Annotated in this window: 82 protein-coding genes and 1 pseudogene; 42 read left to right on the top strand and 41 right to left on the bottom strand. The window is 64.3% G+C overall.

Features of this window, described 5'->3' with window-relative positions:
• Window positions 1-37: 37 nt before the first annotated feature.
• The 4 genes from Q0844_RS20550 to Q0844_RS20535 all read right to left on the bottom strand — a co-directional run bounded on the left by Q0844_RS20550 (window position 38) and on the right by Q0844_RS20535 (window position 4,104).
• A complete protein-coding gene (locus tag Q0844_RS20550; protein ID WP_299049061.1) occupies window positions 38-1,039 on the bottom strand; it encodes a chlorophyllide a reductase iron protein subunit X in 1,002 nt (333 codons plus the stop codon).
• A gap of 3 nt (window positions 1,040-1,042) precedes the next feature.
• Complete coding sequence (gene bchC, locus Q0844_RS20545; protein ID WP_299049070.1) at window positions 1,043-1,978, bottom strand: chlorophyll synthesis pathway protein BchC; 936 nt, start codon at window positions 1,976-1,978, stop codon at window positions 1,043-1,045.
• A 132-nt stretch (window positions 1,979-2,110) separates the two neighbouring features.
• Window positions 2,111-3,226: a methyltransferase gene (locus Q0844_RS20540; protein ID WP_299049058.1), complete on the bottom strand. Its 1,116-nt coding sequence runs from the start codon at window positions 3,224-3,226 to the stop codon at window positions 2,111-2,113.
• Window positions 3,223-4,104: a polyprenyl synthetase family protein gene (locus tag Q0844_RS20535; protein WP_299049056.1), complete on the bottom strand. Its 882-nt coding sequence runs from the start codon at window positions 4,102-4,104 to the stop codon at window positions 3,223-3,225. Before Q0844_RS20535 ends, Q0844_RS20540 begins: the two co-directional genes overlap by 4 nt.
• Before the next feature lie 97 nt (window positions 4,105-4,201).
• Between Q0844_RS20535 and crtD the strand changes: the two genes are divergently transcribed.
• The 3 genes from crtD to Q0844_RS20520 all read left to right on the top strand — a co-directional run bounded on the left by crtD (window position 4,202) and on the right by Q0844_RS20520 (window position 8,530).
• Entirely contained in the window at window positions 4,202-5,740 is a 1,539-nt protein-coding gene (gene crtD / locus Q0844_RS20530) for a 1-hydroxycarotenoid 3,4-desaturase CrtD (RefSeq protein WP_299049054.1), read from the top strand.
• A complete protein-coding gene (crtC, locus tag Q0844_RS20525; RefSeq protein ID WP_299049069.1) occupies window positions 5,737-6,609 on the top strand; it encodes a carotenoid 1,2-hydratase in 873 nt (290 codons plus the stop codon). Before crtD ends, crtC begins: the two co-directional genes overlap by 4 nt.
• A 244-nt stretch (window positions 6,610-6,853) precedes the next feature.
• On the top strand, window positions 6,854-8,530 hold the full coding sequence (locus tag Q0844_RS20520; protein WP_299049051.1) for an adenylate/guanylate cyclase domain-containing protein: 1,677 nt from the start codon (window positions 6,854-6,856) through the stop codon (window positions 8,528-8,530).
• A 168-nt stretch (window positions 8,531-8,698) separates the two neighbouring features.
• Here the strand turns inward: Q0844_RS20520 and Q0844_RS20515 are convergent, their stop codons facing one another.
• Both Q0844_RS20515 and Q0844_RS20510 read right to left on the bottom strand, forming a co-directional pair.
• Window positions 8,699-9,211 (bottom strand): DinB family protein, encoded by a 513-nt coding sequence (locus Q0844_RS20515; protein ID WP_299049049.1) that lies wholly within the window; start codon window positions 9,209-9,211, stop codon window positions 8,699-8,701.
• 15 nt (window positions 9,212-9,226) lie between these two features.
• Window positions 9,227-9,910 carry a hypothetical protein gene (locus Q0844_RS20510; protein ID WP_299049048.1) on the bottom strand — a complete coding sequence of 228 codons (684 nt, stop codon included), beginning with the start codon at window positions 9,908-9,910 and terminating at the stop codon, window positions 9,227-9,229.
• A 514-nt stretch (window positions 9,911-10,424) separates the two neighbouring features.
• Here Q0844_RS20510 and Q0844_RS20505 point away from each other — a divergent pair.
• Together Q0844_RS20505 and Q0844_RS20500 are read left to right on the top strand one after the other, a co-directional pair.
• Window positions 10,425-11,729 carry an AAA family ATPase gene (locus tag Q0844_RS20505; RefSeq protein ID WP_299049046.1) on the top strand — a complete coding sequence of 435 codons (1,305 nt, stop codon included), beginning with the start codon at window positions 10,425-10,427 and terminating at the stop codon, window positions 11,727-11,729.
• Window positions 11,726-12,778, top strand: a complete 1,053-nt coding sequence (locus Q0844_RS20500) for a ParB/RepB/Spo0J family partition protein (protein WP_299049044.1) — start codon at window positions 11,726-11,728, stop codon at window positions 12,776-12,778. Before Q0844_RS20505 ends, Q0844_RS20500 begins: the two co-directional genes overlap by 4 nt.
• Window positions 12,779-12,867: 89 nt before the next feature.
• Here Q0844_RS20500 and bchO read toward each other — a convergent pair whose 3' ends face one another.
• The 4 genes from bchO to crtA form a co-directional block, all read right to left on the bottom strand.
• Window positions 12,868-13,740: an alpha/beta fold hydrolase BchO gene (gene bchO, locus Q0844_RS20495; RefSeq protein WP_299049041.1), complete on the bottom strand. Its 873-nt coding sequence runs from the start codon at window positions 13,738-13,740 to the stop codon at window positions 12,868-12,870.
• 3 nt (window positions 13,741-13,743) lie between these two features.
• Complete coding sequence (locus Q0844_RS20490; protein WP_299049038.1) at window positions 13,744-15,387, bottom strand: magnesium chelatase subunit D; 1,644 nt, start codon at window positions 15,385-15,387, stop codon at window positions 13,744-13,746.
• 177 nt (window positions 15,388-15,564) lie between these two features.
• Entirely contained in the window at window positions 15,565-16,572 is a 1,008-nt protein-coding gene (gene bchI, locus Q0844_RS20485; protein WP_299049035.1) for a magnesium chelatase ATPase subunit I, read from the bottom strand.
• On the bottom strand, window positions 16,569-17,288 hold the full coding sequence (gene crtA / locus Q0844_RS20480; RefSeq protein ID WP_299049032.1) for a spheroidene monooxygenase: 720 nt from the start codon (window positions 17,286-17,288) through the stop codon (window positions 16,569-16,571). The genes bchI and crtA overlap by 4 nt, the downstream gene beginning before the upstream one ends.
• A gap of 98 nt (window positions 17,289-17,386) precedes the next feature.
• Here crtA and Q0844_RS20475 point away from each other — a divergent pair, with 98 nt between their 5' ends.
• The 3 genes from Q0844_RS20475 to Q0844_RS20465 all read left to right on the top strand — a co-directional run bounded on the left by Q0844_RS20475 (window position 17,387) and on the right by Q0844_RS20465 (window position 20,559).
• Entirely contained in the window at window positions 17,387-18,913 is a 1,527-nt protein-coding gene (locus tag Q0844_RS20475) for a phytoene desaturase (protein WP_299049030.1), read from the top strand.
• Window positions 18,914-19,036: 123 nt separating this feature from the next.
• On the top strand, window positions 19,037-20,071 hold the full coding sequence (gene crtB / locus Q0844_RS20470; RefSeq protein ID WP_299049029.1) for a 15-cis-phytoene synthase: 1,035 nt from the start codon (window positions 19,037-19,039) through the stop codon (window positions 20,069-20,071).
• Between the two features lie 5 nt (window positions 20,072-20,076).
• Window positions 20,077-20,559, top strand: coding sequence for a TspO/MBR family protein (locus tag Q0844_RS20465; protein ID WP_299049026.1), 483 nt, complete (start codon window positions 20,077-20,079; stop codon window positions 20,557-20,559).
• A 232-nt stretch (window positions 20,560-20,791) separates the two neighbouring features.
• Here Q0844_RS20465 and Q0844_RS20460 read toward each other — a convergent pair whose 3' ends face one another.
• The 17 genes from Q0844_RS20460 to bchF form a co-directional block, all read right to left on the bottom strand.
• Window positions 20,792-21,400 carry a LysE family translocator gene (locus Q0844_RS20460; RefSeq protein ID WP_299049024.1) on the bottom strand — a complete coding sequence of 203 codons (609 nt, stop codon included), beginning with the start codon at window positions 21,398-21,400 and terminating at the stop codon, window positions 20,792-20,794.
• 187 nt (window positions 21,401-21,587) lie between these two features.
• Window positions 21,588-23,156 carry a glucan biosynthesis protein G gene (locus Q0844_RS20455; protein WP_299049022.1) on the bottom strand — a complete coding sequence of 523 codons (1,569 nt, stop codon included), beginning with the start codon at window positions 23,154-23,156 and terminating at the stop codon, window positions 21,588-21,590.
• A gap of 177 nt (window positions 23,157-23,333) precedes the next feature.
• The gene (locus Q0844_RS20450) at window positions 23,334-23,783 is read right to left on the bottom strand and encodes a cytochrome C (protein ID WP_299049019.1); all 450 of its coding nucleotides are present in this window, start codon (window positions 23,781-23,783) and stop codon (window positions 23,334-23,336) included.
• A 111-nt stretch (window positions 23,784-23,894) separates the two neighbouring features.
• A complete protein-coding gene (gene hemA / locus Q0844_RS20445) occupies window positions 23,895-25,109 on the bottom strand; it encodes a 5-aminolevulinate synthase (RefSeq protein WP_299049017.1) in 1,215 nt (404 codons plus the stop codon).
• Complete coding sequence (puhE, locus tag Q0844_RS20440; protein ID WP_299049014.1) at window positions 25,099-25,908, bottom strand: putative photosynthetic complex assembly protein PuhE; 810 nt, start codon at window positions 25,906-25,908, stop codon at window positions 25,099-25,101. Before puhE ends, hemA begins: the two co-directional genes overlap by 11 nt.
• Before the next feature lie 112 nt (window positions 25,909-26,020).
• Window positions 26,021-27,133, bottom strand: coding sequence for a magnesium-protoporphyrin IX monomethyl ester (oxidative) cyclase (gene acsF, locus Q0844_RS20435; protein WP_299049011.1), 1,113 nt, complete (start codon window positions 27,131-27,133; stop codon window positions 26,021-26,023).
• Window positions 27,130-27,426, bottom strand: a complete 297-nt coding sequence (locus Q0844_RS20430) for a hypothetical protein (RefSeq protein ID WP_299049008.1) — start codon at window positions 27,424-27,426, stop codon at window positions 27,130-27,132. Before Q0844_RS20430 ends, acsF begins: the two co-directional genes overlap by 4 nt.
• On the bottom strand, window positions 27,410-27,913 hold the full coding sequence (puhC, locus tag Q0844_RS20425) for a photosynthetic complex assembly protein PuhC (RefSeq protein ID WP_299049005.1): 504 nt from the start codon (window positions 27,911-27,913) through the stop codon (window positions 27,410-27,412). Before puhC ends, Q0844_RS20430 begins: the two co-directional genes overlap by 17 nt.
• A 4-nt stretch (window positions 27,914-27,917) precedes the next feature.
• On the bottom strand, window positions 27,918-28,550 hold the full coding sequence (gene puhB, locus Q0844_RS20420) for a photosynthetic complex putative assembly protein PuhB (RefSeq protein WP_299049002.1): 633 nt from the start codon (window positions 28,548-28,550) through the stop codon (window positions 27,918-27,920).
• Window positions 28,551-28,652: 102 nt separating this feature from the next.
• A complete protein-coding gene (gene puhA, locus Q0844_RS20415; protein WP_299048999.1) occupies window positions 28,653-29,420 on the bottom strand; it encodes a photosynthetic reaction center subunit H in 768 nt (255 codons plus the stop codon).
• Between the two features lie 25 nt (window positions 29,421-29,445).
• Window positions 29,446-30,864: a PucC family protein gene (locus Q0844_RS20410; protein ID WP_299049068.1), complete on the bottom strand. Its 1,419-nt coding sequence runs from the start codon at window positions 30,862-30,864 to the stop codon at window positions 29,446-29,448.
• A gap of 2 nt (window positions 30,865-30,866) precedes the next feature.
• Window positions 30,867-31,544: a magnesium protoporphyrin IX methyltransferase gene (bchM, locus tag Q0844_RS20405; protein WP_299048996.1), complete on the bottom strand. Its 678-nt coding sequence runs from the start codon at window positions 31,542-31,544 to the stop codon at window positions 30,867-30,869.
• Between the two features lie 106 nt (window positions 31,545-31,650).
• Window positions 31,651-32,550: a ferredoxin:protochlorophyllide reductase (ATP-dependent) iron-sulfur ATP-binding protein gene (gene bchL, locus Q0844_RS20400; protein ID WP_299048993.1), complete on the bottom strand. Its 900-nt coding sequence runs from the start codon at window positions 32,548-32,550 to the stop codon at window positions 31,651-31,653.
• Window positions 32,551-32,674: 124 nt separating this feature from the next.
• Window positions 32,675-36,232, bottom strand: a complete 3,558-nt coding sequence (locus Q0844_RS20395; protein ID WP_299048991.1) for a magnesium chelatase subunit H — start codon at window positions 36,230-36,232, stop codon at window positions 32,675-32,677.
• Window positions 36,222-37,769, bottom strand: coding sequence for a ferredoxin:protochlorophyllide reductase (ATP-dependent) subunit B (gene bchB, locus Q0844_RS20390; protein WP_299048989.1), 1,548 nt, complete (start codon window positions 37,767-37,769; stop codon window positions 36,222-36,224). Before bchB ends, Q0844_RS20395 begins: the two co-directional genes overlap by 11 nt.
• A gap of 40 nt (window positions 37,770-37,809) precedes the next feature.
• The gene (locus tag Q0844_RS20385) at window positions 37,810-39,093 is read right to left on the bottom strand and encodes a ferredoxin:protochlorophyllide reductase (ATP-dependent) subunit N (RefSeq protein ID WP_299048987.1); all 1,284 of its coding nucleotides are present in this window, start codon (window positions 39,091-39,093) and stop codon (window positions 37,810-37,812) included.
• Window positions 39,090-39,590: a 2-vinyl bacteriochlorophyllide hydratase gene (bchF, locus tag Q0844_RS20380; RefSeq protein WP_299048984.1), complete on the bottom strand. Its 501-nt coding sequence runs from the start codon at window positions 39,588-39,590 to the stop codon at window positions 39,090-39,092. Before bchF ends, Q0844_RS20385 begins: the two co-directional genes overlap by 4 nt.
• Window positions 39,591-39,897: 307 nt before the next feature.
• On the opposite strand from bchF, the gene Q0844_RS20375 reads away from it, so the two are divergent.
• The 9 genes and pseudogenes from Q0844_RS20375 to glpK all read left to right on the top strand — a co-directional run bounded on the left by Q0844_RS20375 (window position 39,898) and on the right by glpK (window position 49,716).
• Complete coding sequence (locus Q0844_RS20375) at window positions 39,898-40,680, top strand: cobalamin B12-binding domain-containing protein (RefSeq protein ID WP_299048981.1); 783 nt, start codon at window positions 39,898-39,900, stop codon at window positions 40,678-40,680.
• Entirely contained in the window at window positions 40,677-42,095 is a 1,419-nt protein-coding gene (ppsR, locus tag Q0844_RS20370) for a transcriptional regulator PpsR (protein WP_299048979.1), read from the top strand. Before Q0844_RS20375 ends, ppsR begins: the two co-directional genes overlap by 4 nt.
• Window positions 42,096-42,144: 49 nt before the next feature.
• Window positions 42,145-43,044, top strand: a complete 900-nt coding sequence (chlG, locus tag Q0844_RS20365) for a chlorophyll synthase ChlG (protein ID WP_299048976.1) — start codon at window positions 42,145-42,147, stop codon at window positions 43,042-43,044.
• A 14-nt stretch (window positions 43,045-43,058) separates the two neighbouring features.
• A complete protein-coding gene (locus Q0844_RS20360) occupies window positions 43,059-44,297 on the top strand; it encodes a PucC family protein (protein WP_299048973.1) in 1,239 nt (412 codons plus the stop codon).
• A gap of 4 nt (window positions 44,298-44,301) precedes the next feature.
• Entirely contained in the window at window positions 44,302-45,480 is a 1,179-nt protein-coding gene (locus Q0844_RS20355; protein ID WP_299048970.1) for a geranylgeranyl diphosphate reductase, read from the top strand.
• Window positions 45,477-46,019, top strand: a complete 543-nt coding sequence (idi, locus tag Q0844_RS20350) for an isopentenyl-diphosphate Delta-isomerase (protein ID WP_299048967.1) — start codon at window positions 45,477-45,479, stop codon at window positions 46,017-46,019. The genes Q0844_RS20355 and idi overlap by 4 nt, the downstream gene beginning before the upstream one ends.
• Window positions 46,016-46,642, top strand: coding sequence for a LysE family translocator (locus Q0844_RS20345; protein ID WP_299048965.1), 627 nt, complete (start codon window positions 46,016-46,018; stop codon window positions 46,640-46,642). Before idi ends, Q0844_RS20345 begins: the two co-directional genes overlap by 4 nt.
• A 68-nt stretch (window positions 46,643-46,710) precedes the next feature.
• Window positions 46,711-48,246, top strand: coding sequence for a glycerol-3-phosphate dehydrogenase (gene glpD / locus Q0844_RS20340; RefSeq protein ID WP_299048962.1), 1,536 nt, complete (start codon window positions 46,711-46,713; stop codon window positions 48,244-48,246).
• Window positions 48,243-49,716: pseudogene (glpK, locus tag Q0844_RS20335) on the top strand (glycerol kinase GlpK). The gene glpD and the pseudogene glpK overlap by 4 nt, the downstream one beginning before the upstream one ends.
• On the opposite strand, the gene Q0844_RS20330 reads toward glpK, so the two are convergent.
• On the bottom strand, window positions 49,713-50,408 hold the full coding sequence (locus Q0844_RS20330) for a fumarylacetoacetate hydrolase family protein (RefSeq protein WP_299048959.1): 696 nt from the start codon (window positions 50,406-50,408) through the stop codon (window positions 49,713-49,715). The pseudogene glpK and the gene Q0844_RS20330 sit on opposite strands and share 4 nt — an antisense overlap.
• A 139-nt stretch (window positions 50,409-50,547) precedes the next feature.
• Between Q0844_RS20330 and Q0844_RS20325 the strand changes: the two genes are divergently transcribed.
• The 7 genes from Q0844_RS20325 (at window position 50,548) to Q0844_RS20295 (ending at window position 54,537) form a co-directional block, all read left to right on the top strand.
• Window positions 50,548-50,793: a type II toxin-antitoxin system prevent-host-death family antitoxin gene (locus Q0844_RS20325; protein WP_299048956.1), complete on the top strand. Its 246-nt coding sequence runs from the start codon at window positions 50,548-50,550 to the stop codon at window positions 50,791-50,793.
• Window positions 50,790-51,179, top strand: a complete 390-nt coding sequence (locus Q0844_RS20320; protein WP_299048955.1) for a type II toxin-antitoxin system VapC family toxin — start codon at window positions 50,790-50,792, stop codon at window positions 51,177-51,179. The genes Q0844_RS20325 and Q0844_RS20320 overlap by 4 nt, the downstream gene beginning before the upstream one ends.
• An 86-nt stretch (window positions 51,180-51,265) precedes the next feature.
• Window positions 51,266-51,664: a rhodanese-like domain-containing protein gene (locus Q0844_RS20315; RefSeq protein WP_299048952.1), complete on the top strand. Its 399-nt coding sequence runs from the start codon at window positions 51,266-51,268 to the stop codon at window positions 51,662-51,664.
• On the top strand, window positions 51,661-52,536 hold the full coding sequence (locus tag Q0844_RS20310) for an MBL fold metallo-hydrolase (RefSeq protein ID WP_299048950.1): 876 nt from the start codon (window positions 51,661-51,663) through the stop codon (window positions 52,534-52,536). Before Q0844_RS20315 ends, Q0844_RS20310 begins: the two co-directional genes overlap by 4 nt.
• A 93-nt stretch (window positions 52,537-52,629) precedes the next feature.
• Window positions 52,630-53,898, top strand: coding sequence for an acetylornithine deacetylase/succinyl-diaminopimelate desuccinylase family protein (locus Q0844_RS20305; protein WP_299048948.1), 1,269 nt, complete (start codon window positions 52,630-52,632; stop codon window positions 53,896-53,898).
• A gap of 83 nt (window positions 53,899-53,981) precedes the next feature.
• The gene (locus tag Q0844_RS20300; RefSeq protein WP_299049071.1) at window positions 53,982-54,155 is read left to right on the top strand and encodes a hypothetical protein; all 174 of its coding nucleotides are present in this window, start codon (window positions 53,982-53,984) and stop codon (window positions 54,153-54,155) included.
• Window positions 54,148-54,537 carry a Fic family protein gene (locus tag Q0844_RS20295; RefSeq protein ID WP_299049066.1) on the top strand — a complete coding sequence of 130 codons (390 nt, stop codon included), beginning with the start codon at window positions 54,148-54,150 and terminating at the stop codon, window positions 54,535-54,537. Before Q0844_RS20300 ends, Q0844_RS20295 begins: the two co-directional genes overlap by 8 nt.
• 16 nt (window positions 54,538-54,553) lie before the next feature.
• Here the strand turns inward: Q0844_RS20295 and panC are convergent, their stop codons facing one another.
• Both panC and panB read right to left on the bottom strand, forming a co-directional pair.
• A complete protein-coding gene (panC, locus tag Q0844_RS20290; RefSeq protein ID WP_299048946.1) occupies window positions 54,554-55,405 on the bottom strand; it encodes a pantoate--beta-alanine ligase in 852 nt (283 codons plus the stop codon).
• Window positions 55,402-56,235 (bottom strand): 3-methyl-2-oxobutanoate hydroxymethyltransferase, encoded by an 834-nt coding sequence (panB, locus tag Q0844_RS20285; protein ID WP_299048944.1) that lies wholly within the window; start codon window positions 56,233-56,235, stop codon window positions 55,402-55,404. The genes panC and panB overlap by 4 nt, the downstream gene beginning before the upstream one ends.
• Before the next feature lie 193 nt (window positions 56,236-56,428).
• On the opposite strand from panB, the gene Q0844_RS20280 reads away from it, so the two are divergent.
• Both Q0844_RS20280 and Q0844_RS20275 read left to right on the top strand, forming a co-directional pair.
• Window positions 56,429-57,901 (top strand): ABC transporter substrate-binding protein, encoded by a 1,473-nt coding sequence (locus tag Q0844_RS20280; RefSeq protein WP_299049065.1) that lies wholly within the window; start codon window positions 56,429-56,431, stop codon window positions 57,899-57,901.
• On the top strand, window positions 57,898-58,293 hold the full coding sequence (locus Q0844_RS20275; RefSeq protein WP_299048942.1) for a cupin domain-containing protein: 396 nt from the start codon (window positions 57,898-57,900) through the stop codon (window positions 58,291-58,293). The genes Q0844_RS20280 and Q0844_RS20275 overlap by 4 nt, the downstream gene beginning before the upstream one ends.
• A 43-nt stretch (window positions 58,294-58,336) precedes the next feature.
• Here Q0844_RS20275 and Q0844_RS20270 read toward each other — a convergent pair whose 3' ends face one another.
• Complete coding sequence (locus tag Q0844_RS20270; protein ID WP_299048939.1) at window positions 58,337-59,434, bottom strand: acetoin utilization protein AcuC; 1,098 nt, start codon at window positions 59,432-59,434, stop codon at window positions 58,337-58,339.
• Window positions 59,435-59,472: 38 nt separating this feature from the next.
• Window positions 59,473-60,042, bottom strand: a complete 570-nt coding sequence (locus Q0844_RS20265) for an NAD(P)H-dependent oxidoreductase (protein ID WP_299048936.1) — start codon at window positions 60,040-60,042, stop codon at window positions 59,473-59,475.
• A gap of 85 nt (window positions 60,043-60,127) precedes the next feature.
• Between Q0844_RS20265 and Q0844_RS20260 the strand changes: the two genes are divergently transcribed.
• From Q0844_RS20260 to Q0844_RS20185, 16 genes are all read left to right on the top strand, one after another.
• Complete coding sequence (locus tag Q0844_RS20260) at window positions 60,128-60,760, top strand: TetR/AcrR family transcriptional regulator (RefSeq protein WP_299048933.1); 633 nt, start codon at window positions 60,128-60,130, stop codon at window positions 60,758-60,760.
• Between the two features lie 12 nt (window positions 60,761-60,772).
• On the top strand, window positions 60,773-61,720 hold the full coding sequence (locus tag Q0844_RS20255; RefSeq protein WP_299048930.1) for an ABC transporter permease: 948 nt from the start codon (window positions 60,773-60,775) through the stop codon (window positions 61,718-61,720).
• A complete protein-coding gene (locus tag Q0844_RS20250; RefSeq protein ID WP_299048928.1) occupies window positions 61,717-62,532 on the top strand; it encodes an ABC transporter permease in 816 nt (271 codons plus the stop codon). The genes Q0844_RS20255 and Q0844_RS20250 overlap by 4 nt, the downstream gene beginning before the upstream one ends.
• Window positions 62,529-64,085 (top strand): dipeptide ABC transporter ATP-binding protein, encoded by a 1,557-nt coding sequence (locus tag Q0844_RS20245; protein ID WP_299048925.1) that lies wholly within the window; start codon window positions 62,529-62,531, stop codon window positions 64,083-64,085. The genes Q0844_RS20250 and Q0844_RS20245 overlap by 4 nt, the downstream gene beginning before the upstream one ends.
• Entirely contained in the window at window positions 64,082-64,552 is a 471-nt protein-coding gene (locus Q0844_RS20240; RefSeq protein WP_299048923.1) for a hypothetical protein, read from the top strand. The genes Q0844_RS20245 and Q0844_RS20240 overlap by 4 nt, the downstream gene beginning before the upstream one ends.
• A complete protein-coding gene (locus Q0844_RS20235) occupies window positions 64,553-65,995 on the top strand; it encodes an aldehyde dehydrogenase family protein (RefSeq protein WP_299048921.1) in 1,443 nt (480 codons plus the stop codon). It begins immediately after the preceding gene.
• Entirely contained in the window at window positions 65,988-66,485 is a 498-nt protein-coding gene (locus Q0844_RS20230) for a GNAT family N-acetyltransferase (RefSeq protein WP_299048919.1), read from the top strand. The genes Q0844_RS20235 and Q0844_RS20230 overlap by 8 nt, the downstream gene beginning before the upstream one ends.
• Window positions 66,482-67,198 carry an SDR family NAD(P)-dependent oxidoreductase gene (locus Q0844_RS20225; protein ID WP_299048916.1) on the top strand — a complete coding sequence of 239 codons (717 nt, stop codon included), beginning with the start codon at window positions 66,482-66,484 and terminating at the stop codon, window positions 67,196-67,198. The genes Q0844_RS20230 and Q0844_RS20225 overlap by 4 nt, the downstream gene beginning before the upstream one ends.
• Window positions 67,198-68,055, top strand: coding sequence for an alpha/beta hydrolase (locus Q0844_RS20220; protein WP_299048914.1), 858 nt, complete (start codon window positions 67,198-67,200; stop codon window positions 68,053-68,055). Before Q0844_RS20225 ends, Q0844_RS20220 begins: the two co-directional genes overlap by 1 nt.
• Complete coding sequence (locus Q0844_RS20215) at window positions 68,045-68,785, top strand: glucose 1-dehydrogenase (RefSeq protein ID WP_299048912.1); 741 nt, start codon at window positions 68,045-68,047, stop codon at window positions 68,783-68,785. Before Q0844_RS20220 ends, Q0844_RS20215 begins: the two co-directional genes overlap by 11 nt.
• 81 nt (window positions 68,786-68,866) lie before the next feature.
• A complete protein-coding gene (locus Q0844_RS20210) occupies window positions 68,867-69,208 on the top strand; it encodes a copper resistance CopC family protein (protein ID WP_299048911.1) in 342 nt (113 codons plus the stop codon).
• Between the two features lies 1 nt (window position 69,209).
• On the top strand, window positions 69,210-70,058 hold the full coding sequence (locus Q0844_RS20205; protein ID WP_299048908.1) for a CopD family protein: 849 nt from the start codon (window positions 69,210-69,212) through the stop codon (window positions 70,056-70,058).
• A 64-nt stretch (window positions 70,059-70,122) separates the two neighbouring features.
• Window positions 70,123-70,473 carry a cupin domain-containing protein gene (locus Q0844_RS20200; protein WP_299048906.1) on the top strand — a complete coding sequence of 117 codons (351 nt, stop codon included), beginning with the start codon at window positions 70,123-70,125 and terminating at the stop codon, window positions 70,471-70,473.
• 47 nt (window positions 70,474-70,520) lie between these two features.
• Complete coding sequence (locus Q0844_RS20195) at window positions 70,521-71,531, top strand: P1 family peptidase (RefSeq protein WP_299048903.1); 1,011 nt, start codon at window positions 70,521-70,523, stop codon at window positions 71,529-71,531.
• A complete protein-coding gene (locus tag Q0844_RS20190) occupies window positions 71,512-72,303 on the top strand; it encodes an alpha/beta fold hydrolase (RefSeq protein WP_299048900.1) in 792 nt (263 codons plus the stop codon). The genes Q0844_RS20195 and Q0844_RS20190 overlap by 20 nt, the downstream gene beginning before the upstream one ends.
• 11 nt (window positions 72,304-72,314) lie before the next feature.
• Complete coding sequence (locus Q0844_RS20185; RefSeq protein WP_299048898.1) at window positions 72,315-73,667, top strand: tetratricopeptide repeat protein; 1,353 nt, start codon at window positions 72,315-72,317, stop codon at window positions 73,665-73,667.
• Between the two features lie 73 nt (window positions 73,668-73,740).
• Here the strand turns inward: Q0844_RS20185 and dxs are convergent, their stop codons facing one another.
• From dxs to bchY, 9 genes are all read right to left on the bottom strand, one after another.
• Entirely contained in the window at window positions 73,741-75,669 is a 1,929-nt protein-coding gene (dxs, locus tag Q0844_RS20180) for a 1-deoxy-D-xylulose-5-phosphate synthase (protein ID WP_299048896.1), read from the bottom strand.
• Between the two features lie 272 nt (window positions 75,670-75,941).
• A complete protein-coding gene (gene pufC, locus Q0844_RS20175; protein ID WP_299048893.1) occupies window positions 75,942-77,063 on the bottom strand; it encodes a photosynthetic reaction center cytochrome PufC in 1,122 nt (373 codons plus the stop codon).
• A 1-nt stretch (window position 77,064) separates the two neighbouring features.
• A complete protein-coding gene (gene pufM, locus Q0844_RS20170) occupies window positions 77,065-78,057 on the bottom strand; it encodes a photosynthetic reaction center subunit M (protein ID WP_299048891.1) in 993 nt (330 codons plus the stop codon).
• A 4-nt stretch (window positions 78,058-78,061) separates the two neighbouring features.
• Window positions 78,062-78,925 (bottom strand): photosynthetic reaction center subunit L, encoded by an 864-nt coding sequence (pufL, locus tag Q0844_RS20165; RefSeq protein ID WP_299048889.1) that lies wholly within the window; start codon window positions 78,923-78,925, stop codon window positions 78,062-78,064.
• Window positions 78,926-79,062: 137 nt separating this feature from the next.
• Window positions 79,063-79,221, bottom strand: coding sequence for a light-harvesting antenna LH1, alpha subunit (pufA, locus tag Q0844_RS20160; protein WP_159975336.1), 159 nt, complete (start codon window positions 79,219-79,221; stop codon window positions 79,063-79,065).
• Window positions 79,222-79,230: 9 nt separating this feature from the next.
• Entirely contained in the window at window positions 79,231-79,386 is a 156-nt protein-coding gene (gene pufB, locus Q0844_RS20155; RefSeq protein ID WP_076630664.1) for a light-harvesting antenna LH1, beta subunit, read from the bottom strand.
• Window positions 79,387-79,575: 189 nt separating this feature from the next.
• The gene (gene pufQ / locus Q0844_RS20150) at window positions 79,576-79,803 is read right to left on the bottom strand and encodes a cytochrome PufQ (protein ID WP_299048883.1); all 228 of its coding nucleotides are present in this window, start codon (window positions 79,801-79,803) and stop codon (window positions 79,576-79,578) included.
• Entirely contained in the window at window positions 79,800-81,323 is a 1,524-nt protein-coding gene (gene bchZ, locus Q0844_RS20145; RefSeq protein ID WP_299048880.1) for a chlorophyllide a reductase subunit Z, read from the bottom strand. The genes pufQ and bchZ overlap by 4 nt, the downstream gene beginning before the upstream one ends.
• A 133-nt stretch (window positions 81,324-81,456) precedes the next feature.
• On the bottom strand, window positions 81,457-82,953 hold the full coding sequence (bchY, locus tag Q0844_RS20140) for a chlorophyllide a reductase subunit Y (RefSeq protein WP_299049062.1): 1,497 nt from the start codon (window positions 82,951-82,953) through the stop codon (window positions 81,457-81,459).
• Window positions 82,954-83,152: the final 199 nt, after the last annotated feature.

Here is an 83,152-nt window from a genome sequence, read left to right as displayed (position 1 = left end):
CCGGTCGGATCGCAGCAGCGATCCGAAACACGCATGCTCACGCCTCGTCATAGATCACCTCAAGGCTTTCCTTCGGCGCCGCGTTCTTGCCGCGCATGTCCATGTCGGTCGCAGGCTCCAGCGTGACACCGGCCCCGGTCTCGGACCCGTCGAACAGCTCCAGCAACCCGTCCTGGCTCAGCGGCGCGGGGCGCACGGGCGGGGCCACGGCGACGTTCTCACCCAACTCAGAAAACAACGCGCCCCATTGCGAGGCATCGGTGCCGACGATCTGGTAATTCGCGGATTTCTTGCGCAGGTCATCATCCTGCGGAATGCTCGCCAGCACGGGGATGTCCACCGCCTCGGCAAAGGCCTGCGCCTCGCCCGACCCGTCATCCTTGTTGATGACCAGCCCGGCCACGCCCACATTGCCACCCAGCTTGCGGAAGTATTCCACCGCCGAACAGACGTTGTTGGCCACGTACAGCGACTGCAAATCGTTCGACGCGACCAAAATCACTTTCTGAGCCATGTCCCGCGCGATGGGCAGGCCGAAACCGCCACAGACCACATCTCCGAGAAAATCCAGAAGGACATAGTCGAAATCCCAATCGTGGAAGCCAAGTTTTTCGAGGAGTTCAAAGCCATGGATAATCCCCCGGCCACCGCAGCCGCGACCCACTTCCGGCCCGCCCAGCTCCATTGCAAACACACCGCCGCGCTTGAAACAGACGTCGCCAATGGCAACCTCTTCGCCGGCCAGCTTCTTCTTCGTGGATGTCTCGATGATGGTGGGGCACGCCTTGCCGCCAAACAGCAGGCTGGTGGTGTCCGACTTCGGATCACAGCCGATCAGCAGCACGCGCTTGCCCTGCTCGGCCATCATGTGGCTCAGGTTGGCGAGGGTGAACGACTTGCCGATCCCGCCCTTGCCATAGATCGCGATGATCTGCGTCTTCTTCGTGGCCTCGGTCGGCAGCACATCGGCCAGATCCTCGTTGGCCTCGTCCTTCAGGCGCTGATCGAAATCCTTCAGATTAGGAACCTCGTCTTTCATGGTTCAGTTCTCCCAATCCAAAATCATTTTCAGGCAGGCGCCATCGGTGAACGCCTGTTCATACGCCGCGCGCGCGTCAGCGGCGGGGCGCGTATGTGTGATCAATCCGTCCAGCCGCAGCGCACCGCATTCCACCAGCGCGCGGGTCGCGGCCAGATCCTCGCGGGTCCACTCGGCCGCCACGCGGAACCGCGCCTCCTTCATGAAGGCGGGCGGAAAGGCGAAACTCAGCGGCGCCGAATAGAACCCGGCCAGCACAATCTCGCCGCCCTTGGCGATACGGCCCACCAGATCGTTCAGCAGGTCACCCTGCCCCGACGCGTCATAGATCGACCGGTAATCGCGGCGTTCATCATCTTCGGGGTGCAGAACCTCATAGCCCTGCGCGCCTGTCCGGCGGGCGGGGTCGATCTCCCACACCATTGGCGCGGGCGCACCGGATGCGATCGTCAACCGGGCCAGCAGCCGCCCCAGAACGCCGTGGCCCACGATCAGGTCGGGCACCGCCTTGTTCATTCCGGCCATGGCATGGCGCGCGGTGGCGGCCAGCGCCAACAGCGCACCTTCGGCCCCCAGACCCGCATCGATGCGGGTCACACGTTCACTGTCGGTCACCAGCGTCTTCGCGGCACCGCCAAACAGGCCAAAAGCATTTTCGAAGCAATTCGATCCGGGCACGAACACGCGGTCGCCCGGCTTGAAGCCCGTCAGCGGCCCGGCCTCGACCACCTCTCCGGCGGCCTCGTAGCCGGGCACCAGCGGATAGCCCATGCCGGGAAAGGGGGGCATCTCGCCCGACCAGAACAGCTTCTCCGTTCCGGTCGAAATCCCCGAATGCGTCACCTCGACAACCAGGTCACCCGCCCCCGGCGCAGTCAGCGCCAGCGTATCCACATCCAGATCCCTGGGACCTTTGAGAAGGACGGCGGAAGTGTCCAAGATCGTCTCCATGTTCATTTGCCGCGATTGCCCAAGATTCGATGAAAGAGACTCAGGGCAGCACTTTGTCGCTTACTGTCATTCTAGTTGGACAGTCTCATGTGTCAATTAGATTAGACACTTATCTGTCAATCAATCTGGACGCACCGCCGTCATCACGCGCGTGACATAGGCGCGGGCCGGGGCCGGACTGCGCACAGTGGCAAAGCCCGCTTGCGCCAGAAGCGCCCCGATCTCGGCCGCGGACCGGGCGCGGCCCGTCTGCATCGCCATGGTGTAGAATGCGAAATACACGTCGCCCGACCGCTCGGGCCGCGCCCCGCCGCCCATCGGCTCGGACACGATCAGGCGGCCACCGGGCGGCAGGGCGTCGTGCACTTTCGCCAGAAGGTCCCGCACCGTATCGTCCGAATGATCATACAGGACGCGGATCAGCGAAATCGCATCCGCGCCGTCCGGCAGGAAATCGTCCCGAAACGATCCCGGCGCGATCGTGACCCGGTCGGCCATGCCGGCCGCATCAAACCGCGCCTGCGCATCAGGCACCACGGGCGGCAGATCAAACAGGGTCATCCGCATCGCGCGGTTGGCCTGGCCCGCCGCTTCCAGAAACGCGCCCGTGCCACCGCCGATATCCAGCAGATGCCGCACACCCTTCAACGACACGGCGCGCAGCGTATCCTCGGCCACCAACCGCTGGCTTTGCGCCATCAGGTCGGAATAGATCGCGGCATCGCCCGCATCCACGTCACCGCCAAAGACATAGGGCCAGAACCGGCTCAGCTGTGTCTCGTCCGGACCCCGCAACAGGGCCACGGGATCCCGCAGATCATCATAGAATGCCCTGTGGTGCCGGATCATCGCCTCAAGGCCCGGCACGCCCATGCACGCCGCGCCCTTGCGGGCCAGCGCGAACCTGTCGCGCTTGCGCTTCAAAAGCCCCAGCGCAGCCCCGGCCTGCAACAGCACCTGCATCCGATCTTCGGGCACATCGCATGCGCGGCCCAACGCCCCGGCGCTTTGCGGCCCCGCACGCAACCGGCGGAACAGGTCCAATTCGACCAGCGCCATCAGCACCTGGCTTTGGACAAAGCCCTGCACGACATCGAACAACGCCGCGCCGTCGGCGCGCGCCCGCGCCCGTGTCAGGGGAAACTTGCTGGCCCAGCTTTGAAAGCCGGGCCTGGCCACCAGCCGGTTCAGCCAACCGCCCCGCCACGCGGGCAGATCATGCGCCTCGGCGCTCATTCACCCGGCACACGGCTTGGCGACACGACGGGCGTCAACCGCTCGGCATACATCCGCACCATCTCGGCCAGCTGCGCCTCACCCGGGCATGACGGGATCGAGGCGATGGCCCCGCCCAGAATATCCTTCAGGCGCGAAATCGCCCCCTGCACACCCAATTGGGTGACGGCATTGGGCCGCCCGTGCAGATCATCCTGACCCGCAGGCTTGCCCAGCGTCGCCTCGTCATAAAGGGCGTCGCGCAAATCGTCGGCCACCTGGAACGCCTCGCCGATGCGGTCGCCCAACTCGAACCACGGTTCGGCCTCCTGCCCCGCCGCGATGGCCCCCATCTGGGTTGCGGCAATGAACAGTGCCCCGGTCTTGGCCTGGTGGTAGGCGGACAGATCCACCTGATCCTCGCTCTCCCATCCCTGCCCGGCACAGATGCCACCGGGCATGCCGGTGCGCTGCGCCAGCGTGATGATCAGCTGCGCCACCCGGTCAGGGGCCAGACCCGACTGCCGTGCCAACGTCTCGAAGGCCAGCACGATCAGGCTGTCGCCCGCCAGTACCGCCAGGGGTTCGGAATAGGCCTTGTGCACAGACGGCTTGCCGCGCCGCATGTCAGCATCGTCAAAACAGGGCAGATCATCATGGACAAGGGATGCGCAGTGAATCATCTCGAGCGCAGAGGCCGCCGCGTTCGAGATGGTCGGGCGGTCGTCGCCACAGGCCATCGCGACGGACATCAGAATGGTGGGTCGGATGCGGGCACCGCCGGGGGCCGTTGCATAGTGCAGCGCGCTGGCCAGCTTGGGCGGCGTGGCCCGTCCGGCCCCCTGCCCTGCGGCCACAGCCTCGGCAATTGCCGCTTCGATCCGTGTGCTCAGGCCCATATGCGGCGCTCCCATTCGGTGTGCATGTCACTTTGGCGCGACACCAAAGTGTAAACCATACTGGACACATACCCTGTCACGAGTCAATATTCCCGGCATGGTCCATGTCATATCTCCCACCCCGCACCGCGCCGTGATCATCGGCGCAGGCATCGCCGGCCTGGCCTGCGCCGTCCGACTGCGGGCAGCGGGCTATGGCGTGACGCTGCTGGAACGGCACGGTCAGGTGGGGGGCAAAATCCGCACGCTCCCCTCGGCCGCAGGGCCCATAGATGCAGGGCCCACCGTGCTGACCATGCGCCACGTCTTCGACGACCTCTTTGCGCAATTGGGCACGCGGCTCGATGATCATGTCACGCTGATCAAGCAACACGAATTGGCGCGGCACTTCTGGCCCGACGGCAGCACACTCAGTCTCTATTCAGACGAAGACAGCAATTTGGACGCCCTGCGCGCCTTTGGCGGCACTGCGGCGGTGCAGGACTTCCTGACGTTCACGAAACGCACCCGCCAGCTCTTTGCCGCGTTCGACGCGCCGATGATGCAGGCGCCCGAACCGCGGCTGTCGGCGCTTGCCAAACACGTGCTGACACACCCGCACCTCATCCCCGCGATGGCCCCGCTCTCAACGCTCAAGGGCCTGTTGAAGCGCAGCTTCCGCGACCCCCGCCTCCGCCAGCTTTTTGGCCGCTACGCCACCTATGTGGGCGGCAGCCCGACCCACGCCCCCGCCCTCCTGTCCCTAATCTGGCAGGCCGAGGCGCAAGGCGTCTGGGTCGTGCAGGGCGGCATGCACAAGCTGACCGAGGCGCTGGCCCGCCTGCTGGACGCCAACGGCGTGGACACGATCACAGATGCCCACGTGGATTGCATCGACATCCGGAACGGCACGGCGCAGGCCGTCCAGCTTGCGGATGGCACCCGGATCCCCTGCGACGTGCTGGTCCACGCAGGCGACCCCCGCGCGCTCGCCATCGGTGCCCTTGGCGCAGGCACGGCCCACATCGCGCCCCAGACGGCACGCGCCAAACGCAGCTTCTCCGCCCGCGTGCTCAGCTTCGCGGCCACTCCCCACGGCCCCGACCTTGCCCATCACAACGTGGTCTTCGCCGCCGACGCGCAGGCCGAATTCCGCGACCTCATGGCAGGCCGCATCCCCGACCACCCCAGCTTCTACATCTGCGCCCTCGACCGCGGTCAGGGCACCGCGCCGCCCCCGCTCGAACGCTTCGAGATCATCACCAATGCCCCCGCCACGGCGGACACCAGACCCGAGGACCTCTCCCCATGGCTTCATCAGATCACGCACCAGATGGCGCAGCACGGGATCAGGTTCACGCCGACCCCGGATACGACAACGATAACGACGCCCCAAGCCTTCGCGCGGATGTTCCCGGCAACACTGGGCGCGCTTTACGGCCAGACACCCCACGGGCTGACAGCAGCGCTCCAGCGCCCCACCGCGCGCACGGCGGTCCCGAACCTCTACCTGGCCGGGGGCGGGACACATCCGGGGGCGGGCGTGCCGATGGCGACCCTCTCCGCCCGGCACGCGGCAGAGGCGATCTTGAGCGACCAAATTTCAACATCGAGGTTGGCCCCAACGGCTACGCATGGTGGTATGTCGACGGCCTGAGCGATTGCGGCACCCGCGCGGTGTCGGTGATCGGCTTCATCGGCTCCGTCTTCTCGCCCTGGTACCGCTGGTCAGGCCGCAGAAACCCGCAAAACCACGTCTGCATCAACGTCGCCACCTACGGGCGCGGCGGGCGGTTCACCATGACGGACCGGGGCGCATCAGCGCTGCGCCAGACCGCCTCCCGGCTCGAGGTCGGCCCGTCGATGATGCGCTGGGAAGACGACACGCTGATCATCGACATCGACGAGGTGTCCTCCCCACCGCTCATCTCGCGCCTCCGCGGCCAGATCCGCGTCATCCCCTCCGCGCTCACAAATGTCGAACTCGCGCTCACACCGGACGACAGCCACATCTGGCGCCCCTTCGCCCCGCGCAGCCGCATCGAGGTCGATATCGACCGCCCCGGCTGGCAATGGTCGGGCGAAGGGTACTTCGACGCCAATTTCGGCACCCGCGCGCTGGAAGAAGACTTTTCCTACTGGACCTGGGGCCGCTACCCGACAGGCGAGGGCGCAACCTGCTTCTACGACGCCACCCGCCTCGACGGCTCCGAACTCGCCGCGGGCTTCCAGTTCGACGCAGACGGCACTGCCCGCAACATCCCGCTGCCGCCCAAGGCCCCCATCCGCCGCTCGCTCTGGGCCGTCAAGCGCGAAACACGCGGCGATGCGGGGGCGCGGGCCAAACAGGTCCAGAACATGCTCGACGCGCCGTTCTATTCCCGCTCGGCGGTGGAAACGACCCTGAACGGCGAAGTCACCACAGGCGTGCACGAGGCGCTCGACCTGCGCCGCTTCCGCTCCCCCCTGCTCAAACCGATGCTGGCGGTGCGGGTGCCAAGACGGGCCAAGTGGACGTTTTCCTGAGGATCGGTGCGCGATAAACGCACACCCTACGGCACGCCACAACGCCCGTAGGGTGCGCATTCACTGCGCACCATCATGGGGCAACGATCAAAGAACGAATGTCCGGAGTGAGCCCGAAGCAGTCATCATTTGCTTCCGCAAAGTTTGGCATCTTAGGGCGAAAACGTCGCTTGGTTTGCAGGGGTTTTCGATCAAATCCCGACGTGCAATAATGCCGTCCTAGCATTGGTTTCCAAGGTTGCATATGGAACGTCGACTGGCCGCAATCCTTGCAGTAGACATCGCCGACTATTCCCGCTTAGTCGGAGAAAACGAAACCCTTGCGCTTGCGGCATTGCGCTCATTTCGCGCTGAAGTATTTGGCCCAACGGTGGCCGGGCATCATGGCAAAATCGTCAAATCTATGGGTGATGGCTGGCTGGTTGAATTTAGTTCAGCCGTGGAAGCAGTAAACTGCGCTATACAAATTCAGGACCGCGTTTCAGGACATGAATTGCTGGCATTGCGGATTGGCGTCCATATTGGTGACGTTGTCCACGAAGAAGATGATATTTTTGGTGATGGGGTCAATGTCGCTGCAAGATTGGAAGGATGGGCCGAACCCGGGGGCATAGCTATATCTGACCCGGCCTATTCAAGTCTTGACGGTACCCTGACCCCATCATTTGACGATGCTGGTCAGCAAGAGCTCAAAAACATCGCCAGACCCCTGCGAATCTGGACAAAGACGGCGACTTTGGGCAGGCCGCCCCTTCAATCTGTGCACGCGCGTTCATCCGGCTATTCACATCTTTCGATATTGCCTGTCACAACGTCTGACGAACGCGTCGACGTTCAGGAACTGGCAGAAGGCTTGACAGGCGATCTGGATGATAAATTGACAGCGGTGCGCTGGCTGGTCGTTGCCGTGCAGGAACAAGCCAATCCAGGCGACTACACCCTGAAGATTGCGCTGCGTTCCCGTGGTGACCGCCTTCGGCTGGAAGGCCGATTGTTCGAACCAATGGGCAAACAGATTTGGGCAAACAAGCTTGAAGGGAATTTGGCAGACAGTTTCGACTGGCAGGACACTACCGGTGAAACCATATCACTTGAGGTCATAACCAAGATGCTGGACGCAGAGAGTGACCGGCTTGCACGCATTCCAGTGGCAGAGCGAACGGCTCAGGAGTGTCTCGTGAGGGGATTCATGCAAATGCGCATGAGTGACGCGCAGTCATTTGCCGACTCATTGACGACCTATATGCTTGCGATGGAAAAGGACCCGAACCTCGCTGACGCTTTTGGCGAAGCGATTTGGACGGCATTTGCCGGTATGACGGTCGGACTGGAAATTGTGCGCCCTTTCTTTGAGGAGCATTTTCAAGATTGGGTAGAGCGTAGCCGTCACCTTACAGACCAAAGCACAATACTCAGCGTCGCAGTAGCACTTGCGGATTTTCAATCAAATCTCGATGCAGCACCACTACGGAATGCGATTGCCGGCGCTCTTCGGCGCAATCCTTCGGACGCGAATGTGCTTTCGGTATCGGCTTGGTCCGCGATTTGGTGTGGTGAAGCCGAAACTGCGTTGGATTGCTTCCGAAAATTCGAGCGCTTCGGTAACTTCCACCCATATTCGGTGCCGGCAAAAGGTGGCACAGCACTTGCAGCCCTCCAACTGGGCGACGACGCGCTTGCAATTTCGGTGGCTCAGGAAGGTCTGCAACTATCAAGCACATATCCCACTTTCCATTCAATCCTCGCCTCGGCTTACGCTCTTACCGACCAACCGGACCGCGCCGAAGCTGCGCTTACGAAGTATCGCGAACTGGTGCCTGACCGAACAATTTCGTCATGGAAAGCCATGAACGATTATGGCGGATCTGAGGGCGGTAAACGTTACTTTGAAGGATTGCGAATGGCGGGTCTTCCCGAATAATGGTCCGCGGTCAAAGTGAGAAATCGTTAATTCAGTCAGATGACCGCTTCGTCCCGCACTCCGGACCTTCGTGCATCCCGGTCGATCTCTTCAACAGCCACCCCCCCGGTTTCTTCCGACCAAAAATACGACGGGGTTTGGGGCAGCGCCCCAATCAACGGCTCCCCCCTACCCCAACATCGGCAAATCCGTCGGCCCCGGCACGGCCCCCGCCGCCGTTAACATCCCATGAACCTGCCCCCGGTGATGCGTCTGATGATTGAACAGATGCGCAAAGCACACCGCCGCAGGCTTCTCGACCCGCACATCCCCTCCCCCGGGATACCACGCGATCACACGCTGCAAATCTGCCGCGACCAAGCTCGCGGCCCAGGCCGACACCTCCGCATCCCGTGCCACCCGCAATGCCTTGAACGCCTCCCAGTCCCGCGGCGCCTCCAGCGACACCGGCACGCTCAACTCGGGCCACACATCCCCCGCAAAGCGCGCCAGCCACAACGCATCATCCCACAGCACATGATTGAATGTCCCCGCAACAGAGCCGAAAAACGCCCCCCGCGCCCGCCACCGGTCGTCGTCGCTCAGCGTATCGGCGGCCGCGACAAGCGATGCGTTCTGCCACGCATTGTACCGCGCCATCAGCCGCAGATGGTCCACGAACGCCGTAGGGTGCGCATTCATTGCGCACCTCCCCCGTTACACAACAATCCGCACCTCCGACACATCCCCATCCACCTCCCGGCACGCCGCCAGCACCCGCCGTTCCAGATGCGTCTGCACATAAGCCCCGTGAAACCGCGACGGCGCGCGCAGGGTCAACCGGCCGCCAGCGCGCTCCACCCGCTCCAGCCCCGCGATCCACGACGCATAAAGCCCCGCGTCCTCGCCGTGCAACACCGCCTGGGCCAGCGACCATTCCGTGCCCCCCGACACGTCCGGGGCGACCACGGACCCCTTCACCGGCAACGGCACCACCTTCGGCGCGGCATCCTCGGACGTTCCCATGCGCAGCTCGAAATCCGGCCCAACGGCCGCCCAATACGCTTCCGTATCGGCCAGCACGCGCTCCAGGTCCAGCCCATGCTCCGACACCCGCCCCCGCGCGCCCTGCCGTTTCACCACCAGCCAGCCGCGCGCGCGCAGCAGCGCCATCTCGCGTTTCACCGTGCGTTCATCCACCGACCACAACCGCGCAATCTCGCGCTGCCCCACGGCCAGCTCGTCCCGCGCCCAGTTGTAGCGCGCCGTCACCAGCGTCATCAGCCGCAGCACCCGCCGCTGCTCGTGCTTGCCCTGCGCCAGCGCGAACGCGCCCAGGGCCGTCAGTATGTCATATTTGCGCGCAGACGCGCCCCGGCCCACCAGCCTCAGCGTTTGCATTCCTGCCCTCATTTTCCTTGAATGGTCCGGGCTGCCCCGAACAACACCTGCCAACGGTGGGTTTCCCCGCGGTTCTGGCCGCTTTTCCGTCTCTGTCCCTGATTTGCGTCCTTGGCTGCGATTCTGTCAAGGGCGGATGTGGATACCCCGTCAGACCCAAACCCAAATCAAAAGAAAAACAGGTTGATATGGTATTGGGGGACATCCTGTTTGTCCCCTATTTCACGGCTTTTGTCACTCAATAGGTGGGGGCACCCGAAAAAGTGTCCCCCAAAATCTGGGCCCCTGCCCCAACGCACGCGGTGTTCAGAGAATCACCAGATACCTTGCCGTAACCTGAACGCCCCGCCCGATCTGTCCCCGCGGGGACAACACTATTCCCCTTTTGCTTTTTCCGCAAAATCGGCGTAAATCTGGAAACCAGCAGAAAAAGCGTCCCCGCGGGGACACACAAGATGCCCCCGCAGGGGCAAGACACCACCTGTCCCCGCGGGGACACATCAACAGGCAGCGCATGTTTACGCACACAGACCTCGCCCAGCTTCAGGCGCAATCCCTCAAGATGCAGGGGTTCATCCGCCAGCAAACCTACTCGCCCGAAAGCGAAAAGACCCTCCGCCGTTTCTCAAGCTGGGAAGTGGCGGAACTGATCTTCAAGGCCAACCAATCCACCCTGCGCGGCCGCCTCGCCGCCGACCCTTCCCTGCCCCAGGGCACGGTCGAGGAAGACGGCCGCCAACGCTGGTACTCCCTCGATGAAATCAACGAGTTGCGCCGCCGGATCAAGGTGAACCGCAAGTCGATGATGCCCTACCGCCCGGTGAACAAGCGCGCCATCCGCGCCGCCATCGCCAACTTCAAGGGGGGCGCCGGCAAATCCACCACGGCGCTGCACTTCGCCCACGCCGCCGCCCTCGACGGCTACCGCGTGCTCTGCGTCGATTTCGACCCGCAAGCCACGCTCAGCCACTCCATGGGCCTGTCGGACGTGGCCGAGGAATACACCGTCTGGGGCATCATGGCCCGCGATCTGGGGTTCGAGACGGACCGCATGAACTCCGCGCTGCGCGGCGCGGAATCAGGCACCGCCCTGCCCCAACGCAAGCTGCCTGCGGCAATCACCGACATGGGGCTCAATGACCTGCGCGCCAGCGACTTCATCAAGCCCACGAACTGGCCCACGATCGACATCGTGCCAAGCTGCGCCAACGCCGCCTTCGTCGAATTTGCCTCCGCGCAATACCGGCACATCAACCCCGAATGGTCCTTCTTCGCCGCCGTCTCGCGCTTCCTCGACCAGATCGCGGCCGACACCTATGACCTCATCCTGTTCGACTGCCCGCCCGCCATCGGCTACCAGTCCATGAACGCGGTCTTCGCCGCCGACGTGCTCTACATCCCCTCCGGCCCCGGCTACTGGGAATACGATTCCACCACGTCCTTCATCGGCCAATTGTCCGAAGCGCTCGAAGATCTGTCGCGCTTCAACGGGCTTGTCCCCGCGGGGACAATGACCTTGCCCAAGACCTTCCTCGACCTCCGCTTCCTGCTCACCCGGTTCGAGCCGGGCAACGAATTGCATCGCGCCATGCAGGGTGCCTTCCAAAAGGTGTTCGGCGACCGCGTCTGCGAACACCCGATCGAAATGACCCGCGCCGTCGAGCAGTCAGGGCGATTCCTCAGCAGTATCTACGAAATAGATTACCGGGACATGACCCGCGAAACCTGGCGCCGCGCCCGCGCGTCCTTTGACCGGGCTTATGAAGAATTCAAAACGAACCTGGGAACAGCCTGGGACCAACTGGAGGATGAGGCATGAGCAAACGCCGCGTATTCGACATTGATTTTGAACCGGGCGCAGGGCCCGAGGACGCAGCCGAGGCCCCTGCCCCCGAAACCCGCCGTGGCCCCATGGCTGCCGCCATCTCGGAAAACGCCACGGCTCTCAGCGAACGCCACTCGGCAGAGGCGGAGATTCGCGCCGAGAATGACCGGCTTGCCCACGAATATGTGTCTCTAAAAAGGGATGGCGCGATTGTGGCCCGCGTTCCCCTTGGGGACGTGGCGATGAAAAAGCTGACGCGCGACCGCAGCACCAATCGCGACCCGGACCTTGAAGAGTTGAAAACTTCGATCCGCGATCTGGGACTGTCGAACCCGATCCAGGTCGAGGACACCGGCGAAGGGTATGAGTTGATCCAGGGTTTCCGCCGTCTCAGCGCCTATAAATCGCTGTATGAAGAGACGGGCGACGAAAAATACGCCGCCATCCCGGCCGTGCTGGTGGCCAAGGGCGAAGCACTCGAAAAACTCTACCGCCGCATGGTCGACGAAAACATGGTCCGGCGCGATATCTCCTTCGCCGAGATGGGCCAGCTGGCGTCCAGCTACGCCCGTCAGATGGATCTTGAATTGAACGATGCCATCGCGGTTCTCTTTGCGTCTGCCGGACGGCAAAAGCGTCACTACATAGGCAGTTTCAGTCTCTTGATGGATCAATTGGGCCACCGGCTGCAATACCCCGAAGCGATCCCCCGCGCGCTTGGTCTCAAGCTGATCAAGGCGCTCGAAGAACAGCCGCGCACAGCCCAGCAGTTGAACGTGCTGCTGGAACATCAAAAGCCCAACGACGCCGTGGCCGAGCTGGCCGTGCTGAACAAGGTCGTGGCCCCCAAACCGGTGAGCGAACAGGCCGCGCCCTCAACCTCGTCCAAGACGACGATCAAGCTGAACCGCAAGGCCGGCGCGGTGAAGGTCATCGGCGCAAAGGGCAAAATCGAATTGCAGATGAACCGCGACTTCGGTTCCCTCGATCCGCGCAAGCTCGAAGCGGCGGTGCGCGCCCTGCTGGATCAGCTTGATCTGTGATCTGTCCCCGCGGGGACAAATGCAAAAGCCCGCCGATCTGGCGGGCTTTTTTGTGGACAAAAACTGGGTGTCCCCGCGGGGACAGATCGCTATCGCAGCGCGTCCCGGATGATATCGCGGATCATGCGCGCGGTCTCGAAGGGCTGTTCTTCATGGGCCAGATGCCCCAGGCCATCCAGCATGTGCACGGTGGCATCCCGCATGCGTGCCGCCGCATTTCGCGACACCGCCGGCGGCACGGTTGTGTCCTTGTCTCCAACCAGCAGATGCACCCGCGCAGGATGATCCGGCAGGCGGGCAAGCAACGGGTTCAACTTCCATTGCGCCATCATCAGCAGGGTTCCGTCCACATGGTTCCGGTCGCCCACCAGCCGCCGGTACAGGTCCAACCCTTCGGCATCCAGAACAGACCCTGTTGAACCGATCAGGGCCTTGATCCGGTCAGGGCTGGCGGACGCGCCCGAGAACAGCGAGGCCGTGAACGGGACGGCGGCCAGGGCCTTTGCCATGACGGGAAACAGCAGCCCTGCGATGCCCTTGAACTGCTCGGTCGCGGCGTTGATCCCGATCACCAGTGGCGTTTGTCCCCGCGGGGACAGATCGCTTTCCGCAAGGCGCAGCGCCACCGCACCGCCTGCCGAATGCCCGACAATCGCGTCCGGTGTCCAGCCTTCGTGGTCGCACAGCTTTTTCACATCCTCGGCCATCGCATCCAGGCCGCACCGGTGCCGGGCGCCCAACTGGGTGAACCCATGTCCGGGCAAGTCCAGCGCGATCACACGAAAGTCCTGGGCGAGCGTCGGGATCAGGCCGCGATAGGAATGCGTCGACCCGCCCGCGCCATGCAGCATGAGGACCGTCTTGCCTGCGCCTGCCTCCTGAATATGCCAGCGATGCACAGGTCCGTGTCCCCGCCGGGACAGGTTGGAATTGGGCCACGATTTGATCTGCGACCAGTCCATGGATCAGCCGTCCAGCGCGGATGCCACGGCGCCGCTCAGCCGCTGCGCATCAGCGCGGGGCATGGGCACGTAGGGCGCGTCCAGGGCGCGGCTGAGATCCTGCAGGGCGGGCTGGGGCCGGTTCGACATGTCGATCACCAGTGATGTCGTGCCGGTCGCGCGCAAGGCGGTTGCCATGGCCGTTGCGTCTGCGCCGGCCTGGGCCCGGTTGGCGGTGCCGTCCAGCGCAATGTTGGCGCGCCCGTCGGTGATCAGGATGACAGTGGGCGTGAGCCCCTTGCCCCTGGTGTGCTGGGCAAGCAGGAGCGCGTGTTGCAGGCCCGAGGCAAGCGGCGTGCCGCCGCCGCCGGGCAAGGCCGACAGGCGGCGTTTGGTCTGCACAAGCGACCGGGTGGGGGGCAGGAGGGTTTCTGCCTCTGTCCCCCGAAAGGCGATGAGGGCGACGTGGTCGCGGCTGGCATAGGCGTCGGCCAGCAGGAGTTCGATGGCGCCCTTGGCTTCGCCCAGCCGGGACACTGCGGCAGAGCCGGAGGCGTCCACGGTGAAGATCAGCAGGCGGTCGGACTGTTCGGCGAAGCGTTTCAGCCGGATGTCGGACGGACGGATGAGCAGGCCTGTCCGGTCCGGTTGCTGCTGGCGGCGCAGGGGTTGCCAGGGGGCGGCGGCGCGCAGGGTGGCGATCAGGTCGATCCGCGCGGTGCCGTCCAGGCGACCGGGGCGCGAGGGCAGGGGGCGCCCACGGCGGTTGCTGGTGCGCTTTTGACCGGCGCCCGCGCCACCAGATGTGCGGGTTGTCCCCGCGGGGACAAGTCCGTTCAGGAGGTCGGGGGGCAGCAGGGATTTGACGGCATCGACCAGCATGTCCGCGTCGGGGATGGCGTCGTTTTCTTCGCTGTCCCCGCGGGGACAGTCGTTGTTTTGGGGTGGGGGAGGTGGGCTATCCTCCGCCTCGATGTCTTCGGGGATGACCGTTGCACGGTGGGGGTAGACGAGGGTCGCGGCGACGTCGAGGTCGGCGTCCGTGAGATGGTCGCGGCCCATCAGCCGCGCGTGGGCGCGGGCAGTGCGCAGCGCAAGGGTCGGGGCGCGGAGGGACGCGATGCCGAAACGGGTGGCGAGCAAGGTCAGTTGCATGATGGCGTCGGCGGTATTGACCGTTGTCCCCGCGGGGACAGATTGAGGTGTCCCCGCGGGGACAGATGGTTTTCGACCCGTTGGTTCGAGGTGAAAGGCGCAGCGATCTGACAGGGGATCGGGGGCGCGTTCGTCAGGCTCGATCCCCTCGTCGAGGAGCAAAAAGCCCTGTGTTAGAGACTGATCTGCGAGCTGCGCAAGCTTGGCGGCGAGGGCCGGGGGGCAGCGTTCCGCCATGGGGATTTGAGCGATACAAGGCCTGTGAAAAAATGATTTATTTTCAATGACTTGAGCGGATGACAGCGTGGCGCTGAGGTCGATGCCGCCGAACAGTTGTTCGTCTGAGATGGAGATGGGCAATTTGCGAAGGGGCAGGGCAGGGGTGAAACCGGCCAGCAACGCGTCGCGGTCGGGGCTGGCGCGCATGCGGACAACCGCACCGCCGAGGCCTGCGGGGTCAAGGGCCAGCAGGCGCAGCGCGAGATGCGCGTTATGCCAGCTGTGGGCGGTCATGTCGTGGGGTTTGGTGCGGTTGGGACGGTAGGGGTGGTGGGCAGATTGCCCACCCTACGGGGGGTGAGGGATGTAGGGTGTTGCGCGCCCCTCTCCCCAGCCCTTTCCCCTTGGGGGAGAGGGGGCGGTGCGGGAGGAGTGGGATGGGGTGGGCATGTGTGCGCACCATGGCGGCGATCATGCCAGCACGGCGTCGACCGTGCGGGTGACGCGGGTGGTGCTGCCGGCCTCGTCCAGAGGGTCGCGGCGCAGGCGGTGGGACAGGGCGATGGGGGCGATGCGTTTGAGGTGGTCGCGGGTGAGCACCTTTTTGCGGTCAAAGGCGGCCAGCGCGCGGGCGCCGCGGAGCAAGGTCAATTCGCCGCGCAGGCCGTCGCTGCCCAACGCGATGCAGAGTTCCGCGCAGTCGTGCAGGATGGCGTCCGGCGTTTCGATCTGGGGCAGAAGCTTGCGCGCGGCAAGGATCTTGCGCCGGATCTTGGCGTCTTCCTTGGTGTAATGGGCCATGAACGCGTCGAAATCGGACTCGAACGCGTCGCGCCGCTTGATGACCTCGATCCGCTGGGCCACGTCGTTCGGGCTGCGCACTTCGACCGACAGGCCGAACCGGTCGAGGAGTTGGGGGCGCAATTCGCCCTCTTCGGGGTTGCCACTGCCCACCAGCACGAAGCGGGCGGGGTGGCGGATGCTGAGCCCCTCGCGTTCGACCACGTTTTCGCCGGATTGGGCCACGTCGAGCAGGAGGTCGACAATGTGGTCTTCGAGCAGGTTGACCTCGTCAATATAGAGGTAGCCGCGATTGGCGCGGGCCAGCAGGCCCGGTTCGAACGCCTTTTCGCCGCGGGTGAGGGCGCGTTCGATGTCCAAGGCGCCCACAACGCGGTCCTCGGTGGCGCCCAGCGGCAGGTCGATGACGGGGGTGGGGATTTTTCGGGTCTTTTTCGTCTCTACATTGGCCCATCCGGGGCATTGGTCATGGGATTCCGCGTTGATCGGGCAGCCTGTGACAGCCGTGATCGGGGGCAGGAGCGCCGCCAGCGCGCGCACCGCGGTAGATTTGCCGGTGCCCCGGTCGCCAAAGACCAGAACACCGCCGATGCCGGGATCAACTGCGGTGAGGATCATCGCTTGTTTCATGTCCTCCTGGCCCACGATGGCGGAGAAGGGAAAGGGCGTCTTGGTCATTTCAGTCGTAATCCTTCGAGCGGGCTGGTGCCGCCCCATGTGCCGCTGTCGCCAAGGATGGTGAAGCGGGCGTAGAGTTCTTCGCGGAACCACGCACCTGCGCGCACGGCGCGGATGGCGTCGGCATGGGGGCCGTTTGTGCGGGCGAATTGGGCCATTTCCCGTGCCCCCGGCCAGATGGAGAATGTGACCTGGTGCAGCATCGGCACCTCTCCGATGCCGATCTTGAACAGGACATTGGGGTCGCTGCCGATCATGGCCGAGATGTCGGGCACGCGGCCCCAGAACTTGGTCAGGATGCCGGGTTTGATCGTGGCGCGGGTGAGGGCGGCCAAGGGTTGATCATGCGGATCGGATGCAGGCTCTGATACGGGGGAAAAGGGGGTTTGCCCGCTCCATGCCCCGCGCGATGATGTGGGGGACAGGAACACCGTCCAATCTTCGGCCGCGCGGGCGCGGTAGCGTTGGAAGATGCGGGTGGTGTCGATCCGTGCGCGGGCCGTTTCGGGGTCGGGCCATGTGCAGAGGATCGCATAGACCGCCGTGTTGGGCACCGGTGTGAACCCTTCGCCCGTGCCTGAGCCACACAGCTTCCAGAACCCCAGATCGGGGATGCGCGCCATGGACAGCCGCGCGCCGCCCATCATGCCGAGCGCCCATGCCCGGTCGCGCCACCGCGGGAAGCGGAAGAAGGATATGGTGGTGGTTTGGCTCATCTTTTTCGCACTGGCAGCGTGCCACACGGCACCTGATTAGCCTGTGCGACAGAAAAGAAATTGTCAACTAAACTAGACACTCGTATTGTTTTGCACAGATGACACGCCTTGATCCCATCGAATCGGAGACCCGCACCGGGAACCGCGCCATTGTGATTGGTGCGGGGCTGGGTGGATTGGCGGCTGCCATGCGTCTGGGCGCCAAGGGCTACAAGGTCACCGTGATTGACAAGCTGGATGTGCCGGGCGGCCGTGGATCGGCCATTTGGCAGGACGGGCATCGCTTTGATCTGGGTCCGACCATCGTGACCGTGCCGCAGCTGTATCGTGAGTTGTGGGCCGCCTGTGGGCGGTCGTTCGAGGAGGACGTGGATTTGCGGTCCCTGGACCCGTTCTATGAAATCCGCTGGCCGGACGGCACCAGGTTTGTGGCCCAGCATGACACGGATGCGATGCGCGCAGAGGTTGCCAGGATCGAGCCGCGCGATGTCGCGGGCTTTGACAAGTTTCTGGAGGATTCGGCCAAGCGGTACTGGTTCGGCTTTGAGGATCTGGGCCGCCGGTCCATGCATCAGCTTTGGGACTTGATAAAGGTGTTGCCCACCTTCGGGATGTTGCGCGCGGACCGGTCCGTTTATGCCCACGCGGCGCGGCGGTTTCGCAATGACAAGCTGCGCATGGCGTTTTCCTTTCACCCCCTCTTTATCGGGGGCGACCCGACCCATGTGACCAGCATGTATATTCTGGTCAGCTATCTGGAGAAGGAATTCGGCGTGCATTACGCCATGGGCGGTCTGGCCGGGATGGCGCGCAAGATGGCCGATATCATCGAGGATCAGGGCGGCACGTTGTTGATGGACACCGTCGTGGACGAGATCGTGGTGGAGGGCCCCCGTGTGCGCGGCGTCCGTCTGGAGACCGGGCTGGAACTGGGCGCGGATGTTGTCGTGTCCAATGCCGATGCGGGCCATACCTATGACCGGCTGATGCGTCATGCCCCGAAGAAGCGGTGGACCCCTGCCAAGCTGAAGCGCACACGCTATTCCATGAGCCTGTTTGTCTGGTATTTCGGGACGAAGGGCACCCGTGGGGACTGGGCCGATGTGGGCCATCACACCATTCTGAACGCGCCGCGCTATACCGGGTTGCTGCACGACATCTTCATGAAGGGCAAGCTGGCCGACGACATGAGCCTCTATGTCCATCGCCCGTCCGTGACGGACCCGTCCGTTGCACCCGAGGGGGATGACACCTTCTATGTCCTGAGCCCCGTGCCCCATCTGGGGCATGGCGGTGTCGACTGGCAGGTGGAGGCCGACGCCTACAAGGCCAAGATGCTGGCGGTGCTGGAGGACCAGCTTTTGCCTGGGTTAGGGTCGAAAATCAGCACCGAACAGGTGTTCACGCCCGAGACCTTCCGCGATCGGTATCTGTCGCCCAATGGCTCCGGCTTTTCCATCGAGCCGCGGATTTTGCAATCGGCCTGGTTCCGTCCGCACAATGTGAGTGAAGAGGCGGAGGGCCTGTATCTGGTGGGCGCGGGGACGCATCCGGGCGCCGGTGTGCCCGGTGTGATTTCCACGGCCGAGGTGCTGGGTCAGCTTGTGCCGGATGCGGTGACATGACGGGTGGTGGGCATATTGCCCACCCTACGGGGGATGCGGTGATATGAGCGGTGTCATGACGTTTGGTGCGCGCAGAGCGCACACCCTACGGGCGATGCGGTGGCAGGACGGGCGGGGGATGCGATGATTGATCCACGCGATCTTGAGGCCTGCACGGAGGCCATTCGCCATGGGTCGCTGTCGTTTCATGCGGCGTCGAAGCTGTTGCCCCGGCGGGTGCGCGATCCGGCGCTGGCGCTGTATGCGTTTTGCCGCCTTGCCGATGACGAGGTGGATCTGAAGGCCGAGAAGGTCGAGGCGGTGTTGCGCCTGCGGGACCGGTTGGACCTTGTCTATGCCGGGACACCCAAGGATGCGGCGCCTGACCGGGCCTTTGCCGCGGTGGTGGAACAGTTCGACATGCCGCGCGCCTTGCCCGATGCCCTGTTGGAGGGGCTGGCCTGGGATGCGGAGGCGCGGACCTATGCGACGCTGGGCGGGGTCAAGGACTACTCGGCCCGCGTGGCGTCTGCCGTGGGCGCGATGATGTGCGTGTTGATGGGGGTGCGTGACGGCGATGCGCTGGCGCGGGCCTGCGATCTGGGCGTGGCGATGCAGTTGACGAACATTGCCCGCGACGTGGGCGAGGACGCGCTGGAGGGCCGCCTGTACCTGCCCACCGAATGGCTGGCAGAGGCCGACATGACGCCCGAGACGTTCTTTGCCGATCCGCGCCCGACCAAGGCGGTGCGGGGTATGGTCAAGCGCCTGGTGATGGAGGCGAACCGGCTCTACTACCGCTCCGAGGCGGGCATTGCGGCGCTGCCGCGCGGGTGCCGTCCCGGCATCTACGCGGCGCGCTACATCTATGCGGGGATCGGCGGGCGGCTGACGGGGATGGGGTATGACAGCATCTCGGCCCGGGCGCGGACGTCCAAGGCGCAAAAGCTGGGATGGCTGGCGCAATCGGTTGCCCTGAGCGGGACCAGCATGGTGATGCCGCAATCCGCCGTACTGTACGCCAAGCCGTTGCCGGAGGTGCAATTCCTTGTGGATGCGGCGGCCAAGGGCGCGCGGCCCAGCCGCAGCGACAGCCTGTTCGAGGCGCTGGCCGCACTGGAGGCAAAACGCCAGGCCGACCGTGCAAGCTTGATCGGGGGGCGAGTCCGGGCTACCTGACTGGCATGTTCTGGCTTTTATTCTGCGTTTTCTTCGCCGCCTGCCTTGGCGCAGGCGTGACCGGCGGGCTGTTCCCGCCGGGTCCCTGGTACCGGTCGCTGTCAAAGCCCGCCTGGACGCCGCCCGACTGGGTGTTCCCCGTGACATGGATGGTTCTTTACGTCTGCATGGCCGTTGCGGGGGCGCGCGCGGCGATGGCCGGGGACAACGGCATTGCCATGGCGTTCTGGGCCATGCAGATCGCGTTCAACGGGCTGTGGACGCCGGTGTTTTTCGGGCTGCGCAATATCCGGCTGGGCATGGCGATCATTGGCGTGTTGTGGGTCACGGTGCTGAGCGCGCTGCTGGCGCTGTGGCAGGTGGATACGCTCGCCGGGATGCTGTTTGTGCCGTATCTGGTCTGGGTGACGATTGCGGCGGCGCTGAATGCCGAGGTCTGGCGGTTGAACCCGGGTGAGGCGGCGAAGGGGTCTGTGGCGGCGGAGTGATTTTCCTGCGCGTTTTTCGGTTCGTTGACGGGACCGGACTCACGCCGAAGGCGCCGGTCCAACAGGGGGCCCGTTCCGGCGGGCTGGTGTTTCGGGTGCTGTGCCGAACGGAAGTTCTGTGGGATGTGTTTGGCTGCCATAAAGTGCGGCCGATTGTTTGGTGTGACACCAGCCCACGGGCTTGTGCTGGACCGGCGATGGGTGGCGGGTTTGCGGGACGTAGCCGACATCCCTATCTGGCAGCGATTGTTCCCGCTGCGCCGATCATTGCCCCCGCAGAACTACGGTTCAACCAAAGCTGTGCGCGTGGTGTCGAGATCATGCGGCTGGCGCGGTCAGCGGCTGCTGCATAGGCAATCAGCACGAGCGCCCAAACTCCGATGATGATCAGGCTAAGCTGAAACGCAGCGACCAGAGTGATGGCCGATACGTTCATCACCGCAGGAAGCAAGGCGATGTAGAACCCAATAGCCTTTGGGTTTCCGAGCGGAAGCAAAATCCCGAGGCCAAAAAGCTTCAAACCCTCGCCCTGTGGTGCAGCAGTGCACATCTTCACGGGTTTCGCAGTCCACATCTTGTAAGCAAGATAGAGAAGATAGGCGATACCGACCCATTTGATGACAGCAAAGAAGGGTCCCATCGCTGCCGCCAGGGCAGCAAGGCCCGCGACAGCGAGGGCGAACAATACCAGATCGCCAAGAACAAGGCCGCAGATGAAAGGCAGGGTACGTCGCAGTCCAGTAGTAGCCCCCTTAGCTACAACTGCCGCCGACGCAGGACCTGGCGAAATTGAGTCCACCAAAAAAATCAATGTGAACGCCATAACCAATTCGAACTGCAAAGCTTTGTCTCCTTATCCATAGGCCGAATGGTAGCATGCCTTTCTGCATCTGCGAGACCGATCCCGATTTGGTAGGTCTGGGTTCGAAATGGACATTCGTTCTTTGATCGTTGCCCCATGATGGTGCGCAGTGCATGCGCGGCCTAAGGGGGGAATGGTGGGCAGATTGCCCACCCTACGGTTGGCTTCAGGTCGGGGCGTCGTCGCGCAGCCATTGGAAGAGCCAGGTTTCGGAGAGTTTTTGTGTCTCGTCCGCGACATGGGCGGTGAGTTCGATCAGGTCCGCGTCCCCGCCGTCGATGTCGATGAAGAGCCGCCAGGTGGGTTTGGCGGCGTCCCGGACCTTGTGCAGGACCATGCCGGCGATCTCGCCCGCCGAATGGGTGACGATGGGCGTGACGTTTGCGTCTTCGTCCATCATGCCGAGTGCGCCGCCTTCGAAATCCACCACGAACTTGCGCAGGTTGGGGTTTTCGAGCGGCACGCCCGAGGGGCCGCCGATGCCTGCAAGGGTGCCCTGGACCCAGGCGAGCCCACCCGAGGGGGGCAGGTCGCCCCAGTGCATGCGCCAGGCGTAGGTGCGGCTTTCACCGGCCCCGGGGGCGCGTTCGGGCACCCAGAAGGCGACGATGTTGTCGTCGATTTCCAGGTCGGCCGGGATTTCGACCAGCCGCACGGTGCCGGGCCCCCAGTCGTTCAGCGGTTCGATCATCACCGACGGGCGGTCGTGGTAGCGGGCGCCCGCGTCCTGGTAGTCCTCGTAGCTGCGGTCGCGCTGGATCAGGCCGAACTGGGCCATGTCGGGTTCGTTGAAATAGGATGACGAGACGCGCGGCGGATTGTTCAGCGGGCGCAACAGGACGTCGCCGTTCCTGCGGACGATCTTGAGCGCTTCGCTGTCGTGGACCTGGCGGCGGAAGTCGTCGAATTTTCGCGTCGAGTGTTCGGCGAAGTAGAACATCGAGGTGAGCGGGCCGAGGCCCAGTTGCGGGACGCTATCGCGAAAGAAGAGCGTCGCCTCGACATCCATGGTGGTGTCGTCGCCGGGGGTGATGGTGATCCTGTAGGCCCCGGTGACGGACGCGCTGTCGAGGGCCGCGTAGAGCGTGAGGGACGTGTCGGTGGCGCGGGGTTTTTCGAGCCAGAATTCGGAGAAGCGGGGGAATTCCTCGGGTCCGTCGCGCCACGTATTGATGGCGAGGCCGCGGGCCGAGAGGCCGTAGGCGTTGCCGCGCCCCAGCGCCCGGAAGTAGCTGGCCCCGAGGAACGTCACGACCTCGTCGAACTTCGTGGCCTCGTTCAGCGGGTAGGTCAGCTTGAGGCCCGCGATGCCCGACAGGTCGGCGTGATCGGGCACGCGGGTGCCGACATCGTTGCGGTATTCGAAATCATCCGTGGTGAAGGTGAGCGGGCGGGCGGTGCCGTCCGTCACCTCGTGGATCTGCACCGGTGCGTTGAAGAGCCAGCCCGGGTGGAAGGAGGACACGTGGAAGGGCAGGGGGGTGTCCGACCAGCGCGCCGCCTCTGGCCGGAAGTAGATGTTGCGGTAGTCGTCATAGGTGAGGTTTTGCAGGAAGGTGTCGAGCGGGGCGGGGGGCGTGTCGGGCTGGGCCGCGCGGGCCTGCATGCGCGCCTTGAGCCAGTCGAAGGAAAAGGGCTGTCCTGTGTCCTGTGCCAGCGCGATCCGTGGCAGGGCGACACCGGCCAGAAGCGTGGCGAGGGCGCTGCGGCGCGTCAGGGGGGCGAGGCGGGCCATGGCGGGTCCTTCTTGCTGTCTGGGCATGCCATCAGAGATGCGCGGCCCGTGCGGGGGCGTCCAGCCCCTTGCCGTCACTTTTGCGGGCGTGTCTTTCACATCAGCGGCATTCTGCCGGCAACGCAAAAGGCCGCCGGAAGATCCGACGGCCCTGACATGTGTGACTGCGTGGCGTGCTTAGCTTTCGCCGTCGCCTTGCAGCGAGGCAAGGTAGGCGTAGATGTTGATCGCATCTTCTTCCTTGCGCACCTTGTAGGTCATCTTGGAGCGGCCGTTGTCGCCCGTTGCCTCGCGCAGGTAGCCGGTGGGGTCCTGAACGTAGGGTACAAACACCTCTTCAGTCACGATCAGGTCTTCCATGCTGGCGGCCAGCTGGTTGATGTCGGAATAGCGGAAGTCTTCGACCATGCCGAATTTGCCGCCGATGATCCCATAGAGGTTCGGGCCGGTCTTGGCGGCGCGGCCTGCGAGCGTTTCGCCTGCGTCGTCGACCACGACGTGGCACGAGATGCACTGGCGGAATGCGGCTTCGCCTGCTTCGGCGTCACCGGAGGCGGCATGGCCGTCGGCGAATGCGGGCACGGCCAGCGTGGCGGTTGTGGCTGCGATGGCGAGGGTGCGGAACATGTGTGTCTCCTTCCAAAGTTCTTGCCAATGAACGTAGCGGGTTCGTGATCAAGTCAACAGTAACTTTGACTTGATCCGAATTTCAGCGGGAAATGTCTGTCGATTTCCCCGTCAGGCGACCGCATGCGCAATAGCGCATTGTTTCCACAGGTCTTTGAGCGCCATGACCAGGTGTTCGATATCATCGGTGCTGTGCAGCGGTCCGGGGGTGAACCGCAGCCGTTCCGTGCCCTTGGGAACGGTCGGGTAATTGATGGGTTGCACGTAGATTCCGTATTGCTGCATCAGGTAATCCGACAGCATCCGGCATTTCACCGGGTCCTTGATCATCACCGGGATGATGTGGCTGGGGTTGTCGATATGCGGGATGCCTTCCTGGTCCAGCCGCTTGCGCAGGTAGGCGACGCGCTGGCGTTGCAGGATGCGTTCCTGGTCCGACTGCTTGAGGTGCCGGATCGAGGTGCGGGCCGCAGCGGCAATGGCCGGGGGCAGGGCGGTGGTGAAGATGAACCCGCTTGAGAACGAGCGGATGAAGTCGCACAGCGCCTCGGACCCGGTGATGTAGCCGCCGACGACGCCGTAGGCCTTGCCAAGCGTGCCTTCGATCAGGGTGATGCGGTCCATCAGCCCCTCGCGTTCGGCCACGCCGCCGCCGCGCGGGCCGTACATGCCCACGGCGTGCACCTCGTCGATATAGCTCATCGCGCCATGTTTTTCGCAGACGTCGAGGATTTCGGCGATCGGGGCGATGTCGCCGTCCATGGAGTAGACGGATTCGAAGGCCACGATCTTGGGCGCGTTGGCGGGCAGGGCGGCCAGCTTGCGGTCGAGGTCTTCGGGATCGTTGTGTTTCCAGATCACCTTGGACGCGCGGGAATGGCGGATGCCTTCGATCATGCTGGCGTGGTTCAGTTCGTCCGAGAGGATCACCGCGTCGGGCAGGCGGCTGCCCAGTGTCGAGAGCGCGGCCCAGTTGGAGACGTAGCCGGAGGTGAACAGCAGCGCGCTTTCCTTGCCGTGCAGGTCGGCCAGTTCCGCCTCGAGCTGCTTGTGGGCGTGGTTGGTGCCCGAAATGTTGCGCGTGCCCCCCGCGCCCGCGCCGTAAAGTTCAACCGCGTCCTTCATGGCCTTGATGACGCTGTCGTGCTGGCCCATGCCCAGATAATCGTTGGAACACCACACTGTCACCTCGTCGGGGGCGTCCGCGTCGTGGCACTTGGCGCGCGGGAAGGCGCCGGCCTTGCGTTCAAGTTCGGCGAAGATGCGGTAATTCCCCTCGTCCTTCAGTGCGTCGATTTGGCTTTGGAACAATACATCAAAGTCCATGATGTCCCCCTTGTGGTGTCGTGTTCTTGGTGGGTTTGGGCGCAGGCAGCATCCAGCGCCAGAGCCGTTCGTCGGGGATGGGAAGGACCATCACCCAGTGTTCGAGGGCCGCGAGGGCCGTGAGGGCGGTGAGCAGGGCAAAACCCGTGACAGCCCCCATCGTGTCGGCGGCATAGAGCCGTTCGAGCCAGCAGGCCGCGGCGAAGGTGAGCGCCGTGACCGAAATGGGGAAGAGCCAGTTCATGCCCGCCGTGCGGAAGTGGCTGGGCAGATGTGCCAGTGCTTGCGGCAAAAATTCCACATGGATGCGGGGGACGCCGAAGAACAGGTTCAGCTTGGCCGAGATGCGGGCGAAGAACAGCACCGCGAAGGTGTAGAAGGCGAACGGGTTGGGCGCGTACCAGAGGGCGAGCGCGAGGACGATGAGCGTGCCCGTCAGCAGCATCTCGTGATAGGCCACCGTGCCCCAGGCGCGGATGAACCGTTCCCATTCGGGGACGTGGGTGGGCAGTTTCATGCGGTTGGGGCCGGTGATGATGCCGGTGAGGAACGCCAGTTCGATCCAGCCCCAGAGGGCCAGTGCCGACAGGAACGCCACATAGGTGCCGAAGATGTCGGTCTGGGTCATGGACCACCAGGTGCCGTAGGCGCCGAGGCCCATCAGGGGCAGGGCCGCGATGGTCGTGGTGCGCCGTGCCCGTTCGCCGGCGCGGTCGGCGTATTTTACGGCCATCAGGATCGTGCCGGTGGAGAACCACCAGATGAAGAGCGCGATGAAAGCGGCGATCCAGGGGGTCATGTGTGTGCCCCCCGGACGTGTCGCCGGGGGCGCTGCCCCCACGCCTGCGGCGTTCCCCCGGCATATTGGGAGAACAATGAAGCCGCAGGGGCGTTATGCCGGATGGCGTGGTTCAATACGCGGGCTCCAGCCGGGTGCTTTGTGGCACCACGTGTTTCTTGGCCGGGATCGTGTAGAGCGACACGAAGGCCGCCGCCGCGCGGACTTGCGCGCCGAGTTTCTTCAGGCCTGTCGCCTGCGCCATGTCGGCATTGGCCTGTTGCAGCCGTTCCAGGCCGCGCTGCCAGCGGGGGTGGTCGATGTCGAGCGTGATCGGGAAGATCTGTTCCGAAAGTTTCGATGTCTTGGTGAACACCTCGTGCGCGTACCAGTCGGGGTCGACGCCTAGGGCCTTGTGAAAGGCGGGCCGCTGGTGGTCGCGCACATACATCGTGCCGTAGACCGCCGTCAGGAAGAACTTGATCCACAGCACGTTCAGGCCGGAGGTCAGTTTCGGGTCGGTCTTCATCAGCAGGGCGAAGGCCTCGCCATGGCTGAACTCGTCATTGCACCATTCCTCGAACCACTTGAAGATCGGGTGGAAGCGGTGTTCGGGATGCGCCTGCAGGTGCCGGAAGATGGTGATGTAGCGGGCGTAGCCGATTTTCTCGGAGAGGTAGGTGGCGTAGTAGATGAATTTGGGCCGGAAGTAGGTGTATTTCTTCTTCTGCGTCAGGAAGCCGAGGTTCACGCGCAGCCCGGCCTCGCGCAGGGCGTCGTTGATGAAGCCCGCGTGGCGTGCCTCGTCCCGGGCCATGAGCTGGAAGAGTTGCGTGATGTCCTTGTTGGCCCCGCGGCGTTTCATTTCCTTGTAGAGGACGCAGCCCGAGAACTCAGCGGTGCAGGAGGAGATCAGGAAGTCGATGAATTCCTTTTTCAGTTCCGGCTCCATCCCGTCCCAATCGACGTGATCCCAGTCTTCGTTTTTCTTGAAATGGCCCTTGTTCGGGTCCGCTTCCATCTGCGCGATCAGCTTGTCCCAATCGTCGCGGACCGATGTGACGTCGATGGCATCGAGTTCGTCGAAATCGGTGGTGTAGAAGCGCGGGGTGAGCAGGGTGTTCTGCATCGCCGTTTCGGTGGCGAATTCGGACGTGAACTGTTCGTCCTGGGCCTGGGCGATGGCCAGACCCTCTTCGACGGATGTGGCGTCGGCGGTGTGTTTGTCGGTGTTCTGGATATTCATAGCGTCACCTCTTCGGAGAAGGAGAATTCGCAGAGTTCCATGACTTCGAAATCGCCGGTGAGGCGGGTCCAGAGGCGTTCGAGGGCGGAGGCGCGCACGATCACGGCCTCGCGGTCTTCGGTGACGATTTCACCGAAGGGGGCCATGATTTCGGGCCCTTGTACCTGCACTTCGTCGCCCGGATAGACGACAGCGCCGTTGTTGAACCGCACATGCGCGTGCAGGCTTTCGAACTTGTGGCTGATTTCGACCGTGCAGGGGGCACGTTCGATGTCCTTAGTCAGTAGTCCCATGGTGGCTTCCTCCTTGGGATTGGGGTGGCTCCAGCAACCTGGCGAAGGTGCGGAGATTGTCGGCGCCAAAGCCCATCAACTCGGCGCTCCAGTCGGTGGTGGGGTCGTAGAGGGAAAGGCGGTTGCCCTCGCGCAGCCTGAGCAGGACGGGGGCTGTGGCGTCGGCGCCGGATTTGGCGCGTTCGCGGGCGATGACCCGTTCGATACCGGCGACAAAGCCGCCCTTGTCCGCGGGGAAATCGGCCAGCACCGCGCCGTTGGCGTCCAGCACCAGTGCCGCGCCCGAGGCATTGCCCGCGAGGTAGATCGCGCGTTCGGCGATGATGGGTGTCGCTGCCGGTGTGCTTTCGAGGGGGCGGTCCGTGAGTGTGGCGATGGTGACCAGCGACAGCACGATCAGCAGCAGGGCAAGGACCGCGCGGATCAGCACGCGGGGGACCAGTTCGTCCTCCTTGGCGCGGATGCGGGGGGTTGTGGCGTCGGACATGGGCCTACTCCGCCGCCACGGCGTCGTTCGGGACAACGCGGGTCACTTGCGGCGTGGTGATCCGCGCCTCGGCCGCGTCGGCGAGGATGCGGGCCACGTTTTCGGCGTCCGCGATGCAGCGCAGGGCCGGTTGCGTGTTGCCAAAGCGCCAGGGCCGGGCGTGGGGCCAGAGCACGAGATAGCTGATTTTCGTCTTGCCCGTGGTGTCGAGCGCGATGGTGCCGGTGCCGTTCTTGCGCAGATCAAGGGCCGCGTTGCCCAGTTCGCGGTAGGGCAGGTTGATGGTGAGCGTCAGCGCCGCCCCGATGCGCATGGCGATGCGCGACGAGGTGATGGTGTACATGGTCGACCGCGCCTGGATCAGGGCGACGACATAGAGCAGGGCGCACACCACCGCGCCCAGCAGCAGGAAGGGCACCGTTGCGCCGATGGCCTGGCCGATGGGCATCAGGTCGACGACCGAGATGAACCGCCACGCGGCCAGCAGCGCGAAATAGCCGATGACCCAGTTGAGGTTCAGCGCCTCGCGGGCAAGGGCGAGGGTGTCGGGCCTGCCTTGCCACAGGATCTGTTCGCCCGTCGGTGGGCGTTCCGGGAGACCCTCGATGGGCTCCACTTCGAAGTCGTCATGGGACATGGCGCACGTTCCCTTGTGGTTGATGTGGTGTATCTGGACGTGCACGCGCCACCCTCCGGATCGCTCCGGAGCTTTGCCGGGATATGGCGCGTGCACATGCCATCAGAGCTTGGGCTCTTGCCGTGTGCCCGTGTAGAGAACACCGCCGCCGTAATAGCCGCTGATCTTCTCTTCTTCGAGCATGGTGACCTGTGTTGCGCTTGCATGCTGCGGCACGGTGGCAAAGTGTTTGCCATAAAGCGTGCGCACCACGACCCGGTCGGATTTGATCCGGGCCAGCGTCAGCGGCACCAGGCGGTTGCCCGTGCCCCATTTGGCGTCCAGCGTGTATTCGAGGTAGCGCACCAGCTGTTCCGGTTCATCGATCCACATGTCGGTGACCATGCCCACGACCTCGCCGTCGCCAGACATCAGGGGCAGGCCGCGCGGGTCACGGCCCGTGGCAAAGCGAAAGCTTTCATTGGCGGACATCGGAATGATCTTGGGGTGACCATGCCCGTCGAGTTCCGGCACATCGCGGCGCGGTGCCCACGAGGCCGGGCCAACGCCGTCCAGCATCGGATCACCGGTGGGTTCCAGCGGGTAGCCATTGCCGGGCCCGGTCCGTTTCATCGGGATGTCTGCGCGTTCCGGTGTCTGGCCCGAGGGCACTGTGACCTCGCCCCGCCCATGGGGCAGCTTGAACGTCTTGTCCGCGGGCAGCGGCCACAGCGACGGGTTCGAGGAGGCGTTGCCCTCGTCATCCTCGAGCGGATAACCCTCGCGCATGTTTTCGCGCTGGATCCAGATGATCAGCCCGAAGAAGAAGATGTAGAACAACCAGAGCGTCAGCGACGCCAGGTCGAATTCGCCAAAGAATGTTGCGGTCATGACAGATGTCCTTTCCAACGGGCGGTCATGTGGGGAAATCCGCGAGGCCCAGCGGCGCCGCGTCCTTCCGTTCGGTAAGAGGAGCCGAAGTGCGCACAAGCGGTCCCAGGATGATGAGAGTGACGAAAAGCAGGCCAATCTCGATGTGATAGACGAAGGAATAGCCGGTGGTGGGGGTGACAAGCCCGTCGCCCCACGCGCCGGTCATGGCGATGCTGTGGATCCAGTCGCGCAGCGTGCCGCCAAGGGCGATGGCAACGCCCGCCGCCGTGGCCTGTGCCGCGCCCCAGGCCCCAAGGGCCAGACCGCGCCCGGCGACCCCCTTGGCGGGCATCGCCATGGCAGCGGTCAGCGTCGAGACGGCAAAGAGCCCGCCGCCAAAACCGATCAGCGTGGCCCCGGCATAGAACAGGATATTGGCCTGCATCGGGGCTGCGAAAATGACGAGGCTGAAGGCCCAGATCCCGGCCAGGATACCCCCGCCCGCGAGGCGATAGGAGTTCGACCCGGCGGCGAGGCGGCGACCGGCCCACAGGAACCCGGTCAGCGCCCCTGCGGCCCAGAGGGCGGTGAGGATCGTGGTGGCCGACACCGACAGGCCAAGGATTTCGCCGCCATAGGGTTCCAGCAGCACGTCCTGCATGTTGAACGCCATGGTGCCGACAAAGACGCAGGCCAGCAGCCGCCCGGCCTGACCGCCTGCGGCGTAGTCGTTCCAGGCGTCGCGGAAGAGGGGGCGGGGGGCCTCGCGTTCTGCGCGGCTCATCGGGTTCACGCTTTCCTGTTTCCAGAGCGCGATGAAGGTGAGGACGGCACCCACGACGGCCGATCCCTGCACCACGCGGATCAGCGTCAAGCTGCTGTAATTGCTGAGGATACCGCCGATGACCAGGGCCGAGATGCCCATGCCGACTAGGAACATGACGTAGAGCATCGCGACGACGCGGGGCCGCGTTTCGTCCGTGGCCCGGTCGCTGGCAAGTGCGAGGCCCGCCGTCTGTGTCATGTGGATGCCAAGCCCTGTCATCAGGAAGGCGAGCGCGGCAAGGACCTCGCCCGCGAAGGGCACCTTGATCACCGTATCGCCCGACAGGACCAGCAGGGCAAAGGGCATGATGGCGAGCCCGCCGAACTGCCACAGCGCGCCGAACCAGATATAGGGGATGCGCTTCCACCCGATGGCAGAGCGGTAGGTGTCGGACCGAAAGCCCAGAAGCGCGCGGAACGGGGCCGACAGCACCGGGAGCGCGATCATGATTGCAACGATCATGGCGGGGACCGACAGTTCCACGATCATCACGCGGTTGAGCGTGCCGAGAAGCATGACCGAGGCCATGCCGACCGACACCTGGAACAGCGACAGGCGCAGAAGCTGGCCCATCGGCAGGTCAGGCGACGCTGCATCTGCAAAGGGCAAAGCCTTGAGCGAGAGATGCTTGAGCATGCTCACGGGCGCAGCTCCATCGCTTCGGAAATGTAGAAACCGCTGGTGATGCGGTTCACCGGGCGCAGCATCCGGCGGACGCCTGCGGCCTTGGCGGCCTTGGCCAGTTTCGGATGCGCGTGCGGGATCATGACGGGGGAGCGGTCAGAGCGGGGGAACGCTTTTCCTGCGTACCACATCGCCATGAGGGCGGGCGTGCGGGGGGCCACGGTAAAGATGATGGGCCCGCTGACGCGCGGTTCGAGTGTGGCGAGGGCGTCGCCGATGTCGGGGGCGGTGTAATAGATCAGGCTGTCCATCGCGATCACGGCGTCAAAGCGGCCCAGTTTCGGGTCGAGCATGTCGCCCGCGTGGAAGATCACGCGGCTTTGCAGGTCATGGGGCAGGCGCAGTTGCGCGATGTCGATCAGTTGCGGCGAGATATCGGCGGCCACAACCGTCGCGCCACGTTTGGCAAGTTCGATGGTCGCCATGCCGGGGCCGCAGCCCGCGTCGAGGATCCGTGCCCCGCGCAGGTCGTCGGGCAGTCGGCTCAGCATCAGGTCGCGCATCCGGTCCCGCCCCGCGCGCACAGTTTCCCGAATGCGCGACACCGGCGCGTCTGATGTCAGACGCTCCCATGTCTTGGTCGCCGTGCGGTCGAAATAGGTTTCGACCCGGGCGCGGGTTTGGTCATACATCGTCACTTTCTGCACTCCTGCAAAAAGTGGGCAGTGCGCGGCAGTTGCTCTTGCTTGCAAGAGCAATGAGAGCGGCACCCGGTGCAGTATTGCGTCGCGGTTTTCATCAATCAAATCCGAGCAACTCGAAGATATCGCGGTCTTCCATGGGGGCGGGGGCCAGCCCCTCGGTCCCGTTCCAGAGGGTTTCGGCCAGGCGGATATACTCGGCGCGGCAGCGCACGATGTCTTCCTCGTCGTCCATCTCGAACAGGGTCTTTTTCTTCAGGCGCGAGCGGCGAATGGCGTCCACATCGGGCATATGCGCGATGCGGTTGAAGCCGACGGTGTCGCAATAGCGATCCACCTCGTTCGTGTCCTTCGACCGGTTGGCGACGCAGCCCGCAAGGCGCACCTTGTAGTTCTTCGACTTGGCCTGCACCGCCGCGATGATGCGGTTCATGGCATAGATGCTGTCGAAATCATTGGCCGTGACAATCAGCGCGCGGTCGGCGTGTTGCAAGGGTGCTGCAAAGCCACCGCAGACCACATCGCCCAGCACGTCAAAGATTACGACGTCGGTTTCTTCCAGCAGGTGGTGCTGTTTCAGCAGCTTCACGGTCTGGCCGACCACATAGCCGCCACAGCCCGTGCCCGCAGGCGGTCCGCCAGCCTCGACACATTTCACGCCGTTGTAGCCTTCGGACACGAAATCCTCGGGGCGCAGTTCTTCGGGGTGGAAATCGACCTCTTTGAGGATGTCGATGACGGTGGGTTGCAGATGGCCGGTCAGGGTGAACGTGCTGTCATGTTTCGGGTCGCACCCGATCTGCAGCACGCGCTTGCCCAGATTGGAAAAGGCCGCTGACAGGTTCGACGAGGTGGTCGACTTGCCGATCCCGCCCTTGCCGTAGACCGAGAACACCTTGGCCCCTTCGATCTTGGCGTCGGCATCCTGATGCACCTGCACCGATCCTTCGCCGTCCTGACCGCGCAAAACGGGTGGATTTCTGTCGAGTGGGCTCATGCGCCCCTCCTTTCCGAAAAGGCACCAGCCTCTTCATTGTTCCAAAAATATGCATGCCCCTCGCCCGATAGGCGGCTATGCCGCCGTAAGGGGAGGCTCCGACGGTTGATATGTGACTGCGGGATCATTCGGCTGCGATCCCTTCGAGCTTGTCCTCAAGCGCATCGGCCGCATCCTGCAACGCGGCCAGCGTTTCGGCGTCCGGTGCCCAATACTCGCGCTCGGACGCTTCCAGCAGGCGGTTGGCCATACGGCTTGATGCGGTTGGGTTCAGATCGGCAATGCGCTTGCGCATCTCTTCGTCCAGCACAAAGGTTTCCGAGATGCGCTGGTAGACCCAAGCATCGACCTGACCGGTGGTGGCGGACCAGCCGACGGTATTGGTCACATGCGCCTCGATCTGGCGCACACCTTCGGCCCCGTGTTTCAACAGCCCCTCGAAGAATTTGGGGTTCAGTGCGCGGCTGCGGGTTTCCAGCGCCACCTGATCCTTGAGCGTCCGCACCTTGGCGTTGCCGCGCGTCTGGTCGCCGATATAGACGGCGGCGTCCGACCCCCGGGCCCGTTTCACGGCGCGCGCAATGCCGCCCAGCGTGTCGAAATAGTGGTCGACGGTGGTGACGCCCAGTTCGACGGATTCGAGGTTCTGATAGGCGACTTCCACATCCGCCAGCGCCTTTTGCAGCAGCGCGGGGTTGGCGGCGGATTTGCCATCGACGCCATAGGCAAAGCTCTTGCGTGTCTCATAAGCGTCGGCCAATTCGTCCTCGTCCCCGAAGGCGGAACTGTCGACCAGCTGGTTCACGTTCGACCCATAGGCCCCTTCGGCGTTCGAGAAGACGCGCAGCGCTGCGGTGGCAAGGTCCACGCCCTGCGCCTCTGCATAGGCCAGCGCGTGGGCGCGGATATAGTTTTGCTCCAGCGGCTCGTCCGCTTGGGCACATTTCAGCGCGGCTTCGGCCAGCATGCGGGTTTGCAGCGGCAGCAGGTCACGGAAGATACCCGACAGGGTCATGATCACGTCGATGCGCGGGCGGCCAAGGTCGTCAAGTGGGATCAGGTCGGCCCCGGCAAGACGGCCAAAGCTGTCAAAACGCGGCGTGCAGCCCATCAGCGCCAACGCCTGCGCAATCGGCCCGCCATCGGATTTGATATTGTCCGATCCCCACAGCACCAGCGCGATGGACCGGGGCAGGGTGGGGTGTGTTTCAAGCAGCAGCTGCGCCTGTTTCATCCCGTCGCGGCAGGCAAAGGCCGTGGGCATGCGGAACGGGTCGAATGCGTGGATGTTGCGGCCCGTGGGCAGGATGTCGGTCGATCGGATCAAGTCGCCGCCCGGTACGGGCCGAATGTAGCGCGCGTCGAGGGCATTCATCAGCGCCCCGAGTTCGGTTTCGTTTTGCAGCAGCGCATCGACCCGTGCCCGCGCGTCATCGTCCGCGTGGGGCATCAGGTTCAGGTATTCCTCGCGCGCCGCATCGCTAAGCGGTTGGCCAACGATGTGCAGCCCGTCGGGGATCAGCGCGTCTTCGGTTTCCAGCAGCTTCAGCCACAGCGCGTCGGCCGGTGTGCCGCCCATGTCGACGGCGTCGGCCTGTTCCGAAATCAGCGCCTCCAATTCGGGCCGCGCCGGGTCATCACCCTGCATTTCGCGCCAGCGGCACAGCGAGTCCTTCAACTCCGCCAACCCCTTGTAGAGACCAGCGGTCGCCAGCGGCGGTGTCAGGTGCGTGATCGTCACGGCACCCGAGCGGCGCTTGGCCAGCGATGCTTCGGACGGGTTGTTGGCGGCGTAAAGGTAGATGTTGGGCATCTCGCCGATCAGCCGGTCGGGCCAGTCCTGCGCGCCAAGGCCCGCCTGCTTGCCGGGCATGAATTCCAGCGCGCCATGCATGCCGAAATGCAGCACCGCGTCGGCCTGGTAGGTGTTGCGCAGCCACAGGTAGAAGGTGGTGAACGCGTGCGTCGGCGCGAACCCCTTTTCAAAGAGCAGACGCATCGGGTCGCCCTCGTAGCCAAAGGCGGGCTGGACACCGATGAAGATGTTGCCCAGTTTCTTGCCCAGCACGAAGACACCCCGCCCGTCGGACTGGATGCGCCCGGGGGCAGGGCCCCAGACGGCTTCGATGGCGGCGAGCGGTGGCGTGGTGCGCACGATGGTGTCGGCATCCACATGGGCGGCGACGTTGGCCTCTTGACCATATTGCGCGGCATTGCCTTGCAGCACCTGGGCGCGCAGGGCGTCCACGCTGTCGGGCAGGTCAACGCGATAGCCGCGGGAATGCATCGCCTTCAACGTGTTGAACAGGCTCTCGAAAACAGACAGGTACGCGGCGGTGCCCACGGCCCCGGCATTGGGTGGGAAGCCGAAAAGGACCACGGCCACTTTCTTGTCCGCGTTCTCCTTCCGGCGCAGGCGTCCAAGGCGCAGGGCCTTTTCCGCCAGGCTGTCGATGCGTTCGGCGCACGGCACCATCGCCTTGGGCTCACCCGCCTGACAGCTGTGATTGCACCCGTTGCACCCCTCGGGGCCAAGCCGTCCGCCAAAGACGGTGGGGCAGGTGGCGCCATCCAGTTCGGGCAGGGCGACCAGCATGGTGGTTTCGATCGGGCCCAGGCCGCCGGAACTGGCCGCCCACTGTCCCAGCGTCTGGAATTCCAGCGCATGGGCCGCGAGATAGGGCACATCCAGATCGGCCAGCACGTCAATGGCGCCCACGTTGTCGTTGTAGGCGGGACCGCCGACAAGCGAGAACCCGGTCAGCGACACAAGCGCGTCCACGTGCCCCTTGAAATAGGCGTCAATGGCGGGGCGCGCATCAAGCCCCCCGGCAAAGGCGGGCAGGACGCGCATGCCGCGCACCTCGAACGCGCGGATGACGCCATCATAATGCGCGGTGTCGCCGGCCAGCACGTAGGACCGCAACATGACGATGCCCACGGTCATCTCGGCCCCGTCAGGTCCGGGGATGTCGGCGGCATCCGTGGTGATGCGGGCGGGCAGATCGGGGTGATAGAGGCCGGTGTCGGGGTAGTCGACGGGCAGCGCCGCTTCGGGCCGGTCCGCCCAGTCGGCAGAGGTCGCATAGCGGTTCAACAGGAACTGGATCATCGCCCGGACATTGTCGTCCGACCCGCCCAGCCAATACTGCATAACCAGGAACCAGGCGCGCAGGTCCTGCGCCTTGCCGGGAATGAACTTGAGGATCTTGGGCAGGCGGCGCAGCATCGCCATCTTCTTTGCGCCGTCCTCGGTCTTGGGCTTGGACGAGCCGCGCAGACGTTTCATCAGCTTGCCCATGGTGCTGGGCGGTGCCTGCATGTCAAGCGTGCCCATGCGGGTCAGCTTGACCACTTCGGCGTCGGCTATGATGCCGACCATGGCATCGCAGTGGTCTCGGCGGGCCTTGAGCGCGGGCAGGATGCGGGCCACGTGTTCCTCGAGGAACAGAAGATTCGAGATGATGATATCGCCGTGCATCACCGCCTCCTTGGCGGCTTCGAACGCGGCTTCGGATTCGCCCCATTCGGCGGCGGCGTGGATCTGCAGATCAAGGCCGGGGTAGTCTGCGGCGAGGGTATCCATTGCCCGGCGCGCCGGGCCCGCGGCATGGCTGTCCAGCGTGATGATGACCACGCGGTAGCCGGGCAGGCGCCCGTTTATGCCGATGTCATCGCGCATAATGGGCCTTTGCCTCATAGAGTGTATCGACGGAAATTTCGGCCACGCCACGCTCGGTGGCGAAGGTTTCGGTATTGCGACGGGCCTTGCCGCGCACGAAGAAGGGGATCTTTTTCAACTCCTTCTCTGCAGCTGGCAGCCAGATCACACCCACACCCTGCACATTCTCTTGGCCGGAAATATCCCGGGGGGTCTGGGGGGCTGGCCCCCCAGCGTCAGCCAGGGGCGCATGCCCACCGTGATGTGACGGCCCGGCGGCATCGTGGAATTCAAAATCCTCGCGGAACATGTGCAGAAGGTGCTCTTCCAGCCCCATCACCAGCGGGTGGACCCATGTGTCGAAGATCACATTCGCGCCTTCGATCCCCATCTGGGGCGAGTAGCGGGCCGGGAAATCCTGGACGTGCACGGGCGCAGAGATGACGGCGCAGGGGATGCCCAGGCGCTTGCCGATATGGCGTTCCATCTGCGTGCCGAGGATCATCTCGGGTTGCAGCGCCTCGATCACCCGTTCCACTTCCAGATAGTCGTCGGTGATCGTGGCCTCGATGCCGATCTCGCGCGCCCTGGCGCGGACGGGCCGGGCCATTTCGCGGTTGTAGCAGCCCATGCCGACCACCTCGAACCCCATCTCGTCCCGGGCAATCCGCGCGGCGGCCAGCACATGGGTGCCGTCGCCGAAGAGGAAGACGCGCTTGCCCGTGAGGTACGTGCTGTCGACGGATCTGGAGTACCAGGGCAGGCGGAGGCGGGAGGTGTCGAGATAGGCGTCCTTGCCCGTGATCTCGGCGACTTCGTTGATGAAGTCGCGGGTGGCACCAACGCCGATGGGCACGGTCCTGGTGTAGGGTTGGTCAAGCTCCCGTTCCATCCAGCGCGCGGCACTTTCGGCGGTTTCGGGATACATGAGCACGTTGAAATGCGCGGCCCCCATGCGGGCGATGTCGGCGGGCGACGATGTCATCGGGGCCACGACATTCACGCTGATGCCCATATCGGAGAGCAGCGCGGTCACCTCTTGAATGTCGTCGCGGTGACGGAAACCCAGTGCCGTGGGGCCGATCAGGTTGGCGGTGATCTGTTTGGTCCGCGCCATCGGGCGGGCCAGTGTTTTGACGATCTGGAAGAACGTCTCGTCGGCGCCGAAATTTTCCTTGCGCTGATAGCTGGGCAACTCAAGCGGAATGACGGGCACCGGCAGGCCCATCGTTTCGGCCATGCCGCCGGGATCGTCCTGGATCAATTCGGCGGTGCAGGATGCGCCGACGATGATCGCCTGCGGCTTGAACCGGTCATAAGCGTCCTGCGCCGCCGTCTTGAACAGGTTGGCGGTGTCGGCGCCAAGATCGCGGGCCTGGAATGTGGTGTAGGTGACGGGCGGGCGGTGGTCGCGCCGTTCGATCATCGTGAACAGGAGGTCCGCATATGTGTCGCCCTGCGGGGCGTGCAGGACGTAATGCAGGTCCGTCATGCCGGTTGCGACGCGCATGGCGCCGACATGGGGAGGGCCCTCATATGTCCAGACGGTGAGCTTCACGGGCGACCGTCCTTTTGCATATTTTTGGAACAATGAAACATCAGGAGGCCTCCAGCTTCAGAAGGCCCGCGCGGCGGATGGGGCGGGAGAAGAGGCCCGCGAGGTCGCCGGCCTGTTCGTAGAAGTGGACCGGGGTGAACACGAGTTCGATGGCCCATTTGGTGGCCAGCCCTTCGGCCTCGAGCGGGTTGGCGAGGCCGAGGCCACAGACGGTGAGGTCGGGCTTGGCGGCCTTGGCGCGGTCAAGCTGCAGATCGACATCCTGCCCTTCGGAGAGGGTGGGACCCTCGGCCAGCATGTCGAGGTCGGGGCCGACGATGCCCTTGTGGATGAAGGGTGCGCCCACTTCGATGGCGTCCATGCCGCATTCGCGGGTCAGGAAGCGGGCCAGCGGGATTTCCAGCTGGCTGTCGGGGAAGAAGAAGACGGATTTGCCGTTCAGCGCCTCGGCCGCCTGCGCGATGGCCTTGCGGGCGCGGGCGCGGGGGGCCGCCGTCACCTGTTCGAACAGGTCGGGCGAGACGCCAAATTCGGTTGCGATGGCGGCGAGCCATGCGGTTGTGCCCTCTTCGCCGAAGGGGAAGGGGGCGCGCAGGTGCCGTGCGCCGCGGCGCGTGAGCGCGTCGTGGGTGTCACCGAGGAAGGGTTGTGTCAGGGCGTAGACAGTGTTTTCGCCGACCCCGAGGTCATCAGTGGCGCGGGGGGCGGGCAGTACCTTGATCGGGCCGATGCCCATGGCTTCCAGAAGGCCGATCGCCTGTTCCTCGACCACATCGGGCAGGGCACCGACGAGCAGAAGCTGGCGGTCTGTCGTTTCGGGCAGGACCGGGACCATGGAGGCGAGGCAAGCGTCTTCGCCTTGGGTGAACGTGGTTTCGATGCCCGAGCCGGAGAAATTCAGGACGCGCACGTGCGGCGCGTGCGTCTGCGTCATCCGCTCGGCCGCCTTGGCCAGATCCAGCTTGATCACCTCAGACGGGCAGGAGCCCACGAGGAACAGTTGCTTGATGTCGGGGCGGCGGGCCAGCAATTCGCTGACCACCTTGTCCAGCTCGTCCTGGGCGTCGGCCAGACCGGCCAGGTCCGTTTCTTCCAGAATGGCGGTGCCGAAGCGGGGTTCGGCGAAGATCATGACGCCCGCCGCCGATTGCAGCAGGTGCGCGCAGGTGCGCGAGCCGATGACGAGGAAGAACGCGTCCTGCATCTTGCGGTGCAGCCAGATGATTCCGGTGAGGCCGCAGAACACCTCGCGTTGACCGCGCTGTTTGAGAATCGGTGTTTCCCGGCAGCCGCCGGAGGCTGGAAGGCGGGGAAGTTCGGTCATGCCGGGGCCTCCTGCGGGGTGGCGGCCTGCAATCTGGCGGCCCGGAGTTTGAGCACGAACTGGACCGCGTTGATGACGTAGGCCGCGTAGGCCGCGAGCGCGAGCCACATCAGCGGAACGGGGTCGAGCGCGCCGGAAAACAGGGCCCAGAGATAGGCGGTGTGCAGTCCGATCACGAGGAAGGAAAAGACATCTTCCCAGAAAAAGGCGGGCGCCAGAAGGTATTGACCAAAAACGACTTTTTCCCAGATCGCCCCGGTGATCATGATGACGTAAAGAACGCCGGTCTTGGCCACGATGGACCATGTGGCCGCCGCGTATCCGTCACCTGTCGCGAGGTAGCGGACCACCAGCGCGAGAGAGACCAGGAAGACCACGAATTGCAACGGCGCAAGCACGCCCTGAACCGGGGTCCAGATCGTTGCGTCGCGCCGCGCGCGTTCTTCGGGCGTGTAAAGCCCGAGTGCCGTGTCATGCCGGGGTGTCCGGGTGGACATTTGGGTGCGCCTCTCCCTTTGCGTCTTGGGTTCAGCGTATCGGGTGGGATGGAAAAGTGTCAATTAGAACTTACACTTTGCCTGTCATCTGTTTTGCCTGTCGTCGCGGTGTTCAGACAGCCGGCATTGGCCAAATTGTAAGTTTTGCGCGGTTTTTTTGGATTTTTACCCGTCAGACTTGCGATATGGTCCATAAATACTGTCAAATCCGGTTGACATAGTGCGCTGTCAGGCAGACACTTTGTCAACTTCCACGACTCTGACGCGCCAGAGTTGTTCAATGCGTTTGCACGGATCGAGGTAATCCATGACGCAGGACGACCCATATGGCACGACCCGTCGCCCGTCAGGGCGCTTTGATGAGCATGCTGCTCTGGCGAGTGAGGTCATTTCCATCCTGAAGGACCGGCAGGTCGTGGGCCCGTCGGGTGCGCGGCAGATTGCCGTCGACTATCTGGTGCGTGTCGTCACGACGCGCGTGGATTTCGACGCGGCCCTCGTTCTTGAAGAGATGAGCGCCTACCGGCTGACCCATGATGCGCTGATTGATCTGTATATTCCCAAGGCCGCCGAACATCTGGGCGACATGTGGATGACATCCGATCTGGATTTCGCATCCGTGACCGTCGGTGCCATGCGCCTGCAGGCGCTGCTGGGCGAGGCTGCCCATGGCCTGACGCGGGTCCACACGGATCACAGCGACACGCCGCATGCCCTTGTTGTCGTCCCCGAGGCCGAGCAGCATTTCCTGGGGGCCAGCGTGGTGGCAGCCCAGTTGCGGCGCCTGGGCTGTGATGTCGGCATTTCCATCAACGAGAGCAGCGCGCATCTTCTTGGTCGGGTTGAATATGACCGCCCGGACATGGTCCTGTTCTCGTGCGCGCGCGCCAGTGCCCTTGAAACCATACGTAGAAGCGTTAAAAAGATCAGACAACTTGGTGATGTACCGCCTGTTCTGGCCTTGGGGGGCCCATGCGCGGTGATTGCCGAAACAACAAGAGACCAAACAGGCGTCGATCTGGTGACCAATACGGCTAAGGATGTTGTCGGCTTCGTGACGAAGCGCAAAAAGGCATTGGGCCGTAGATGACAACAGATGGCAGCAATTTCTGGACAAGTGGCTCTGTCCCGCTCATCGAGCCGGAATTCCTGAGCAGCATCATTGCGGCGGCGTCCGACATTGCGTTGGTCGTCTCGGCAGAGGGCACGATCCTGTCCGTGTTGCTGAACAGGCAGGATGACAGCTTTGGCAATCTCAGCCATTGGGAGGGCCGCTCGGTCATCGATTTCCTGACTGACGAGAGTATCGAGAAGTTCCAGCACGCCCACGATGCCTATATGTCCGGTCAGCCGCCGCGCAAGCCGCTGGAGCTGAACCATTCCGACAATGCCGTCTGGCAGTATCCCGTGCGCTATACCTTCCACCGCTTTGGCCAGGAAAACGCCGTTTTGCTGTTGGGCCGCGATTTGCGCCCCATTGCCGAAACCCAGCAGCAGCTGGTTCAGGCGCAGATTGCCCTGGAACAGGGGTACGAGGCCCGGCGCGAATTTGACGCCCGGTACCGCGTTGTCATGTCCAATGTGGACGATGCCGTGGTGTTCGTATCCGTGCAGACCGGACGGATCGAGGATGCCAATGCGCAGGCCGCCGCCGTTCTGGGCCTGAAGCCCGAGGCGTTGATGGGTGCCACGTTTGCCAGCCTGTTTTCCGACAGGTCCGGTGCCGAGCTGACCGAAAGCCTGATGAATGCCACGTTGACCGATGATGGCACCCCCGTGGCCGTGCGCACCTCGCGCACCCGGCAGGCTGTTGATCTGTATCCCGTGCTGTTCCGTGCGTCGGGGCAGCGGGTGTTGATGTGCCGTTTGGCCGGCGAGGCCGTGGTTCAGGCGCCCGACAGTGCCGCCCGTCACGCCGCCTCTTTGTTCCGTGGCACCACGGATGCCATTGTCTTCATGGATCCGCGCGGCACCACATTGTCCGTCAACGATGCCTTCCTGGATCTGGTGGGGGCCGCCCATCTGTCGGATGTCGTGGGCCAGTCGCTGGCCGAGTATCTGTCGCGGGGTCAGATCGACCTTGGTGTCCTGCTTGAGAACGCGGCCCGGTCGGGGCAGATGCGCGTCTATGCCACCCGTCTTGTCAACGATCTGGGTGCGCGCGTTCCGGTCGAGGTGTCGGCCACCGCCCTTGAGGATGCCGAAAACCCCGCTGTCGCCCTGATCATCCGCGATGTCAGTCGTCTGGATGCGGTGCGCAAGCCCGAAGGCGGCGGATCGTCCAGCATGCCCGAACCCGGCCGCAACGTGATGGACCTGGTGGGATCGGCGTCGCTGAAGGAGATCGTGGCAGAAACCACCGATGTGGTCGAGAAGATGTGCATCGAAACAGCCGTGAACCTGACCCGCAACAACCGCGTCGCCGCGGCCGAGATGCTGGGCCTGTCGCGCCAGTCGCTTTATGTGAAGCTGCGCAAATACGGGCTGCTCAGCAAGGACGGCTAGCGCAACTGTCAACCTTGCGCCGACTCAAAGTGTCAGTCATAGTTGACACATGGATGTCAGCCCTTCCTTACCTACGCGCCGATTTCCCGAGCCTGCGGCGGCCCTGCGTCTGATCAAGCCGATCACGTGGTTCCCGCCGATGTGGGCCTATCTGTGTGGCGTGATCTCGTCCGGGGCATCGCCCGTGGGTCAGTGGTACCTGGTGTTGCTGGGTGTGTTGCTGGCGGGGCCCATCGTGTGTGGGATGTCTCAGGCCGCCAATGATTGGTGCGACCGTCATGTGGATGCCATCAATGAACCGGACCGTCCGATTCCATCGGGGCGCATTCCGGGCCGGTGGGGGCTGTGGATTGCGCTGGCCATGTCCGCCTTGTCCCTGTTTGTTGGCTGGCAGTTGGGTCCATGGGGCTTTGCCGCGACCATTGCGGGCGTGCTGGCGGCGTGGGCCTATTCCGCTGAACCTGTCCGCCTGAAGCGGTCGGGCTGGTGGGGTCCGGGGCTGGTTGGGCTGAGTTACGAGACATTGCCATGGATCACCGGGGCCGCCGTGCTGAGTGCGGGTGCGCCGCGCGCCGAGGTGCTGATCGTCGCGCTGCTGTACGGTCTGGGCGCGCATGGCATCATGACGTTGAACGATTTCAAGGCGCTTGAGGGCGACCGTCAGATGGGTGTGAATTCACTGCCTGTCACCCTTGGCCCGCGCCGCGCCGCGCAAGTCGCCTGTGCCGTGATGGCGGTGCCGCAGGCTGTGGTGATTGCGTTGCTGGCCCTGTGGGACCGTCCGGCCCATGCCGCCGGTGTCGCCCTGGTGCTGCTGGTGCAGTTCTGGGCCATGCGGATCATGTTCCGCGATCCCAAGGCCAAGGCCCCGTGGTACAATGGCACGGGTGTGCTGCTGTATGTCTCTGGCATGATGATTGCCGCCTTTGCGCTGCGGGGGCTGACATGATTGCGGGCTGGGGCATGCTGGCACGCTTGTGCCTGGTCAACGCCGCCATCGGTGGTTTGGCCGCGCTGCCTGTGAACCTGTTCAACCGGTTGATGACGGTCGAACTGGCGCTGCCCGCGCTGCTGCCCGGGTTGCTGGTGGCGCTGCATTACGGTGTGCAACTGACCCGGCCCGTTTGGGGGCATCGGTCGGATGTAAAGGGCGGGCGGACGCCCTTTATCCTTGGTGGGATTGCGGTGGTTGCTTTGGGTGTGCTGGGGGCGGCGTGGGGTATTCTGCTGGCCGAGACGTCGGTGACGCTGGCGCTGAGTGTTTGGGTTCTGTCCTATGCGGCCATTGGCCTGGGCATCGGGGCGGCGGGCACGTCATTCCTTGCGCTGCTGGCCTGCGTGACCGGACCGCGCAAAGGGGCAGGGGCCACGCTGGCGTGGTTGCTGTTGATTGCGGGCGCGATCCTTGCCTCTGTCGGGACAGGGATCGCGTTGGAGCCTTACAGCCCCGACCGATTGGTGTGGGTTGTGGCCGCAGTCTGTGCCATCGCGTTCCTTATGTGCGTCATTGCGACGGCTGGCGTCGAAAGCCATGCGGAGTTCGAGCATGTGCCGGACGACACGCCGCTGGGTGCCGCGCTTAAACGGACGTGGGCGGACCCGATTGCGCGGCGGTTCACCGGCTTCGTGTTCCTGTCGATATTGGCCTTCTATCTGTCCGAATTGATCTTTGAACCCTTTGCCGGGCATGTGCATGGCCTTGGTCCCGAGGACAGCACCAAGCTGTCGGGCGGCAAGGATGGTGCCGCCCTGTTGGGGATGATTGGCGCCGGGGTGCTGTCGCATCTGCGCATCGGGTCGCTGCGGTTCTGGGCGGTGACGGGCTGTGTGCTGTCGGCGCTTGGGCTGCTGGGTCTGGGCCTGATGATGCCGCTGGTGCCGTCAACCGTGGTGCTGGGCCTTGGCAACGGTCTGTTTGTCGTGGGTGCGGTTGGGTCGATGATGCAATTGGCCGCTGCCCATGCGCGCAGCACCGGCACACGGATGGGTGTCTTTGGGGCTGCCCAAGCCATCGCCGCCGGTCTGGCCGGTCTGGTCGCAACGGGGATGTTGGACCTGACCCGTCTGATCCTGCCGGATGCCGCGGCTTACGGCACTGTTTTCACCTTTGAGGCGGCGCTGTTCCTGTGCGCGGCCATCGTCGCCGCCCGCGTGATGCAGGCGGCCGACACCAATGATGCAACCTTGGTTCCGGGGGAATGATCTGATGTATGATGTCGTAGTTGTGGGCGGGGGACCGTCCGGTGCCACCGCTGCCGAGGATCTGGTCCGCTCGGGGCACTCCGTCGCCCTTCTGGACCGCGAGGGGCGGATCAAGCCCTGCGGCGGGGCCATCCCGCCGCGCCTGATGCAGGATTTCCATATCGGGGAAGAGCAGTTGCTGACCAAGGTCACAACCGCCCGCATGATTTCCCCCACGGGCCGCCGCGTCGATATCCCGATCGAGAACGGGTATGTCGGCATGGTCGACCGCAAGGATTTCGATCCGTTCCTGCGCCAGCGCGCCGCAGATGCCGGTGCGGCGTATTTTACCGGCACCTTCGTGCGTATCGACCGGCCCGATGGCCATCCGGTTGTGATCTATCGCGACAAGACGACCCAGGAAAACATGGAACTGCCCTGCAAGCTGGTGATCGGGGCCGATGGGGCCAAGTCCCGCGTGGGCCAGGCCGAGGTCGAAGGGGCGGACAAGGTGCCACTGGTCTTTGCCTATCACGAGATCATCAAGGCCCCGCCTGCGACGGACGTATATGATCCGCAGCGTTGCGACGTGATCTATGACGGGGCGATTTCGCCCGATTTCTACGGCTGGGTGTTTCCGCATGGCAGCACCACAAGCGTCGGCATGGGGTCCGAACAGGCGTCGGTGAACCTCAAGGAAGCGACGGCGGCGTTGCGTGTGGCCTCGGGCCTCGAACATTGCGAGACGCTGCGCAAGGAAGGCGCGCCCATTCCGCTGAAACCCATGGACCGCTGGGACAATGGCAAGGACGTCGTGCTGGCAGGCGACGCGGCGGGGGTTGTGGCCCCATCGTCGGGCGAGGGCATTTATTACGCGATGGTCGGGGGCCGCGTGGCTGCGACGGCCTGTGCCGCCACCCTGGCCTCGGGCCGGGTGAAGGACCTGAAACTGGCCCGCAAGCTGTTCATGCGCGAGCACAAGACGGTCTTTCGGGTCCTGGCGTCGATGCAGAACGCGTATTACCGCAACGACGACCGGCGCGAACGCTTTGTGTCACTTTGTCACGACATTGATGTGCAGCGTCTGACCTTCGAGGCGTATATGAACAAGAAGCTGGTCAAGGCGCGCCCCATGGCCCACCTGAAGATCGGCATCAAGAACATGGCCCACCTGACCGGATTGGTGAAGGCGAACCACGTATGACGATCATGATCCCGGCCTGGGTCGACGGTGTGTTGACCCCGGTTGAAAAACTCGAAGCGCATCAGCGCGGGCTGAAGCACAAGGCGGTGTCGGTGTTTGTCATTCGCGGCACCGAGGTGCTGTTGCAGCAACGCGCGATGGGCAAGTACCACACGCCGGGTCTGTGGGCGAACACCTGTTGCACGCACCCCGAATGGGACGAAGCGCCGTCTGTCTGCGCCGCCCGGCGCCTGAACGAGGAATTGGGGATTACCGGCGTGCCGCTGGATCACCGGCATCACCTGGAATACCGCGCCGAAGTGGGGGGCGGATTGATCGAACACGAGGTGGTTGAGGTCTATCTGGGCCGGGTGCGCGGTGATCTGACAGTCGTCCCCAACCCGGACGAGGTGATGGCCCATGAATGGGTCGACTATCACGACCTGATGGCCACCGTGCGGCGCCACCCGGACCGCTTTACCCCGTGGCTGCGCATTTACCTGTCGGAACATTCTGACGTGATTTTCGGCGCCGATCTGGTCCAAGCGGCGCGGGTGTGACGACCGACATCTATCTTGTGTACCTTGCGGCGGTTGCTGTCTTTTTTGCCACGCCCCCGGATACCAGCCAGCTGTTGATCATCGCAAATTCCATGAAGCATGGGCTGCGCCGCAGCCGTTGGGTCATCGCCGGTGATCTGAGTGCGAATGTCCTGCAAATGACGGCTGCAGCGTTCGGCCTGGCTGCGGTGATCGCAACCTCGGCCACGGCTTTTGGTCTGATCAAATGGCTGGGGGTTGCCTATCTGGTCTGGATCGGGGTGCGCATGATGCTGTCCAGGGGCGCGCCCACGCAGGCGCGGACGGACGCCGCCGCCCATCCCGCGCGCCTGTTCCGGTTGGGATTTGTCACGTCGATGACCAACCCGTTTGCGGTTGTCTTCTTTGCCGCGCTCTTTCCGCAGTTCATCGCGCTTGACGCCCCGGTGCTGCCACAGCTGTTGATCCTTGGGGCCACCTATCTGTGTGTGGATGGTGCCACGCTTTTGCTGTGGGGCTGGGCGGGGGACCGGGTGGCGGCCCGGTTGAACGCATCGCTGGCCGTGATCAACCGGCTGTGCGGGGGCCTGATGATCGGGGCCGCCGCGCTCTTGGGCCTCAAGGACATCACGCCGCAGCGTTAACGCTAACGATTGAAGCCAACCTACTATGGTCTTAAGACGTCCGGGTATTCCATGCGGAGGACGCGGGCGTGGCGGACGACAAAATCTATGATCTGTTTGTGATTGGCGGCGGCATCAACGGGGCCGGTATTGCCCGGGATGCAACGGGTCGGGGTCTGAGCGTGGCACTGGCCGAGGCTGGCGATCTGGGCGGGGCCACGTCAAGCGCGTCGACCAAGCTGTTTCATGGCGGGTTGCGCTATCTGGAGTTCTTTGAATTCGGGCTGGTCAAATCCGCGCTCAAGGAACGCGAGGTGCTGCTGAAGGCCATGCCGCATATCAGCTGGCCCATGCGTTTTGTCCTGCCCTATGCGCCCGACATGCGGTTTGACAGTGATACGCCCACGTCGCGCCTTTTGCGCAAGGTGATGCCGTGGGTGGAAAAGGGGCGGCGGCCGGCATGGCTCGTGCGCCTTGGTCTGTTTCTTTATGACAATCTGGGCGGACGCGAGATTTTGCCAGGCACCAAGACGCTGGACCTGACAACCGCGCCCGAGGGCGCGCCGCTCAAGGACCGGTTCAAGATGGCCTATGAATACAGTGACTGCTGGGTCGAGGATTCCCGGCTGGTCATGCTGAACGCGCGCGATGCCGAAGCGCGCGGGGCCACGATCCTGACGCGCTGCGCGGTGAAAGAGGCGACGCGCGACGGTGATGTGTGGCGGATCGAAACGGAAAAGGGCACGTACCGCGCCAAGGCGCTGGTCAACGCGGGTGGTCCTTGGGTGGCGGACATCCTGACCGGTGTCATGCGCCAGAATACGCAGCACAACATACGGCTGGTGCGCGGGTCGCATATCGTGACAAAGCGGCTATATGATCATGACAAATGCTACTTCTTCCAGGGCACCGATGGGCGCATCATCTTTGCCATTCCGTACGAGCAGGACTTTACCCTGATCGGAACAACGGACGCGGAACATACGGATGCGGACACCAGGCCCGCGATCACGGACGAAGAACGCGATTACCTCTGTGCCTTTGCCTCGGAGTATTTCGAAAAGCCGATCACGGCAGCGGATGTCGTCTGGACCTATTCCGGGGTGCGCCCGCTCTATGACGACGGTGCCTCTTCGGCGACGGCCGCGACACGCGATTATGTGCTGGCACTGGATGACAATGGCCCGCCGGTGCTGAGCGTGTTTGGCGGCAAGATCACCACCTATCGCAAGCTGGCCGAGCAGGCGCTGGCCAAGATGGGATTGGGTGAAAAATGGACCGCAGGCGTGCCCCTGCCCGGCGGGGATTTCAAGGTGGCCGAGGTTGGGTCGCTGACGGCGAAGTTGCAGGCAGATTACCCGTTTCTCGACCCGAAATGGGCGGGGCGCCTGATCCGGGCATACGGCACCGAAGCGTGGGATGTCCTGGGGGACGCACAGACACCGGATGATCTTGGTCCGGCGTTCGGGGCGACATTGACGGGCGCGGAACTGAAATGGATGATGACGCGCGAATACGCGGCCCGCGCGGAGGATGCGCTGTGGCGGCGGACCAAGCTGGGTCTGCGCCTGACAGAAGATGAACGCGCCGCCGTCGAGACTTGGATGAAGGACAACGCCGCATGACCCATATTCTTGCCATCGACCAGGGCACCACATCCTCGCGTGCGATCATTTTTGATGGGGACATGAAACCCGTCGCGTCCGCGCAACAAGAGTTCACACAGCATTTTCCCAACAGCGGGTGGGTGGAGCACGACCCGCAGGACCTGCTGGATACGGTGAAATCCACCTGCAAGGACGTGATGGAGCAGACCGGCCTGAAAGGGTCTGACATCGCGGCCATCGGCATCACCAACCAGCGCGAAACCACCGTGATCTGGGACGCCGAAACCGGCGCACCGCTGCACAACGCCATTGTCTGGCAAGACCGGCGCACCGCGCAGATGTGCGAAGGGTTGCGGGCCGAGGGGCACGGCGACCAGGTCACCGCCATCACCGGTCTTCTGCTTGATCCCTATTTTTCGGCGACCAAGGTAAAGTGGATCCTGGACCAGCACGATGGGGCGCGCGACCGGGCACGGGCCGGCAAGCTGCTGTTCGGCACGGTGGACAGTTTCCTGATCTGGCACATGACCGACCGCAAGGCGCATGTGACCGATGCCACGAACGCCGCGCGCACCATGCTGTATGACATCCACAAGGGATCGTGGAGCCCCGAGATGTGCGCCATGCTCGACATCCCGATGGAGATGTTGCCCGCAGTGCAGGATTGCGCGTCGGACTTTGGCGTCACGGACGTACTGGGGGACAAGACGCCGATCTACGGCGTCGCGGGTGACCAGCAGGCCGCCACGATCGGTCAGGCCTGTTTCCAGCCGGGCATGTTGAAATCGACCTATGGCACGGGCTGCTTTGCGCTGCTCAACACGGGTGACGCGCCGGTGGCGTCGAACAACCGCTTGCTGACAACCATCGCCTATCAGCTGGACGGCAAGCCGACCTATGCGCTGGAGGGGTCCATCTTTATTGCCGGGGCGGTGGTGCAATGGCTGCGCGACGGCCTGGGTATCATTGCGACGGCGGCCGAAACGCAGGCGCTGGCCGAACAGGGCAGTGGCAATGTCACGTTGGTGCCTGCCTTCACCGGTCTGGGCGCGCCGTACTGGAACCCGGACTGTCGGGGGGCCCACCTTTGGCCTGACCCGCGATACGGGGCCCGCCGACATGGCCCGCGCCGCGCTGGAAAGCATCGGCTTCCAGACCCGCGACCTGTGGGAAGCGATGCGCGCCGATTGGCCGGATGCGGGCGATGCCGTGCTGCGCGTCGACGGCGGCCTGAGCGCGAATGACTGGGCCATGCAATTCCTGTCGGACATGCTGGGCGCGCCCGTCGACCGGCCTGCCGGGGTCGAGACGACGGCCCTTGGTGCCGCGTGGCTGGCCGGTATGCGCGCGGGCCTTTACCCGGACATGGACGGCTTTGCCGCCACGTGGGCCCGCGAGGCCCGGTTTGATCCGCAGATGTCCGAAACGGATCGCGATGCAGGCTATGCCCGCTGGCAGCGCGCCATCGCGGCGACCCAGGCCGTCTAGGCGCGCGGGCCGACGGTCACCTCGATCTTTCCGATCCCGTCAATGCCGCCGGTCATCACGTCGCCCGGTACCACCGCACCGACCCCGGCCGGGGTGCCCGTCATGATCAGGTCACCCGGCGCCAGCGTCATGGCCTGTGACAGGTATGCCACGTGATCGCGCACGGGCCAGATCAGGTCAGCGATGTCCGCGTCCTGCCGCACCGTGCCGTTCACGGCCAACCAGATGCGCCCGTGGTCGACACTGGGCACGTCCGCCAGCGGCACAAGCGGCGACATGGGCGCGGACAGGTCGAACGCCTTGGCCCAGTCCCAGGGGCGGCCCATCTTCTTGGCCTCTGCCTGCAGATCACGGCGGGTCAGGTCGATGCCCACGCCCGCGCCCCAGACATGATCCATCACCGCATCCGGCGCGATGTCTGCGCCGCCCCGACCGATGGCAATCACCAGCTCGATCTCGTGATGCAGGTCCTGCGTCAGCGGGGGATAAGGTACCGTACATGGGCTGTCGACGACCGCATCGCCGGGTTTGGTGAAGAAAAACGGCGCCTCGCGATCCGGGTCCTTGCCCATTTCCCGCGCATGGGCGGCATAGTTGCGCCCGACGCAAAAGATGCGGCGCACCGGAAACCGGTCGGGCGTGCCTGCAACGGCGACAGTGGCTTGGGGCGGTTGGGGGATCACGAATGTCATGGCGCGGGTCCTGCAATTGATGCGGCCAGACGACCGCAGTTTTCCGGCGGCGTCCAGCCCAATTGCGGCGCGTGCCTTAGGTAAACCTTGATGGGTGGCCGATAGTGGACTAACTTAGCTAAACAGACGGGAGAAGGCCATGCAATTCAGTGTACATGCCGCCAAGACACAGCTCAGCAAGCTCATCGACGCGGCCTTGTCGGGCGAAGACGTGGTGATTGCCAAGGGCACGCGCCCGGTCGTGCGCCTTGTGCCGATCCGCCAGTCCGGCTTTGCGCTTGGCACGCATCGCGGACAATTGGGCGCGGTGCCTGATTTCCTGACCCCGATGGATGAGGCGGATCTGGACATCTGGGAAGGCGGCGATGACCCGGACAGGCCGTGACGGCCGTCCTGCTGGACACGCATGCCTGGGTCTGGTCCTTTGCCGATGATCGGCTGTTGTCCGACCGCGCCCGTGCCGCGATCACAAAGGCGGACACCGTTCTGGTCAGCCCCATCAGCTTTTTCGAGATCGGGCAGAAGGTGCGTGTCGGCAAGTGGCCCGACATGCGGGCACTGGTCGATGACCTGCCGAACATCCTGTCGGATCAGGGCGGCGTGTCCGCGCCACTGACACCCAACATCTGCCTGCGCGCCGCCCTGTGGGACTGGACCCACCGCGATCCGTTCGACCGGTTGATCGCGGCCACGGCGGTCGAGACCGGGCTGACCCTGATATCAGCCGATCGGGCATTTGACCCGCTACCGGACCTGCGCGTCATCTGGTAACTTAACATAATTCACATTACCGGAAATATCGCGGTCTTGCCGAACTGGCAGCCCACTGGCAGACTTCACCAAAAAGGGAGACGCCCATGGCCTTGAACACCTCCGCCGCTCAGATGGTCGCAAGGGCGCGCGCGCGCATTCCCGAGGTTGAGACAGCCGCAGCCATCAAGATGGTGGATGACCCGAACGTGGTCATCGTCGACATCCGTGATGTGCGCGAACGCCAGCGCAGCGGGTTCATCCCCGGGTCGGTCCACGCGCCACGCGGCATGATCGAATTTTGGGTCGATCCCGAAAGCCCCTATTTCAAGGACGTGTTCGGGCAATCGGACAAGACCTACCTGTTTCACTGCGCCTCGGGCTGGCGATCGGCCCTGACGGTCGCCACATTGCAGGACATGGGATTTGATGCGGCCCACCTGCGCGAAGGGTTCTCGACCTGGGAAGCACAAGGCGGCCCGGTCGAGAAGGAGGACAAGACATGACACCCGACATGACGTGCCAACCGACGGTGACCCCGTTCTTTGACGCCCGGTCCAATACCATCTCGTATGTGGTGCAGGAACCGGACGGTGCAGGCTGTGCGGTGATCGACGCCGTGATGGATATTGACTATGCCGCCGGGGCCCTGAACTTTGACGGCGCCGACAAGATGATCGCGCATATGCGCGCCAATGACCTGCGGCTTGACTGGATCATCGAAACGCATGTCCATGCCGACCACCTGTCCGGCGCGCCCTATATCCAAGAGGCTCTGGGCGGCAAGATCGGGATCGGCGCCAAGATCACAGAGGTGCAGGACACCTTTGGCAAGGTCTTCAACGAAGGCACCGAATTTCAACGCGATGGCTCGCAATTCGACGCGCTGTTTCAGGACGGCGACACGTACAATGTCGGCGCGATGCCCTGCTTTGCCATGCACACACCCGGCCACACGCCCGCCTGCATGGTGCATGTGATGGGCAACGCGGCCTTTGTGGGCGACACGCTGTTCATGCCTGACGGTGGCTCGGCCCGTGCCGATTTCCCCGGTGGGGACGCGGGCGCACTCTATGACAGCATCATGCGGGTGCTGTCCCTGCCCGACGACATGCGCCTGTTCATCTGCCACGACTATGGTCCGGGCGGGCGGGCCATTGCGTGGGAAACCACGGTGGCCGAACAACGCGCGGCCAACATCCATGTGGGCAAGGGCAAGACGCGCGAGGATTTCATCACGTTTCGCACCGAACGGGACAAGCAGCTTGCCATGCCCAGCCTGATCATCCCGGCCCTGCAAGTGAACATGCGGGCCGGCGAAATCCCCCGCGACGATGCGGGCGACATGGCGCTCAAGGTGCCCTTGGGCAAGCTGTGACCCTTCATTGTTCCGGCAAATATGCCCCCCGGAGGGCCCGGTGATCCCAAGCGCCCCCTTGCCAAGCCGGGCGCACGGGCCAACACTGCGCCCATGACCCTCTCGACCCGTATCGATGGCCACCGCGATGCGCTGATCGCGCTGACCCGGGACCTGATCCGCATTCCAACGCTGAACCCGCCGGGGCGGCACTACCACGACATCTGCTTGCTGGTCGGTGACAGGCTCAGGGCACACGGCTTTGACGTGCAGATGATCCGCGCCCACGGCACGCCGGGCGACAGCGACACCTACCCGCGCTGGAACGTGATGGCCCGGCGCGACGGAAAAACCCCCGGTGACTGCGTGCATTTCAACAGTCACCACGACGTCGTCGAGGTCGGGCAAGGCTGGACCCGCGACCCGTTCGGCGCGGAGGTCGAGGGCGACAAGATCTATGGCCGCGGGGCCTGCGACATGAAGGGGGGCCTTGCCGCCTCCATCATCGCGGCGGAGGCGTTCATCGAAGAGCATCCCGGCTTCACCGGCGCGGTCGAGATCAGCGCCACGGCAGACGAGGAATCCGGCGGCTATGGCGGTGTCGCCTATCTGGCCGAACAGGGGCTCTTTGACCCCGCACGCGTGCAACACGTCATCATCCCCGAACCGCTGAACAAGGATCGCATCTGCCTGGGCCATCGCGGCGGCTGGTGGGCCGAGATCGAGACAAAGGGCGAGATCGCCCACGGCTCCATGCCCTTTCTCGGCGATTGCGCGGTGCGGCACATGGGGGCCGTGCTCGACAAGTTCGAAAGCGACCTTTACCCGGCCATGGCGCAGCGCCGCACCGACATGCCCGTGGTGCCCGAAGGCGCGCGGCAATCGACGATGAACATCAATTCGATCCATGGCGGCCAGCCGGAACAGGCCGAAGACTACGACGGCCTGCCCGCCCATTGCGTGCCCGACAGCTGCCGCATCGTGATCGACCGGCGGTTTCTGGTCGAAGAAAACGTGGACCAGGTGCGCGGCGAAGTGGTTGACCTGCTCGAAGGGCTCAAAGCGACCCGCGACCGTTTTGAGTACGAGATGCGCGAGTTGAACGTGGTCCTGCCATCCATGACCGACAAATCCGCACCCGTGGTCGAAACCGTGCACGCCGCCATTCAAAGCGTGCTGGGGGTGGAACCGACCTATGTCGCCTCCCCCGGCTCCTACGACCAAAAGCACATCGACCGCATCGGCAAGCTGCGCAATTGCATCGCCTATGGTCCGGGCGAATTGGAACTGGCACACAAGCCCGACGAATGGGTGGGGATCACCGACATGCTCGACAGCGCCAAGGTGATGGGCAAGGCGCTGGAAACCCTGCTTTTGCCCTGATCCAAACGGCAGGGGCCGGTTTGTGGCCCCTTGATATGTTGTCACCGGATGTGCATTTTCAGATCCGGAAGGACACCGAAGATATGGCCAAGACAAACAGCGCAACCGTTGCCCGCAGCGCAACCACCGGAAGGTTCACCATCCGCAAGGACGGTGGGGATACGTCCGAGCACGCCTCGGACAAGAAGACACCAAAGGTCGTGCGCAGTTCCATCAGCAAAAACAGGGACGCCCTGCAGCGGCTGGCCAATCGGTAGGCGGCATTACCGCATCAAACTCGGTGACGTTCTTGAAGCGCACGAACAATCGCTTGAGGCGTTTGGCGGACTGCCGGGCATCTGCAATCTCGACAGTATTCTGGGCGCAATTGGGCGCCCCTATCACGGCTATCATCTGCCCATCCACAAAAAGGCGGCCGCTTTGCTGCACGGCTTGGCTACATCGCATGGGTTCAATGACGCGAACAAGCGCACCGCGTGGCTGACCACCGAAGTCCTGTGCCTGAACAGTGGCTACGACCTCGCCGTTCTAAAGGGTGACAGGATTGACGATGTGGTTGTCGATGTTGTGACAGGCGATATGCCTCAGGACGTGCTTGAGGCGTGGTTTCTTGCGCGGCTGACAAAACTTGACACCTGATCGAACGCGACGCCGTTTATTCCAAAGGCACATCAATATTGTCGATCAGCCGCACACCCGCCATGTAGGCGGCGGCAAACAACCGGGCAGGCTGCGTCGCGCGGTTGATCAAGGTCAGCGTGTCGTTGGTCCGCATTTCCAGATAATCAATATCGCCAAACCCGGCTGCGGCCAGCCGCGCCTTGGCATCCGGCACCAGCGCTCCCATGTCCGCACCCTGCCCCAGGGCTTCGGCCATCTCCTCCATCACCGCGTGCAACGCCGCCGCCCGGGCCCGCGCCTGATCGGACAGCAACAGATTGCGCGACGACATGGCCAGCCCGTCGATCTCGCGGATCGTGGGGCACCCCACAACCTCGACCCCAAGATCCAGATCGCGCGCCAGCCGCCGCACCACCTGCAATTGCTGGAAATCCTTTTCGCCGAAGAACGCCAGATCGGCGGATGTCTGTGTGAACAGCTTGGTCACCACCGTCGCAACCCCATCGAAATGTCCCGCCCGATGCGCGCCACACAGCACATCCGTGAGACCTGCCACGCTGATGTTCGTGGCAAAGCCATCCGGATACATCTGCGGCCCATCGGGGACGTAAATCGCGTCGACCTCGAACCGCGCCAGCTTGCGTGCGTCTTCGTGTTCGGTGCGCGGATAATTCTCCAGGTCTTGCGGGTTGTTGAACTGTTTGGGATTCACAAAGATGGTCACGATCACCCGGTCACTCATGTCCTTGGCGCGGGCAACAAGGCTCAGATGCCCGTCATGCAACGCACCCATGGTGGGGACGACACCAATGGTTTCACCGGCCCGTCGCCAGCCGCGTGTCATCTCGCGCAGTTCGGACAGACGGCGCACAATCGGTGCGGTCATGGCGTGGTCCCTGGGGCGGCATCGCCAAACACGTGATCGGGGCCGGGGAACCGGCGGGCGCGCACATCCTCGGCATATGCGGCAATCGCGGCGGCACCTTCCGCGCCCAGCTCGGCATAGCGTTTCACGAATTTCGCCTTGAAGGCGGTAAAGAGGCCCAGCATGTCATCCACAACCAGGATCTGCCCGTCACACCCCGCAGAGGCACCGATGCCGATCGTGGGGATACGGATGGACTGGGTGATGTCATCGGCCAGGCTCTCCGGCACTTTTTCCAGCACAACGGCAAAGGCCCCTGCCCCGGCCACCGCCTTGGCATCCGCGATCAGGCTCGACGCCGCCTCGCCCCGGCCCTGGACCTTGTAGCCGCCCAGCGTGTTGATCGATTGGGGGGTCAGGCCGACATGCGCCATGACCGGAATGCCGCGGGCCACAAGAAACGCAATCGTGTCGGCCATGGCCATCCCGCCTTCCAGCTTGACAGCCCCCGCGCCGGTATCGGCCATCAGCCGTGCGGCATTGCGGAACGCGTGTTCGGGCCCTTCCTCGTAGGACCCGAAGGGCATGTCGATCACCATCATCGCAGAGGACAGGCCCCGCGCGACGGCCCGCCCGTGCATCACCATCATGTCCATGGTCACGCCAAGGGTCGACGGCAACCCGTGCAGCACCATGCCAACGCTGTCGCCCACAAGCACAAAATCGCAATGCGCATCCATCATCTGGGCCATTGGCGTGGTATAGGCGGTCAGGCTGACGATGGGCGTGCCGTCCTTCATGGCCCGGATATCATCGGGCAGCGGGGCGGATTTGCGGGCGGTGGCGCTCATGTCCATGTCCTTCGCACTGTGTCGTTGCGCGCCCATAGCAGGCCGGGGGCGGCGCTGTCACCACCCGGGGTCGCAACGTCACGGGGGCAGGGCACGGGTCATGCCCCGTCCGCCACACGGGGCACAGGGGGGCTTGCGTGACGCGGGCTTTGGGGGAAAGCTGGGCCAGAACCGTATCGAAGGGGAGATTGCCATGTTCAACCGACTGACGATGACCACCGCCGCCGTCGCACTTGCCGCCTCGGGTGCCTGGGCCAAGACCGACATCACTGTCGCGATGCAGCTGGAACCCCCGCACCTCGATCCGACCTCTGCCGCGGCCGGGGCCATCGATTCGGTGCTGTATTCCAACGTGTTCGAGGGGCTGACCCGCTTCATGGGCGACGGGTCGGTTGTGCCGGGCCTCGCGGCCAGCTGGGAAATCTCGGATGACGGGCTGACCTATACCTTCACCCTGCGCGATGGCGTGACCTTCCATGACGGCACCGCGATGGACGCCGAAGACGTGAAATTCACCTTTGACCGCATCCTGGCCGAAGACAGCGCCAACGCGCAAAAGGCGCTTTATGCCGCGATCAGCGCGGTCGAGGTGGTGGATGCGCAAACCGTTCGAATGACGCTGTCGGACCCCAATGGCAACCTGCTCTTCAACCTCGCTTGGGGCGATGCCGTGATCGTGGCCCCCGAAAGCATCGAGACCATCAAGCAACAGCCCATCGGCACAGGGCCCTTCAAATTCGATCAATGGACGCAAGGCGACAGTATCCGGATCAGCCAATATGACGGGTACTGGGGGGATGCGCCTGCGCTGACGCAGGCCACGTTCAAGTTCATCTCGGACCCGACAGCCGCCTTTGCCGCCATGATGGCCGAGGATGTGGATGTGTTCACCGGCTTCCCGGCCCCCGAAAACCTGCCCCAATTCGAGGCGGACCCCCGCTTCCAGGTCCTTGTGGGCAGCACCGAAGGCGAGACGATCCTGTCCACGAACAATGCCCGGCCGCCCTTTGACGATGTGCGGGTGCGCCAGGCCGTGGCCCATGCCATTGACCGACAGGCGATCATCGACGGGGCCATGTTCGGCTATGGCACGCCCATCGGCACCCATTTCGCGCCCCACAACCCGGCCTATGTCGATTTCACCGGCGGGTCGGCGCATGATCCGGCCAAGGCCCGCGCGCTTCTGGCCGAGGCAGGGATGGAAGCAGGGTTCGAAACCACGCTGCACCTGCCCCCGCCCTCCTATGCCCGCCGCGGGGGCGAGATCATCGCCGCGCAACTGGCCGAGGTCGGGATCAAGGCCGAGATCATCAATGTCGAATGGGCCCAATGGCTGGAAACCGTGTTCCGCGGCAAGGACTTTGGCCTGACCATCGTCAGCCACACGGAACCGATGGACATCGGCATCTATGCCAACCCGGACTATTACTTCCAATACGACAATCCGGCATTCCAGGAATTGATCGCAACGCTGAACAGCACGACAGACCCGGATACGCGGACCAACCTGATGGAAAAAGCGCAGGAAATCATCGCCGGCGACGCGGTCAACGGGTACCTGTTCCAGCTGGCGCAACTGTCGGTGGCCAAGGCAGGTGTACAGGGCCTGTGGACCAACGCGCCGACGCAGGCGACCGACCTGACCGGGGTAAGTTGGGCGGAATGATCATTCACATGGCGGGCAGCCGCCCGAGCCTGCGGGCCAACCCCGACTACTTCACCGGTGAGGTCTGGCAAGACCCGATCATCTCTGCCGAACCGCCCGCGCGGCTGCATGCGCTGGCCGTGCATTTTGCACCGGGCGCACGCACGGCCTGGCACACCCACCCGCTGGGCCAGACCCTGCATGTGACCCAAGGGGCCGGGCTGGTCTGCTTGCGGGGCGAAGCGCCGCAACAGATACGGCCGGGCGATACGGTGTGGATACCGGCCGATGTCGAACACTGGCACGGCGCAGCACCGGACACGGCCATGACCCACATCGCCATGCAAGAGGCGGTGGATGGCGCGGCGGCCACGTGGCTCGAACAGGTCAGCGACGCCGACTACACAGGGTAGGGTAGAGGGGGGCCAGCCCCCCGGCTGCGCCTCCCCCCGGAGTTTATCTGGCAAGATGAAAGAGCTTGTCTCGCACCTCGTCCCGGATTGGGCCGTTGCGCGGTGTGTCCCTGAGCATTGTAAACCAGTGCGCGGGCGGGTTTTTGCCCCGCCGGTTTCCGTCAAAACGCAAGGCGCGCAGCACCTCTTCGGCATCTGCGCCAACGTGATCAGGGATTTCCTGCCCGTTCAAGGTGGCCCAGACCCCCGTCCACAGCCGACCCACCGACCACGGGTTATAGCCACCGCCACCCAGCACCAGCAGGCGCGGGGCCAGGCCCATCAGGGCCCGGACGATATCCCAATGTGCGTTGTTCGACAGGGATAGATGCGCCTGCGGGTCTTCCTCGACCCCGTCCGCGCCGCATTGCAGGACGATGGCATCGGGCTTGAAGGTCGCCACGCGGGGCAGGATGACCTGATCCCGGATCAGCGCCATCTCATCGTCGTTCAGGCCACGCGGCACGGGCAGGTTCACCAGCGTCTCCGTCGCCCCAAGCGGGCCCGTGCGCGGCCAAAGCCCCTCCTCGTGGACCGAGATCATCAGCACGTCCGGATCGTCGGCAAAGGCGACCTCGACCCCGTCGGGATGATGCGCGTCGATGTCGACATAGGCCACCCTTTGCACCCCGTTGCGTTGCAGGGCAAGGATCGCGAGGACCGGGTCATTCAGGTAACAGAACCCCCCGGCCCGGTCCGGCATCGCATGATGCGTGCCACCCGCCGGATGATAGACGATGCCCCCGTCGCGCAGCAGCTCTCCGGCCAGCAGCGACCCGCCCGCCGCGGTGGCGGGGCGGCGGTACATTTCGGGAAACACGGGGTTGTTCGGCGTGCCCAGACTGTGCCGCGCCTTCACCTCTGCCGAAACCATCTGCGTCGCCTCTGCGGCATGCAGCGCCGACAGGTAGTCCGGCGTGTGCCAGATGGTCAGCGCCTGTGGCTTGGCACGCGGGCTGGGCAGGTACACGTCAGGCGGCAACCAGCCCATGGCCCGGCTCAGGTCGATGACCGTGGACACCCGCGGCACCCGCAAGGGGTGCCACGACCCGTAGGACGATCCGCGATAGATCTCGGACCCAATGAAAAGCGGGCGCTGCATGGCCCATACATAACCGTCCAGTCCGTCGTGGCGAGGGGTCAGGCCGCCGCAGCCCCCATGTGCTCTGCCCGCGTCAGCCAGCCGGCAATCTTTTCCGGCGTGGCAAGCTTCACCGACCCAAGCTGCACCACGGTCTTTGGCTTCACGCCCACGAACTTCATCACCTGATTGCGCATGACCCGGCGGCCGGGGCTGCGATACAGCAACGTGTCAATCAGTGGCGGCGTGTCGGACGTGATGATCGCGTCACCCGTCCGCCCCTCAAGCAGCTTGTCCCAGCCCATGCCGCGCCTATGGTACTTGTAGGCAAAGCCCGATTGCAGGCCCGCATCCATCACGGCCTTGGCCTGCGCGGGCATCGCGCCCCACCAATAGGGGTGCACGATCATCACGTGATCGGCCCAGCGGATGTTGTCCTGCCAGGCCTGCACATCCGGCGACAGCGTGGCATCCGCGTCATAGCCGGTTTCCGTCGCCATGTCCGACAGGTGCATGATGCGCACCTCCGCCCCCTTGGCCCGCGCGCCCGCCGCATAGCGCTCGGCGAGGGCCGCGTTCAGGGACCCGGGTTTGGGATGCGCCACCCAGATGAAAATACGTTTGGTCATATCTGTTCTCCATCACTTTGCTTTGGTTCAGTTCGCTTGACACAGTGTCAATTGACAGCCTGTCAACTATGTGCTTCTTGACAGTATGTCAAGTAATCCGATCGATACCCCGACCAAAATCCTGCGCGCCACGCTCACGCTGCTGGAACAACCGCAGGCCAAGCTGCCCACCATGTCCGACATCGCGCGGGCGACAGGCATCAGCCGGCAGGCCGTGTACCTGCACTTTCCCAGCCGCACCGACCTGCTGGTGGCCGCGACCCGCTATCAGGACCGGCAGAACGCCGTTGACGCGGCCCTCGCCCCCAGTCGCGATGCGCGTTCGGGTGCAGAACGGCTTGACGCGTTTGTCACCGCTTGGGGCAACTACATTCCGAAAATCTATGGCGTCGCCCGCGCCATCATGGCCGTGACCGACACAGATGCCGAAGCGGCCGCCGCCTGGAACACCCGCATGCAGGACATGCGCGAAGGGTGCGCCGCCGCCGTGCAGGCCCTGTCTGACGACGGCACCCTGCCCGATGGCACCGATCTCGAGCAAGCGACCGATTTGCTGTGGACCCTTCTGTCCGTGCGCAACTGGGAAAACCTGACCCAGACCTGCGGCTGGTCGCAGGACTGCTATGTCGCCACGATCCGGGGCATGGCGATGGCCGCGTTGGCCCGCGACCTGGGCGCGCTCACAGACGTGCTTGCCTGCACCGACCCGCCCGCCTAGCCTGCGGGCAACATGCTGCGCTACACCCTCAAACGGCTCCTGTCTCTGATCATCAGCCTCGCCATCGCGTCGCTGCTGATCTTTGCGGTGATCGAGGTGGCGCCGGGCGATCCCGCGTCCTTCATGCTTGGGATCAACGCGGCCGAGGATACGCTGGCCGCGCTGCGGACCGAGCTGGGTCTGGATCAACCAAAATGGCAGCGTTACCTGTCTTGGGTCGGCGGCATGGTGCAGGGCGATTTCGGCACATCCTACCAGTACCGGACCGAGGTCGCGGACATGATTGCCGACCGGCTGTGGGTGTCCCTGCCACTGGCGCTCTATGCGCTCACCCTCTCCACCCTCATCGCCTTTCCCGCGGGCATCTTCGCGGCCAGCCGGCGCGGCAAGGCGGGCGATGTCGGCGTCATGGGGGCCACGCAAGTGGGCATCGCCATCCCCAACTTCTGGTTCGCGATGATGCTGGTCCTGATCTTTGCCATCAACCTGCGCTGGTTTAGCGCGGGTGGCTTTGCCGGTTGGGACAAGGGGGTCTTTGCCGCGATGAAATCCCTCACCCTGCCCGCCATCGCCCTTGCGCTGCCGCAGGCCGCGATCCTTGCGCGGGTGATGCGGTCGTCGCTCCTCGATGTGCTGGACGAGGATTTCATGCGCACCGCGCGGGCCAAGGGCCTCAGTCGCGGGCAAGCGCTGCGCAAGCATGGCCTGCGCAATGCGATGATCCCGGTACTGACCATCCTCGGCCTGCAATTCTCGTTCCTGCTGGCGGGCGGCATCATCATCGAACAGGTGTTCTACCTGCCGGGCCTCGGGCGGCTGATCTTCCAAAGCATCTCTGCCCGCGACCTGATCGTGGTCGAAAGCGTGACGATGCTGCTTGTCTTCGCCGTGATCGTGGTGAATTTCTGTGTTGACCTGGCCTATGCCGCCGTCGATCCGCGGCTTAGGGCACGCACATGAACCGGTCATTGATCCTGGGCGGTGTGCTGTCGGCGCTGATGGTGATCGCGGCGCTGCTGTCTTTTGCCTGGACGCCCTTCGATCACGGCGCGATGAACATCCCGGAAAAGCTGCAAACGCCCAATGGCACCCACTGGTTCGGCACGGACCATTTCGGACGCGACATGTTCTCGATGATCATGGTGGGCGCGCGCACCTCCATCGCCGTGGCCTGCGTGGCGGTGGGCATCGGCATCGGCCTCGGCGTGCCGCTTGGCCTGTGGGCCGCCGCGCGGCAAGGCGGCTGGGTAGACGAGGTGATCATGCGCGGCAATGACCTGATCTTTGCCTTCCCGTCGCTGGTCATCGCCATCCTGATCACCGCCGTTTTCGGTGCGGGGGCGGTCAACGCCATCATCGCCATCGGCATCTTCAACATCCCCGTCTTCGCACGCGTCACGCGTGGCGGGGCCCTGCCCCTCTGGGCGCGCGAGTTCATCCTCGCCGCCCGTGTCGCAGGCAAGGGGGCCGCACGCATCAGCGTCGAACACATCCTGCCCAACATCGCCAACCTGCTGATCGTGCAGGCCACCATCCAGTTCTCTCTGGGTATCCTGGCCGAAGCGGCGCTGTCCTATGTGGGCCTTGGCGCGCAGCCGCCGACACCCAGCTGGGGGCGGATGCTGGCCGACGCGCAAACACTGGTCAGCATCGCGCCGCACATGGCGCTGGTGCCCGGCCTTGCCATCATCCTCACCGTTCTGGGGCTGAACCTGCTGGGTGACGGCCTGCGCGATGCGCTTGATCCACGGCTGCGGGTGGCCCGGGTATGAGCCTGCTCGACATCCGCACCCTGTCGCTGTCCATCGCGGGGCTGCCGATCCTGCGCGATGTCTCCCTGTCGCTGGCCCCGGGCGAGGTGGTCGCGATCACCGGCGAAAGCGGGTCGGGTAAATCCATGACCGCACTCGCCGTGATGCAATTGCTGCCTGCACAGGCCAGTGCAACCGGATCAATCACCCTGGATGGCCACGACATGCTGGCGCTGGACGAGGCGACGCTCTGCACGCTGCGTGGCGACCTTGCGGGCATGGTGTTTCAGGAACCCATGACGGCGCTGAACCCCGTTCAGACCATCGGGGCACAGGTGGCCGAGACGGTCCGCCTGCACCGGCCCGACCTTGATCCGACGGCCCGGGCGCGCCAGGTGCTGGACCGCGTGGGATTGCAGGCGATCCCCCTCACACGCTACCCGCACGAATTGTCGGGCGGCCAACGCCAGCGTGTGGTGATCGCCATTGCCATCGCCTGCGGTCCAAAACTGTTGATCGCGGACGAGCCGACGACGGCGCTGGATGTCACGACCCAGGCGCAGATCCTGTCCCTGCTCAAACGGCTCGCAGCCGAAGACGGCATGGGCCTTTTGATGATCACCCATGACCTTGCCGTCGTGGCCGAAATGGCCGACCGGATCGTCGTCATGCACGGCGGCAACGTGGTCGAGACAGGCGAAGCGCACGCCTTGCTGACAGCCCCGCACCACCCCTATACGCGGGCGCTGCTGGCCGCCTCGAACCACCGCGTCACCTTGCCCATGGGTGCGCAGGATACCCCGCTGCTGCGCGTCGACAACATCGTGCGCGACTATGACCTGCCCCGCACCCGCCTGTTTGTCCCCGCGGCAAAACATCGGGCCGTGGATCATGTCAGCTTTGACATCAATCGCGGCGAACGGGTTGGGCTGGTGGGCGAATCCGGTTGTGGAAAATCCACCCTGACCCGCGCGATCCTGGGGCTTGAGCCGGTGCAGGGCGGCACCATCACGCTGGACGGCACACCCGTCACCGACCCGTCGGTGCGGCGCAAGATGCAGGTGGTGTTTCAGGACCCCTATGGCAGTTTCAATCCGCGCCACCGCGTCGCCCGCCTGATCTCGGAACCTTTCCACCTGCTTGGCACGCCGCCCGCCGACCGCGCCGACAGGATCGCCAAGGCACTGACCGATGTCGGCCTGTCCCCCGATGACGCCCGGAAGTACCCGCACCAGTTTTCCGGCGGACAGCGCCAGCGGCTGGCCATCGCCCGCGCGCTGATCATCCGGCCCGACCTGGTGATCTTTGACGAGGCGGTCAGCGCATTGGACGTGTCCGTGCGCGCCCAGATCCTCGACCTGATTGCCGACCTCTGCCGCCAATATGACCTGACATACCTGTTCATCAGCCATGACCTGAGTGTCGTGCGCACCATCACCGACCGCGTGCTAGTGATGAAAAGCGGCCAGATTGTCGAGCAAGGCACAACCGAAGCCGTGTTCAGCACGGCCCGGCACGCCTATACACGACAGTTGATTGATGCCGCACCCACAGTGCCGGAGGCCGTGACATGACCCTTGCCCACCTGTCCGTCGACGCCGAAAACCCGGAACATGTGGCGGGTGTCCTGGCCCGGATCATGGGCGGCACCGCACTGCCCTTTCCACCCTGTCCCGGCGCGTTCATCGCGTTTGACAGGTCGGACGACGGCACCGCGATCGAGGTCTATCCAGCCGGCATGCAGGTACAACGCGGACCGGATCAGATCGCATTTGTTCAGGGGCCCGCCACCTCTGGCGCCGTGGCGTCCCATGTCTGCCTCACCTCGGACCTGACCGAAGCACAGCTTCTGGACATCGGAACGCGCAACGGCTGGACCGCCCGCACCTGCAATCGCGGGCCGTTCTCGTGTGTCGAGATCTGGCTTGAAGACCGCGTGCTGATCGAGGCCCTCGACCCCGGCATGACACAGGATTACCGTCAGACCATGAGCGCCGCACAGTGGCGCGCGATGTTTGGCATGGCGGAAAGGGACAGCTGAATGACACCACCGCTTTGGTTCGATCCTGCGCTGATGCTGATTGGCGGGCGCGAGGTCGCCGCAGAAGACAGGCTGACGCTGATCAATCCCAGCGATTCCAGTGACTTGGCGAGCATTGCCAATGGGCAACGTTCGGATATCGATGCCGCCGTTGCCGCGGCCCATGCCGCGCGTGCGGGCGACTGGGGCCGCATGACCGCCACCGAACGCGGGCGCATCCTGACCGAGATCGGGCGCCGCGTGCGTGCCCGCGTCGACGACCTTGCCACGCTCGAAGCGTTGGATGTGGGCAAACCGCTGACCCAGGCGCGCGCGGACGCCATGGCGCTGGCCCGCTACATGGAATTCTATGGCGGGGCCGCCGACAAGGTGACGGGCGACACGATCCCCTATCTTGATGGCTATACCGTCTATACCCTGCGCGAACCGCACGGGGTCACGGGGCATATCGTGCCCTGGAACTATCCCATGCAGATCATCGGGCGCAGCGTGGGCGCCGCCCTTGCCATGGGCAACGCCTGTGTCCTGAAACCGGCAGAGGAGGCGTGCCTGACCGCCCTCGCCTTTGCCCATATCGCAGCCGAGGCCGGGTTGCCCGATGGCGCATTGAACGTAGTGCCGGGTCTGGGCAGCGAAGCGGGCGCAGCGCTGGCGGCCCATCCCGGCGTGCAGCACATCAGCTTTACCGGATCGGTCCGCACCGGCGCACTGGTCCAACAGGCGGCGGGGGCCAATGTAGTGCCCGTGACGCTGGAACTGGGCGGCAAGTCCCCGCAACTGGTGTTCGACGATGCCGACCTGGACGCCGCCCTGCCCTTTCTGGTGAACGCAGGGATACAGAACACGGGCCAGACCTGTTCGGCGTCGTCGCGCATCCTTGTGCAGCGGGGCGTGTATGACGACGTCCGGGATCGTATGGCGGCGGCTTACGCCGACCTCACTGTCGGCCCCGCGCTGGACGACCTGCGCGTCGGCCCCCTGATCTCGGCCCGGCAGAAGGACATCGTTGACGGCTTCCTCGCACGGGGCGCGGACCTGACGATCGCGGCCCAGGGCGCATTGCAGGACGCCCCCGACACCGGCGCATATGTGCTGCCCACGCTCTTTGACAACGTGCCCGCCGACCACATACTGGCCCGCGACGAGATCTTTGGCCCCGTGCAGGTCCTGATCCCGTTCGACACCGAAGCCGACGCGCTGCGCATCGCCAACGGCACCGATTACGGCCTTGTCGCCAGCGTCTGGACCCGCGATGGCGCGCGGCAGATGCGGCTTGCGAAAGCACTGCGGTCGGGCCAGGTGTTCCTCAACAACTATGGCGCCGGGGGTGGGGTCGAACTGCCTTTCGGTGGCATCGGCAAATCCGGGCACGGCCGAGAAAAGGGGTTCGAGGCACTCTATGGCTTCTCCACCCTCAAGACCGTGGCGGCACATCATGGCTGAGGTCGTGCGCCTGCACTGGCCCGCGGATGGCGCGCGCGTGCTGGACCTGTGCCAGCGGGCCCGCGATTATGTCCGGCTTGAAACCGGGCAGGACCCCGACATGGCCTATGTCCAAGAGACGATGACAGACGCGCCACCCGGCGTCCCGCCGGACCAGGTCTGGTGCTGGGGGTACAGCACGGGCGGCCCCCTCGACGCCATCGCCACCTGCCTCAAGGGGTATTACGAGCCCAATGACTGGTATCTGGGCCTGTTGCTGCTGGACCCGAAGGCGCGCGGCGCAGGTCTGGGCCAACAGATGGCCACCCATGTGATCGCACAGGCCCGGGCGGACGCGGCCACCTGTCTGCGCATCGCCGTGCTGGACGCAAACCCCCGCGCGCGCACGTTCTGGACCAGGCTCGGCTTTGGTCACGAAAAGTCATCCACTGGCGGGGACGGCCATCTGCGCCACGTCCACCGCATGCCCTTGCAGAAGGACACGGCATGATCATCGAAAACCGTTTCAAGGGGCGCCGCGCCGTCATCACCGGCGGGGCGGCCGGGCTGGGGCACGGCATCGCGGCGCGCATCATGGCCGAAGGCGGCACGGTAGAGGTCTGGGACATCAACGCAGGCGCGCTGGCTGCGCTGGACATGGGCACCCGCCAGATTGACGTGACGGACGCAGAGGCAGTCAGCGCCGCCATGACAGAGGCCGCGCCGGACATCCTGGTCTGCTCGGCCGGGATCACCGGGCCAAACACGACCACATGGGACTATCCGGTCGAGGATTGGCTGAAGGTGCACGACCTGAACCTGAACGCCGTCTTCTACTGCAACCGCGCCGCGGCCCCGATCATGCGGGCCAAGGGGTGGGGCCGGATCGTCAACATCGCCTCGATCGCGGGCAAGGAAGGCAACCCCAACGCCCCCGCCTATTCCGCGTCCAAGGCGGGCGTGATCGGGCTGACCAAATCGCTGGGTAAGGAACTGGCGACCAGCGGGGTCACCTGCAACGCCATCGCCCCGGCGGCGGTGCGCACGGCCATCTTCGACCAGATGACGCAGGCGCATATCGATTTCATGCAATCCAAGATCCCCATGGGCCGCTTCGGCACGGTGGACGAGATCGCAAGCATGGCCTGCTGGCTGGCAAGCGAAGAGGCAAGCTTTACCACCGGGTTCTGCTTTGACCAGTCCGGCGGCAGGGCGACAGCCTGATGCGGATCGAGGTGAACGGCGTCCGTCTCTATGTCGATATCGAAGGGTCCAGCCTCGTTCCCGACGGCCCGGAGATGCGCGAAAAGCCGACGCTGATTGCGCTGCATGGCGGGCCCGGCTCGGATCACTCGATCTACAAGCCCCACCTTGGGCAGCTCGCCGATATGTGCCAGATCATCTATGTCGATCACCGCGGCAACGGGCGGTCGGACGATGGCGATCCGTCCACCTGGACATTGGCGCAATGGGGCGACGACATCGCGGGCCTGTGCGATGTGCTGGGCCTTGATGCCCCGATCATCTATGGCGCGTCCTTTGGTGGCTATGTGGCGCAGTCCTTTGCCACGCGCCACCCGGACCGGCTCTCCGGCCTGATCCTGTCGGTGACGGCGGCGCATGTAGACTTTGAAACCGTCTTTGCCGCCTTTGCCCGGATCGGCGGGCCCAAGGCGGGCGCGGTGGCACGCACCTATTGGTCCGATCCCACGCCAGACCGCAGACAGGCCTATTTCGACACGTGTTTTCCGCTCTATTCGGTGCGCGGCCTGGATCAGGACATGGTGGCCCGCATGATCGTCAAGAACCCGGTCGCGATGCAGTTCAACGGCCCGAAAAACGAACATGGCCGCTTCGACTTTCGCGCGGACCTGGCCCGGGTGACATGCCCGGCCCTTGTCATCGCCGGTGACCGCGATCCGATCATGCCCCACGTCTTCGGGGCCGAGATCGCCCGGCACTTGCCGGATCCACGCTTTCACCTGCTGGAAAACGCGGGCCACACGGTCGACTTTGACGCGCCAGAGGCGTTCTATACCCTCATGCGCGACTTTATCAACGAGGTGTCAGATGCAGCTTGACGGCAAGACCGCGATTGTCACGGGGGCGGCCAGCGGCTTTGGCGCCGGGATCGCACGGGCCTTTGCGGCGGCAGGCGCGCAGGTGCTGGTTGCCGATATCAACGGCGACGGCGCGGCGGCCATCGCGCAAGAGATCGGCGGGCACAGCACCCCGGTCGACGTCGCAAACGGCGCGTCGGTTCAGGCCATGGCCGACACGGCGCTGTCCACCTTCGGCCACCTCGACATCCTTGTGAACAACGCGGGCATCACCCACATGCCCCAGGCGCTTGAGGACGTGACCGAAGACGACTTTGACCGCGTGCTGGCCGTGAACGCCAAGTCGGTCTACCTGACGGCGCGCGCGCTCGTGCCCCACTTCAAGGCGCGCAAGGCAGGCGCAATCCTGAACGTCGCCTCGACCGCCGGGATCAGCCCACGGCCCCGTCTGAACTGGTACAACGCCTCCAAGGGCTGGATGATCACGGCAACCAAGGCGATGGCGGTCGAACTGGCCCCCGACGGCATCCGCGTGAACGCAATCAACCCGGTGGCAGGCGAAACGCCACTGCTGAAATCGTTCATGGGCGAAGACACGCCGGAAACCCGCGCCAAGTTTCTCTCCACCATCCCACTGGGCCGCTTTTCCACCCCGCAGGACATGGGCGCGGCGGCCACATTCCTGTGCTCGGATGCGGCATCGATGATCACGGGCGTCGCGCTCGAGATCGACGGCGGGCGGTGTATCTGAGGGGCGCACAGACCCTCTGGCCTAAGCCCCGCTTTTTACCCTAGGATCACGGCACGTACAGAACGACAAAGGACGCTCGACATGAAATGCACGCTGGCCGCGCTCGTGATCTGGGCTTTCGCCTCTGCCACAGCGGCACATTCACCGCTGGAGGACACGTCGCCCGGCCATGGCGACCGGCTCGGCTCGACGCCATCCGAACTCGCTCTGACCTTCAAGCGTGACATTCGGCTCACCCGCGTCACCTGGACATACGAAGAAACGCAAACGGGTCAAATGACCCTCGACGGACAAAAGAGTTTCGCGTCCCGTTTCAAGTTGCCCCTTCAGGACATGGGCAAGGGCACCTACCTGATCGAATGGCGCGGGCTCGGCGATGACGGCCACGCGCAAAAGGGCACCATCAGTTTCATCGTTGATTGACATGCCGGACGGCCTGGGCCTTTTGGCGATCGGTCTGAAATGGGCGGTCTATACGGGCACGCTCGGGGCGGCGGGCACGGTGATGTGTGCGCTTGCCTTTGGCCTGCGGCGCACCGCCGGTCTGGCAGCAGGCTTTGCCAGTCTCGGCCTTGTTGCGGCGGTTGCGACCTTTGTAATGAAAGGGGCCGCGCTGACCGGCGACGCCACTGGCATGACCGACCCCGAAATGCTCGGGCTCCTGTGGCGCACCCAAAGCGGCACCGCACTTCAGATCCAGGTCGGCGGGTTCGTATTGCTGATGGCGGGACTGGGCCTGGGCCGGATCGGTGCCGTTCTGTCGGGCCTTGGTGGTGTCGCCGCCCTGTCGTCTTTCGTGCTGACCGGTCATATCGCGACCCGCGAGTCCGTCCTTCTGTCAGGCCTGTTGCTTCTGCATCTTGTCGGCATCGCGGGATGGATCGGTATCCTCATCCCGCTCCGACGCCTTGCGCGCACACCCTCCACCATGGCCCAGGCGGCCACGCTCGGGCATCGCTTCGGCCGCGTCGCCAGCGTTTTCGTTCCGGTCCTGATCGTCGCGGGCGGGATCATGGCCTACCGATTGCTGGGCAGTGCCGGCGCGCTTGTCAGCACCGGTTACGGTCAGGCTTTGCTGCTGAAAATTCTTGCCGTATCGGCACTGCTGGGCCTGGCCGCCCTGAACAAGGTTCGGTTCGTGCCCGCCCTCGCCCGCGGCGACCGCACGGCCGCGCGGCGCCTCGCCGCCAGCATCACGGTGGAATTGAGCGTTTTCGCTCTGATCCTCGCCGTGACGGCGATACTTACCTCGGCCCTGACACTGCCGACATGACGCGTGCGCCCTTGTGGCCCGCCCACAATCGCGCATGATGTGCCACAAGAAAAAGGAGCCCGCCATGCAGACCATCAACCTTGCCGCCAAACTTGCACAGTTCAACACTCACTGGGACCCGCACGTGGTCGCCGATTACAACGAAAACGAGGTGATGGTGGTCAAGTTCCAGGGGGAATTCCCCTTCCACCTGCACGAGGACACCGACGACTTCTTTCTCGTGCTGGAAGGCGAGATGGTCATGGACCTGGAAACCGAAAGCCACCCGGTCAAGGCGGGCGAGCTGTTCATCGTGCCCAAGGGCGTCACGCACCGGCCGCGCGCTGACGCCGAATGCAAGGTCCTGCTGATCGAACCCAAGGGCGTTCCCAACACCGGCGATCCTGCCACGGCCGCACCGAAACCCCGCATCTGACCCTTCATTGTTCCCCCAAATATGCCCGCCGGAGGCACGAAATCAAAATGACCCCAGGCCCGCAAAACGCGATCACGGACATTGCCGGGCTCAAGGTCGGCAACGCGCAGGACGACGCGCTGAAATCCGGCGTCACGGTGCTGACGGCGGATGCGCCCTTTACCGCCTCTGTCGCGGTTCTGGGCGGCGCGCCGGGGACGCGCGAAACGGACCTGCTGGCACCGGACAAATCCGTCGCACAGGTGGATGCGCTGGTGCTGGCAGGCGGCAGCGCCTACGGGCTTGACGCCTGTTCGGGCGTGGTGGCCGGGCTTCGGGCACAGGGGCGCGGCTACCGCGTGGGCGACGCCATCATCCCGCTGGTGCCGGGGGCGATTATCTTCGACCTGCTGTCGGGCGGGGATCATGCCTGGGCCGACACCCCCTACCCCGCACTTGGCCGCGCGGCGTTCGATGCCGCCACCGACACCACCGACATCGGCACCATCGGCGCGGGCACCGGGGCCATGACGGCGCGGATGAAGGGCGGGCTGGGCACCGCCTCTCTCACCCTCGACACCGGGATCACGGTGGGCGCCCTGGTTGCCGCCAACCCGATGGGCAGCGTCACGACACCCGGTGACAGGCATTTCTGGGCGGCCCCGTTCGAGATCGATGACGAATTCGGAGGGCTGGGGCCCGACCCGGCCACGGGCCTCGGACGCAGCCTCGACAGTGCCAAGCTGACGGCGATGCTGGAGCGGGCCAACACGACCATCGCCATCGTCGCCACGGACGCCAGGCTGGACAAGGCGCAATGCCAGCGCGTCGCGATTGCGGCGCATGACGGTATCGCGCGGGCCTGCGTGCCGGCGCACAGCCCCGGCGACGGGGATCTTGTCTTTGGCGTCTCAACCGGCGCGACCCCCATGACCGACCCGCAGGACCTGAGCCTGATCGGCCACGCCGCCGCGCTGTGCCTGACGCGCGCCATCGCCCGGGGCGTTCATGCCGCCACCCCTGCCCCACACGACCTGCTGCCAACCTGGAGCCAGCTCAATGCCGACCCTCGCACGTAACGATGTCGCCCTGCACTATGACGTGACCGGAGACGGCCCGCCGCTTCTGATGCTAGCCGGGTTCATGTCCGACCACGCCAGCTGGACCCCGCTGATCCCGCTGCTCAGGGATCACTTTACCTGCATCACACCCGACAACCGCACGACGGGCCGGACAACACCGTGGGACGCGCCCGTGTCCATCGACCTGATGTGCAAGGATGCGCTCGCGCTGATGACGCATCTGGGACACGACCGGTACCACACCATCGGCCATTCGATGGGCGGGATCATCGCGCTGCACATGGCGCAGGAGGTGCCCGACCGCATGGCCTCGACCCATATCGCGGCCTCCGCCCCCGTGCGCCTGCCGCGCAACACGGCGCTCTTCGCGACGCTCATCGCGATCCGGCGCAGCAACGCGCCCGCAGACACATGGCTGCGCGCCCTGTTCCCGTGGCTATTCAATCCGCGCGTCTACCACGATCCGGCCGCATTGGACCAGGCGGTGGCAGACAGCCTTGCCTACCCGCACGCACAGACGGCCGATGCCATGGAACACCAACTGACCGCCTTGCGCGGCTTTGACGGCACCGCGCTGGCCAGCCCGACCTGCCCCACACAGGTGCTGATCGGCGCGCTTGACCTGGTTGTGCCACCCGATCACATCCTGGCCGTGCTCAGCCACCTGCCGCACCACATCCTTGAAGGGGCCGGGCATTCGATCCACTGGGATGCGCCCGACCAGGTGGCCGGCCTGCTGCGCGCCTATGCCGCCAAACACCCGATCTGAGAGGGACACGGATGCACGACCTCTATGGCCTGCCCATCACCTGCAACAGCGACGCGACCCGCCAGGGGATCGACGATTTCGTGCACGGGTTCATCAGCTTCCAGACCAAGGCGGCCAACATCCTCAAGGCGGCCAGGGCGGACCCCGGCAATGGCCTGGCCAATGCCTACGCCGCGATCCTCTATATGCTGCTGGAAGCACCCTCGGCCCCGTCACTGGCGCAGCCATTCCTGGACAACGCGCTGGCCGCCACAGGCCTGTCGCCCCGCGAAGAGGCCGCTGTCGAAGCGGCCCGCCTTTTCGTCGCCGGGGACATCCCCAAACTGATCGAACTGTGCGAGGCAACGGTCAGCGCCTATCCCCGCGACATGGTGATGTTGAAACTGGGCCAGTACCACACGTTCAACATCGGCGACTTTCCGGCCATGCTGCGCGTCGCGCAAAAGGCGCAGCCGGGGGCCGCGGACATCCCTTATGCCCACGGCATGCTGGCCTTCGGGTTCGAGGAATGCCACCTGCTGGACGATGCCGAAGCCGCCGCGCGCCATGCGCTGCGCCTCGATGACAGCGAACCCTGGGCGCATCACGCGCTGGCCCATATCTACCTCACGCGCGGGCAGGTGGCCGAAGGCACGGCATTCCTGGAATCGGTCGCGCATCACTGGGCCGATCTCAACAGCTTCATGCACAGCCACAACTGGTGGCACCTGGCGCTGTTCTACATCTCGGCCGGGCGCACGGACGACCTGCTGGCCGCCTATGACACCCATGTGTGGAACCAGAACCGCGACTATTCGCAGGATCAGGTGGGGGCCGTGTCGCTGCTGGCACGGATCGAATTTGCAGGCATCGACGTGGGCGACCGCTGGCAGGACGTGGCCGACCATGTCGCGCGGCGCGGGGCCGATACGGTCAGCCCCTTTCTGACCCTGCAATACCTTTACGCCCTGGGCCGGACAGGGCGCGCCGAGGGCGAGGCCCTGCTGAAGGCGATAGAGGAGCGCGCCGAGGATGACAGCCGGCACGACTGTCAGGTCTGGCGCGACGTGGCGCTTTGGGCCGCCCACGGAATCGCCGCCCACGCCGCCGGTGATTACGACGATTGCATCCGTTTTCTGGGCAAGGCCCTGCCCCGCCTTGCCGAAGGCGGTGGCAGCCATGCGCAAAGGGACCTGTTCGACCAGATCCACCTTGATGCCCTGATCCGCGCAGGCCGGACCTCTCGTGCGCAGCAGGTCCTGGAGATGCGGCGCACCTTTGATCCCGACGGCGTACCGCTCAATGCGATGCTGGCGGACATCTATGAGACATCAGGGCTTCCCGATCAGGCGGCGCAGGCGCGCGCGCGTGTTTCTTCCGACTGAAAATACGACCCCCGGAGGGTCCCTGCGGCCGATGTCGGAGCCTCCGGCGGGCATATTTGTCGAACAATGAAGCCTATTCGCCCGCGATCAGGTCGACCACATTTGTCTCCACGCGCCCAAGGGCGTCCTGAACCGTATGCACGATGTCCTGAGCCGTAAGGCCGGCATCCTCGTACATCTCGTCCGGGCTGGCCTGGTCGATGAACCGGTCCGGCAGGTGCATCGTGCGCACCTTGAGGCCCTGATCCAGCAACCCGTCGGCGGCCATGGCCTGCAACACCATCGCGCCAAAGCCGCCCATGGCGCCCTGTTCGACGGTGACCAGCAGCGTGTGCCTGGCCGCCAGGGCGCGGATCATGTCCATGTCCAGCGGCTTGGCAAAGCGCGCATCGGCGATGGACACGGACAGACCGTCCGCTTCCAGCCGGGCCGCGGCGCGTTCGCAGGCATCCAGATGCGTGCCCAGCGACAAGAGCGCCACGTCTGATCCCTCCTGGATCATCCGGCCCTTGCCGATCTCCAGCACCTCGCCCTGTTCCGGCATCTCGACCCCGCGCCCGTTGCCGCGCGGATAGCGGAAGGCAATCGGCCCGCTGTCATGGGCCGCCGCCGTTGTCACCATGTGCACCAGCTCTGCCTCGTCTGCCGCGGCCATCACCACGATGCCCGGCAAGGATGCGAGATAGCCAATGTCGAAGGACCCCGCATGCGTGGCCCCATCTGCGCCCACAAGGCCCGCCCGGTCGATGGCGAACCGCACGGGCAGCCCTTGCAGCACCACGTCATGCACCACCTGGTCATAGCCGCGTTGCAGGAAGGTGGAATAGATCGCGCAAAACGGTTTGAGGCCCGATGCCGCCATCCCGGCGGCAAAGGTCACGCCGTGCTGTTCGGCAATGCCCACGTCGAACACCCGGGCCGGGAACCGGTCGGCCATCTTGTTCACACCCGTGCCCGATGGCATGGCGGCGGTGATGGCAACGATCGTCGGGTCCTTTGCGGCCAGATCGGCCAGGGTCTCTCCGAAAACGGACGTATAGGCGGGCGCGTTGCTCTTGCCCTTGGACTGTTCGCCCGTCGCGACATCGAACTTGGACACCCCGTGATACTTGTCGGCGGACCCTTCGGCGGGGGCATAGCCCTTGCCCTTGACCGTACAGGCGTGGATCAGCACCGGGCCGGTGGCGCGGGTGCGGGCCGCGCGCAGCACACCCAGCACCTGTTCCATGTCATGGCCGTCAATCGGGCCGATATAGTCAAATCCCAGTTCTTCAAAGAAGGTGCCCCGGCTCTCGACCCCTGTCACCATCTCGCGCGCGCGCCGCGCGCCGTCACGCATGGGCTTGGGCAGGGCGGCCTCCATCCCCTCGGCAATGGCGTGCAAGGGCGCGAAGGGAGAGTTGCGGCTGAGGTTCGACAGGTAGGTGCTCATCGCGCCGGTGGGGGGCGCGATGGACATCTCGTTGTCGTTCAGGATCACGAACAGGCGGCGGCCTTCGTGACCTGCATTGTTCAGCGCCTCGTAGGCCATGCCCGCCGAAATGGACCCGTCGCCGATGACGGCCACGGCATCCCCTGTCGGCATGCCCATGTCGCGGCCCACCGTGAACCCCAGCGCGGCGGATATGGACGTGGACGAATGCGCGGCCCCAAAAGGGTCAAAGGCGCTTTCCGCCCGCTTGGTGAACCCGCTCAACCCGTCCTTCTGGCGCAAGGTGCCCATGCGGTGGCGGCGGCCGGTCAGGATCTTGTGGGGGTAGCACTGGTGGCCCACATCCCAGATCACCTTGTCGCGCGGCGTGTCGAACACGGCGTGAATGCCCACCGTCAATTCCACCACGCCCAGGGACGATCCCAGATGCCCGCCCGTGCGGCTGACGTTTTCGATCACATCGCCGCGCAGCTCGTCGGCCAGTCGCGACAGGTCCTCATCGCTCAGCCGTTTGAGATCGGCGGGGCCGGCAACCTTGTCCAGCAGGGGGGTCTTTGTCAGGTCGGTCATCGCGCACATCCTTTGTCTGCCGCCCCGCCCGCCTTGCCATGCGGGACCCATGGGGCAAAAAGGCGTCGCGCCCGACAGCTCAGGCACGACGCCAGGTTCCTGTAGCCAACAGGAAGGGAACCGGGATCAGATGATCCCGCGCGTGGGCCAAGGAAGCCAATGGCCCGCGCCTGGCGTCACGGGGGCAAAACTGGGACGCCGCCCCCGTCACTTCTTGGGGTGCGCCGGTCTTCCGGCGCGCGGGCAAGGCGGACCGTGATCCGCCGGGCCCGTCATTCGTAGACAGGCGCGTCGCTGGTGGCGAGTTCGGGCCAGTCGGCAATCACGTTCATGCCCTGCAAGGGGCGCTGATAGCCCTTGTGGCAGGTCCGGCACGCCGCCTTGGGCGCATCGGCATAGATGGGGCCAAGACGTTCGGCAGGATACGTGTCCTTCAGCGGGATCAGGTATTCCTGGTTCATCTCGATCACCATCTGACGCCCAAGCTGGGCAATGCCCCATTGCGGCGTGTATTGCGCGGCGTCATAGAAGGCGCGGCTGTTGTGACAGAACACACAGTTCACACCCAGCGAGTTCGAGAAGTAATTCATCAGCGAATAGGTCATCTCGGTCTTCTGGATGGTGGCGATGCCGTCGTCGATGCCGGGCACACCGGCCACGCGACTGTCCAGATCATGCACATTCACCTGGCTGTCATAGTCGGTCAGATATACCTCGAGCGCGGAAGACGGCAGCGACGTGGATGTGGACATCGACGTCGCCCGGTTCTGCACCGCAGCCCAGCCGCCCACATTCTCGTTCACCGGCGTGACGTTGAACCAGATGTCCGAAGGCACGGGCTGGCCCCGGTGGCAGGTGTAACAGTTGACCCCCACCTCGGCCACGGCATTGACGTGACCGGACCAGTTCTCGTTGATGTTCTGCGTCATCTGGATCATGCGACGGCTGACAACCTTGGTATAGAGGTCATCCGCCCCGTATTCCGAGATGTCGACATCGCCGTGGCAATAGGCGCAGCCTTCCTCGGGCGACACCCACTGCGTGATGGCCAGCATCACCCGGTTGAAGTTGTCGTCGGTCAGATCACCCAGCACCTGGACATTTTCGTAAATGTCCTTGGCCAGGTCCTCGCCCCCTTCGGGAACGTAGGGTTCTTCGGTGTAATACGCCTCGAGCGTGGGGTCGGGTTTCAGCCGGGCCACGTTGTATTCCGGCACCGACATGCCCGTGCCGCGCGGGCCGGTCTGCATGCTTTCGGTCTGATACGGGTTGCCCCATGTCACGACCAGTGCGGCGACAAAGACGGCGCTGCCCACGATGCCCACGGCGATGGCCGGTCCGAACACATTGGTCGGGTTGGCCCTGTTCCATTCATTGAACCACTTGGGGAGCATATCAGTTCTCCTTCCCAATGAAGGCTTCGTAAGAACCGTAGTCTTCGTAGCCATAGGCCCCGTCATACATCGGCGCGAAATTGTGCTCCTGCGCCCAGATGAACCAGTTGTCGACAACCGTGCCGGTCAGCAGGATACCGATGCCCCCCGTGATCGGGGTCAGCACCGCAAACCACCAGGCCCAGCGGTGAATGCCCTCCATCGTGGCGTTGAACCCCATGGTCCAGCGCCAGAACAGGGCCGCCCGTTCGGTCGCCGTGCCGCGGTCATAGATCTGTTCCAACTCGCGGTCGCCGCCATAGCGGGTCACGGCCAGAATGGTGCCGCCATGCATGCAGAACAGCAGGACCGACCCATAAAGGAACACGATCGAAAGACAGTGGAACGGGTTGTAGTAGAGGTTGCCGTACCGGATAGAGAACGCCGTGGTCCAATCGAGGTGCGGGAAGATACCGTAGGGCACGGCCTCGCTCCAGGATCCCATCAGGACAGGCCGGAACAGACCCAGCACAAGGAACAGCCACACGGCCGCGGCGAACGCCCAGAACACGTGCTTGCCCATCTTGTGCTCAGCCGCCAGCAGGTAAGACCTGAGCAGCCATGTCATCACCGACACCAGCAGGAAGAAGCTGGCGATGATGTACCAGCCGCCCTCGTCCAGCGGCGGCATGCTCAGCCCGTATTCCGGCGATGGCGGCTCAAGCGCCAGCCAGAACAGCTGGCGGATGAACTCGGGGATGGAGAAACCCACCTGGGACAGCATCGAGATGCCGACCATGACGAACCAGATCAGGCCCGTCGCCAGCGACACCATGCCGGTCCAGCCCAGATAGATGGGGCCGATCTGCGCGTTGCCGATCCAGCCCGCGAGGGTCGAGAAGAACGGCGTGCCGCCCCGCTCGCGCATCATCTCGCCGCTGTCGTCCATGCCCCATTCGGGTTTCCCCTGGACCTGAACTTGGGTGAAGATGTTTTGGTATTCGATGTTGAACATGCCCTTATCCCCCAAAGCCGGATTGATAGACGGGCAGCGGATCAGCGCCCCAGATCGGCAGGTTCAGCCACCAGTTCCACCATTCGGGCCAGCCAGCCGTCCAGACGGGGCCGGAAATGATGATGCAGACGGCGCTGAAGAACACGGCGTTGATCGCCAGCAGCCAGCCCAAGCGGTGAATGCCCAGCGTGCCGATGGAATAACCGATGAAGTCGCGAAAGAACGTGTCTTCGTGGTCGGGCGTCAGCGCGTCGCTGCCCTCTTCGGGGTTGGCCGCCGACAGGATCAGCGCGCCGTGCAGCGCCAGCGCCAGCGTGGTCGTGAAGAACAGCGTGACGGCCAGCATGTGCGCCGGGTTGTAATGGAAATGCAGATAGGCGTAGCCGGTGTTGCTGACCCAATCGAGGTGGCTGAAGATCCCGTACGGGAACCCGTGCCCCCACGCGCCCATCAGGAAGGGGCGGAAGATGACCAGCGTGACATAGGCCAGGATGGCAAAGCCGAAGCCGATGGGCACGTGGTACCCCATGCCCAGCTTGCGGCAAATCTCGACCTCGCGCAGCGCCCAACTGACAAAGGCGCCCGTCGCACAGATCGTGATGATCTGCCACAGACCGCCCTCCAGCAGGGGTGCCATGCCCAGACCATAGCTCAGGTCGGGGGGGGCGATATTGATCAGCCAGGGGTTGAACGTGCCCTGTTGGGATGCGCCCCAAAAGATCAGTACCGTGCCCAGCAAGGTGAAAAAGGCAGTCGTGACCCCGAAAAAGCCCACGTAGAACGGGCCGACCCAGAAGTCGAACAGATCGCCGCCGATCAGCGTCCCTCCGCGGACGCGATACTTTCGTTCGAAGGATAGCAGTGCCATCTCTTACGTCTCCGCGTTTGGCGGCGCGGGCCCCCCATGGGCACGTCAGCCGTCTTGAATTTCAGTGGTTTGCTGCGGGCAGGCGGGGGCGCACTGTTGCCCCGCCCGCAGCGCTGTTTTGGTCAGCTTCGCTGGCCTTACTGGGCGCTTTGGGCGGCCAGTTCGAACCAGTTGAAGTGGTCCGTGCTCAGCAGGACGAGGTGAATCATCGCTGCCAGCAGGAACAGAAAGACGCCTTGCGCGACGAACACGCGGCGGGGATCAAAAATGAGCCAGATCTTGTAGAACTTTGCCATGTCTTGTCCTTACCAACCGTTCGCGAACCAGGGACGCCAGATGTACACTGCCAAGTGAGCGACAACGGCTACGGCTGTGAAAAGCCAGAGCCCGCTCATATAGACAGCATGCAATTCTTGCGCCTGCTCGTCTGTAAGACCTGTAAAAGACAGGTTTTCAGCCATAGTCATTCCTCCGGAAATCGGTGCTGACGCCGCGCACCCCGCGGCCGGGTCCTTTGGGGATGATCCCCTCCGGGCTCTGTCCACCCGTCACGGGCGTCCAGTCTTGGATCTCGGCAGGCGCACGCAGGCCGAGAAAACTCGTGAGCTCGCGCGAAAGCGGGCCCGTCAAATTATGTCCGGTCCGGCCGATCACGCGTTGAAGATCATCGGCGTGATGATCCGCGCCTGGGTCCAGGCCCGGGCCATCGGACCCTTGTCCGTGAAGCTGCGCGACTTGATCGCGGCCAGCGCCCAGGTCAGGCAGGCCAGCGGCAGGGTCGCCACGAAGATGATCGCGAAATAGACCATGAACTCGGTCTTCACGCCGTTGCGCTTTTTCGGCGCCTCGGTCGCCAGATTGGACGTCATGTCAGTCATGGTGCTTCTCCCTCGGAAACTTGGTCTGACGATCCGGCCAAGGCCGGGTCGCTCCGTTCTGACGATCCGGCCAGGGCCGGATCGAGTGCGCGCACGGTTTCAATCACAACCCGGTCCGCGCCTTGCGACAGGGCCGCTTGCTCAGCCGCATCGCGCAATGTCTTGGCCGCGGAAATGCGGGTCAGGATGGGGTGCTGCGCGACAATCCGGTCCAGCATCGCCTGCGCATCGGCATCCCAGGGGAAGTCGCGGCGCAGATTGGTCGGGGTCGCCTGCGCCGCATCCATGTCGGTGGCCAGCGGCAGGATATGGAACAACGCGTCAAAGAGGCCGTTGCACACCTCCTGGATGACATACGTGGCCCCGGCATATCCCATGAACGGGGTCCCCGTGGCCCGCCGGATCGCGGCACCGGGAAAGCTGGCGGGAATGAACGCGGGCGACGGCCCATGCCCACCCTTCAGCTCGGCCAGGTACATCTTTTCATTGATGGACCCGAACACGACCAAAGGGCGCTTTTGGCCCATCCAGGCGCGCACCTCCTCGTTGTTGGTCTTCTTGCCCGCCACGCGCGCCGTCGCAAAGGCGCAGGGCAAGCCCATGTCATCCTCAAGAAACAGGCGCAGGCCGCGAGCATAGGTCTCGTTCGCGACCACGGCAAAGCTGGCGGTGGCAAAGAAATCCTGCGTCACGGACCGCCACAGGTCCCACACGGGCTTGAGCGTCGAATGCTTTTCGCGCTCGATAAAAGGTTCGGGGTCGAGGCCCACCAGATTCCCCAGTGCGCGCAGGAACCTGGTGGTACTCTCGACCCCTATCGGGGCTTGTAGATACGGCTTGGCAAGAAGCTCGCACAACCCGCGCCCGAACTCGCGGTACATGCAGATGTTCACATCGGCATTTACCAGATCTCTCATTTCGGCCACATGCGCGCCCAGGGGCATCACCATGTTGACCTCGCAGCCGATCCCCTCGACCAGCCTCCGGATCTCGGCCAGATCGGATGGCATGTTGAACGTGCCATACATCGGACCAAGGATGTTAACGCGAGGACGCGCACCTTCCTCGCGTTTCTTCTCGGGCGGCATCCGACCCTTGGTCATACCGAACTCGGTAAAGATCCAGGTCATCGCCCGATCCGCCGCTTCCCACTGATCCTCATCAATGGTGCGCGGCAGGAACCGCTGAATATTCGTGCCCTGGGGGGTCACCCCCCCGCCGATCATCTCGGCAATCGACCCCGTGACCACAACGGCTGGCAGCGCCGGGTCCAACGTGCCCCAGGCGCGTTTCATCGCACCCTCGGTGCCGTCGCGGCCCAACTCTTCCTCGCCCAGACCGGTGGTCACGATGGGCAATTCATGCGGCGGCAACGCATCGGTGTAATGGAGCACGGACGTCACCGGCAGGTTCTCGCAGCCGACAGGACCGTCAATCACACATTGCAGGCCCTTGACCGCACAGAATGCGTACACCGCGCCCCAGTACCCGCCAGCCCTGTCATGATCCATGATCAGCATGAGAGAACCCCTCTCCCTCGATCCCTCTCCCACGGGGAGAGGGAGGCGCAAACGGCACCCGCAGCGCGCACTCCCCCCCTCCAACTTGGAGGGGGGCCAGGGGGGAGGCCCCGCAATATGCGCAAGCCCAACATCATATCATCTCCGCCGCTTTGGCAGCCTTGGCCTGACGCTCAAGCTTCTTGGCGTTCTGCGCCCGGAAATCAGGCCGCACATTCGGCGACCCTTCCCAGACACCGGCGGTGTCACCCTCACCCACACCTTCAAAGAAGGCCTTCATGTGATCCATGCGCCCCTTGTTGGCGATGGCGGCATTGATCACCTCGGCCAGCGACCCGGCCCCGGCAACCCCCATCAGGGGCCGCGCCGAAATCAGGTTGGTGAAATACAGACCCGGAATGCCCAGCTCCTTGGCCTTCTGCACAACAGGCGTCGTGCCAATGGCCAGATCGGGGATCACCGCTTCCATCGCGGCACAATCATCCTCCAGCGACGCGCGGAACTTGACCTTCACGCCCTTGGCCTCAAGCCACGCCTGATCGTCCGCGTTCCACGGCGTGCGCGGGCAGGCGGTGCCCACATAAGGCACCTCCGCCCCGCTCTCGATCAGCAACCGGGCGACCAGCAATTCGGACCCTTCATAGCCCGACAACGTGATCGTCCCCTTGATCGGCGTCGCGGCCAACGCGCCCGTGATCGCAGGCAGGACCGCGTTCTGCGCCTCGGCAATCTGGTCGGCGGAACAGCCATGCGCCGCGCCAATGGCCTGCAGCCATGCCGCCGTGCCATCGCGCCCCACGGGGGCCGATCCGACAACCGGCCGACCCGCCGCCTGAAACTCGCGCACGGCCGCGGTATAGAACGGATGCACCGCTGCCACGACGGAACTGTCCAGCGCGGCATAAAGCTCGCGCCACTCCCGGCACGGCACGACGGGGCCCGCGGCCAGACCCAAAGGCGCCAGCATCTGCCCGATCATCATGGGGTCCGCCGGGAACATCTCGCCCAGCAGCGCCACGGTCGGGCGATCAGACTTCCCACCCACGGGAGCCGCCACCGGCCCCGCTGTCGCTTCAGCGCGGGCATAGTTCAGCATTGCTCCAGCCAGAACATCCTTGGCTTCAGCATGAGTGGGAATACCAAATCCGGGCACGTCGATCCCGACGATCCGGACACCATTGATTTCGTTGGGCAACAGCCGTAACGGCACGCCGGATGCGGTGGGAACACACAGGTTCGTCACCACGATGGCGTCATATTTCTCGGGATCGGCAAGATCATGGACAGACTCGCGAATGTCCTCGAACAGCTTGCCGGTCACCAGCGTCTCTGAATTGAAGGGCACATAGCCGACGGACCGCCGCGCGCCGTAGAAATGGGACACGAAAGTCAGGCCATAGACACAGCAGGCCGACCCCGACAGCACAGTTGCCACGCGGCGCATCCGCAACCCGACACGCAGCGACCCAAAGGCCGGGCACATGCTCTGCGGCTTGTCATGCGGGCCTTGCGGGTAGTCTTCGGCAAACTTGTCCAGCATCTCGGAATTGCCCGCCATGCGGGCGGCCTTTTCCATCTCGGACCCGGAATGGCACCCAAGGCCGTCCACGGGTCCATCAACGGCAGGCATCTCAGCCTCGCGCGGATGACCCGTTGTCACCTCCACCGCATCAGCGGCATCATATGTGACCTTCTCACTCACAGCTTCATTGTTCCCGAAATATGCCGGGGGTCTGGGGGCAGCGCCCCCAGCCGGTCGGATCGCAGCAGCGATCCGAAACACGCATGCTCACGCCTCGTCATAGATCACCTCAAGGCTTTCCTTCGGC

Origin of the sequence: uncultured Tateyamaria sp. (assembly GCF_947503465.1) — a bacterium.
In the GTDB taxonomy this organism is placed as follows: domain Bacteria; phylum Pseudomonadota; class Alphaproteobacteria; order Rhodobacterales; family Rhodobacteraceae; genus Tateyamaria.
This window is presented reverse-complemented; position numbering and strand designations above follow the sequence as displayed.

Coding starts and splice junctions, on each gene's coding strand:
- Q0844_RS20430 (WP_299049008.1), bottom strand. CDS start 27,426: ATGGGACTACTGACTAAGGACATCGAACGTGCCCCCTGCACGGTCGAA.
- crtA (WP_299049032.1), bottom strand. CDS start 17,288: ATGAGCCAAACCACCACCATATCCTTCTTCCGCTTCCCGCGGTGGCGC.
- Q0844_RS20255 (WP_299048930.1), top strand. CDS start 60,773: ATGCTGCGCTACACCCTCAAACGGCTCCTGTCTCTGATCATCAGCCTC.
- Q0844_RS20270 (WP_299048939.1), bottom strand. CDS start 59,434: ATGCAGCGCCCGCTTTTCATTGGGTCCGAGATCTATCGCGGATCGTCC.
- Q0844_RS20280 (WP_299049065.1), top strand. CDS start 56,429: ATGTTCAACCGACTGACGATGACCACCGCCGCCGTCGCACTTGCCGCC.
- Q0844_RS20490 (WP_299049038.1), bottom strand. CDS start 15,387: ATGACCGCCCACAGCTGGCATAACGCGCATCTCGCGCTGCGCCTGCTG.
- Q0844_RS20235 (WP_299048921.1), top strand. CDS start 64,553: ATGACACCACCGCTTTGGTTCGATCCTGCGCTGATGCTGATTGGCGGG.
- Q0844_RS20395 (WP_299048991.1), bottom strand. CDS start 36,232: ATGCGCGATGACATCGGCATAAACGGGCGCCTGCCCGGCTACCGCGTG.
- dxs (WP_299048896.1), bottom strand. CDS start 75,669: ATGACCGACCTGACAAAGACCCCCCTGCTGGACAAGGTTGCCGGCCCC.
- Q0844_RS20385 (WP_299048987.1), bottom strand. CDS start 39,093: ATGACCGAACTTCCCCGCCTTCCAGCCTCCGGCGGCTGCCGGGAAACA.
- idi (WP_299048967.1), top strand. CDS start 45,477: ATGACGATCATGATCCCGGCCTGGGTCGACGGTGTGTTGACCCCGGTT.
- Q0844_RS20520 (WP_299049051.1), top strand. CDS start 6,854: ATGGAACGTCGACTGGCCGCAATCCTTGCAGTAGACATCGCCGACTAT.
- Q0844_RS20310 (WP_299048950.1), top strand. CDS start 51,661: ATGACACCCGACATGACGTGCCAACCGACGGTGACCCCGTTCTTTGAC.
- pufB (WP_076630664.1), bottom strand. CDS start 79,386: ATGGCTGAAAACCTGTCTTTTACAGGTCTTACAGACGAGCAGGCGCAA.
- Q0844_RS20265 (WP_299048936.1), bottom strand. CDS start 60,042: ATGACCAAACGTATTTTCATCTGGGTGGCGCATCCCAAACCCGGGTCC.
- Q0844_RS20190 (WP_299048900.1), top strand. CDS start 71,512: ATGCCGACCCTCGCACGTAACGATGTCGCCCTGCACTATGACGTGACC.
- Q0844_RS20230 (WP_299048919.1), top strand. CDS start 65,988: ATGGCTGAGGTCGTGCGCCTGCACTGGCCCGCGGATGGCGCGCGCGTG.
- ppsR (WP_299048979.1), top strand. CDS start 40,677: ATGACAACAGATGGCAGCAATTTCTGGACAAGTGGCTCTGTCCCGCTC.
- Q0844_RS20505 (WP_299049046.1), top strand. CDS start 10,425: ATGTTTACGCACACAGACCTCGCCCAGCTTCAGGCGCAATCCCTCAAG.
- Q0844_RS20330 (WP_299048959.1), bottom strand. CDS start 50,408: ATGACATTCGTGATCCCCCAACCGCCCCAAGCCACTGTCGCCGTTGCA.
- Q0844_RS20410 (WP_299049068.1), bottom strand. CDS start 30,864: ATGCTCAAGCATCTCTCGCTCAAGGCTTTGCCCTTTGCAGATGCAGCG.
- Q0844_RS20455 (WP_299049022.1), bottom strand. CDS start 23,156: ATGGCCCGCCTCGCCCCCCTGACGCGCCGCAGCGCCCTCGCCACGCTT.
- Q0844_RS20535 (WP_299049056.1), bottom strand. CDS start 4,104: ATGGGCCTGAGCACACGGATCGAAGCGGCAATTGCCGAGGCTGTGGCC.
- puhE (WP_299049014.1), bottom strand. CDS start 25,908: ATGACCCCCTGGATCGCCGCTTTCATCGCGCTCTTCATCTGGTGGTTC.
- Q0844_RS20305 (WP_299048948.1), top strand. CDS start 52,630: ATGACCCTCTCGACCCGTATCGATGGCCACCGCGATGCGCTGATCGCG.
- bchL (WP_299048993.1), bottom strand. CDS start 32,550: ATGAGCCCACTCGACAGAAATCCACCCGTTTTGCGCGGTCAGGACGGC.
- Q0844_RS20465 (WP_299049026.1), top strand. CDS start 20,077: ATGTTCTGGCTTTTATTCTGCGTTTTCTTCGCCGCCTGCCTTGGCGCA.
- pufC (WP_299048893.1), bottom strand. CDS start 77,063: ATGCTCCCCAAGTGGTTCAATGAATGGAACAGGGCCAACCCGACCAAT.
- puhA (WP_299048999.1), bottom strand. CDS start 29,420: ATGACCGCAACATTCTTTGGCGAATTCGACCTGGCGTCGCTGACGCTC.
- Q0844_RS20215 (WP_299048912.1), top strand. CDS start 68,045: ATGCAGCTTGACGGCAAGACCGCGATTGTCACGGGGGCGGCCAGCGGC.
- panC (WP_299048946.1), bottom strand. CDS start 55,405: ATGACCGCACCGATTGTGCGCCGTCTGTCCGAACTGCGCGAGATGACA.
- hemA (WP_299049017.1), bottom strand. CDS start 25,109: ATGGACTTTGATGTATTGTTCCAAAGCCAAATCGACGCACTGAAGGAC.
- Q0844_RS20325 (WP_299048956.1), top strand. CDS start 50,548: ATGCAATTCAGTGTACATGCCGCCAAGACACAGCTCAGCAAGCTCATC.
- Q0844_RS20375 (WP_299048981.1), top strand. CDS start 39,898: ATGACGCAGGACGACCCATATGGCACGACCCGTCGCCCGTCAGGGCGC.
- Q0844_RS20185 (WP_299048898.1), top strand. CDS start 72,315: ATGCACGACCTCTATGGCCTGCCCATCACCTGCAACAGCGACGCGACC.
- puhB (WP_299049002.1), bottom strand. CDS start 28,550: ATGTCCCATGACGACTTCGAAGTGGAGCCCATCGAGGGTCTCCCGGAA.
- pufL (WP_299048889.1), bottom strand. CDS start 78,925: ATGGCACTGCTATCCTTCGAACGAAAGTATCGCGTCCGCGGAGGGACG.
- Q0844_RS20275 (WP_299048942.1), top strand. CDS start 57,898: ATGATCATTCACATGGCGGGCAGCCGCCCGAGCCTGCGGGCCAACCCC.
- acsF (WP_299049011.1), bottom strand. CDS start 27,133: ATGAATATCCAGAACACCGACAAACACACCGCCGACGCCACATCCGTC.
- Q0844_RS20540 (WP_299049058.1), bottom strand. CDS start 3,226: ATGAGCGCCGAGGCGCATGATCTGCCCGCGTGGCGGGGCGGTTGGCTG.
- Q0844_RS20245 (WP_299048925.1), top strand. CDS start 62,529: ATGAGCCTGCTCGACATCCGCACCCTGTCGCTGTCCATCGCGGGGCTG.
- crtB (WP_299049029.1), top strand. CDS start 19,037: ATGATTGATCCACGCGATCTTGAGGCCTGCACGGAGGCCATTCGCCAT.
- pufQ (WP_299048883.1), bottom strand. CDS start 79,803: ATGACTGACATGACGTCCAATCTGGCGACCGAGGCGCCGAAAAAGCGC.
- bchZ (WP_299048880.1), bottom strand. CDS start 81,323: ATGCTGATCATGGATCATGACAGGGCTGGCGGGTACTGGGGCGCGGTG.
- Q0844_RS20200 (WP_299048906.1), top strand. CDS start 70,123: ATGCAGACCATCAACCTTGCCGCCAAACTTGCACAGTTCAACACTCAC.
- Q0844_RS20450 (WP_299049019.1), bottom strand. CDS start 23,783: ATGTTCCGCACCCTCGCCATCGCAGCCACAACCGCCACGCTGGCCGTG.
- Q0844_RS20250 (WP_299048928.1), top strand. CDS start 61,717: ATGAACCGGTCATTGATCCTGGGCGGTGTGCTGTCGGCGCTGATGGTG.
- Q0844_RS20260 (WP_299048933.1), top strand. CDS start 60,128: ATGTCAAGTAATCCGATCGATACCCCGACCAAAATCCTGCGCGCCACG.
- Q0844_RS20205 (WP_299048908.1), top strand. CDS start 69,210: ATGCCGGACGGCCTGGGCCTTTTGGCGATCGGTCTGAAATGGGCGGTC.
- Q0844_RS20300 (WP_299049071.1), top strand. CDS start 53,982: ATGGCCAAGACAAACAGCGCAACCGTTGCCCGCAGCGCAACCACCGGA.
- pufM (WP_299048891.1), bottom strand. CDS start 78,057: ATGTTCAACATCGAATACCAAAACATCTTCACCCAAGTTCAGGTCCAG.
- puhC (WP_299049005.1), bottom strand. CDS start 27,913: ATGTCCGACGCCACAACCCCCCGCATCCGCGCCAAGGAGGACGAACTG.
- bchM (WP_299048996.1), bottom strand. CDS start 31,544: ATGTATGACCAAACCCGCGCCCGGGTCGAAACCTATTTCGACCGCACG.
- pufA (WP_159975336.1), bottom strand. CDS start 79,221: ATGGCAAAGTTCTACAAGATCTGGCTCATTTTTGATCCCCGCCGCGTG.
- Q0844_RS20315 (WP_299048952.1), top strand. CDS start 51,266: ATGGCCTTGAACACCTCCGCCGCTCAGATGGTCGCAAGGGCGCGCGCG.
- panB (WP_299048944.1), bottom strand. CDS start 56,235: ATGAGCGCCACCGCCCGCAAATCCGCCCCGCTGCCCGATGATATCCGG.
- Q0844_RS20510 (WP_299049048.1), bottom strand. CDS start 9,910: ATGCAAACGCTGAGGCTGGTGGGCCGGGGCGCGTCTGCGCGCAAATAT.
- crtD (WP_299049054.1), top strand. CDS start 4,202: ATGGTCCATGTCATATCTCCCACCCCGCACCGCGCCGTGATCATCGGC.
- Q0844_RS20515 (WP_299049049.1), bottom strand. CDS start 9,211: ATGAATGCGCACCCTACGGCGTTCGTGGACCATCTGCGGCTGATGGCG.
- bchF (WP_299048984.1), bottom strand. CDS start 39,590: ATGTCCACCCGGACACCCCGGCATGACACGGCACTCGGGCTTTACACG.
- Q0844_RS20225 (WP_299048916.1), top strand. CDS start 66,482: ATGATCATCGAAAACCGTTTCAAGGGGCGCCGCGCCGTCATCACCGGC.
- bchO (WP_299049041.1), bottom strand. CDS start 13,740: ATGGACTGGTCGCAGATCAAATCGTGGCCCAATTCCAACCTGTCCCGG.
- Q0844_RS20500 (WP_299049044.1), top strand. CDS start 11,726: ATGAGCAAACGCCGCGTATTCGACATTGATTTTGAACCGGGCGCAGGG.
- Q0844_RS20195 (WP_299048903.1), top strand. CDS start 70,521: ATGACCCCAGGCCCGCAAAACGCGATCACGGACATTGCCGGGCTCAAG.
- Q0844_RS20550 (WP_299049061.1), bottom strand. CDS start 1,039: ATGAAAGACGAGGTTCCTAATCTGAAGGATTTCGATCAGCGCCTGAAG.
- Q0844_RS20360 (WP_299048973.1), top strand. CDS start 43,059: ATGCTGGCACGCTTGTGCCTGGTCAACGCCGCCATCGGTGGTTTGGCC.
- Q0844_RS20220 (WP_299048914.1), top strand. CDS start 67,198: ATGCGGATCGAGGTGAACGGCGTCCGTCTCTATGTCGATATCGAAGGG.
- Q0844_RS20355 (WP_299048970.1), top strand. CDS start 44,302: ATGTATGATGTCGTAGTTGTGGGCGGGGGACCGTCCGGTGCCACCGCT.
- Q0844_RS20210 (WP_299048911.1), top strand. CDS start 68,867: ATGAAATGCACGCTGGCCGCGCTCGTGATCTGGGCTTTCGCCTCTGCC.
- bchY (WP_299049062.1), bottom strand. CDS start 82,953: ATGCCTGCCGTTGATGGACCCGTGGACGGCCTTGGGTGCCATTCCGGG.
- chlG (WP_299048976.1), top strand. CDS start 42,145: ATGGATGTCAGCCCTTCCTTACCTACGCGCCGATTTCCCGAGCCTGCG.
- Q0844_RS20240 (WP_299048923.1), top strand. CDS start 64,082: ATGACCCTTGCCCACCTGTCCGTCGACGCCGAAAACCCGGAACATGTG.
- Q0844_RS20475 (WP_299049030.1), top strand. CDS start 17,387: ATGACACGCCTTGATCCCATCGAATCGGAGACCCGCACCGGGAACCGC.
- bchI (WP_299049035.1), bottom strand. CDS start 16,572: ATGACCAAGACGCCCTTTCCCTTCTCCGCCATCGTGGGCCAGGAGGAC.